We start from the raw sequence: 115,343 nt of genomic DNA, 5'->3' as shown, positions 1-115,343 counted from the left end.
TTGCGCAAAACCCTGTTTGGTCGATTTCACGAGCCCTCGATTCTAGAGATGCCCTCCTACCGACGCCCCGTTTGGCGCAACGTGTTCACCCAAGCGGGCCACCGGCTACACAGCTTCATGATGCGCGCTGGCAAGCGCATTATGCTGGTTGTCATCGTGCTCTCGTGCTTGGGCGCGGTAAAAACTGACGGCAGCTGGGGCGCACCTGGCAGCCCCGATTCGGCACTCGCCTGGATCGGCAAGAAATTGACCCCCGTGCTGACACCCATCGGCATTGGTGAAGACAACTGGCAAGCCACGCTCGGCTTATTTTCAGGCCTCTTTGCCAAAGAAGTGATGGTCGGCACCATTCAAACCCTGTACACCAATGAAGACGAAAGCGGCGACCTGACCAGCACCGAAATGCCCGACTTTATGGGCGATTTGGGCCTCGCCTTTGGCAGCGTCGCGGACAATGGCAAGGCCCTGTTTGGCATAGAGCCAGAGGCCGAACCCGACGCGGAACTGAATCTCATCGCCAACAGCCCCATCGCCAACCTGTTCCCATCGGCGTGGGCGGCCTTTTGCTTCTTGGCCTTCGTGCTGCTGTATGCGCCCTGCGTTGCCACCTTGGGCGCCATGCAGCGGGAAGCGGGCTCGGGCTGGCTACGCTTCTCTTTGGCCTGGAGTCTGATGCTGTCTTACTGGATCGCCTCCAACCTGTGGCAGCTCAGCCACCTGTTCGAACAACCCCTCTTCGCCAGCCTATGGTTTGTGCTGTCCAGCGCTGTGCTAGCCCTGTTTTACAGCCTGATTGTCAAACGCGTACGCGACAAACACCTCGGCGAAATTCAAGTGGTCAACCTCACTTAAGTAGAAACTACTGCCGCGCAGACTTTGCGCGGCGCAACGTTTAACGTGAAATAACCAGCCCCAACCCAAGCGCCCATTGCCCGGCGCTTGGGCGCAATTGCCGGCCTTGCCAGTAGCGATCTCTACTACACTAGAGTGCACACACTCGGTGAGTTCTAGCTCATGATGATCGAGACCATGCGTCGCCAATGGCCTCTTTTAGTTCCCGCCTCTTGCGCTGCCCTGTTGGGGTTGCTGGTGATGCTCGGCTGGCACACCCATAACAGCACCATTGTACAAATCTCGCCCAATTGGGTGCCCATGCAATACAACACCGCACTGTGCCTCTTATTCGCTGCGGGATTGCTATTGCGACAAACAACTAGCGCATTGCCAAACTCGCTCCTCAGTGCGGCCCTGTTTCTACTGCCCTGCGCCACACTGCTGCAGTACCTGCTGCAAACAGATTTTGGTATCGATCAATTGTTCGCTCGCCACGACATTCTCGTGGGCACCTCCCACCCTGGTCGCATGGCACCCAATACTGCCCTGTCATTTATGTTGATCGCCTTCGCCGCCAGTCCTTTGCAATGGCGCTGGCCCGCCTTGGCCACGGCAAGCGCCGCGCTCGCGCTAGGACTCGGACTTTTGGCAATCGTGGGCTACATCACACAACTCACACCTGCCTACGGCTGGGGGCGCTTCACCGCCATGGCTGTTCACACAGCACTGGCCGTCAGCGTCATAAGCGGGGGGCTGCTGTTACACCGCTATCGAGAGAGTCAAACGCTGCCGTCGGGCCCACTGCACTGGCAAATTGCCTGCGGCTTGCCGCTGATCGCCGTGGTATTTTTAGCCATTCAATTGGTACCCATACGCAATGGCGAAATCTGGTTAGCGCAACAATCCGCGCAAGATGTGCAACGCCTCAAGCAACGCATAGCACTCTTTTTGGAATCACACGAACTGCTGCCCCAAGGCGCACACCAAGATCCGGACGCCGCGCTGCGCACACTGCAACTACTTCGCACAAACGACGGGCAGGATGTGTTGAGCAACAGCCAACGCCGGTCGTTAAGCGTGTCACGCCTTGCGCCCATGATTGAGGCGCTCTGTGAAGATCAAGGCTATCGCTGTGCACTCCTGAACCCTGCAGGCACAATGCTCGCCGACACGCGCCACGCGACCGACGGCGCGCACACAAAAACTGCACGACTGCCGCTCGCAAACGGGGAACTGCAACTGCGCATGCCCCACGTGTCGCTCACCGGCAATCCACTCTATAACGGTACGCGAACGTTTGTGCTAGCACTGAGCCTACTGGTGCTGGCTGGGATGTTTTTTTTGTTTCGCAGTATCTATCGCCGGACGCAGGCAGAAGCGAAAGCTGCACACCTCTATGTCAGCTTTAAGCAGGCCATCGACACCTTTTCCGAAGGTTTCGCCATCATTGACCACACGGGCAAAATCAAAGACAAAAACAAGCGCCTACACGATCCCGATGCTGGCCTCCTTGCCGATTTATTAGCCGCGCACACGGCGATAGATGCACTAGATTACATCAACGCGCCAAGTGAAGCAGAGTTCACCGCAAGGACCACCGACCGGAAGGACTCTCCCATTGCGGTCCACATTGCCCCTATTCCCAACACCCGCGAGTTTGTGGTTCTCATCGCCGATCTTTACGAATCCGTGGGCCAGCTGAAAGCGATCGAACACCAGCAGGCGTTAATCAACAGTGCCTTTGATGCCAGCACCAACGGCATTTTCGTGCTCGATGGCCAGCTCCGGGTTTTGCAAGCCAACCAAACCGCTTACGACTGGCTGCAAATGACGCAAGAGACCATTCATGGCAAAAAATTCGACCAATTGATCAGCGGCCAAAACGCCCGGAATTTCATCAATGAAATAACCACAATAACGAACCAGCGTGGCATCACCAACGATTATGACATTGTACTGACTCGCTCTGCGCGGCCGTCCTGGATGCAAGCCCGCGCCGCGTCCCGCTTTTCCTCAGAAAGTAAATCGATACTCATTACTGTAAGTTGCACTTGTATCGACTCACAAAAAGCACTGGTTGAACAATTGAACAAAACCATCACCCAACTGGCGAAAAGCAATGAAGAACTAGACCAATTTGCTTTTGTGGCTAGCCATGACCTCAAATCGCCACTCGTGGGCATTAAAAATATTAGCGATTGGCTGGAAGAAGATTTCAGCGCGCTGCTGCCCGAGGAAGGTCGCAATCAAATTGCGCTCATTCGCGCGCGCTGTAAGCGCATGATGGTGCTGCTAGACGACCTATTGCACTACTCTAGAGCGGGCCGACTCAACAAAGACGTAGAAGACATTGCGCTGCATGAACTCGCTGGCGATATCGTAAGCATGTACGACATCCAGCAAACATTTACCCTGCACTGCCCCGACATCACCGTGTTTGCACCGCGCGTGCCGATAGAAACGCTATTGCGAAATTTAGTCAACAACAGCATCAAGCACCACACACATAAGAAGGGAAATATCTATATCGAAGCAACGCAAGACGATGCTGGCCTTGTACTATACTTTGGCGACGATGGCTGCGGGATCCCCGAAACTTATTTTGACAAAGTGCTGCGCCCGTTTACGACCTTAACCCCCAAAGATAAAACCGAGGGCAGTGGCATGGGGCTTGCAATCATCGCTAAAGTGGTCGATAGCCTAGACGGCACAGTAACACTTGGAAAAGCCGAGCAGGGCGGTTTACTGGTGACAATCTGGCTTCCCACTAAAAAAGGAGAATAAGATGAGTAATACTGATATCACACTTTTGCTCATTGAAGACGACGATGTTGATGCTATGACCATTGAGCGCAGCTTTAGAAAGCAGCGCATCGGCAACAAGATTGTGCGCGCAGATGACGGTGAGGCAGCGCTGGAACTAATTGCCAACAACCTAGTACCCAAACCCTTCATTATTTTGCTGGACCTCAACCTACCCAAAATATCCGGCCATGAGTTTTTAGACACCTTGCGAAAAGACCCTGCAAATAAAGACGCTGTAGTGTTTGTCCTGACCACTTCATCCGATGAGCAAGACATGCTAAAAGCTTACGAAAAATTCATCGCTGGCTACTTTGTCAAAAGCGAAAGCGGCGAACAATTCATGAAACTGATTGGCATGCTCGACGGGTTTTGGCGCATTGTCAAAATGCCAGAGCCAGGTGAATAACCATGCGCATACTGCTAATTGACGACGACATCGTCGACCGCATGAGCATCACACGCTCGCTAAAGGCGACTCAGGAAAACTATTATATCGACGCAGCAGAAAGCGCCAGCTCAGCACGTGAAAAAATTTCGGCTCAAGACTACGATGTCATTTTGCTCGACTATCTACTGCCAGGCATCAACGGCGTTGAGTTCATTCTAGAAATCAAACAATTAATTGAGAATAAAAACACCGCCATCGTCATGATATCCAACATGGACGATGAAAATCTGGCCATAGAATGCCTACGCGCAGGCGCACAGGACTTCATATTAAAGTCCGGCATCAATCCCATCATGTTGAAAATGGCTATCGCCAAGTCGGTCATGCGAAACGAGTTGGAATCGGCACTCAAAACCAGCTTCAATCAAGTGAAAGAGCTGGCCGAGCGAGACAACCTAACGGGATTGGCAAACCGGTTCATATTTGAAGAAAGTGTCGCGCTTGCGTTAAAGCAACGTAAACGGCCTTGCCCTATTACACTATTTTTCATAGACGTTGATAACTTTAAAAAAATTAATGACACTTGGGGCCATACCTACGGCGATCAATTATTGCAACGAATCGCCACCCGCATCGCCAGCTGCCTAAGGGGCGGAGAATTATTGGCGCGCATTGGTGGCGATGAATTCGCCGTCCTGATAGACAACGTTAAATCCCCTGCCGAAGCCAATCAGGCAGCCCTGCGAATTTTGCAAGTCATGCAAAGTCCATTTAGCTTTGACGGCTTCAATTTTTACGCATCGCTTAGCATTGGCATCACCATTCAAAGCCGCGACTCTGTGGATCAGGATCAGCTGATGTCTCAGGCAGACATAGCCATGCACAAAGCAAAGGGACTCGGCAAGGCACAGATTTGCTACTTCCAGGAATCCATGCAGCAGGAATTTATCGCGCGCGTACACATAGAGGAAGGCTTGCGACATGCACTGGAAAAACAAGAGTTTGTGATGTTTTACCAACCCATCGTAGACCCCGTGAACAACGCAGTTAACGGCTATGAAGCCCTGATCCGCTGGACGCACAACAACGCAGTTGTTTCACCTGACAAATTTATTCCAGTCGCGCAAGAATCGCACTTAATCATGGACATTGGGCGCTGGGTGATTCAGGACGTGTTTGCCAATCACCCGCCGTTTCGCAACGACAACTGTTATCTGTCGATCAATCTTTCACCCTTGCAGCTTAAAGATCCTGAGCTACTGCACTTCATCGATGAGCAGGCCGCGCACTACCACATCAAACCAAACCAAATTGAATTCGAAATAACAGAAACCGCCATCCTCGACACGTCTGAATCCATTCATACATTGCTAGCAGAGTTTGTTGCCCACGGTTACCACTTGGCACTCGATGACTTTGGCACCGGCTTCTCATCGCTATCCCATCTGCGCGACCTGCCCATTAGCACGGTTAAGATCGACCGCTCCCTGCTCCTGACTGAGCCGCAAGACAAGCGGGAAAAAATGCTCAGGGGATTGAGCGAACTCATTTTTGCCCTGGATTTAGACGTAGTGATGGAAGGCATAGAAACCGAGGCTCAAGCGCAGCTGTGCACTGCACTCAATATTCATCGCGCTCAAGGTTACTTCTATTGCAAACCTCAACCACTTTCGATCTTTGTGTCGGTGCAATCCCGCTAATTTAGCGTCGCGCGGCTTACGAATTTAGCGGCAACGAAAAGTGTAGAAACGCGCAATCCCGCTGCCAACCCATCGCACGGTAGAGCGCTTGGGCGTCTCGATTATCCACGCCGGTGGCCAGCTCTAAGCGATCCGCGCCCTGTTGCCCTGCCCAGTCAGTTGCTGCCGCCATCAACCGCGCCGCCAACCCCCGGCGTCGGTAGCTTTCGGTCACATAGAGATCATACAAGGTGTAGTAGCGCTCCAATGCAAGACTGCACCATGCAGGATACAACTGGGTAAAGCCAACCAACTGCTCACCCACCTGAACCACAAATATCTGCGAATCCTCGGCGCTCAATCGCGCCGACAAATACGCTTTTAGCTGCGCGGCATCTGACGTCAATTGATAAAAGGTGCGATAGGCTGCAAACAGCGGCACCAGCTCAGGTACATCCGCTAATATCGCTGATCTGACGATGAAATCTTTAGATATAACCATAAGGTATTAGAACTCTACTGCAGCCTTAAAATGCTCCCCTATACTGCAAGGTACGGGTACCTTTTTTAGCAGTTTGGGAACCATTGCAATGAGAATGATTATTTTTAAAAGCCTGAGCTTAACACTCCTGCTCACAGTAAGCTTGGTCTCGCCACTGGCAAAGTCGCAGACACTGAGTGACTTGCAATATATAACCGAAAACTATCCCCCATTTAATTACGAAGAACAAGGCGTACTCAAGGGCGAGGCTGTTGAGCTGCTCATTGCTGCTACCGCATTGGCAGGTAGCCCCGTGAATGCACGTGACATTTCACTGCAGCCGTGGGCGAGAGCGTTTCACAATGCGCTTGAAGGTCCCAATCGCGTGTTATTTTCCACCACACGCACGCCAGAGCGCGAGGCGTTATTCAAGTGGGCCGGCCCCATTGGCAACAATCATATTGTGTTGATTGGCAAAAAGTCGCGCAATATCAAGCTGGACTCGCTACAGGATTTAGACCACTTTCGCGTGGGCGCAGTGCGCGACGATGTGGGCGAATTGTTTTTGCGCGACTTGCGATTGGAAAAAACCATAATCACACTTGGCGTGCAGCCAGAAAGCATAGCGAAGATGTTGCAAAGTGGCCGCGTAGATCTTTGGGCCTACGGCGAGTCGAGCGCGCTAAAGCTGCTCAAGCAAATCGGCGCCAAAGTATCCGACTACGAGGTGGTCTACGTATTACAGTCCATGGAGCTCTACTATGCATTCAGCGCCGATGTGGACGATGCGCTGGTTAAGCAGCTGCAAGATTCCATCGACACCATTAGAGGTCTCCATCCAACATCGGAATTCAAACCCCAGAAAAGTCAGCTTTATCTACAGCCAGACTCTCCGTAACGCTTTAATACGCACTTCATATATGTTTATGCGACTTAAAGCTCCACATAGCGGCGCAACTCACATTTTAAAATTCTCACTTCTCCTTTTCACGTTAATCGCCAGTTCGATCTTTGGCAGCTCGGCAGCGGAAGCAGGGGGAACCGCTCCGCCCGTCGCGCAGCTCAATCAACTGGTTTTTATATCGGAGGACTACCCGCCCTACAACCACCTAGAAGATGGCACAGCAAGCGGTTGGGCCGTAGAGCTATTGGTGGCCGCCAGCGTCAGCATGAACAGCCCCGTCAATAAAACGGATATTCAATTTAAACCCTGGGCCCGGGGCATGCATGAAACACTCAATGGCAACCGACGTGTTTTGTTCTCTACCAGCCGTACGCCAGAGCGCGAGTCGCTGTTCAAATGGGCGGGCCCCATCGTGGAGGAGCATGTGGCTTTAGTGGCGAAAAAAAGTCGCCATTTACAAGTTACCTCGGTGGAACAGTTACGGCCATTGCGATTTGGCGTAGTGCGCGATGATGTGACTAACGAATTTTTGGCGCCATTAAAGCTAAATTCCAGTCAGTTGGCGCTCGGCAATAACGTGACGAGTATTGCACGCATGCTACAAGCCAACCGCATTGACGTTTGGCCCGTAGCGCCGGCGACCGCATGGGCCATATTGGAAAAAATAGACCTCAAACCAGGCGACTATGAGGTAGTGGCTTACCTAAAAGCATCGACGCTTTACTATGCGTTCAGTGCTGATGTGGACGACGCTTTAGTGGCAGAATTTCAAGACACATTGGATCAACTTAGGCGAACTAACCCTAAGCTATTTCCTAAATCAGATCTCGATCTCATTCCGCTTTCACTGCCACCGATCCAGTAAGCGGCAAATGCGATCATTCAATCGCACCACGCCATAAAACAAAGCGCCGCGAACATCAGAAAATTACTGACGCTTGTGTAAATCCAGCCGTGCTAACTGACGATTGTGCCAAGACGCCAAGAACACCAGCGCACATATTGCGCCAATTAGCGCATACATCATGTCCGACTGGGTATCCCACGCGTAGCCCTGCGTCCCTAAAAACGCCTCTGCATTTTCGCCGGTTGCGGCAGCAACCCACCATTCAATCAGCTCATAAAATGCGCTAAAGGCAAGACAAATGCTAACGACAAAAAGATTGAGCCAAGCGCCGATTTTTACCGCTTGTTTGCGAATCAAAATTTCACGCGCGAGGATGGCCGGTATAAAGCCTTGGGCAAAGTGACCCACTTTGTCATAGTTATTGCGCTCGAATCCAAACCATTCTTTCATACTGTCAAAGAGTGGGACTTCCGCGTAGGTGTAGTGCCCCCCCACCATCAGGATCACGCAATGCACCAGAATCAATACGGACAGCATCGGTGTCAGCGGAAAACGATTGCGCGTGGTCACAATCAACACCAACCCAATCAACGCGGGCAGCACCTCTAAAAACCACGTGAAGGTATCCTTCGGTTCAATGGCTGACCAAATAAAAACGGCGCCAAAAATAGCCAGCCAAATAGCATGTACTGTTCGCATTCGTCTTTCCTCTATTAATTATTAGTTCCGACAACCCAGCGCTATCCAACTAGGCGTCGGGCAGGCATTGGCTCATTGCATCGGCAAGCGCTGCATTGCCACGCACTCGCACAGCGTCAATTACAGCTTCTCGATCAGTGCGGGATCGATTTTGACTTAATTTCTGTTTGAATTCGACGCCGGTGATCTCTATGCGGAAAGCGCGAATGCCGCGCAACATCGACACCGGATAGTCCGGCAGCCATGGGCTAGCCTCGGCCGCCTCATAAAAGGCGGTCAACTGGGACAGAATTGACTGGGCCACCTCGGCGTCATCTTCCCACCGCAGGTGCCCTTGCACGTGTGCCGCCTCGTAATTCCACGTGGGCACGCCCGACTGTTCGTACCAACTGGGCGACACATAACCATGCGGTCCCGCAAACACGCACATTACCGGCTGGCCATCGGGCCATTGCGCCTGCGGATTGGCGCGCGCCACATGGCCAATCAAACAACCACCCTCGGTATGTGGCAATTCGGCACTTGGCAATAGAGGTAGATGGGTACAACTTAGCACGCCATCAACTGCACCAATTAACTGACCAAAGCTGTTGGCGGCTATGAAAGCGTAGGCATCACCTTGCCCGATAAAATGCTTGGGTATAAACATCAATGGTCCTCCCTGAAAAAGCGAACTATACCAGCGACAACAACATAAGGTAGATACCAAGCGTAGTCTGGCGTCACTCGGGCACATGGTAGACCGCAAATCAAGTACACTGGTACCTCCCAAGCCACCTGGGACTTAAACACGGCGCAAGGAAACGGCATCCATGAAAAAAATTGGCCTTATTGGCGGCATGAGCTGGGAATCAACCGAGCGCTATTACCGGGCTTTGAACACGGCGGTGAAAGCGCAATTAGGACAGCACCATTCGGCGCGAATTCTGCTGGACAGCTTGGATTTCCAACCGATAAAAGACTGGCAGTTCAACGGCAATTGGCAAGCATGTGCTGAGACATTGGCAGCGAGTGCTAAAAATTTGCAACGCGGTGGCGCCGACATGGTATTGATCTGCACGAACACCATGCACAAGGTCGCAGCGGAAGTCGCTGCGGCGGTCGACATTCCTCTCGTTCACCTCGCCGATGCCACCGCGCGCGCACTGGTCAACGATGGTCATAGGACTGTGGGCTTTCTGGGTACTCAATTTTCAATGGAAGACGATTTTTACGTGGGGCGATTGCGCGAGCAATTCAATTTAAAGGTGCTGCTGCCCAATGCACAGGACCGGGCCTTGGTGCATCGCGTCATCTATGACGAATTGTGCCTTGGCACCATTGAGGATGCATCGCGGCAGGCTTTTGTGCGCATCATGGGCAACCTTCACGATCAAGGCGCCACCGCAATCGTCGAAGGCTGTACCGAAATCGCCATGCTCGTGGAGCCCCGGCATGTTCACATACCCCTGTATGACACCACCGACATTCACGTACGCGAAGCCGTGCGCTTAGCAATAGACCACTAGCTGCTGTATGAAAAACACCGCCCACCTTTCGCCCTGCAGGACCTACCGCTACGCCCTTTGGCGCACGTGGGACGACAACCTGCCACCGGTGATGTTCATCGGCTTAAACCCCTCCACGGCGGACGAGCAGCAGGACGACCCCACGCTCAGACGCTGCATAAATTTTGCCAAAAGCTGGGGCTATGGTGGGGTCATCATGGCCAATTTATTCGCATTCCGCGCCACCGACCCCGCCCACATGAAACAAGCCGAAGACCCGGTTGGCCCCCAAAATAATCGCTGGCTGCGTAAACTGGCCCAGCAATCGGCGCTGGTGGTGGCGGCTTGGGGCAACGACGGCGATTATCGCCAGCGCGCGACGCAGGTGTGCCAACGCATCGCCAACCTCCATTGCCTAAAAATTAACGGCTCCGGCGCGCCCGGGCACCCGCTGTATCAAAGGGCCAACTGCCAGCCACTGCCCTACGCGCCCAAGCAGCGCTAGCGCGCAACCGCACTACAGCGCCACGGCCAGCCTGTGATAGAGTGCGCCAGTCCCACAACTGAGAACGGTTCGCCCCATGGCACAGCTTTACTTCTACTATTCCACGATGAACGCCGGTAAATCCACCACCCTGCTGCAGTCCGCCTATAACTACCGCGAGCGCGGCATGGAAGTGAGCTTGTACACCGCAGCCATCGACGATCGCTTTGGCGTTGGCAAAATCAGCTCCCGCATCGGGCTCGACACCGATGCCAATTTGTTTGATAGCAACACCGATTTTTGGCTGGAGATTAACGAACAACTGCGAAAGAAAACCATCAGTTGCATTTTGATGGATGAAGTGCAATTCCTAAACAAAGCCCAAGTGCGTCAATTGGCAAAAATTGCCGACGAGCTGAACATTCCCGTACTCTGCTATGGCTTGCGTTCAGACTTTTTGGGCAACCCCTTCGAAGGCAGCATGTACCTGCTAACCTGGGCCGACAAGTTGTCTGAAATCAAAACCGTGTGCCACTGCGGGCGCAAGGCGACCATGGTGTTGCGGGTAGATGGCGAAGGCCGCCCCGTTAAAGAGGGCGAGCAAATCGAAATCGGCGATAGCTCGCGCTATGTGTCCGTGTGTCGCAAGCACTACTATTCCGAAATTACTGAATAGCCATAGCGGCGTTTGTCGTGCGGGCCAAGCCCCTGCTCGATGAGCGCCACACTGGCCGCCAACCGCATTGTTGTGTAGCTTTGCGCAACTGCACTAACTGCTGGTTCTACTGAGGGTATTTTGCTGCGTATTTTTCGGCGCCAGCTGTTTCAGCCATTGCGACGCCCCACTGCCCTCGCTTCAGCAACCCACCTCGGTTAGCCCTGGGCCCGCTGTATTTCATAGGCGCAGATATTGACTGCCGATGCTAAATTTAACGATTCGATGGCGCCTTGGCCGGCGATGGTAAACGCGCTTGCGCCCATTGCCGACAGTGCTTCGCGCGGCACACCCTGTGCCTCATTGCCAAATACAAAACAATCTTGCGCCACAAAGTTGTCAGCAACCACACTTTCGCCGTGCAAATCCAAGCAACCAATGCGAGCAAAGCGATCGGGCAAGGCGGCCAAGGGCACATCCAACTCCAAAGGCACATGAAAAATCGCGCCCATACTGGCGCGCACGACTTTTGGGTTGTACGGATCTACGCTGCCGGGGCTCAGCAAACATCGAAAGCCGCCAAACCACGCCAGCGTGCGCAAAATTGTGCCCAGGTTACCGGGGTCTTGCACCTGCCACAAATAGATGGCCTTGCCCGCGGGCTGAATTGTTGTGGGCGCTTCCGGCAGTGGCACCAAGGCAACTATGCCCTGTGGCGATTTAGTGTCAGAGAGCTGCGACATTTGTCGATCATTGAGCAATACTTTTTCGAATGGCGACGCAAAATTTGCGTAGCGTTCGCTCACGTAAAGGGTCACGGACCCACTCGCCAACGTCCCGCGCGTTAATGCGCGCTGCAACTCTAAAACTAAATGTTCACCCTCAACCAAAAAGTGACCGAACTGTTGCCGGTATTTTTTTTGGTGCAGTTTTTTTAAATCATCAAATTTCATCGCACACTCACGTGATCAGCCAAGATAGACAAGGCAACGGCCTCTGCCACTTTGATGCCATCCACACCGGCCGACAGAATACCGCCGGCATAGCCCGCGCCTTCACCCGCGGGGTAGAGGCCACGGGTGTTTAGGCTCTGCAACGAATCGCGATCGCGGGTGATGCGCACCGGCGATGAGGTGCGCGTTTCCACACCGGTCAACACGGCATCGTCGCGATCAAAACCGCGAATCTGTTTGCCAAAGGCGGGCAGCGCCTCGCGAATGGCCTCAATGGCATAGCCAGGTAAGCTGGGTGCCAAATCGCCAAGGTTCACCCCCGGCTTATAGGACGGTTCGACCTCGCCCCACGCCGTGGAAGGCCGCCCCACAATAAAGTCGCCCACCAGTTGCCCCGGTGCGCAATAATCGCGGCCACCGAGCACAAACGCCTGACTTTCCAATTGTTCTTGCAGCGCCACACCGGCCAACGGGCCACCCGGGAAATCTTGCTCCGGATTAATACCCACCACAATGCCGGCGTTGGCGTTGCGCTCATTGCGCGAATATTGGCTCATGCCATTGGTCACCACGCGCTCAGGTTCGGAGGTTGCCGCCACTACTGTGCCACCCGGGCACATGCAAAAGCTGTACACCGCGCGACCATTGTTCGCGTGATACACCAGTTTGTAATCGGCCGCGCCCAGCTCGGGATGTCCGGCATATTTTCCCAGCCGCGCCCTGTCGATCAACGACTGCGGATGCTCGACGCGAAAGCCTATGGCGAAGGGTTTGGCTTCAACAAATACGCCCCGCTCATGCAACATGCGAAAAGTGTCGCGCGCACTGTGACCCAGGGCGAGCACCACATGACGACTTTGAATTTCGGTGCCATCGGCCAAGGCAACGCCCTGCACCTGCCCCTGATCAACGAGCAGGTTGGTCACCTTAGATTGAAAGCGCACCTCACCCCCCAGGGCTTTAATTTCTTCGCGCATGGCAGCCACCACGCCAGTCAGGCGAAAGGTGCCGATGTGGGGTTTGCTCACGTACAAAATTTCATCGGGCGCACCGGCGCGCACAAATTCGTGCATCACTTTGCGGCCGTAGAATTTTGGGTCTTTGATTTGGCTGTAGAGTTTGCCATCGGAAAACAAGCCCGCGCCGCCCTCGCCAAATTGCACGTTGGATTCGGGAGTCAGCGTGTGCTTGCGCCACAGCGCCCAGGTATCCTTAGTGCGCGCGCGCACCTCTTTACCTCGCTCTAACACAATGGGCTTGAACCCCATCTGTGCGAGCGTCAGCGCGGCAAATAGACCACAGGGGCCGAAGCCGATAATTACCGGCCGATCCGTTAACTCAGTGGGCGCGCTAGCGACCGGATAGTAATGGGTATCGGGGGCGGGCTTTACATGGGGATCGGCATTAAAGCGGCTCAGCACTGACGCCTCGTCGCGCACCTCCACATCCACGATATATACAAATTTAATTTCGCTGTTTTTTTTGCGCGCATCGTAGCTGCGCTTGAACACTGTCATCGACAGCAGCGCATCATCGGCGATAGCAAGCCGACCCACGACTTCGTGGCGCAACGCCTCGGGCGGATGATCAAGGGGCAATGACAGTTCGGTAATGCGGATCATGGTCAGTCCTGGCCGGTGTCTCCGGCAAAGGTTGAAAGGCTATAGTGTAGACAAGGCGGCAATTGTACCGCTGTGGCCGGCCAATAGCAGCCCGCCACTGTTGCTTTTGCGGCCACATCAGCGGACGCGTACAATGGCGCCCTAAAGTTTGAGGGCTGCAAGCCCAGCGCGATGGAAACCCTATGGCTCGATCAAAAAGTAGCAACCGCTGGCTCGAAGAGCACGTTAACGACCCCTATGTGAAAAAGGCGCAGGTAGACGGCTATCGCTCCCGCGCCAGCTATAAGCTGTTAGAGATCAACGACAAAGACAAGCTAATCCGACCAGGTATGCTGGTGCTCGACCTCGGCTCGGCACCTGGCGGCTGGTCACAGGTCGCGGGCCATTTAGTGGGTTTGAAAGGCCGTGTGATCGCCTCTGACATTCTGCCCATGGACCCCTTGGATCAAGTGGAATTTATTCAGGGTGACTTTACAGAAGAATCCGTATTTGACGAAATTATGGCCGCATTGGGTGGCGCTCAAGCGGATCTGGTGATATCCGACATGGCGCCCAACATCAGTGGCGTCGATGCCGCGGATCAAGCTGCCTCCATGTATTTGGTGGAGCTGGCGCTGGACATGGCCCAACAAACCCTCAAACCCAAAGGCAATTTTTTAGCCAAGGTTTTTCACGGCGAGGGCTATGACCAATACATCAAAGATGTGCGCGCGGTGTTCGAAAAAGTTGTCATTCGTAAACCCGACGCCTCTCGACCCCGATCGCGCGAAGTATATGTGGTTGGCAAAGGGTTAAAAGCCCAACGCTGAGGCGGCTTGGCCCGTACGCAATGACGCGTGAATTGAAATGCAGTACTTAATCGCGCGCTGGTTATCGCCAAAACGTATTATCCACTGAGCGAGCGCTATCTCACGAAGCCCACTGGCGCGCTAAACTGGTAAAAGCTCCGCAGTTCAATAGGCTCAGTCATGCCACAGATTACGCCATACCTTATGTTCAACGGTCGCGCCAAAGAGGCACTGGCACTTTATTGTGAATGCTTTCCCGACGCGGAAGTCACGCAATTAGAAACCTACGGCCCAGAGGGCCCGGGCCAACCGGGCACCATTAAGCTGGCGCGTTTTACCTTGGCAGAGCAGGCCTTTATGGCCATCGATAGTCCCACTGGGCACGACTTTGATTTCACGCCCGCCCATTCATTTTTTGTTGAGTGCGTATCAGCCGAACAGCAATGCGATTTGTTGGCGCAATTGGCCGAGGGTGGCCACGTGTTAATGCCGCTCGACAATTATGGTTTTAGCGAAGCCTTTACGTGGATTACCGACCGCTTTGGCGTGTCCTGGCAGCTCAACTTCCATGGGACGCATCCAGCATGACCCATGCACCGCAAATAACTGGGAGCGCGATACCGACTGATGCCCGCCAGTGCGCCGTTTGTGGCGCCGACAATCAATGTGCAATCGCCGCAAATCCCGGCGCCACCGATTGCTGGTGCCGCGCGCAGCAATTCCCCGAGACACTGCGCGCGGTGGTATCTTCCGAACAATGCATTTGTGCGTGCTGCGCCGAGAATGCGTTACTTCAAAGTTAAGTCATCGACGCCCACAACACCCTCAGTGCCACCAGCGCCGATCCTCTCCACCCCCAATATCCCGCCATGCTCCAGATCTGTGCATCTCAGCTTTTTAACCATTTCTAATGCACCAATACTTACCAAGCTTTCATCGCCTTTGATCTGCGCCTAAAGAAACCCAACATTTATCACCAAGAATATCGCCAATTTATTTACATTTATTGCGCAAACTTTATTTTTTATTGTGCTTTTAAAAATTGGCACGACCAATGCAATAACAGAGTCGTAGTTAGGCAGATCGCCGATTCGATTTATTTTTTTAGGGATTCACCAACGAGGTAATTGCCATGCGTTTTACAGCACCTATTACAAAGGCCGTTTCAATCACTCTCGCAACCACTGCGCTATCGCTAATGGGCAGCGCCGCACTTGCCAGCAATTGCGACAGTGTGACGCAACCGGCGGCACCGAGCATTCCTGCGCCCACCGAACGTAGCACTGCTGCCATGCTGTCAACACAAGAAAATGTAAAAAGTTACGTGACCGCCACGCGCGAATATTTGAAATGTGTACACTCGACGCGCGCCCACAATGCGCTAGTGGATCAAGTGTACGCGGTCGCGGCTGAATACAATGCAGCCCTGCAGGAATTCAAAGCGAGCACTCGCTAAGCATTTGCCCGCGCTGCAGGCGTGCAGCGATTCATCGGGCTTACGTTGTTTCATTGCTCTCCTGCTGTCACCTTTTGACAGAACGGCGCATCAATTGCAGAGCGCATACTGGGCTCTGCAATTGAACGCCGGCTTTTCATATTGACGGAATAAACATTGTGCCCGCGCAACAACATCGCTACTGCAAGGGCAGCGTCACATCCGCGATTTGTCCCAAGTGTTCGGAAAATTCATCGACACATTGCAGGTACTGTTTCAGTGCGGCGCGCCTCGCCAAGGTGTTCGGCGTGCACAATTGCCGACATAGGTATCGATAGGTAAACCACAGAGCCGTCTTTGCAGCGTGCGCTTGGTTATTGCGCTGCGCCATGCTCATCCACTGCTGCGTAGCGGTGACCAGCTCTCGCTCGCCAAAGCTCGAGCGGCTTCCGCGCCCCACATCGGTCACCCAGAGCGACGCAATATCAAATGCACAGGTAAAAGCCTGATGCGCTTGCGGCCATTGCTGTTGCTGCCACGCGTCCGCGGCCAACACCATGGCCCGCTGCCAATATACGGCCGCGTGCGCGGGTGAGCGCGCCACCTGTGCCTGATGATAACTACACAATCCCGTTATTTTTTTCATCGCCTCGTCCTCTCACCTACCAACAATCCACTTATTGATAATGATTATCATTTGCGATATAACAAATGGCAAGGCTTTTTGATTAAACATTCCGACACGGAGGCAGCAATGAACCAAAAGCAATCGGCAAAACTGATCGTTGAAATTGAGGCGGGCGCCTTACAGCGCTTAATGGCAGACGGTAGGTTGGCCGCGGCGGAATTTCGCTGCCAGCGACCGGCGGACAAAGCCAAAATTAAGCGCTGGTGTCTGGAGCACGCCTGTCGTCGCTAGCGAGGGCGAGCAAGGTATCGGTAACAACCGCTGCGTCTAACGGTGTGTGCGTCAATAGCTCCAACCGGGAATCCGGCGTCTCGGCGAGCGACCGCTGTGACATCACGCCATCGACAAAATTGAAGGCAATGGCGCCCTCTGGCGTTCGCATCACCGCCTTTAACCGCTCGCAGGGTAGCGCCGCGAAGGCCAGCTCCAGGGCGCTCGCGTCGAACACCAACGCGGGGTGAAATGCCCAACCCTGCGCGCAGAAACCCTCGGCGCTGCGGCTGGTATAAAAAACGCCTTCGGCGTTGTAGCGCGGCGCCAACGTCAGCAGCGGTGCAGCATCGGGGAGCAAGTCCTGTGACGCCCGTCGAATGGCTGACGTCTGTGGCGGTAAAGCCTGCGCTGCGACCACGTCCAACACCGGCCGCGCGGGCCAACCGCAGGCGGCCAAGTATTCCGCTATGCGCGCGATGGTGTCAGCGGGATAAAGATCGGACTTGGCCGCCACCAGCACATCGGCGACGGCAATCTGTTGATTGAAAATGGCGTGGTCGGTATATCGCGCATCATCCAGCTTGCGTGGGTCCACCAGGGTCACCGTGGGGGCCAAGCTGACAAAATTTTCGAATTGGGGCGATTGCAGCACCGCCAATATTTCCCGTGGGTGCCCCAACCCAGAGGGCTCAATAAACAACCGATGCGGTTTCAACCGCCCCAGCAGATGCTGCAGCGCCAAGGCAAACGGCAGACCGTTAGCGCAGCACAGACACCCGCCCGGCACTTCTTTAATGGTGATGTCATCTGCCCCTGCAGCGCCCAGCAAAGCGCCATCTAGGCCCAGCTCACCAAATTCGTTGACCAATACGGCCCAGTGCTCTGCCACCGGTTTGCGTGACAACCAATGTTGCAGCAGGGTGGTTTTACCCGCCCCCAAAAAGCCTGTGATTACTTGTACTTGCGTCACTCACCAATCCCATCTTCATTACACTATCGCCCTTCTGCGCAGTTTACCCGCCATTGCCAAATGGCTGGAGCGGCATCTACCCTGAGCAGGCCATTTATTCAAAAGAAAAAAGGGCGCTACACTGTGCCTTCAGTCGAGTTTTCCGTCTAGCTTTGCTGCTGGCCTCTTTTCTGGCCAGATTCGTTCTACCACAGAGGTCGCTTTTGGGCTGGCACCAATAAGCCCACTAATTAGGAGATGATGCATGTCCCGCAAGGTTACTGTTGCCGCCACTCAAATGGCTTGTTCTTGGGATCGCGATGCCAATATCGCCAACGGCGAAAGGCTGGTACGCGAAGCCCACGCACAGGGCGCTCAGATTATTCTGCTGCAGGAATTGTTCGAAACACCCTATTTCTGCCAAAAGCCCAACGCCGATTACGCCCAACTGGCCACCGAGCTGGCGCACAATCCCGCCATCCAACACTTTCAACAGGTGGCAAAAGAGCTGGCAGTGGTATTGCCCATCAGCTACTTCGAACGCGCTGGGCGCGCTCGCTATAACTCCATTGTGGTGATCGACGCCGATGGCGAAATTCTCGGCAACTATCGCAAGAGCCACATCCCCGACGGCCCTGGCTACCACGAAAAATACTACTTCAACCCCGGCGATACGGGCTTCAAGGTTTGGCAGACGCGCTATGCCAAGATCGGCATTGGCATCTGCTGGGATCAGTGGTTCCCAGAGTGCGCGCGATCCATGGCATTGATGGGCGCCGAGCTGTTGTTTTACCCCACCGCCATTGGCACCGAGCCGCACGACCCAACCATTTCCTCGCGCGACCACTGGCAGCGCGTACAACAGGGTCACGCCGGCGCCAACCTAATGCCGCTGATCGCCTCCAATCGCATCGGTCGCGAAGACCAGGAGGACTATCACATCACCTTCTACGGCTCGTCCTTCATTGCCAATCAGTTTGGTGAAAAAGTGTGCGAGGCCGACGAAACCAGCGAAGCCGTGTTGGTACAAAGCTTCGACCTCGATAAGCTCGAAAAAATTCGCACGGCCTGGGGCGTGTTCCGCGATCGCCGCCCGAACCTGTACGGCCCCGTGGCCACTCTGGACGGCGAGCTGCCCGCATGAGTACGCCCAAAACTGACGGTTTTTTCATGCCCGCCGAGTGGGCGCCACAAAAGCAGGCGTGGATGCTCTGGCCCGAGCGCACCGACAATTGGCGCCTGGGCGCCAAGCCCGCCCAGGCCGCGTTTGCGGCCGTGATGCGCGCCATTGCACAATTTCAACCACTCACCGTGGGCGTTTCACAAAGCCAATTTGAAAACGCCAGCGAACAATTGGCAGATTGCGCCAACATTCGGGTGGTTGAAATCTCCAGCGACGACGCCTGGGTGCGCGACACCGGCCCCACCTTCGTGATTGATGGCAAGGGTGGCGTGCGCGGTGTGGATTGGCGCTTTAACGCCTGGGGCGGCTTCGACGGTGGCCTCTACTTTCCGTGGCATCGCGACGACCAGGTGGCCCGCAAAATTTGCCAGCTAGAGCAGGTACAGCGCTATCGCACGGATGACTTTGTACTCGAGGGCGGCTCCATCCACGTGGATGGCGAAGGCACCCTGATCACCACCGAAGAGTGCCTGCTCAACGCCAATCGCAACCCGCACCTCAATCGTGAACAGATCGAAGCATTGCTAGCGGACCACTTGGGGATCAGCAAAGTAATTTGGCTGCCCGATGGGCTCTACAACGACGAAACAGATGGCCACGTTGACAACTTCTGCTGCTTTACCCGTCCCGGCGAAGTGTTGCTGTGCTGGACCGACGACCCACAGGACCCCAACTACGACCGCGTTAGAGCCGCCATGGACGCGCTTAGTCAACACACGGATGCCCAGGGTCGCCGTCTCAAGGTGACGAAGATGCCCATTCCCGGGCCGATCTTTGCCACCGCCGAGGAGTGTGAAGGTATCGATCAAGTGGCGGGCACCCAGCCGCGCGACCCCGCCATCCGTCTAGCGGGTTCCTACGTGAACTTTTTGATTATCAATGACGCCATTATTGCGCCCTGTTTTGACGATCCAAAAGACGCCGAGGCCAAGGCCATCTTGCAGGGCTGCTTCCCCGAGCGCACGGTGGTGATGGTGCCGGGCCGGGAAATTTTGCTGGGCGGTGGCAACATCCACTGCATTACTCAGCAACAACCTGCGCCCTGAATGGGCAACCTTGTAGCCCCGAATAAAAAAGGCGCGATGAGAAGCCTCATCGCGCCTTTTATACAATGCCAAACCAACCACAGGGATCCTAGGTTTTAAACGCATCCACCTTGGTGCGCAGATCCTGCACCGCCTGCGACAGCTCATTGGCGATGTCTGCCAATTCGCCGATATCCTGTTCTGACATGTTAGCTGCAGTCGCCAATTGCTCTACCTCCCCAAGCACTTCATCGACCTTCACACTAACCGAGTGAATCGTGGAGTGCCCGTGGTCGCTACTTTGGCCCGTCAGCTGAGCCACCTCCTGCATTACATCGCAGGCCCCCACGATCACATCGCTGGCCTCGCGCGATGTGATGCTGAGCGCTTCGAGGGAGCTCTTTTGTTGATCCACTTTTTTACCTGCCGCATCGATGGCGCTGGTAATGGCCGAGATGATTTCGTTAATTTCCGTCAAGCTGTTTTGCGTCGATTGCGACAAGCCTCGCACTTCGTCAGCCACCACAGAGAAACCTCGGCCGTGTTCACCGGCGCGTGCAGCCTCGATGGCGGCGTTCAAGGCTAACAGGTTAGTTTGATCGGCAATGCCGTTAATCACCGCCAATACATCTTTAATTTTCAATGCGTTAGCGGAGAGTGTGGCGAAGTTCTCGGTAATTTCGTTACTGGCTTTAACGTGTTCATCCACCATTTCGGCCATGGCACCAATGTTGGAGCGCGAGGCCTGAAGCTGCTCGTTGGCGCCCGTTACCTGCGTGTTGGTCTGCTCTGCCCGCTGGCTGATACTCTTGGTCAGCTCATGCATCTCTTGCATATGCGTGCGCGCACGGCCCACGATGGCCACCTCACTGCGGATGCGTTGCCCCATATTTTGTCCCGTTGTGGACAAATGCTTCGCGGCCTCTTCGTTGGCACCCGCCACCCGTTTGATATCGCTCATGGCGCTCTGTATTTGTCCGCGAAACGTATCAATTGTGGCGACGATTTCACCCATCTCAGAATTGAGCGAAGTGTTCACATCACAGCTCACCGACAGGTCTTTGCTGGCAAAGTGCTGAAAGTAGGTGCCTACCTGCTGCAGAGCATCGACCCCCCAGCGCTTTTCATCGATATCGTGAATGATCAGCACCACTACCAGCAGCCCCTGGATGATCAAACTGGGGGTATTATCAGTAAAGAAGAACGCGTTGATCGACAGCAACGCGATGCCCACCCAGTGCACCAAGCGCATCCGCAAAAATAGAGACGTCATAGCTCCCTCATAACAAAGACACAACAATGTCTTTCAGGCTAGCACACGGTTGGCAAGCGACAAGGAAAAGTGGGCAATTCCCAATACCCATATACCCCGCAGGGATAAAAAAAGGCACGCCGTTTAGCGTGCCTAGGGTTAGGGGTGAATATTGAGATACAGCGTTAACGACTAGCGACTTCTTCAGTGGTAATACGCTGATTGCCATAGAATTTGGGCGTTAGGTAGCCCACCACTTTTTTGGCTTCTACCTCTTCAGCAAAAGTAATCAAGTTCTGATCATTACACGCATAGAAGGTGTGAGCACGTCGGCGGTCAATGGGGGCGACACCTTGATAGAGCGCGTTGCGCAATTGGTTTGGCTGATCTCGCACAATGGCTTTGCACACGCTGCTAGCGTCATTGTCTACAACGACATACACTTTCCCATCGCGCTCTATGCGGGTATCGGCACTGGCAAACATAGCACCGGCACTCAGAACAACGCCCGCGAATAGCGTCGCGGCCAACCGAAAACTTGCTGTTTTTGAACTGATTGTGTTCATGATAAAACTCCTGTGACTCTTCTCTTTGTAGGGATTTCCCTGCTGGTTTTGCTCGCGTCCTAGCGCTGCGAGTTGTAACCAGTATCTAGAGTTTACGAGAGAAAAACAGACGTATTCGGCAGGTGGCGGATTTATACCGATCGGCGCCTAGCCGCCGCTAAAGCGAACGGCTTACGCGCCAAAATGTGCGGCCAATGGCATTTTTTTGCGGTGAAAAATTTGACGACGCCGCAACGTGACGCCGCATTAAAAAAGCGGCTATAAAACTAACTCGCTTTATAATTCAACCATCAACTTACCTTCATTTTTCCCACTGAAAAATAGCGGCAAACCGTCTATCGCCGACGTTAAACCTTTGAGCACATGGGCGCGGTATTGAATTTTTCCGGCGCTGACATAGGGGCTGAGTTTAGCGATGAGCTGACCGGCTTCGTGTAAGTGATCGGGCATGGCAAAACCCTGAACGGTTAAACGCTTTTTGATCATGCGGATCCAGTTGGGGCCGGGTGCCGGGTTGGCCGACAGAATATAAATCGGGGCTCAAACCTTTAGTGGGCCTAGCCACCAATCGAATCACTGTATGCTGCATGACGTCTCTCCGTTGTAGCTTAGTCGTCTCTTATATGAAAATGAAAGATGGACTAGCAGTATGAAAAATGGATCAGGGCGCCGCCTCGCTGTGCAGCGCCAATCGATTGCCCTCACTGTCGCGCACAATAGCGCGCCACCCATGGGGGCCAATGGGGTGCGCTGGCTCCAGCAGTTGCCCGCCCGTGAGGCACGCTTGCTGCACGGCGTCAGCCAGCCGGCCCTCCACTTGCCAGTAGATTAACGGGCCATGTTCCGTGACATCCTCAGGCTTGATGATCAAGCAAGCGCCGCTGCCTGCACCATGGGCCAGCACGGCAAATGCGCTACCTTCAAATGATTCTTGAGTCACCTCGATGGCGAGCACGCGGCTATAGAATTTTGAGGCCCGCGTTAAATCGCTCACGGGAATGTCCGCCCACACAATTCGATCTTGTTTTGATGCTTGGCCCATCGTCATACTCCTACGCTATTGTCATTGCACCTTAGCAGGAGATTGCCATGCCCCTCCAATGTCTCGTGATGGATTATCACTTTCCCTGTTCGCCTGAGGTCTTGTTCGAGCGCTTAACCGACCACGAGCAATTCGGCAAGCTGATTGGCCAAAGCATTAAGCGCATACAAGATGGACCCGAGAGCACCCCCAATGGCGTGGGCTCGGTGCGCCGTATTCATCTGGCACCGGGGATCAGTTTTGATGAAACCGTCGTCGACTATGAAGCCCCGCGCCGCATGGTGTACCGCGTCAGTCGTGGCAGCCCCATTAAAAATCACCGCGGTGAGCTGCTATTTCACGCAACCGACGACGGTACCCGGCTGGTGTATCGCATCGAGTTCGCCCCCAAACTGCCTGGCACCGGCTGGCTCCTGGGTAAACTCATTCGGGGTCCCCTTGATAAGGGCTTGCGCAAACTGCAAACCGCCCTCGCGACGGGCTAGAGTTGCGCTTTTTCAGCACTGGCTCGTCTTACCCACAGCCGCGCCATCCGCGCGCTCAGAATAACAAGTGAAACACCAAAGGAACCCCGATGACTGCTTTCAACCTTAAACCCCTATTTGCGCCAGCACTGGCCGCAGCGGCCCTGTCAGGCCTGCTGGCGTGCAGTGGCGACACCGCGCCCACTACTGAGGACAGCGCCAAAAAACAAGCGCTGAATGCCGGCATTGAACGCGCCAATGGCGATTCAAGCGTGCGCGCCCAAGACGATTTCTACCGCCATGTGAATGGCCAGTGGCTCGCCAACACGGAAATTCCCGCCGACAAGTCCAACTACGGCTCCTTTGGTATTTTGGCGGACGCCGCAGAAGCGCAATTGCGCGCCATCATCGAGGAAGCTGCCGCTGCGCCTTCCGAGCCGGGCACCGAAGCACAAAAGGTAGGCGACTTCTTCAAGAGCTATATGGATACCGCCAAGCTCGAGCAGCTGGGCATGTCGCCCATTGCGCCCATTTTTAACGAAATCGATGCCATTGCCGATAAAGACGCCCTGATGACGTGGTTTGGTCAAGCCAGCCGCTCTGGCATGCGCACGCCCGTGGCCGCCTTTATCAACCAAGATAAGCGCGACGCAACCCGCTACGCTGTGTACACCTATCAGTCGGGCCTAGGTTTGCCAGACCGCGACTACTACTTAAAAGATGACGAAAAGAGCCAAAGCCTGCGCGAAGCCTATAAGGCGCACATCGCCACCATGCTCGAATTGGCCAAGCTGGACGCCTCAGTTGAGGCCATTTTTGCCATCGAAGCCGCGCTGGCCAAGGGCCAGTGGGCACGCGTCGACAATCGCGACCCCGTAAAAACCTACAACAAAATGCCCATGGCGGAGCTGAGCAAACTGTCTGCGGCCGTCAATTGGGCCAATTGGACCAAGGCCCTGGGTATCGATAGCGAAGCCGACATCATTGTCTATCAACCCTCCTACATGACCGCCTTTGGCGACGCTCTGGCGGCCCAATCACTGGCAGACTGGAAGGCCTACGCCAAGTGGAAGGTACTGTCTGGCGCGGCGCCCTTGCTGAGCAAGGACTTTGACGAAGCCAACTTCAATTTTTACAGCAAGACCCTGCGCGGTGTTGAAGCACAGCAGGAACGCTGGAAGCGCGCTGTACAGTTTACCGATAACGTCATCGGTGAAGCGGTGGGCAAAATCTATGTGGAAAAACACTTCCCCAAAGAAGCCAAGGCGCGCATGGAGAAGCTGGTGCAAAACCTGCTGGTTGCCTTCGGTCACGGTATCGACGGCCTCGAGTGGATGACCCCCGACACCAAGGTGGCCGCCCGCGAAAAACTGTCGAAGTTTACCTACAAAATTGGCTACCCCGACAAGTGGCGCGATTACAGCTCCCTGGAAATCAAAGCTGATGACCTGATCGGCAACGCCAAGCGCGCTGCGGTGTACGAGTACGAGCGCGAACTGGCCAAGCTGGGTCAACCCATCGATAAAACTGAGTGGGGCATGACGCCGCAAACGGTCAACGCCTACTACAACCCCGTGGCCAACGAAATTGTATTTCCCGCGGCCATATTACAGCCTCCGTTCTTCAACATGGCCGCTGACGACGCGGTTAACTACGGCGGCATTGGCGCGGTAATCGGCCACGAAATTGGCCACGGCTTTGACGATTCAGGCTCCCAATATGACGGCGACGGCAACCTGCGCAACTGGTGGACCGACACCGATCGCGAAGAATTTGAGCGCCGCACCGCGGTACTTGTTGAACAATTTAACGCCTTCGAACCACTGCCCGGTCAATTCATCAACGGCAAGTTCACCCTGGGTGAAAACATCGGCGACTTGGGCGGCATGACCATTGCGCACAAAGCTTACCAATTGTCACTCAACGGCAAACCTGCACCGATCATTGACGGGCTAACGGGCGACCAGCGGTTCTTCATGGGCTGGGGTCAAGTTTGGGCGCGCAAGTATCGCGATGAAGAGCTGTCCCAGCGCTTGATCACCGACCCGCATTCTCCCAGCGAGTTTCGCGTGAACGGCATCGTGCGCAACATGCCAGAGTTCTACAACGCCTTTGACGTCAAGCCTGAGGATGGCCTCTACTTGGCGCCCGAGCAGCGCGTTAAAATTTGGTAACCGCTAGCAACAGCTGCGAATTCCAACGCCTGACTGCTGAGTCAGCGGTCGGGCTGCGGTAGCGAGACACCATAGTAAAAAAGGGAAGCGCGCTTCCCTTTTTTTATGTTCGCCATTTACGGTTATACTGCAGTACATACGCGGTCCAATTTCGCACTTGCCGCAGTCATCGCCCATTCGCAGTATCAGCGCCAGAGTCCGATATGAAACCATCGCACGAATCCCCCTACTCCTTGGCCGAAGAGCTCGCCAATAGCATTAGCCATGGTTTAGGCGCAGCCCTGAGTGTGGCCGCGCTAACGTTAATGGTGGCAGTGTCCTTAGCCGCCGAGGATGGCTGGAAGCTGGCCAGCGCCATCGTCTACGGTACGTCCTTGGTATTGCTCTTTCTCGCGTCAACGCTGTATCACTCCGTAGCCAATACCCGCGCCAAGCAACTGCTGCGCCTCTTAGATCACTGCGCCATCTACCTGTTGATTGCCGGCACCTACACGCCGTTTTTGCTCATCAATTTGCGCGGCGCTTGGGGCTGGACACTGTTCGCCGTGATCTGGAGCTTGGCGCTATTTGGCGTATTTTTTAAGATTTTTTTCCAACACAAGTTTCCCCGGCTGTCGCTGTTCACCTATATATTGATGGGCTGGCTGATTATCGTCGCCATGTCTGAAATGATTGCCAAGGTGCCCTCGGGCGCCCTGTGGTTGCTGCTGGCAGGCGGATTAGTTTATACCTTTGGCGCCGTGTTCTATGCGTGGGAACGCATCCCATACAACCACGCCATATGGCACATGTTTGTGCTGGGCGGCAGCACTTGCCACTTTCTGGCCATCTACCTCTATGTCATGTAGATCCCGATAATGTCGATCCTGCTCAATTGAGACTTTATGGAACTAGCCAACGCGCAACACGATAAATCGGCGCCATTGAGTGCACCCGAGCAACGTGAAATTTTGCACCTACTGGCAAAACAGAGCCTGCGCGTTCCCCTAGCCAAGGTTCCCTCGGTGCTACTGATTGTCGCGCTGGCTTGGCGCTACACCGCCCACGAGGTCTTACTCGCCTGGGCCGCCTGCATGACCGGCATCATGTTGCTGCGAGGCTGGCAGCTCCACAATATCCACGAACGCTTTCAATCGCGCCCGCAGGATGGCCTGCGACTGGGCGTGTTACTCAGTGCACTGAACGGCGTCGGCATGGGCGCTTCTGTGCTGCTATTCCCGGAACTTCCCGAAGTGGAGCGGGCCATGCATACCCTGATAATGCTGGGCATTACCACGGGTGCTATCGCTACCACTGCCGGCCACTTAGGTTTATTTCTCGGCTATGCAATTCCGGTCATGACGCCTTTAGTGGTGATGTGGAGCATTGTCGGTGGCACTGAAGACAGCCCCTGGATCGGCCCCACCATCGGCATGCTGATTGCTTTTTTCTTACTGATGATGGTGTCACTGGCGCGCGATGTGGCCCGGCTGTATCGCGAATCCTTCCGCATTCGGAGCGAACAGGCGAGCACCAACGTGCAATTGCAACAAGCGCTCTCTCAGGCGGAAGCTGCCAGCCATGCTAAAACCCGTTTTTTGGCGAGCGCCAGCCACGATTTGCGCCAGCCCATCCACACCCTGAGCTTGTTTTCAGCGGCCCTTTCGCGCCGCGCCCTCGACGCCAAGAGTCAACAGATCGCCCACCATATGGAGGGCGCCATTGACGCGCTGGCGGCTCAGCTGGATGCGCTGCTCGACATCTCCAAGCTCGACGCGGGTATCGTGACCGTGAAACCCAAGCCCACCAACTTGCGCAACCTGCTTGAGCGCCTGTATGAAGAGCACCTGCACAATGCTCGGCAAAAACACCTGCATCTGGGCATATCGGCCCTGCAGGATGTCACCCTCAATTTAGATCCGGTATTACTGGATCGCATATTGCGCAATCTCATCGGCAATGCCATTAAATACACCGACCAAGGTGGCGTCGATATCGAAATGCAGAGCGACGCCAACACCGTTTGCATCAGTGTTGTTGACAGCGGTCGCGGCATTCCCGAACAGGAGCAAAAGCGCATTTTTGAAGAGTTTTACCAATTGGACAATCCGGAGCGCGATCGCTCCAAGGGTTTGGGCCTGGGGCTAGCGATAGTCAGCCGGCTGGCCCAGCTGCTAAACATCGAAATGGCACTGAGCTCCACACCGGGACAAGGCACGCGCTTTACCCTATCACTGGCCCGCCAGGAACACACCGCAGAGACAGCGGCAACGCCCGAGCAAGAATTTTCCGTGCCGTGGCAAGCGCTGACCGTACTGGTTGTCGACGACGACGCCTCCGTGCGACTCGCTATGGGGGCGCTACTGCAGGAATTGGGCTGCACCGTGCTCAGCGCCGACAACGCCGAGAGCGCACTGGCCGTCAGTGCCAATCAGCAGCCCGACCTAATACTGTCGGATGTGCGCCTTAAAGGCACTGAAGACGGCGTCGACGTCGTACATGCCGTGCGCCAGCGCTTTCCAGACCTACCCGCGCTGTTAGTGAGTGGCGAGACGGCACCCGACGTGCTGTCGAAACTGGAACGAACGTACCTAAACCTAATTCATAAACCCGTCAATCTCGCGAGCTTACGACAGGCCATTGGCGAGCTGCTGTCCCCTGAAAAATCAACAACTTAGCGCTTAACTACACCATTTGGGGTAGCGTTTTTCACCCCTCCCGCCACACAAATCTTGCGTCATTTGGCACCTAGTTCGTTGTAGTTCACCCACTGCTCCAGCCGTACGCAATGACGACTTGGTCACTGTTTGTACTATCTAAGGCTGCGCAGCACGGGCTAATATAAAAAGGATGTTGTGGGTTGTTGCACCCAGACAAATGCATACGGGGCAAGGCCCGAGGACAAAAAATGATCAAACACCCAATCACCGGTGTGCTCGCGTGCCTACTGGCCGTGAGCCTGCACGCAAGCCCCATCGACGAGATGAAAACGCGCTACCCTGGCACCACGCTAACGGTCGGCACTGATGCCGACGCCCAGCCAGAGGGCCTCTTCTACCTGCGCGGCAATATTCAAATAGATGCCGCGCGCGGTGCGAGCCACGCCGGTGCCAATCAAACCCGAGACCCAGCACTGGCAAAAGCCGAGCAGTTTTTTGATGAAAGCCCAGCTTTTTTCGCCGCCGGTGCCGGTGACATGCGCCTGCATAAGCGCACCACCGATCGCTTTGGCAACCAACATCTGCGCTTTCAGCGCGTGCTGAATGGCATTCCGGTAGCGGATATGGAAGTACTCGTACACCTGAACGCAGAGGGCGACATTACCGGCGTCAACGGCCACATCGTGCGCCCCTCTAAGGCACTGCTTAGCCATATGACCGACAACACAACACCAACACTGACCAAATTGGAAGCGCTGCAACGGGTTGCCAATCAGCGTGGCACCGATATTTCTGGCGTGCGTCTGCTCAATGCAGAGATGCTATTAGCCAATGAAGCCCCGCATATTCGCTGGCACTTGGACGTCAATCCATCGCGCGGTGTAGGTCGTTTTAGCTATTGGCTAGACGCGCAAACCGGCGCCTTGATTGACGTGCAAAACACCTTGCGCCACCCCATTCCTTTGAACCGCTAACCGGAGACACTCCATGAAGTCGATGTTTACCTTTGTGGCCGGTGCCGTCAGCTTAGTGCTGGCCGCGAGCGGTCACGCTGACAGTTTGGCCAAGGGCCAGATCAGCCAATACAGCTTTCCCGTCACTGCTGGCGTGAGCTATGAAATTGCCTTTAACGCCACCAATACCTGCGCCGATGACTTAAGCGTGACCTGCTGCGTACTGCTGGCCAACACCAATGGCACAGAACCCAGCGATAGCGGTTTTGAAAAATTCGCCGCGGCCCCCAGCACCGATGTGGCTAGCCTAGTGGTTGACGCCGTCGAAGATGGCACCGTCAATGCGGCGGTCTACGCCATTGAGGCCTGTGAATTCAATCCGCCGAGCATACTTGCGGAGCGCGCCACTAACGCAACCCTGCAGTTCGGTATCGGCACAGGGCAATTGGGCGACAGCTACGACGACGTGCCCACCACCCAAATTGCCATCGACGACGGCTACATGCTGCGCGACATTAGCCGCCGAGCCAATCAGGCAACGACTGACGGCAACCCCAATGCGGGCACCATGCCCGGGTGGAGTGAAATCGCCGTGGGCCGCACTTTTGGCTATTGGCAGGGATTTAATCTGTTCCTTACCGACAACGCCAAAGACGCCGACAACAACTGGGATACCTTGGCTCAAGCAGAAATGGTCGATGCGCTGATCAACTCTGGCAAGGTGTACGACTATTGGTTGTCGGTATTGAATTTCAACAGCTTCGACAACGCCGGCGCGGCCATGTATGCGCAAACCAACGCGCCCTACCCGCCAGAGCCCGCACAATTCTGCGGCAACACCTACCCAGCAGGTTCGCTCTATAACGCGTTCTGGGATGGCTATGAAATTGTCTTTACCCCGCGCAATTTCACCGACATTGGCGACAACTATTACGAGCACAGTTTGGCAGCAGCGCTGGATGTCACCGCCCACGAATGGGGCCATGCCATTTCCGATCGCGCGGTCAATTTGGCCTACCAACGCGAATCCGGCGCGCTCAACGAAGCCTATTCCGATTGGATGGGTGTAGCCGTGGAATTTGCCAATGGCGAAACCAACTGGACCTTGGGCGAAGGCGTAGATGTAATTCGCGACTTGCAAGACCCCAAAGCGTTTGGGCAACCCGACACCTACGAGGGGCTCTACTGGGAGGCCACCGACAACGTCAGCTGCCCCGAGCCCGATGTTTGTTTTAACGATTACTGCGGTGTACACACCAACAGTGGCGTACCCAACAAAATGTTCCACCTGCTCGCGGTGGGCGGCACTCACAATGGCGTGACCGTAACCGGTATCGGCATTGATACCGCCATTCAAATCGCCACCGATGCACTGCACAACTACTGGACCGCCAACGAAACCTTTGAGGGCGCGCGCGCCGGCATGGAGTCTGCGGCGGCCAATTACAGCGCCGACGCCGTGACTCAAGTTCAAATGGCGTGGCACGCGGTGGGCGTGGGCAGTAGCGCTAGCACCGGGGGCGGCAACCCGGAAACCCCCATCCAGCGCATTAGCAAGAGCGGCGGTGGCGGTGGCTGTACAATCGGCAATGGCGATGTCAACGACCCCACGCTGCCCGTGCTCTTGGGGCTGGCATTGCTCGGCCTATTGCGCCGACGCTTTGCTCGCATTCAGTAGTCTTTGGCGCGATCGCCAATGGCGCTGGGCCACCCTAGGTGGCACGGCGACGGCGGCGCTACTGGGCTATTTCAGCAACCTGAGCAACATGGCACCCAGCGCCCTGTTGCTTTGGATTGCGGTCTTCCCACCCTTAGAAGAATACGTATTTCGCGGCATGTTACAGCCGCTGATACAGCGCCATTGGCCGCGCCGCTGGCGCGCCCTAAGTGCTGCGAACTTGCTCACTAGCGGCCTATTTACCCTCGCCCACGTGGCCACCAAAGGCCCGCACCTGTTCACCCTAGGGGTATTTTTCCCCTCCCTAGTGTTCGGCTATTTTCGCGAACGCCACCACCAACTGGCCAGCCCTATCGCATTACACATGGCCTACAACGGCGCATTTTTTGGCGCGGCAGCGCTCTAGTTTTTGCGTCCATCGCGAGATTAAATGTTACTTTTCCGCGACACTAACTCCAACGGCACTTGCCACAACCCCACAGGCAACTCGCCTTTTGCTAGGCATACCTATGACGTTGCGAACATAAAAAAAGCCCGGGAAAACCCGGGCTCAAGACGAGAGTACGTATGAAATACCAAATCAAATTCAGTGGTTTCGCGGTACAAGAGACAAAACGAGGACAACAAACACTAACGTAAAAAAGCACCACCAAAGGCGGGCAAGCGCAGGCATTCACCCTGCACTTCAGCGCCTTGTAAGCCATGGCCTTCCACTAAAGACAGTGGCATAGGCAGCACGACATCCACGGGGCCATCCGTCAAATTAAACGCAACCCACAAGCACTCACCGCCCGCGTGCGCGGCACGCTCGAACAACAAGCAGCCTTCGGGTGCATCGGCAAATCGAATATCGCCACCGGTTAGCGCAGGCTGCGATTTACGCCACTGCATAAAACGGCGATAAAAATTCAGCATGGAATGCGCATCCTGCTCTTGCAGGTCTACCGCTAACTCACAATGTGCATCGGGCACCGGCAACCAGGGTTTGACCGCACTAAAGCCGCCATGCTCGCCATTAGATTGCCACGGCATGGGTGTGCGACAACCATCGCGGCCTTTGAAGTTAGGCCAAAAGGTGATGCCGTAGGGGTCCTGTAAATCTTCAAAGGCGATGTCGGCTTCGGTTAGCCCCAGTTCTTCGCCCTGGTAGTAACAGACACTGCCGCGCAGCGACGCCACCAGCGCATGCAAGGTTTTGCCAAGCGTTGGGTTGTAACCACCACCCCAGCGCGACATGACGCGCACCACATCGTGATTCGACAGCGACCAGCAAGGCCAACCCTCACCCAAGCTCGCCTCTAAATTTTCCACGGTGCTGCGAATGTGTTGCGCACACAGCTCCGGCACCAATAATTCAAAGCTGTAGGCCATGTGCAGGCGTTTATTGTTCGCCGTGTATTCAGCCATGGTAGCCAAGCTGTCTTCGGATGAAATTTCACCCAATGTCACCACCCCCGGGTAGCGATCGATCAACGCGCGCAAGCGCTCGAGAAACGCCAGGTTCTCGGGTTGGGTGTTGTTGTAATAGTGATATTGAAACGCGTAGGGATTGTCTTCGCTGAACCCGCGACCTTGTCGCTCGGCCACGGGCTTGGCGGGGTTGTCGCGCAACTGTTTGTCGTGAAAACAAAAGTTAATAGCGTCTAAGCGCAAGCCATCGACACCGCGCTGCAACCAAAATTCCACCTCGGCCAAAATCTGGGTTTGCACATCGGGATTGTGAAAATTGAGATCTGGCTGGCTCTTCAAAAAGTTGTGCAAATAGTACTGACCGCGCCGCGGTTCCCACTCCCAACCACAGCCGCCAAAAATGGAAATCCAATTGTTGGGGGCCGTGCCATCGGGCTTGGCGTCGGCCCACACATACCAATCGGCCTTGGGGTTGTCGCGGCTGGCACGACTCTCTTCGAACCAAGCGTGCTGATCACTGGTGTGACTTAACACTTGGTCGATCATCACCTTGACGTTGCGATCGTGCGCCTCGGCAATCAGCTCATCCAGATCGGCCAGCGAACCGAACAGCGGATCCACATCGCGGTAATCGCTGATGTCGTAGCCAAAGTCTTTCATGGGTGACTTAAAGAAAGGCGACACCCAAATGGCATCCACACCGAGACTGGCGATGTAGTCCAACTTGTTGATAATGCCGCGGATATCACCCACGCCATCGCCATTGGCATCCATGAGGCTGCGAGGATAGACCTGATAGATTACCGCACCGCGCCACCACGGGCTCTGGGTATCGGTCACCTCAATAGCAGAAGACATATAAAACCTCTAAATTTCCTACGGTCTTGCTCGGTGCGCTGGCGACCCGTCAACCACACGTGTGACCTGCTGAGACAGCAGATCGAATTCCGAACAATGCGTTATTGTTTTCAATAGACCAAACATACTGGAGGCGGCTTCAACACAGCAAGGGACTACATACGTATGCATGGCGCCGAACCGGCAACCGAGGGGTTTTTGCGCCATGAATACGTATGTATTTGGGCTTGCAGCATAGGCCCTTCAGAGGCTTTTGGATAACCTATAGGCCATTGAAATTATGTGCTTTTTCACCCTTGCGCCCGCCTGCAAGGGCAAGCATCCTTAGCGGCAGAACGACTGTGGGCCGCCGATTTGTTGGAGCCAGAATGAATATAAGCCGTTATGCAACGCTCGCCACCGCCACACTGCTACTCGCCTGTCAGGCCGATAAAGCGCCAGAAGCCCCCGCTGCAGCAGCGCCGGCCACTGTAGCCACCATCGTCGGTACCGATGAAGCCTGGGCCAGCGAAGCCATTTACTTTGTCTTGACCGACCGATTTGTGGATGGCGACCCCGCCAACAATTTTGAAGATCAAGGGCGCGAGTTTGGCGATGGCCGCTGGCACAGCTTCAACCGCCACTTCGATGGCCCCGAGGGTCGCAGTGCCAACGTCGGCTACATGGGCGGCGATTTCAAAGGCCTCCTGAACCACGCACAATTTATTAAAGACATGGGTTTTACCGCCATTTGGATGACGCCCATCATCGACAACCCCGACGCCGCGTTTAACGGCGGCGACCCGGTCGGCTACGACCAATGGGGCGACGGGGGCAAAACCGGTTTTCACGGCTACTGGGGCGTCAACTTCTATCAGCTGGACGAGCATTTGCCCTCCGCCGATTTAGATTATCGCCAACTCAACGCCACGCTCGAAAATCAATACAACCTCAAAACCGTGCTCGACATTGTGGGCAACCACGGCTCGCCGTCCTACACCGCGCCCGAGCAAATCAGCAATTTTGGCAAGCTGTTCGACCAAGGCGGTCAATTGGTCGCCGATCATCAAAACCTGCACCCAGAGCAACTGGACGACGCCAACCCACTGCACGATTTTTTCAATCGCAAACCCGATGTGGCGCAGCTGTCTGACTTTAACGAAACCAATCCCGCGGTAGTGGACTATTTAGTGGGTTCTTATTTGCAGTGGATCGAACAGGGCGCCGACGCCATTCGTATCGACACCATCAAACACGTGCCTCACCATTTCTGGAAAACCGTGAGTGATCGCATTCGCGCCGTGCACCCAGACTTTTTTATGTTTGGTGAATCCTGGAATTATGACGCGGCCTTTATTGCCGAGCACACGCAACCGGAAAACGGCGGCGTAAGCGTCTTGGACTTCCCCCTGCAGCAGGCCATGTTCGCCATGTTTGGCAAAGCGCAAGCGCCCTACACGCAAGCGTTGGATGCCCTGCATTTAAACGATGGCATTTACCACAACGTCTATGAACTCGTGACCTTTTACGACAACCACGACGTGCAGCGCCTAGATGCCAACGACGCCGGATTTATCGACGCCAACAACTTTTTGTTTACGGTGCGCGGTATTCCGCAGGTTTACTACGGTTCAGAAATGGGCTTCGAGCGCGGCATGAAAGAACACCAAGGCTCGCGCAACTACTACGGCGAAGCCAATATCGCCAAAGCGCAACAGCACGCCATCTATAAGCAGCTTACCCGCATTGCAAACTTGCGCAAAACAACACCCGCATTGCAGCGGGGCGTGCAAGTGAATCTCGATTTCACTGATAACACCGCTACGTTTTTGCGGGTTTACCAAACCCCAGCGCTACAACAAACGGCCTTAGTGCTGTTAAATAAAGGCGACTTGCCGGCGCAATTCACCATTGACGAGTTATTAAATCAAGGCCAATGGCGCGCCGCATTTTCAGACCAATCGCACGCCGTGAGCCAATCGCTAACAACCACCGTGGCCCCCCACGACGTAGCCGTATTTTTGTTTGATGGCCCCGTGAACAACGCGGCCCTGTTAGAAAAACTGAATCACTAGTTTTGTGATGCACCGCTTGGGGCCCACCGTGGCCCCCTTTTTTCTCGGTGTGCTGCGCCGACACTGGGCGTCACAAACGACAACGCAATTTCAATGATAAAAACAATCAGGTAGACCCTATGAGCCACACTCCCGTCAAACAACCCACGCTGCCGTTCTGGCAAGTTTGGAACGTCAGCTTCGGCTTTCTCGGCGTGCAATTCGGCTTCGCCATGCAAAACGCCAACGTCAGTCGCGTACTGTCTGATTTGGGTGCCGACCTGCACTCGCTATCGTTATTTTGGTTGGCGGCGCCTGTTATGGGGCTCTTGGTTCAGCCCATTGTGGGCGCAGCCTCCGATCGCACCTGGAACCGCTTTGGCCGCCGCCGGCCCTACATTTTAGGCGGCGCCTTCGCCGCGGCGATCGGCATGCTACTGATGCCCAACGCGCCATTATTTGTCGCGTTCATGGCACCCATGATTTTCGGCGGCATGATGCTCGCGCTGATGGACGGCGCCTTTAATGTCACCATGCAGCCCTTCCGCGCGCTGGTTGCCGACATGGTACCCAGCGAACAGCGCACGCTGGGCTACTCCATTCAATCGCTGCTCATTAACATTGGCGCGGTATTTGGTTCGATCCTGCCGTTCCTGCTCACCAATATCATTGGTTTGGAAAACACGGCCTCGGTGGGCGAAGTGGCACCGTCAGTCACTTGGGCATTTTATTTAGGCGCCACGGTGTTGTTCGGTACGGTATTGTGGACCGTCATTCGCACTAAAGAATATCCACCTGAGCAATACAACGCTTACAAGGGCTTGGATGCCGACGCCCTCGCGCACGCAAATCGCCCGCGCCCACTAACGGCCAAGCTGGCTGAATTTTGGCAGTTGTTTATCAACATGCCGAAGACCATGCGCCAATTGGCCATCGTGCAATTCTTTAGTTGGTTCGCACTGTTTATCATGTGGGTGTACACCACGCCGGCGATCACACAATACGTGTGGGGAGTGGACGCTAAATGGTTTGATCCCGTGTTTTTACACACACTGGATGAAATCCCCGCCGAGATTGCTGCCGCCAAAGGTGCCGCGGGTGACTGGGTGGGGATTCTCTTCGCGGGCTATTCGCTGTTCGCCGCAATTTTCTCTGTGTTGCTAACCAAGATCGCCAGAAAAATGGGCCGCAAACCCGTGTACGCACTGTCGCTATTGGCGGGCGGTATTGGCTATTTAAGTTTCTTGTTGTTCCAAGCGGGTGAACCCACACTGGTTAATTTGGGCATTACCCAAGTGACAGTGCCCGCCGGTGCGCTGGGCCTTGTACTGCCCATGGTCGGTGTCGGTATAGCCTGGGCGGCCATTCTTGCCATGCCCTACGCGATTCTGTCGGACTCATTGCCCGCCGACAAAATGGGCGTGTACATGGGGATTTTCAATTTCACCATTGCCGCGCCGCAAATCGTGTCGGGCTTATTCGCCGGCTGGATTCTCAACAGCGTGTTCGACAACCAAGCCATCTACATCATCATGTTGGCCGGTGTGGCCATGGTATTGGGTGCAGCGTCGGTTATTTTCGTCAAAGAAGACGACGCCGCACCGGCGGTGTAGCGACTCAATTGCGCACGCCACCGGCGTGCGCAATTTCAACTTCCCTCTTCCCCTACACGCCCCTTTATTTTTTCCCAATCACTAAATAGCCAACGCGCGCTGCACTCGCCATTATCGACTGCGCGCCTTTGATAGCGCCCGCCACTAGCACGCCTGCGTTACGTCATCGCCACAAATGCAAACTCGGCTACAACTAAAATAAAAACCTAAGCAACAACGCAATGGGCTAGGAAAAAGTGCGTACGGCAAAGCGCTACGCAGTAAGTAGCTGAGTGATACATGGGGTGATTATGGGGAGAGTTCTTTCTGACGGGATCAAACAGCTAACTGCGTATATCAGAACGTTTTTGCTGCGCTACGTGATTGTTATTTTCAAAGAGTCGATGAGGCGCCCGCACGGGCGCCTCATCAAACCACCGATCAATCCTGCACGCGTACTGTGAGCAGGGGCTCGGCAAAATTGGCATCCAGCGTAAACATCACTGTACCACCACCCTGCAACTGCAAGGTGGAGTTGCCCTTTCCGGCGCCGGGCACGAGCGCCCGCGGCTGCAACAGTTGCACTGACCCGTCGGCGGTAAATTCCACACTCCAGTTGTCATTGGCAATTTTAAATTCGTAGCCGCCGGCACTCAAAGGCACGGCTATCTGGTAGCGATTGTCGCCGAGTTCGGTCAACGCATCCACATTGCTCCAGCCATTCATAGAGCCTTTTAAGTACATGGGCGACGGCAAACGATTGGCCTGCACCAAATGCAATTGCGGGTTTACCGCATCGCGCGTATCCAGCGTAAATACATAGTCACCGCTGTTCGCCAACGTCACATTAATATTGTCATTGCTGCCGTCCGCCAAGGTCACTGAGCCGTTGACGCCAATCACGTCGCCACCGGTTTGCAAACCCAGGTTGGGCGCGCTCCAACTGGCATCGGCCAACTTGAATTGGTAGCTGCCCGCGGCAAGGTACATGGGCACTTGGTAAATACCCTGACCCACATAGGGCACGGCCAGCACGTCAGACCAACCGTTCATGGAGCCTTTTAAGTACACCGTGTTCGCATAGGGCGCCGCCAAGGTTACCGTTAACAATGGAGCACTGGCATTGCTGGCGTCCACCGTAAAGCGGTACTCGCCCGTGCTCGGTGCGGTGAAAAATAAATTGTCGTTAGTGCCGGCCATCGGCTCGACTTCACCCAACACCACCGCGCGTTCGGCATCACTGGTGGCACCAAAGTTAACGGTACTCCAATCGCTAGAGGCGACTTTAAAGTTGTAGCCAACACCGGCGTCAAGTGTCACAAACGCCGTGTAACTGCCATCGCCGTTGTACATAAACGGCAGACTGGTTCCCCAACCGTTCATGTCGCCACGCAACAAAGGCGTTGCACCGTAAGGCTTATCCACTGGGCCGCCACCGGCGATGGTGGCGTTGGCATCCATACCGGGGCCCTGCGCGCCCCGCTGCACTTTGACGAAAACAGCCGCGCTATAGGCGGGCACCGTAAAGGTGCCGTAACTTACCTCGGTGGCCACACCGTCAACATCCTCCAGCACCCACTCGTTAGCAAAGTTTGCCGCCCGCACGGCGGTGTCACTGGAGGCCGCCTGCAGCGCGTGCAATTCAAAACCTTCTGCTGTGCGCACGCGCACAGAGGCCGTGCTGGCGTTGCCGTTAAATACCACCATCACCGCATCCAGATTGGGATCGAGATCGGGTACGCCCAGGCCATCGTCAATGCTCATGGCAATCATGCCCGGCACTTGCGTGCGACCGGTGTTGTGAAAACCCACCCGCGCTTGCACGCTGGCGAGATCCGTCAAGCTGAATAGCGGTGACGCTTGCGCAATGCGCAAAAATTCCTTGAACACCGCCGCCGACAATTGGATGTCAGCGCTGTCTGCGTAGGTATTTGGGTTATTGAATTGCGCGCGAATCCAGTCTTCACTGGCATCGCCGCGATCAATGGGCATGGCCACTGCCCAGTTGTTAGTGCGCTGGGTAAAGTCCACATAGTTGTACCAGTCGCCCGCATCGTAGGTATTGCGATCCATTGATTTGGAGCGCAACAAGTCCGAGCCCATGTGCAAGAACGGCACACCCTGCGCCAACAATGGCATGGCCAGCGTCAAGTTCTGAATGCGCGCGCGATCGGCGGCACTCATGGCAACATCAACGGCGCCCTCTTTTTGAATCATGTCCCACAGGGTTTCGTTGTCGTGCTTCGAAACGTAATTGACCGTGTCTTGCGGGTCTTTGCCATAGGCACCCACTGTGTCTGCGGTCACGCGCTCACTGGCGCTGTTGTAAAAACTGAAGTCGGCGAGATTGCCCGCCAGCCCCGCGCGAATGCGGTCGACGTTTTCACCCTTGACCAACGCCAGGTAGCGCATGGGGTCGCGCATGCGGTCGTTGTAAGTACCGACGCCTGATCCCGCCATATTGAATTGCTCGGCGCGCTCAAAAATTGCATCGTTGGCGGAGCTGCCGGGCATGTTCCAGCCCTCGCCATAGAAATAGCTGTCGGGCTTGAACGCCTGCACGGCGGCGCGGGTTTCTTCGATCACCGACTTCGGAATAAATGTCATTAAGTCGAAACGGAAATCATCGTAGCCGTAGTGTTTGGCCCAGTGCACCACGCTGTCTTTGATAAATTTGCCGAACATGCGATTCTCACCGGCGGTGTCACTGCCCGCACCGGAGGCGTTTTCGGTGTTGCCGGTAATGGGATCGCGGCGGAAATAATAACCGGGTACCAATTTGTCAAAGGTGGAACTGGCGGCGTCAAAACCGGAACTGCTGGTGTGGTTGTAGACCACATCCATCACCACCCGCAGGCCCATGCCGTGCAGCGCTTGATTCATCGCTCGCAGTTCTTTGATGCGGTGCACACCCGTGGCGCGGCTCGCATAAGAGCCCTCTGGCACATTGTAGTGAAACGGATCGTAGCCCCAGTTGAAACCATCGAGCTGGCGCATCGCATTCACTAAATCTCTGCCCGCGTCGGTGGTGGGATCGTAACTTTCAAGCACCGCCAAGAGCGTAGCGCTATCGGATTCCACACCACACACTGGGGCACTGGGCTCCGCGTAACAAAGCTTTTTGACCGTATCGTTTAATTCAACGCGCGCGCGCGCCAGTTCATTGGTGGTGGCAAAGTCTGCCGTGGGCAGCGCGTGAAAATGCGTCAGGCCGGCAGCCTGCAACTCGCGCAAGTGGCGCACCGGGTATGAATTGCGATCGGCAAAGGCGAGGTATTTGCCGCGCAGGGGTTTGCGCGTACTTTCATCGCGAATACTGAAATCGCGCACATGGCCTTCGTAAATCACCGCCTGTTCAGGTGCCACCAGTGCGGGCGCGGCTACGCTGCCCCAACCGGCGGGCTGGGTGCGTCGATCGTCGAGATCCACAAAGTGCGACAAGGTGCCATTGGCCGATACGTTTACCGAATAGGGATCGGTCGTTTCAACGGCGCGCACCAGATCGTTGGCCGCATCGTAAATATCGACCACAAAGCGATAGTAGCGATTGTTCCAATGGGCTTTTTTACCGCGCGCCGTCCAAATACCCGTGGCACTATCAAAGTCCATGGGCACCGTTTGCCACAGTTTATGGTTGCGCTTAAACACCTCTAAAGTGACATTGTGCGCCGTGGGTGCCCACACCGACACGGCAATGGTTTTGCGGTCATAGGTAATGCCCAGCGCGGCCTCGTCGGCATCATTTTCTTGTGCGGTATACAACGCATCCAGAAGCCGCGCCGTTTGCACGGCGGTGCCCACCAAATTGCCCTGCGCATCTGTGCCGGTCACCCACAACTGCCCTTGCGTGGCCGTGCGAATTTGCTCGCGGGTTAAACCCGACACCGAGAAAGCCGCCCAGTTTGCCAAGTGTGGTATGCGCGCAGCTTGCTCGACCGTCAAGGTAGTGGGCTGCAACGACGCACTGAGCGCGGCGCCTTGAATATCACCGGCGTCGTCAACGGCCATGCCACCCTGCGGTGCTGCGAACAATGCATCGCCACTCGCCACATTCCACACTAGGGTTTCGGCATCGACCCAGTGCGCGGCTGCATCGCGAATCACGCGCGCTGCGGGTGCCGCTGGCTCGCACACATCGTTCACGCAAATGGGCGCGCCTTCGCTGACCCGAGCGCTGCGCATATTGGCATTGGCAATCACAAACGCCATGCGCGCAAACTTACCCTGGGCCGCAAGGTCAATGCGCTGATCGTTGGATTGATTGTCGGCGGCGCGATTGTGAATAATCCAATTGCCGCACGATGATTCGGGCTGCACGCGCAACACCCAGTAGGCACCGTAGATGGGATCGACACCCGCACCGTTAATGCCGGGCCCCTCGGGCCAATTGGTGGGCGCCGTCGCATCGTCAGTCACCTGTGCGGCCCAGCCGCCCGCGCAGCCTTCATTCCACAAATGCAATACCCAGTCGCTGTAAGACTGATCCATGTGCTGGCGATTAAAGTAAATGACCGCCTCATCATCGGCCGGAAAATATTCCGGGTCAGGCCCGGAAAATGCCGACTGCGCGTAGCTGTTGCCCAGCGGCAATGCGCACAACAGCAAGACTGCCAATGCCATAAAACCGGTTGTTCGAGGGTATCCACTCATGATCGCTTCCCTAGACTGTTTATTGTTATGTGGGCCACGCGCAGGCGCCGCCATTAGAACAGTCGATAGTAGAAGCTGGGTGATTCAGGTCGCAATGGCCTGCATACGTATGTATCCGTGCATACGTATGCAGGAATGCACAAGGAAATGCGCGCACCGAATTAATTTAAAATCACTGCGCAATATCAGACTTACGGCTGGCTTAAAGACCGTATGTGATCACTAGCCCTAATTTTTTACAGCAATCAAACGAGTGGCTTAAACCCGCCATACACCATTCGCCTAGCATCAAAAATCGGCCGCTCGCCATTTGTCAGCGGGCTAACCAATGCCTCCATCCGCGGGTCGGCAGCAACGCGTTTATTGACGAGATCGCGGGCGGCGCGCGATTCGAATGCAACCCATCCAAAAATAACGACCTCATCGGCTTTGGCGTTAGCGAAATCTGCGAAGGGACGCGTGCCTTCCAGGCCGGCATCGTCATCAACATTCTCTACGTATTCCAGCGCACCATGCTCCTTCCAAATTTCTGCCACTTGCTCAACGACGGCGCGGTAGGTAGCTAGCTGGGCACGCGGAATGGAGAGTAGGAAACCGTCGATGTAGGGTGGCATATAACACTCCTTTATTTTTTAAAAATTCGTACCCAAGGCACGTGGACAGGAAGCCGAGCTAGTTATTGATCATTTTCTATTTATACGAGCCGTAGTGTAACGGAGACCACGCGTACTTTGCGTCATAGCAACCTACCCCGGCTACGCGCCCTATCGGGTTGTTGTCGCTCCAGTCGGATTTTAGGGGTCGCGAAAACAGGCTCCTGCCTGATCATCGAACAAATGGGCGTCCATGCCCAATTGCCCCCTAGAACCCGACTTCTGCTCACCGCTTCGCAAGGGGCCCCAAGATCGGAACTTCGTAGCCAAGTACGTACAATATTTCTAGCGATGGACTAAAAAGCATAAAACATTAACGCCCGCTTTAGCCGCCGGTCGGCTGCAAGCGATTGTTATGTTAATCATTCACTGTAACGACGGATAACAGAGATTTTTCCATTTTCAAGTTCAAGCACATCCAGAGCAATTTTGCTGTAGCTAAACTCTGACCCATCCGACCGCTTACCTTTGGCGGAGAACTTGTGCTTGATAGAAACAGCATTAAAACCATACTGATAGTCGATAAGTTCCGCTTTATATTCTGTATGAACACCGAGGTAACGCCCCATACCCTTCCGCATCATCGCCTTGCCGTCTGGCTCACGAGAATCATCCGGAGCGTTTGGAAAATGTTGGCTACCAACGTCATCGGCAAGAAAGGACAAATAGTATTCCAGGTCATTTTGCGTCGCATTTGGTTGTTGCGTCCTGACCTGAGCATCAAAGTAAGCTTTCACAAACGCATCGTAGTCAAAATCATCTGCAAAAGCATTAGCGCTTAATAAAGTTAAACCTGCCAAATAGACAAATAGTTTTTTCACGAAAAATCCTCATTCAACGACTCAAATTAACGCCAAAAGCAGGCGCATTTATGCATCACTTTGCCTTTTGGTTATATGTTGATTACTACTGTGTCCGCTATATAGTCGTGAAATGCTCGGCGCTTTTCATTTAAAAGCGTTGTAACAATCTCTAATAAAAACCAAATAATGTTGAATACACCTGAAAAGACCAACATATACTGAACTATGACTGGCAAATGTCCATCGGTATCGACGGGTGCCACCATTACAGCAAGAATAGTTGCCGCCCAAATTGCTATAGGAATACAGTCTCGAATAAATGCCTGTTTGAACGTTATATCACCTTCGTCCGAGTGATTTACCACTTTTACTGACATTAATGCTTTACCGATGGTCTGGCCATATAACCCGTGCAGCAGCACTGAATAGATGATTATGCCAAAGGAGGTAATGTAGTAGGTGATATCTACAAGCCAAGCAGGAATGATACCTACAACAATGCCAAAGAAAAAGCCAATTACTAACAAGCATATTCCATCAATGATTGCAGCGACAAATCTTGGACCAAAAGTTGAGTATTTATTACGCTCAAATAAAACCTTGGCCTCGCCAGAGCCCTTACGCTCTTCTAACAGCTCGGCTACACGAGCCTTCCGATCAGGGAATTTCATCTCGTCGATTCCCTCATAAACCTCTAATAAGGTCTCATAGGAATATTCTTCAAATTTTGGGGCTTCATTCATTGCTTAATTCTCGAGGGGTACATAAAGCTTTGCTAATAGGCTGCCGTAGCGTAGACAGCCCGGTGGAGGCCACGCTGTTTGTGGCCGGAACGAAACTGAGTAACTAACTAGGAATTTTTCTTACCGAGGATATATCGTTTAAAAACATAGCCCCAAGGCATTGCTAAAATGGGCAAAACAACCAGTGCAAATGCAAAAGCAGTTTCTTCAATACCTGAACCTACAAGCTCATTGGATTGCCAGAGAGGATACACTACCAAAATTAGCCATAGCACTTTATAGAAGATTTCAAGCAAAAGAATGGGTATCATTTCAACTGTTCTGAATATCCCCATCAGCGCCAAGGCCGAAAATGCAGCCCACACACTCCATGCCACAGCCTCGTTCTCGTCCCAGACGCCAGAATAAGACAGTATATAGCCCCAGACGTCCTTACCTAGTACAAAAAACATTAAGACATAAATCAGCCGCATGAAATAAATGTTTATCGGCCTAATGCCGTCAAACTTTGTACTCTTGGTGAATAAAATCTTAAACATTGTCGAAATATCCCTATAAATTTTTTCGCTGAGCAAAATTGCCTAACGCCCGCCTCAGCCGCCAGTCGGCTGCAAGCGTTTGTTAGGAGTATTTTTTACAAAGCCGCCATCATTCACCACATATTTGTGCTCACTGACTACATTCATACCTTTGGGTATAAGCCCCAGTATTTTCTCGATATCTATGAACAGAACAACGATACGTGAATCAGATGCCAACCCAATTGATTCCGCAGCCAATTCCGCACTCTCATTAGCAATATCAAATCTAGCGGATTCATTCACATCGGAAAATCTTGTGTTTAAAAATGATATTGTTAAATCCACTTTATTTGATTTCTTGCCAGATGAACTCTGGTAAGAAATTGCAACCTCATTCCTACCGAGTTCGAACTTATTGGCAAGCTGCTTGTTTAGATCACCTACCCCAACCACAAGATCACAACCTGCAAGGAAGACTACATAAGCTAAAGTCAATGCTAAGCGCATGGCAAACTCCTAACGCCCGCATTTGGGGCGGCGAACAAGATGCGCTTGTTAAGCGACTCTCTGAGACCAATACTCAAGCGCGCTGTCCATATCATCATGAGAAAAGCATTCAACCAACTGCTCTCGAAAGTTCTTATTTGCATACAGCAGCGCTTGAAATACCGCCATACACTGATGTTTTGTATATCGTTGAAACCTGTCATGTTCTGGTTTAGGAGCCAATACGTATAGAATATCATCTAAAAATAGCTCCCCATGCGCATTACCTTTACCTGTAATTGCTAGCTCCAAAATTCTTGGTATGTAGTGAGCAAAGCCTTCTTCTGTAAGAAAGCACCATGGAGAATAGCCGACACAGCCAAGATGTTTAGATTCTAAGGTGGCTAAGGTAGCGCTTTTCATTGTTTCATTATGATCTTCACACTCTGGGCAATGCTTGTAGTCTGTGAAGTTTAATGGTCGCGGATAGCAGCTAAAGACATAATACAAATCCTTAACTATGGCCTCCAAAGGCTGGATTTCACTTGGTAGCTCTAGGCGGCTATTTAGTGCCAAATTTCGTTCTGATTCCGACTCCACAATTAAAAAGCCGCACTCACCACAAACAAAATACCTATCGTCGCCTATTAAGGTAGATTCGTTTATCTCAGAGTTACATTCGTAGCACTTCATTTGCAATCGCTTAACAGCATTATTATGCGACACATTGTCGCGTTTACTTTTGGACACGGTGTCGCATATCCAATAACGGGCAATAAACGCCGGCCAAATAAACTTCTTAACAATCAAAAACTTAACACAAGAAAATAAATGACGCGCCAAGATATGCGACACCCTGTCGCGCTAACATTGTTAGTCAGCCACCAACAAACTTACTCCCCACCCGCCCCACAGGATTCCCGCACAATTAACTTAGGCGGCATTAAGGTGGACTCAACTGGCTCACCGGCGACGATGCGCAGTAGGTTGTCCACTAGCATGGTGCCGGCTAGATTGGTGTCTTGTCGGATGGTGGTGAGTGAGGGGGTGATGTAGGCTGCGGATTGGATGTCGTCGAAGCCCACCACGGCAACATCTTGACCCACGCGCTTGCCGGCTTTTTGCAGTGCGCGCAGCGCACCGATGGCGATCAAATCGCTGGCAGCGAAAACGGCGTCGAACTCCACGCCGCGCGCCAGTAAATTTTGCACGGCTTCATAGCCTAAGGTCTCGATGGTCTCTGCGGCGACTAATAGTTCGGGGCTGTGGGTGATGCCCGCCTCTTCGAGCGCGCGACAAAAGCCGCGGTAGCGAGCGCTAAATTCCGGACTGTTATCTGAGGTATCGCCCAAGAACGCAATGCGCGTGCGGCCCGCATCCACCAAGTGACGACCGGCGAGGTAGCCGCCCTCTTCGTTGTCGCAACCGATAGAGCAGCCGGGCTGATCTGAATGCACGGCGCCCCAACAAATAAAGTGAGCACCGGCATCGAGCAAATGACGCAAGCGCTCCACGTAACTGTCATAGGCACCATACCCCAAAAGAATGAGACCGTCGGCGCGATGGGAGTCTTCGAAGTCGCGATGCCAATCTTCACTTTGCTGCTGAAAGCTCACCAATAAATCATAACCTTTGGCGGCCGTGGCGCGGGTAATGGAACCGAGCATGGATAGAAAAAACGGATTGATGTGCGACTCGTCAGTGGTGGGGTCTTCGCGAATCAACAGCGCCAAGGTGCGGCTGGATTTCGCCCGCAAATTGCTGGCCGCTTTATCAACTTTGTAATTTAATTCACGCGCAATGGCTTTGATTTTTTCGCGCGTTTCTAAACTGACCAGTGGGCTGTCGCGCAGTGCGCGCGACACAGTGGACTGCGACACGCCCGCACGATAGGCAATGTCCAGTGAGGTAGGCCTGCTGTCTTTCATCGCTTATGTTTGCTCGCTAATTTTTGTTATGGAGGTCGCCCAGCTGCGCCTGAGCATTCAATACTCAGAAATACCGCTGTGCGAGCCGTCTGTGCGACTTTCCTGCAGGTTATAGAAAGCGGCCCCTTCTGCCAAGGGCCGAGCTATAATGCCGACCCAGTTAACTTCCACTTACCCAGTGACTGTCCAGCGAGAGAAACGATGCCCTGGCTCCAACTTATTATTCACACCGATCGCCGCCATGCAGACGCCATCGATGACGCCCTGCTTGAAGTGGGCGCCGTGTCGGTCACCCTGCAAGATGATGCCGACCAACCGATTTTAGAACCCGCGCTGGGCGAAACCCCGCTTTGGGACGCCACGCGTATTACCGGCCTGTTCGACGCCGACATCGACACCGCCGCGGTGAGCCTTGAACTGCTGGCGCAATTGCCCGAACCCCCAACAGACCTGAAGTGGGAGCAATTGGAGGACAAGGACTGGGAGCGCGAGTGGATGGCGAGCTTTAAGCCCATTTGCTGCGGCGAGCGCCTGTGGATTTGCCCCAGCTGGCAGGCACCACCGCAAGCCGATGCCGTCAATTTAATGCTCGACCCCGGCCTCGCCTTTGGCACCGGCACCCACCCCACCACCTTTTTATGCCTGCAGTGGCTCGACCAGCAGGCCCTGGAACAAAAACACCTGGTGGATTTTGGCTGCGGGTCCGGCATTCTCGGCATCGCCGCACTGCTGCTGGGCGCGCGCCAAGTCATCGGCGTCGACATAGACCCGCAAGCACTGCTGGCCACGCGCGACAATGCCACACGCAACGGTTTGCCCACCGATGCCATGCCCGTGTACCTGCCCGCCGATGCCCCCACCCCACAGGCTGACATAGTGTTGGCCAACATATTGGCGGGGCCGCTCGTGGAATTGGCCGAGGTGCTGAGCGCGCAGGTAGTGGCCGGCGGCAAGCTGTGCCTGTCGGGTATCTTGGCAACCCAAGCCGAGACCGTCATGGCCGCCTACCCCGCTTTCGCGTTCGATCCGGTGGCGCAAAAAGAGGAATGGGTCAGGCTGACAGCCACCAAAGTTCGGTAAAATACCACCGCCGTCACACTGGGCGCCGCGATTGGCGCCCATGGCGCGATTTACCTTATTCCCGACAAAGACTAAACTCTGCACGCACCCAGCCTGTTACGCCAACGCGTAATAAGGAATGCGCTGCGCCACCTCGGCGCGGGTCGTCGATTCCAGCGCTGTGCGAGAAACCGTAACTGCCTGCTAATACAGGCCAAGAAGCCGTAAGGATTACGCTGCTCATGACCCAATTTGTGACCCGCTGCCCCAAGTGCAGCACGTCATTTCGCATCACTCAGGCGCAAATGGACCGCGCCAAGGGTGCCGTACGCTGTGGCTCCTGCCTGCAAATTTTTCGCGCCGCCGACCACTTGGTGAATGCACCGGCGAAACCGGGCGCTAGCAGCGCGGCCAAGCCTGCAGCCCAGCCCACGGCCAAAGCGGCCGCCAAGGCGACCGCACCAAAACCCGCAGCAGCCGCAAAATCCACCGCAAAGGCAAAAGCCGCGCCCAAGCCCGCCGCCCAGAGCGTTAAGCCCAGCACGCCTAAGCCGGCACAAGCGGCGGCGCCAGCCAACCAGCCTAAAAAAGAGGGCGGCCAAGGCCTCAAATTCAATCAGCAGGCCATCGACGAAGAAGCGGATTGGGATGACGACCAACTCATTCACGACGACCTGTTCGACGAAGAGGAAAAAGATCGCACCGGCGAGCTGTCTGACAGTTTTTTTGACATCTACGAGCCGCGCAAAGCTAGCCAGCCCGAAAAATCCATTTTCGATCGTGAAATCAAACCCATACACGACGATGACGAGGACACCGAGCGCCCAGACGAATCTTGGGCCCTGAGCATCCTCGAAGAAGTGGAAGACGAAACCCGCGAAGAGGCCAAAAAAGCGCCCGCCGCAGCCGATAAAGAGCAGTACTCGCGCGCGACCACCGGCACTTTCACCGCGCTGTCCGATGCCGATCTGGAAGCGGCCATCGGCGACAACTTCAATATTACCGGCGAACAACCGGCGTACGATGAAGAGGGCTTTGATAGTGCGCCCTACGATCACGAGCCAGAGCCAGAGTCCAAGAAGGGCCCGGTATTTAAACTGGCCGAGGGCGACGAGCGGCAGGAGCCTTTATTCACCGAAATGGAAGAGGTGGACGATGAGCCTGGCATGCGCGCCTACGACCCCGAGCGACGCGCCGCACTGCGTGCCATCGAACCCGAACCGCTGGAGTTTGGCTTTCAGGTCGAAAAGTCTGATTTGCCTAAGCGCTTGATGTGGGGCGGCTTGACCGCGTGCGCATTGCTGGCGTTTATCGTGCAGCTGGCCATGATCAACATCGACCAATGGGGCCGCGCCCAAGCCACGCGCGCCTACTACCAACAACTGTGCCCTCTGCTTGGCTGCAACCTGCCCAGCCTGTCAGACCCAAGCCAAGTACAGGCCTCCAACCTGGTGGTGCGCAGCCACCCGCGCATGGCCGACGCGCTCCAGATAGACGCCGTGCTGCTCAATAAGGCCCGCTTCGATCAGCCCTTCCCGCTGCTGGAAATTCAATTCTCAGACCTGCAGGGCAAATTGGTTGCCGCGCGAAAATTCACACCCAAGGAGTATCTGGGTGGCGAACTGGCGGGCCAAACCCAGATGCCGAGCAATCAACCTGTGCACATCGCCCTGGAAATCCTCGATCCGGGTCCCGAGGCGGTAAATTACACAGCCCGCATCGCACACTAGCTAATCTGGGGCCGGCCAAGCATATTTGGCTGGCAAAAACCAGATTAAAATTTCACCATTTTGTGTATTTTCTGCTTTTATCCGCGCCCTCGGTGCGGGTATCATAGCTGCCCTTTTCGCGCGGCCCCACAGGGCTGTGTTGTCGTCTAAATCATTGCCAGAACAGGGTGTTCACGTGTTCAACATCGGCCCTCACATCATCGATAGCCACGCGGTGCTTGCACCCATGGCCGGTGTGACGGACCTACCGTTTCGAAAATTGTGCCTGCGCTTTGGCGCCGGCCTTGCAGCATCCGAAATGGTCACCAGTGACGTGCGCTTGTGGAATAGCCGCAAGTCCAGCCTGCGTTTGGCCCATGACGACGAGGCCAGTCCTCGCGCCGTGCAAATTGCCGGCGGCGATCCAGAGATGATGGTGCAAGCGGCGCAGCTCAACGTGGCCAATGGCGCTGAAATCATCGACATCAACATGGGTTGCCCCGCAAAAAAGGTGTGTAAAAAGGCGGCGGGTTCTGCGCTGCTTGCCAATGAAACACTGGTGGCAGAAATATTGTCGTCAGTGGTGGCCGCAGTAGAAGTACCCGTGACATTAAAAATTCGCACGGGCACGGCTACCGACTGTCGCAACGGCGTGCGTATTGCGCGCATGGCGGAGCAGGCGGGCATTCAGGCGCTGGCAGTACACGGGCGCACTCGCGCGTGTGCCTTCCGGGGCAACGCGGAGTACGACACCATTGCCGAAATTGTGCAGGCGGTGTCGATACCGGTACTGGCCAACGGCGATATCGATAGCGCCGAGCGCGCCCAAGCAGTACTGGATTACACGGGCGCGCAGGCCGTAATGATCGGGCGTGCAGCACAGGGGCGACCCTGGATTTTTCAGGAAATTAATCATTTCCTACGCACGGGAAAATCACTGCCCGCACCCACACTGGGGCATATCGAGCAATTGCTGTGTGAACACATAGCCGCACTGCAGGCATTTTACGGTGAGGTTATGGGGCCGCGCATTGCTCGTAAACACGTGGGTTGGTATTTAAAAACGCTACCGGGTGCGGAAGCGTTTAGAAAAACGTTTAACAAACTTGAGTGTGCAAAACAGCAACATGCCAGCATCCAAAATTATTTTGAGATGCTGAGATTGAATGAGGATAAAGCAGCATGAATACACTGGAACCTTTTATGGCAGAGGCACCCGCCAAAGAAACTGTAGTCGACAATTTCTCCGGTATCAGTGCTAACCAATCGCTGCGCGATTGTGTAGACCAAGCCATGGAAAATTATTTCCGCAATTTAGATGGCCAGCCCGTTACCAATGTGTACGACATGGTAATGGCTGAAGTGGAAGCGCCCATGTTGGAAGTGGTATTGAAATACACCCGCCACAACCAAACAAAAGCCGCGCAGGTGTTGGGCCTGAACCGCGGTACGCTGCGCAAAAAGCTGAAGCAGTACGGTTTGCTGTAAGGCTCACACGGTTTCAAATTAAAAGGGGTGTTTCACCCCTTTCGTTTTTCCGCCCCACAGACGTTAGGACACCCTTTATGAGCTCTGATTTAGTTCAGGTAAAACGTGCGCTCATCAGCGTTTCAGATAAAACCGGTATCGTCGAATTTGCCCAAGCGCTACACGCGCACAAGGTAGAAATTCTTTCTACCGGCGGCACTTTTAAACTGCTCAAAGACAGTGGCATCCCCGCCATCGAAGTTTCCGATTACACCGGCTTCCCAGAAATGATGGATGGCCGTGTAAAAACCCTGCACCCGAAAGTGCACGGCGGCATTTTAGGTCGCCGTGGTACCGATGAAGCCGTCATGGCCGAGCACGGTATCAATGCCATCGACATGGTGGTGGTAAACCTCTACCCCTTCGAACAAACCGTTGCCAAAGCCGATTGCAGCCTGGCCGACGCTGTTGAGAATATCGACATTGGCGGCCCCACCATGGTGCGCGCTGCCGCCAAAAATCACGCCCATGTGAACATTGTGGTGAACGCCTCTGACTACGCGAACATCCTCGCAGAAATGCAGGCCAACAATGGCGCTACCTGCCTAAAAACCCGCTTCGACCTGGCCATTAAGGCCTACGAGCACACAGCGGCCTACGACGGCGCCATCGCCAATTATTTTGGCCGCAAGGTAGCCGGTGGTAGCGAACACTTTGCACGCACCTTTAACACCCAATTTAATAAAGTGCAGGAATTGCGCTACGGTGAAAACAGCCACCAAAAAAGCGCCTTTTACACAGAAAAAAATCCTGCGGCTGGCACCATCGCTACGGCGACGCAATTGCAGGGCAAGGAATTGTCCTACAACAACATTGCCGACACCGATGCCGCGCTGGAAACCGTCAAGTTGTTTGACGCGCCCACGTGTGTGATCGTTAAACACGCCAACCCCTGCGGCGTGGCCAGTGGCGACAACTTGCTGGCAGCCTATGAGCGCGCCTTTGCCACCGATCCAGAATCTGCCTTTGGCGGCATCATTGCGTTTAACCGCGAACTGGACGCCGCCACCGCTAGCGCCATTGTTGAAAAACAATTTGTGGAAGTGATCATTGCGCCGAGCATCGCTGCCGACGCGGTTGCTGCGGTTAGCAGCAAGAAGAATGTACGCCTACTGGCGTGCGGCGCGTGGGATTCACAGAGCGCGACGGGCCTGGCCGCACTGGACTTTAAGCGCGTCTCCGGCGGCCTCTTGGTACAAGACCGCGACCGCGACACCATTACCGCCGCCGATCTAAAAGTGGTAACTAAAAAAGTGCCAACCGAAGATCAAATGCGCGACCTACTGTTTACTTGGAAAGTCACCATGATGGTGAAATCTAACGCCATTGTTTACGGCAAAGACAACGCCACCGTCGGCGTGGGCGCAGGCCAAATGAGCCGCGTCAATTCCGCGCGCATCGCCGGCATTAAAGCGGAGCATGCGGGCTTAGCCGTACCCGGCAGCGTGATGGCCTCCGACGCTTTCTTCCCCTTCCGCGATGGCATCGACAATGCGGCGGCGGCGGGCATTGCCGCGGTGATTCAACCCGGCGGCTCCATGCGCGATGAGGAAGTTATTGCGGCGGCGGATGAACATGGTTTGGCGATGGTGTTTACCAGCACTCGACACTTCCGCCACTAAAACGTTTTGACTCGCAGCTTTGCGACGGGAGCGTCGTCGGCGCTGTGCTCGGTCGGTCATGTACTCTATGTACACTCCCTCCCTGTGCGCAGTGCCTCCTAGCCCCCACCGCAAATCTGCAGCGCCAAAATCGTTTTAGCAGTTTTCCCTTTAACCTACGGGATTAGAAAATGAATATTTTGATTATTGGTTCGGGTGGGCGCGAGCACGCGTTGGCGTGGAAAGCGGCGCAGAATCCTGACGTACAAAAGGTATTTGTGGCGCCTGGCAATGCCGGCACAGAGCTGGAAGCCAAACTTGAAAACGTCGCTATCGAGGTGATGGAGTTTGAGAAACTGGCCACCTTTGCCAAGGCCAATGATGTGCAGCTCACCATCGTCGGGCCCGAGGCTCCGCTGGTTGAAGGCGTGGTGGATTTTTTCAGTGCGCGCGGTATGCGCTGCTTCGGCCCGAGCAAAGGTGCGGCGCAACTCGAAGGCTCGAAAGCTTTTACCAAAGATTTCTTAGCGCGCCACAAGATTCCCACCGCCGAGTACCAGAATTTTACTGAGGTAGAGCCCGCTCTGGCGTATTTGCGCAAGCAGGGTGCTCCCATCGTAGTGAAGGCTGACGGCTTAGCCGCGGGCAAAGGCGTGATCGTGGCTGAGACCTTAGCGCAGGCCGAAGACGCCGTGCGCGACATGCTGTCTGGCAATGCCTTTGGCGATGCCGGTTGTCGCGTGGTCATTGAAGAATTTCTCACTGGCGAAGAGGCCAGCTTCATCGTGTTGGTGGACGGTAAAAATGTTTTGCCCATGGCCACCAGCCAAGATCACAAGCGCGTGGGCGACGGCGACACCGGCCCCAATACCGGCGGCATGGGTGCCTACTCTCCCGCGCCCGTGGTGACGCCCGAAGTGCACCAACGCGTGATGGACCAAGTGATCATGCCCACCGTGAGTGGCATGGCTGCAGAAGGCAACGACTACACCGGCTTTTTGTATGCCGGTTTAATGATCGATGCTGAGGGCAACCCCAAGGTCATTGAATACAATTGCCGCTTTGGCGACCCAGAAACGCAACCCATTATGCTGCGCCTTCAATCGGATTTGGTGGCGCTGTGCAACGCCGCTCTCGACGGCACACTCGATCAGCAAGAAACCCAATGGGATTCACGCGCCGCCATTGGCATCGTTTTGGCAGCCGGCGGCTACCCAGCGAGCTACAACAAAGGCGATGAAATCAGCGGCTTGCCCGAATCTGAAACTGAAGGCGAAAAGATTTTTCACGCGGGGACGCAATTGGTGCAGGGCCGCGTGCTCACCAACGGTGGGCGCGTACTCTGCGCAACGGCACTGGGCGACACCGTGAGCGCCGCCCAAGCGCGCGCCTATGCACTGGCGAAAGGTGTTAGCTGGAGCGGCAGTTTTTGTCGATCAGACATCGGCTACCGCGCCATTGCCCGCGAGCAAAACAGCTAGCAAGCCTCTCACAAAAAAGCCGCGCACTGCGCGGCTTTTTTGTGCCCACGATTAATCTGGGCTGCCGTTAATCCGCCAGTACGCAGCGCTCCTGCGCCCACAGACGCAACTGCGCAACCTGCTCGGCCATGACCACCGACAGCGGATTGGTATTGGCCAGCTCCTGCAAAATTTGCTGCACCCCGCACTCTTCACCTTGCGCGCGCGCTGAATAGATGGCCGAGACGATGGCCTGCTCTATTTCCGCACCTGAAAAGCCCTCGGCGGCCGCTGCCAATATGGGCAATTGAATAGTCAATCGCTCCAAGCCACGGCGCTTCAAGTGGATCGAAAAAATGGCTTCGCGCACGTCGCTTTTCGGGAGGTCCACAAAAAATATTTCATCCACGCGGCCCTTGCGCATCAATTCCGGCGGCAGTGACGAAATGTCGTTGGCGGTGGCCACCACAAACACCGGCGTCTTGCGCTCGGCCTGCCACGTGAGTAGCGAACCCAGCAAACGCTTGCTGGTGCCGCTGTCGCTGCCGTCGGTGGACAAGCCCTTTTCCACTTCGTCCATCCACAGCACACAGGGCGCCATGCGATCGGCGAGCGCCAATGCCTCGCGCAAATTGCGCTCCGACTCGCCGTGGTATTTGTTATAGAGCGCGCCAAAGTCCATGCGCAGTAACGGCAAGCCCCACAGGCCCGCCACCGCTTTGGCCGCCAAACTTTTCCCGCTGCCCTGCACACCTAACAGCATCAAGCCTTTGGGTTTATCACTTAAATCGCTATCGACAAACGCGTTTTGTCGACTGGCCAACCACTGCTTCAATTTTTCCAAACCGCCTACATCGGCGAAGGATGCGGTATCAAACTCAAAAGACACCACGCCGTCGAGATTGAGCAGCTCAAACTTGGCCTTGTTGATCGCGGGCAAATCCGATTCGGTAATGGCGCCGTCGTCGACGATAGCCGAGCGCACCAGGGTCCGCACATCGGCAAAGCTGAGCCCCCTTAAGTTGCTCACCATGCGCGCCACCGTGGCCTGATCCGCGCGCACCCGTTGACCGCGGGCAGACCACGCCTTGGCCTCTTCGCGCACGATGGTCATGATTTCTTCATCTGACGGTGCCGACAAACTAAAGCGCGCCGCCAAGCGCGATAGCTCTTTAGGTAACCGGAACGCATGACTCACCAACACCAGCGTGTGGCCATTTTGCGTGTGGCCCAGGGCGATATCTTTTAATAGCCGCACCGTTTTTGGGTTGCCCTCCAAGTAGGGGTGAAAATCGCACAACACCACCACTGCCGGTTTTTCGACATTCTTGAGATGGCGTAGGACCTCCTCGGGTTCTTGGTTGGGCATGGGCTCCCCTTGCAGCGACAACTCGCCACCAAACCCTTGCCGCACCAACCCATCGGTAATGGTCCAGCGGTAGATCGGGCGACTGCGCAGGCGTCCGCGCTCGCTCATACTGGCCTCGTTCACCGCACGCTGCACCATTTCGAGGGCGCGTACTTCATCAAAGGTTTCCAACACCAGCAGCGGCGTTTTTGAATTTAACAGCAACCCCAGGTCGCGAATATCTGTCACCCCGAACTCCTTTTGTGAGGATTCATTTATGCCATAGTAGCCGGAAGCCCCCCGGCCGTGGCCCATGTTACCGTTATCCGACGGGAAAAAAATCACCAAACCCCGTAAACTAGCCCAATCAAATTTGCGGTGGAATACTCAATGCGACAGCTCAGTTTTCTCGACCAGTGCCTCATCGAGGCGGACAAAGCCCTGCGCACCCTGGCCCCCGGCCCCTTGTCGCCCAATCGCCCGTCGCCCGCACAAGCTGAACCCGATGCGACCCTAGCCCCTGAAGAGCGGCGCCACGCAGCGGGCTTGATGCGCGTCAATCACACGGGCGAAGTCTGCGCCCAGGCGCTCTATCAAGGTCAGGCTTTGACGGCCAAACTGCCCGAAGTGCGTCAGGAAATGGCCAGCGCAGCACAGGAAGAAATCGATCACTTGGCGTGGTGCGAACAGCGCTTGCGCGAACTCGACAGCCGGCCCAGCCTACTCAACCCCTTGTGGTACGGGATGTCGTTCGCGATTGGTGCGGGCGCGGGCTTGATCAGCGATAAGGTCAGCCTGGGCTTTGTGGCCGCCACTGAAGATCAGGTGTGCAAACACCTGGACAGTCATTTGCACTCGCTGCCCGATGCCGACCGCAAGAGCCGCGCAGTGGTTGAACAGATGCGCACCGATGAAGCCAAACACGCCGAGGCCGCGCTCGCCGCCGGCGGTGCCCAATTTCCAAACCCCATCAAACAACTCATGAGTTTGTCAGCCAAGCTCATGACCAAAACCAGTTACCGGATTTAACATGAACGACTCAGAAAAAAGCGCAATCTACGCACAGCTGCTCACCAATTGCCGAGCGCTGACCGAGGGTGAAACGGATGAAATTGCGCTGATGGCGACGCTGGTGTGTGAAATCCATCAAGCCCTGCCCTACAGCCATTGGACCGGTTTTTACCGCGTCACTGAACCCCAACTACTCAAAGTAGGTCCCTATCAAGGCGGCCACGGCTGCCTGCAAATTGCCTTTGATCGCGGCGTGTGTGGCAAGGCCGCCACCGATAAAACCGTGCAGCGGGTCGACGACGTCAACAGCCTGCCCTACCACATCGCCTGCTCGAGCAGCACCCTGTCAGAGATAGTGCTGCCGGTGCTGGATCAACACGGCGCCGTGCGCGCGGTGCTCGATCTGGATTCCAACGACCCAGCCGCATTCACGGAGGTCGATGAACAGGGCCTGCAAGCGCTTTTAGCTCTGCTGGCGCCAGCGTTTCAATAGCGAGCGCTACTGGGCGGCGTCCACCACCTCATAGGAGTGGGTGAGTGCCACGCCCGCGGCTTCGAGCATTATTGAGGCGGAGCAGTATTTGGTTGCCGACAACTCCACTGCCCGCTTCACTTGCACGTCTTTTAAGCCGTTGCCGGTCACCACAAAGCGCATATGAATGCGGGTAAACGGCGACGGCACGCCCTCGGCGCGCTCGGCCTCCAGCTCCACTCGACAATCGGCTACCGGCTGGCGGGCCTTCTTTAAGATGCCAATCACATCGAATGAGGCACAACCGCCAAGCCCCAACAAAATCATTTCCATGGGGCGCACGCCCATATTGCGACCGCCGTGATCCGCTGCGCCATCCATCACAACGGCGTGTCCGCTGCCGGATTCGCCCAAAAACATAACGCCATCTACCCACTTGACCGTCGCTTGCATGAATGCCCCCTTGGTATTGCTTGGTGAAAGGCGCGCAGATTAGCACAATTCCACGTGAACCTAGATTTACACGCCATAAAGTGCGGCAGCCACTGGACGTTTGCGGAAGTTAAGGCCAACATCATACCTCTGACTGAGAGCAAACGCCGACCAGTTCACACTATGGGCGGCTTTTAAGACCGCTGGCGAACCATCGGTCACATGCTCGCTGGTACACAAACCCGATAAACGCCATAATCGGGGCCGGCCCACGAGGCCACTCACACAGCTTTTGGCAACATGCGCAAGGGGTTACATTTTGGTCGCAGTATCTCTGACACCACATATCAAAAACGTGGACAAGTTTCTGGAACATTGTCACCGCCGCCGCTATCCGGCTAAAACCACCATTATTTACGCCGGTGATAAGAGCGACTCTCTCTACTACATCGTTAAGGGTTCGGTCACGGTATTGATCGAGGACGATGATGGTCACGAAATGATTGTGGCCTACCTGAACGATGGCGATTTTTTTGGCGAAATGGGACTGTTTGAAAGCGATGGCGAATCGCGCAGCGCTTGGGTTCGCGCCAAAACGGAATGCGAAGTGGCTGAAATCAGCTACAGCAAATTCCAAGAATTAAGCGGCAACCACCCCGAGTTCCTGTTTGCACTCGGCACGCAGATGGCCAAACGCCTGCGCAACACCACCCGCAAAGTGGGCGACCTGGCATTCTTGGACGTCACCGGTCGCGTGGCGCGCACGCTGTTAGATCTGTGCAAAGAGCCCGACGCCATGACGCATCCCGATGGCATGCAGATCAAGATTACCCGCCAAGAGATTGGCCGCATCGTCGGCTGTTCCCGCGAAATGGTAGGCCGCGTACTTAAAACCCTTGAAGAGCAAGGACTGGTGTCCGTTAAGGGCAAGACCATGGTGGTTTTTGGTACCCGCTAAATCCATGAATTTTTTGCGTATTGCATGTGCACTGCTGGCGGCGTGGCTGTGGTTATCTGGTTGCACGCCACAAGCCACTGAAGTCTGGCACCAAGTCAGCGGCCAGGTTCAGCTACCCGACGAGGCAACACTGCAAGCGGATACTCAGCTTGTGGTTTTGCTAGAGGAGCGAAGCGAGGCGCATAAGGCGCCCGCACGCTTGGCAGAATTGCGACAGCAGGCGCAGTTACCTATGCATTTCTTACTGCAAAACCTGCACCTCAACCCCACGGCCTTTGCCAGCTATCAGCTGCGCGCTCACATCGAAACCCGTGGCGGCCGCTTACTTTGGCGCTCCGCACAGGCGCAGCCGCTTACACCGGAAAATGCATCCGTCACCCTGACCCTCAATGCGGTCGCACCACAAACGCCGATCACCCTATTTTTCAAATGTGACGACGAAGGACTGCGGCTGCGAATCGACGGCGAGCAGGCGACCCTATCACTGGCCGAGCACACTTATTTATTAACCCGCATTGCCAGCGCTTCGGGTACGCATTACCAATCGGAAGCAGCGGACTTTTGGACCAAAGGCGATGAGGCTGTTTTGACGCTGGTGGGCCAGCCGCAGCGACACTGCAGCGCCGAACCACTGGTGAGCCCCTGGGCCGAAGCCGCCTAATTCAGCGGGCTGGCCGATGGCAGGTTAGGCTGGATCACTGGCAGGCGAAGCGTAAAACAGCTGCCGCAGCCAGGCGTGGACTGCACTTGAATCTCCCCGCGATGCATTTGAATAATGCCATAGGACACACTCAGCCCAAGGCCAGTGCCCTCACCCACGGGTTTGGTGGTGAAAAACGGGTCAAAAATTTTGCGCTGCACATCCAGAGCCATACCCTTGCCATTGTCTTCAATACTGAGCCACACATAATCGCCCGCGTCTTCCACGCCAGACCGCACCTCAATACGGCCAAAGTCGGCCATGGATTGGCCCGCATTGACCAACAAATTAAGCAACACCTGACTGATCTGAGGGCCGATACACTGTATGGGCACTAGCTCGCCCAAATTAAGTACAACTTCACACTTATATTTGAGCTCATTGCTCACAATATTTAAGCTCGAGCGCAACAACTGATGTAAATCAACTTCCTGCCATGCCTTTTGCTCAGGATGCGCAAAGCCCTTCAGATCGCTGACAATTTGCTTAACATGTGCGACCCCTTGCCGCGACTCATCGATGATGTGACTGCAGTCCTCACGCAAATAGGGGAGATCGAGCCGCTGTTTCAGCAACCTAAGATCGCGCAGCAACTCAGAGTCTGGCAACTCTGACTCGAGCGCTTCATAACTTTCTACCAGCCGCCATAGGTCACCTAAATAGGCGTGCAGGGTATCGAGGTTGGAGTTGATATACCCTACGGGGTTGTTAATTTCGTGGGCTACCCCTGCCGCCAATTGCCCAAGGCTGACCATTTTTTCCGCCTGAATGAGCTGCGCCGTAGCCTCTTGTAATCGGGCATTCATGGCCTGCAACTCTCGGGTGCGCTCGTCGACCCGCTGTTCTAAATATTGCTCGCGGTTGTGCATCGCTAAGTGCGTGCGCACGCGCGCCAGCAATTCATCGCGGTTAAAAGGCGTAGAGACATAGTCGGCGGCGCCCAGATGAAAGGCGCGACTAATGGTTTCCGGATCGTTATCGGCACTGAGCACGATAACCGTTGGGGTGCGAGTCAGACTTAGCGTAGGCAGCTCTTCAAGCACTTCAAAGCCAGATTTTTCTGGCATATTCAAATCCAGCAACACCAAGTCGACGGCGTATTTGGTCAACTGCGACAAACACTCTAAGCCATTAACCGCTTCATATACCTCAGGAAATTCATCCGCCAGAATGTGGCGTACGAGCCTGCGGTTAATATCATTGTCATCCACCAACAATATCGCCTGCGACATTGGGTGCACTCCTTGCTGCCTGTTTGCTTTGCAGTTAAGCGCAGTTCACCGCCCTTCTGCAAGGGCCACTCCTTATCGACGGTATTTTGGCGTGCACAGTCGTTCAGGGCTTCTCACGCCACACCAAATGTCAGGCAAAAAAAAGCCCTCAAAGATTGAGGGCGAGGTCTTAGGGTGTTCGGTTCATCACTGCCTGTTACACCGATTGGCTGTGCCCACTGGGTCTTACCGTTCAATCTGCGGGCGTTAACGCCGGCGGTGGAAAAATCGGGAGGTTCAACACGCTACTACTGTGTTACTGCGAACCTCCCTTAAATAGAGCCCGGTTTCACCTTCTTAACAACGACTACGGCAAAACCGGATTTAACCAACTAGCTACTACTAAGGGTCATCACATTCAGCTTACTGCCAGAGACTTCTACCCGTGGACCTAAGAGGCTTTGGGCAACAACACTCTTTTGCTTGAACATGTATCCATTGTACATTTTGTATCTAACCTGTCAATCATGACATTATATCATTTCGTTATGGTAAGCGGCTACAAAACATACATTAGTCATTTAAGTCATGCGAAATATTAGCTATTCTTACTGACATGACTCCATTCGGGCAGACATTTGTATGAGCGAAATTCAGGTGCTTACAACCGGCGAAGCCGCCAAATACTGCGGCGTGAACTTTCGCACCGTAATTCGATGGATAGAGCGTGGACGCCTGAAAGCCTATAAATTGCCGGGCCGCGGGGATCACCGCATTCAAACGCAGGATTTCGTGGCCTTTCTGCGCGACAACAACATGCCAGTCCCCCCCGAGCTCGTTGGCACCAACAACCGCGTCCTCGTCATTGAAGACCAGCCCGAAATGGCCGCCGCTATTCGGCGTACGCTAAAACGTGCGGGGTATGACGTAGAGGTGGCCAAAGATGGCTTCATCGCTGGGACAATGTTGATGCGACACAACCCCGCACTGGTGACGCTGGACTTAAAGATGCCGGGTATGGATGGCTATCAAGTGCTCAATTTTATTAGAGAGCAAGAAGATCACAGCCAAGTGAAGGTGCTGGTGGTGTCCGCGGAAACGCGGGAGGGCCTGGCACGCGCCAAAACCTCCGGCGCAGACGACATCTTACCCAAGCCCTTCGACAACAGTGAACTGCTGGCCAAGGTTAGTCAGTTGATCGGCGACGGTCAGCCGGTCTCCGCTCAGGATCAGCTTGTGTGAACGACAACCGCCTGTTTTTGATTCTCTATTTTGGCTGGCTAAACCTTGCCGTAGCCGCGAGCGCCGCGTGCCTGTGGATCTGGCAGCCCCACTGGCTACCCTACAATGGTCACGGCATGGGGTTTACCTTAATCCTTCAAGGCGTGGTTGCTGCGGCAATGATTTTTGCGGTCAAGCAACGCCAAGCCGGCACGCTGCTGGGTAGCAAAGCCTTTCCAGCCACCATGGTGGCCTATGGGTTATTTCTACTGATGGCCCTGCGCTGGCTAGCTCAGGGGTAACGGGTACATCATTGAGCCTGCGCCTAGCCTTGCACTTGGCCCTAGTCTTCCCCCTCCTCCTGTGCCGGAGGACAACGAAAACTCTGCGTGACCTCATCGCCGCACACCGACTCTAAAATCACATCAAAGCCCCATAGTCGATGTACGTGTTTGAGCACTTCTTCTGTGGCGCTGCCCATGGGTTTACGGTTGTGTTGGAAGTGACGCAATGTGAGCGAGCGATCACCACGCACATCCACATTAAACACCTGAATATTGGGCTCCCTATTGCCGAGGTTGTAGTTCCCGGCCAATGCTTCGCGCACAGCCATATAACCTTGCTCATCGTGGATCGCGTCTACGACTATCTCCCGGTCGATGTCATCATCAACAATCGAAAATAATTTCAAATCGCGAATTAGCTTGGGCGACAAGTACTGCAATATAAAGCTTTCGTCTTTAAAATTGCGCATCGCAAAATCCAGCGTCTCTAGCCACGGCTTATCCACGAGATCTGGAAACCACTTGCGATCTTCTTCGGTTGGATTCTCACAGATGCGGCGGATATCCACCATCATATTAAAACCCAAGGTATACGGATTAATACCCGAATAGTAGGGGCTATCAAAGGGCGGCTGGAAAATCACGCTCGTATGACTTTGCAAAAACTCCATCATAAAGCCGTCGGTAACTTGGCCTCGGTCATACAAAGTATTTAATAACGTGTAATGCCAGAAGGTCGCCCAACCTTCATTCATAACCTGGGTTTGCCGCTGCGGATAAAAATATTGGCCCATCTTTCTAACAATCCGCACTAATTCGCGCTGCCACGGCTCCAATAGTGGTGCGTGCTTTTCAATAAAATACAGGATATTTTCCTGTGGCTCCTCAGGAAATCGCTGCAAATTGACAGCCGACTTTTCTGATTCAACCACGGGAATTGTGCGCCACAGGTCATTGACTTGCTGTTGCAGATGGCGCGCCCTCTCCTCCTGACGCTGAATCTCTTCGACGGCCGATATGGGGTAGGGTCGCTTGTAGCGGTCAACGCCGTGATTCATTAAGGCGTGACAGGAATCCAGGATACGTTCGACATCATCGATGCCGTGGCGCGACTCACATTCTGCTATGTAATTTTTGGCAAACACCAAATAATCAATGATTGAGTCAGCATCCGTCCACGTCCGAAATAGGTAATTCCCCTTAAAGAAAGAATTGTGTCCATAGCACGCATGGGCGATCACCAATGCTTGCATGGTCATGGTGTTCTCTTCCATGAGATAGGCGATACAGGGGTTGGAGTTAATCACGATTTCGTAAGCCAACCCCATTTGTCCACGCTTGTACGAATTTTCAACGTTTAAAAACTGCTTGCCATAGGACCAATGGTTGTAACCGATGGGCATGCCAATTGAGGCGTAGGCATCCATCATCTGTTCCGAACTGATCACTTCAATTTGATTTGGGTAAGTATCCAAGCCAAATTCCTTCGCTATCTCCGCAATAGCGTGGTCGTACTCTTCTATGAGCTCGAAGGTCCACTCAGAACTGGTTGAGATCGGTCTATGCGTCATGGGATTTTTTCTGAAATAGTTCGCGAAATACAGGGTAGATATCTGATTTTGTTTTGATCTGCTGCATGGCAAACGCTTCGGCGTTGGTATTGGCAATTTTACTGTACTCTTCCCACAGCGCCTGATGTTGCCTAGGGGTAATTTCGATGTAGGCGAAGTACTGACTTTTTGGCAGTATTTTCTGCAGCATCAATTCACGACACACACTGGAATCATCATTCCAATTATCACCGTCGCTCGCTTGCGCGCCATAGATATTCCACTCCTCTGGTGAATACCGATCGGCAACCACTTCATCCATTAACTTGAGTGCACTGGAGACTATGGTGCCACCGGTTTCCCGGCTGTAAAAAAAATCCTGCTCATCAACCTCCTTTGCACTGGTGTGATGCCGTATGAATACGACCTCTGTTCGCTCATAGTTTCGCTGCAAAAACAAATACAGCAAAATAAAAAATCGCTTCGCCATATCTTTTGTTTCTTGCGTCATCGACCCAGACACATCCATCAAGCAAAACATTACCGCTTTTGATTTCGGGATAGGATGCTTTACCAGCAGGTTATATTTGAGATCAAAATCATCTAGCCATGGCACTTTTTTCAAGCGTGATTGCAAGCTAGCGATTTCTTCTTCAAGCGCACTGATGGCGTCATGATCCCTAAGTGCTTCATCCGCTGCCATAAGCTCTGCCAACAGTGCTTCGCACTCGCGAATGCGCCGTCGCTTCTGGCCGCCCAGCGCAATGCGACGGGCATTGGCGGCGCGCAGGCTTCTAACGATATTGACACGGCCAGGATTGCCTTCGTTGGCCACTCCTGTACGATGAAATTTGAACTCCTCAGAACCCGACAACTGCCGCTTCACAAGGTTGGGCAGTTCCAAGTCATCAAACATGAAATCTAGAAACTCTTCCTGAGTAATTTGAAAGACGAATTCATCCATGCCTTCGCCTTGATCGCTGGCGCCCTCGCCTGAGCCACCGCCCCCAGCACCGCCTTGCGGCCTTGGAATGCGATCTCCCGCTGAAAATTCCTTATTGCCTGGGTGCACTTGTTCATTGCGCCCACCCTTGCCGTGATGGAATATCGGCTCGTTGATATCCCTAGAGGGAATGCTGATTTTTTCGCCCCGATCCACATCGGTAATTGAACGGTTATTTACTGCATCAGACACCGCTTTTTTAATGTGATCGCGATAGCGACGCAGAAAACGCTGTCGGTTAACTGTACTCTTGTTCTTTCCGTTTAGGCGGCGATCGACGACATAGCTCATCCGGTTACCTCGGTTACGCCTGAATTATTGCGACTTGCGCACCCGCAGATACCAGTCAGACAAGAGCCGGACTTGCTTCTCCGTGTAGCCCCGCTCGGTCATGCGAGCGACGAAATCCTGATGCTTTTTCTTGTCATCCGCTGACGCCTTAGCATTAAAGGAAATGACTGGCAGTAGATCCTCTGTATTTGAGAACATTTTTTTCTCAATAACTGACCTCAGCTTCTCATAGCTGTTCCACAGTGGATTCTTACCCTGATTATTTGCGCGCGCCCTCAATACAAAATTAACCACCTCATTACGGAAATCTTTTGGATTACTAATGCCCGCCGGCTTTTCAATTTTCTCCAGCTCTTCATTGAGCGATGCACGGTTTAAAATTTCGCCCGTTTCCGGATCCCGATATTCCTGGTCCTGAATCCAAAAATCGGCGTACAGTACATAGCGATCAAAAATATTTTGGCCATACTCCGTATAGGATTCCAAATACGCCGTCTGAATCTCTTTGCCAATGAACGACACATAGCGAGGCGCGAGGTATTCCTTAATGAAAGAGAGATAGCGCTCACGTATTTCTGGCTGGAACTGCTCTTGCTCGATGCGCTGCTCAAGCACATAGAGCAAATGCACTGGGTTAGCTGCCACTTCAGTCGGGTCAAAGTTAAACACCTTTGACAGGATCTTGAATGCGAAGCGCGTCGACAAGCCATTCATGCCCTCATCGACGCCCGCGCTATCGCGATACTCCTGGATGGATTTAGCCTTGGGATCGGTATCTTTTAAATTTTCGCCGTCATAGATGCGCATCTTCGAATATAGATTCGAATTCTCAGGCTCCTTCAAACGCGATAGAACGGTAAATTTTGCAAGCATACCCAAGGTGTCTGGCGCGCACGGATAGCCGTTTAACGAGCTGTTCTGCAGTAATTTTTCATAAATTCTGACTTCTTCCGACACGCGCAAGCAATAGGGCACTTTTACGATGTAAACACGATCGATAAAGGCTTCATTATTTTTGTTGTTTTTAAAGGTTTGCCATTCAGATTCGTTGGAGTGCGCGAGCACCACGCCTTCAAAAGGAATTGCCCCAAGGCCCTCGGTGGAGTTGAAGTTGCCTTCTTGCGTCGCCGTCAGTAGAGGGTGCAACACTTTAATTGGGGCCTTGAACATTTCAACAAATTCCATCAAGCCCTGGTTTGCACGGCACAAGCCCCCCGAAAAGCTATAGGCGTCGGGGTCGTTTTGCGGAAACTCCTCAAGCTTTCGAATGTCTACCTTACCCACCAGCGAGGAGATGTCTTGATTGTTTTCATCACCGGGCTCTGTTTTGGTAATGGCAATTTGATTGAGTATCGAAGGGTAAATTTTTACGACCCTAAATTGACTGATATCACCTTTATATTCTTGCAGACGTTTGGATGCCCAAGGTGACATAATGGTCTTGATATAACGCCGAGGAATACCATAGTCCTCCTCTAAAATGGCGCTATCTTCATCTGGGTTAAATAAACCGAGCGGGGATTCAAAAACCGGCGATCCTTTGATGCAATAGATGGGCTCATGCTGCATGAGCGACTTAAGCTTTTCGGCAAGTGAGGACTTACCACCACCCACCGGCCCCAACAGATAAAGAATTTGCTTGCGCTCCTCCAACCCCTGAGCCGCGTGTTTAAAGAAGGAAACAATCTGTTCAATGGCCTCTTCCATCCCATAGAAGTCGCCAAAGACGGGGTATCGTTTAATAATTTTGTTGGAAAAAATTCGGCTCAAGCGCGAGTCGCGGGAAGTGTCCACCAGTTCGGGTTCGCCGATGGCGGCCAACATGCGCTCAGCCGCGGTGGCATAGGCTCTGGGATCTTTTTTGCACAGCTCCAAGTACTCTTGGATGCTCATTTCTTCTTGCTGGATTGCCTCGTAACGGTCTTGGTAATGGCTGAAAATACTCATTACATCGCTCCTTTACCCTGAAAGCCGGAATGCTTTTAAAATGTGCGTTTTAAATTCGTTTTTAATTCCTTTAATAGTGCTGGGGTTGCTTTAACACCCAGAGAAATATTCGCCACTTTGTATTAAGCATAGTCGCTAATTTAGACATCAAGCGGCTCCATTTGTTAAATATTTTAGTGCCACGACTCAATTCACAGCAGTATTCTGCTCCGTAAATACCTGCCGTCACTACCTCAAGCATGAAGGCGCCCGAGCTCAGCGCATTGGCGTGTCGCGCAACGGGCGTTTGCGGGTACAATGGCTCATTTGTCCCGCCAAGGAAGAGCTCTAATATGTCCGTTTTGGTCACTGGTGGCGCCGGATTCATCGGCAGCCACACCCTCGTCGAATTACTGCAGGCCAAGCACGACGTGGTGGTTGTCGATAATTTGTGCAATAGCCAGCCAGAAGCAGTGGCGCGCGTCGAACGGATAACAGGTAAAAAAGTGGCGTTTTATCAAGCAGATATACGGGATCGCGCTCAACTTGAACGCATTTTTAGCGACCACCCTGTCAAGCAAGTGATCCATTTCGCCGGCTTGAAGGCCGTGGGGGAGTCATCGCAGATTCCACTCAGCTATTACCAGAATAATGTTGCGGCAACGCTGACATTACTGGAGGTTATGGCGCAGCATCAGGTCTTTGATTTGGTGTTTAGTTCCTCCGCCACCGTTTACTCTCCCAACGCAGAGGTACCGCTTACAGAGGCTTCGCCACTGGCCGCGATCAACCCCTACGGGCGCACTAAACTGATGCTGGAGCAGGTACTTACTGACCTCGCCGCTAGCGACGACCGCTGGCGCATTTGGCTGTTGCGCTACTTCAACCCTATTGGAGCCCACGCCAGTGGTCTGATCGGTGAAGATCCAAACGGCATACCCAATAACTTGCTGCCCTACGTGGCCAAAGTGGCCATTGGTCAGCTACCGGAATTACCTGTTTTCGGAGACGACTACCCCACCGTTGACGGTACCGGAGTACGTGACTATATCCACGTGGTCGATTTGGCGCGCGGGCATTTAAAAGCCATGGAAAACATGCCGCAGGGCTGCCAAGCGGTGAATTTGGGTACCGGGCGGGGCTATAGTGTATTGGAGGTAGTAGAAGCCTACCGAAATGTGAGCGGAGCCCCCATTCCTGTTGTCATCAAACCGCGCCGGGCGGGCGACTTGGCGATCTGTTACGCCAACCCCAGCCGAGCGGCAGAATGCATTCATTGGCGCGCTGAATACGACCTAGCGACCATGATCGCCGACAGCTGGCGCTGGACCCAACAAAATCCCGAGGGCTATGGTGGGAGCTAATCAGCCCTTACACTGAACCTGAAAGCGCGCCTGATCCTCCAGGCGCATGAGCGTTAGACAGCCACCCCACACACATCCGGTATCTAGTGCGAATACATCGGCTTCACTCACCTGACCTTCCAACGCCGCCCAGTGGCCAAAGATGATGCGCTCACCTCGGGTTTTGCGATTTTCCAGTGCGAACCAAGGCGCGTAACCGAGATTAACCGCGTGAGGTGCGGATTTGTTGGTCAAGTCGAGCTGGCCAGCGGGATCGCAAAAACGCATGCGCGTCAGGTAGTTAGTAATGACTCGCAAACGCTTCATGCCCCGTAGCCCCTTGCGCCAACCGGCAGGTTCGTTGCCGTACATCGCTTTTAGAAAGCGCCGGTAGTCTCCACTTTGTAGCACCTGCTCAACTTCAGCCGCGCGTTTAAGGGCTTTTTTAAGGCTCCACTGGGGCGGAATACCCGCGTGCACTAGCGCGTAGCCCAGCACCTTATCGCAATGCAAAAGCGGCTGCCGGCGCAACCACTGCACGATATCGGGCAGGTCGGGGGCCGCTAAAACGGCCTCCAGCGTATCGCTTTTAGAGGGCTTACGGACGCCCTCTGCCACCGCTAAAAAGTGCAGATCGTGATTACCTAACACTACGACCAACGCGTCACCCAAACCCCGCAAATAGCGCAACACCTCTAGCGATTGGGGCCCGCGATTGATGAGATCACCCGCGACCCACAAGCGGTCGCGCGCTGGATCAAACGAAACGTCCTTGAGCAATCGCTGCAAGGGGTCGTAACAGCCTTGAATATCTCCAACCGCATAGGTGGCCATCAGTGCAACGCGCTCGGTACCGCAAGTGCAAACAAGGGGATTGGAGCATCAAACAGGCGCCCCTCATCCGTGCGGAATTGGTAGCTGCCTTCCATGGTGCCCGTGGGCGTTTTAAGCACAGCACCCGAACTGTAGGTGAATTCACCGCCAGGCAGCAGTCTTGGTTGCTCACCAATGACGCCCTCGCCGCGCACCTCTTCCAACTGGTTTCGACCATCGAGGATTTTCCAGTGGCGCGATATCAACTTAGCCGGCTCGTGGCCTGCATTCTTTATGGTGATGGTATAGGCAAATACGTACCGGCCGGCTTTTGGGTCGGACTGGGCGGGCAAATACATGCTCTTTACTCGAATGCGAATATCGTGCTTTGCCACTAGTCGGCCCCACCGGCGCGCAGGGCTACCAACCGATTCGCGAGACCCACAAACTCTGCAACAGAGAGCGTTTCCGGCCTGCGACTGGTATCGAAATCCAACGCATCTATATCAGCCACGTCCATGAGTAATTTGAGGGTATTGCGCAAGGTTTTACGGCGCTGTGAAAATGCCGCTGTGACCAACTCCTGCAGTACTGCATGATCATCTGCAATGACTTCGGGCGCGGCGCGGGGCGTGAGGCGCACAATGGCCGAATCCACTTTCGGGGCGGGTGAAAAGCAATGGGGGGGCACATCGAACAGGTATTCGACCTTGCACCAATACTGCACCATGATCGACAGCCGGCCGTAGACCTTATTGCCAGGCTGCGCGCCCATGCGCTGTACCACTTCCTTTTGCAGCATAAAGTGCATGTCCTGCACTTGGCCCACAAAACTCAAAAGGTGAAAGATCAATGGGGTCGAGATGTTGTAGGGTAAATTCCCCACTATGCGCAGCGGTCTGCCATTTGCAAGCGCAGCAAAATCCACCTTCAAGGCATCGGCAGCAATAACTTCAAAATTGGGAAATTGCTCAAATTTAACTTTTAACCAAGGAATTAAATCGCGATCGAGCTCCACCACCTTTAGGTGTGGACAGCCCGCAAGTAGCAGCTCCGTAATAGCGCCCTTGCCCGGCCCAATTTCCACGACCTGTTCATGTTCACTCGCTGACACCGCCCGGGCGATGCGGCCAATAATTCCATCATCTATGAGAAAATTTTGGCCAAAGCGCTTGCGCGCCTTATGGTAGAAATCGGTCACTTACTTGTCCTATTTTTTGTCGGCGCGCTCGGCCATACGCGTAGCATAGTCGATTGCCGTATATAAACTGCCTGGGTTTGCCAGGCCGGTGCCAGCTAGATCTAAAGCGGTGCCGTGATCGACCGACGTGCGAATATAGGGGAGCCCCAAGGTGATATTAACAGCCTCGCCAAAGCCCTTAAACTTGAGAACGGGCAAACCCTGATCATGGTACATAGCCAACACAGCGTCGGCTCGATCTAAATACTTCGGTTGAAACAAAGTATCGGCGGGTAGCGGCCCGTCAATGAGATAACCCTGTGTTCGCCAATGCTCAAGCACGGGGCCAATAACATCCAACTCCTCGCGCCCTAAATGCCCACTTTCGCCCGCATGTGGATTTAATCCACAGACCAGCACTCTTGGATCCGCGATGCCGAATTGATGTTGTAAATCGTGCACCAGAATTGATAACACGCGGTGCAATAACTCTGGCGTTATTGCATCGGGCACAGCCCGCAGCGGTAGATGAGTGGTGGCCAAGGCTACCCGCAAGCCCTCGGTGGCGAGCATCATGACCACCGGACACCCAGCCTGCTGCGCTAGGTATTCCGTGTGCCCGGTAAAGGCAAAGCCGGCGTCGTTAATCACACTTTTTTGGACTGGCCCAGTGATCAAGCCCTGGCATTCCTTGGCCTGACACAACGCGATAGCGCGATCCAGCGTGGCAAGCACGTAGCCACCATTGGCGCTATTGAGCTGGCCGGCCGTGCTGGGTTCGCTCAGCGCAATGGGTTCCACTGTAAGATGCCCTGCCGCCAATACGGGAGCAGTCGCGGAGTCATAGCGGTGAATAACCAATGGCAAATTAAGCTGGGCAGCGCGATTGGCGAGTAGCCTAGGATCAGCTACAGCGACCCAGTGCGCAGTGCGCGCTTGCTGGGCCGCCTGAATAACAATATCGGGACCGATGCCGGCAGGCTCGCCCGGCGTAATGGCAAAGGTGGCAGTCACCTTACAGTTTCAGCTCCACATAGGCTTCGTCGCGAATTTCTTGCAGCCAAACCTGCAGCTCTTCTTCAAAGCGGCGACTGCGCAATAAATTGGCCGCTTGGTTTTTCATCATGTTGTCACTCATGTCCTGCTTGCGGCGCTCTAGCACCTGCAGAATATGCCAACCAAACTGGCTGCGGAAGGGTTGGCTAATTTCACCGGGCGCCATTTGTTGCATGGTTTCCTCGAAGGCGGGCACAAATTGACCTGGATTGGCCCACCCTAAATCACCGCCCTGAAGCGCCGAGCCCAAATCTTCTGAGTTGGCCTTGGCCAGCTCAGCGAAATCTGCGCCTTCAATAATTTGTGTGCGCAATGCCGTGAGCCGATCAAAGGCCTCGGTATCATTGATCACTTCGCTGGTTTTAATCAGAATGTGACGCGCTTTGGTTTGCTCGATCAACACTTCTCCACCACCGCGCTGTTCGTGCAGCTTGATCAAATGAAAGCCAGCACCGCTCCGAAACGGTTTGGTGACATCGCCGGTTTTCAATCCATCGACATGGTCGGCAAACAGCGTGGGCAACTGCGCCAGCTTGCGCCAACCCAAGTCACCTCCCTCCAAGGCATTCTGACCGGCCGAATTTGCAACCGCTAAGCGACGGAAGTCGGCGCCGGCTAAGGCTTCCTCACGCAGCGCATTGGCCTTGGCCTCTAGCTTCGCGATTTCTGCCTCACTGCTGCCGGACGGCACCGCCACCAGAATGTGGCCAAGGTGGTAGTCTGGCGAGGTCCAAAACTTGCCCTCTGTGGAATTGAGGAAATTATTGATTTCAGATTCTGTCACCTGAATGCGGCGATTCACACTGCCCTGCTGCACTTGGCGCACCAGCATCTCGCGACGCAGATCTTCGCGCAATTCGGCAATGCTCAAACCTTCAGCAGCCAACCCTTGAAGAAATTCCGCCTGCGACAGATTATTTGAAGCTCGGATGCGCTCGATCATTTGATCCAACTCTGTGGCCGACACATTGGCGCCGGCCCGCTTGGCCATCTGCAGCTGTATTTGCTCATTGACCAGGTGATCCAACACCTGCGCTTGGAGCACGTCCTCTGGCGGCAACTCGGTATCGGAGGCGCGCAACTTAGCGACGATGCCGCGCATCTTAGCTTTCAGCTCGCTCTCCATCACGACGCCTTCGTCCACTACCGCAACAACGCGATCCAGCGGCTCTACCTCAGCGTGCACCCAACCGGTCAGGACCGACAGAGCCAGCACAACCGTCATACATTTTTTATTCAAAGACTTCATTTGCTTACCGTTATGGTTCGTATTGTGGACGCTGATCAAACCCGACAATACCCTCTGTCAGTATTTGGTCGAGACGCTGTCCCAAGCTGCCCAGCCCCTTGAGCTGGAATTCAATAAAGATGCCGCGATCCAACTCCAGTCCCGAGGGGCCCAGTGTTCGGATATCACGACTGTCTGTCCAGCGCCGGCCTAGAATCCGCACGCGATAACAACAACTGTTGTATTCGACGCCCGCAAAGGTATCGATTTCACGCTCCAAGGAGTGATCGTAGAAGGAGCGCGCCATCAAATTCCACTGCTCTGACAACGGATAGACGAGGCCGACATCTGTTTGATTGATGCTGCGGTCAAAAAGTTCACCGGTTTCAGAGTCAATTGAATCTCCCCGACGCTTATAGCGATAACCTACGTTGGCTAAATAACCATCTGGGCTGGCGTACCTTAGGCTGGTGGAACCCTGCGTTGGGTTATTGATTTGCTCTGAATAGATGACATCTAAGCTATAGCGCCAATGATCACCAATCTGAGCAGCCACCTGACCGGCAATTGCAGACCTAGGCGCCTGCTGCGGTGTACCGGAAAGCGTAATTTCCCGATCTTTAAAATAAAATATTTGTCCCAAACTTAAACGCAGGCGTTCGACGCCCGATTCAGCCTCAACAAAGCGACTCGTTAGACCCAGCGACAATTGATCGGCGTCATCGATTCTGTCACCTCCATTAAACCGCGACACTCGAAATAATTGATCATAACTAAACGCTGTCGATGATGTATCAAATCTCACCGACCGGTTTTTTTCTGTCACTTTGTAGAGGTCGCTATGATCTTGCTTCGGGCTGTTAAAATAGAACAAGCGCGGCTCGAATGTTTGTACATATCCACGATCTAACACAATGCCTTCACGCTCAAAAAACAAACCGCCATCTAACACCGCTTGGGCGCCAGTGACACTAGGCGTTGAATTTGCCTCTGCTTTCAGCGTGTCGGCATCCAGCTGATATTGCAGGTGCTTTACCAAAATCGCCGGCCGAAAAAAGCCCCACAACGCCTCCGCTCGCCAACCTAGACGATAGTCAGCTCGCATTCTATCGCCCACAATGCGCAAATCATCGGGCGATGCTGCGTTCTTATCGTAAAACGTGTCTATGTGAGTAAAGTGCGTGTACTGATGCTGTAGTGACAGATCAAAATCATCCCACCGGTAGCTACCATTCATGTCAATTCTAGGCAATTGCCGGTAGGGCTCAGATCTGCTGGAGACACTCTGATACGCCTCAACCTTCACCCCTAATGTCCAATTTGGCAAATCGTAGCCTACACTGCCCGCTTGTCGCAGATGGGTGCGAGAACTCCCTTCAATTGATCCCGAATCCATATCGCGTAGATAATCTACGTCGCTCACTTCTGTGTAGTTAATGCGGCTATTCCACGCCTGCCCCATGCCCCCAACTTGCTGCACCCGCGCCAACCAACGGTCTTCGCCCTTATAGGGCGTTACTTCCGCCTGGCTAATTTCGCCCGCATCGGCTCGATTCTGCAGCGCTTCATTGACGCCGCCCTCATCATCGGCGAGGTAGGCACCCGCAACTTCGGTACTGAACAGCGATGACAGGTGGCGCGCCTCGGCTTCAATGCCCAGCCCCCGGTGCTGCATGTAGCGCGGGGTAACCGTCAAATCGTAGTTGGGCGCTAAATTTAAATAGATGGGTTGTGCGTATTCAAAGCCATTGCGGTTGTCGGAGGCGATGGTCGGAAACAACAACCCCGTCATCCGCTTGTCTGTAGCGGGAAATCGAAAATAAGGCGCATAGAACACGGGCACATCGAGCAACTCTAGGCGCATGTGACGCGCGCTACCCTGACCGGAGGCCGTATCTATTTCAATGTGCTCACCGCGTACCATCCAGGTATTGTCATCGGGCGAGCAGTTTGTGAAGCTGCCCTCCACGAGGGTGTAGGTGTCCTCGCCCTCGCGGTCACCCTGCCGCTTAGATAAGGTGTTCGCCGCGCCGCGCATATGCGCGTCATGCAAGACGAATTGGGTATTGTCCAACTCGGCGTGCCCCTGCGTTTCATCCAATATGAGCCGGTCGGCAAAGATCGCCACCCCGGGTTCACGCACCACCACATGGCCATCAATTTCAGCAGCCATATTGACTTGATCGTAGATAGCCTTGTCGGCGGTCATCGATCTAGAGCCCTGAATAATGGCGACGTTGCCCGACAATTCCGCCTTGGAATCCTGCAGCCAACGACTGTTATCGGCACTGGCCCGCACGGGCGCATTTTCGGGTTTGATATGAGCTTCAGAATCGGTGCGTGTGGGCGCTATATATGCCCCGTCACAGCCCACCCGGCAAGCCGCCTGCTGGGCCTCGGTGAGTTCAGCTTTGGGCACCCAGTCCAAGCGCTCTCGGCCTTGGCTGTGCGCGAGCAGACTGGAGGCAAACATGTCGCCGTCAGCACCGGCTTCGTAGGGCACAGTTTGTGCCCACAGTGGGAGTGGGGCCAGCAACGCCGCACAAAGCCCATGGCGAATCGCCGCACTTATCGGATGTGGTGAAGATGGAAACGTCAAGATTTAGCCTTTCTCGATATACTGCCTCGGTCGCCCCAACACCCGGTTGGCGCGACAAACCAAGCGACGGATTCTACTGCAAAGGTAGGGGCAAAGGGAAAGAAAAGCCGTACCTCCTCTGATCTTCAATGCAAGAAGGGCTTTAACAGCCGCCTCGAATCTGGAATCATGTGGCCTTTTTCGCGTTGGGGATCTCCCTTTGACAGCTGTCACAGAATTACAACAATGGGTGCACACCACCCTGTCAGACAAGGGCTGGCTGCCGAGTGGCCCGCTACTGCTCACGCCACTCCAAGGCGATGCGGGCTTTCGCCGCTATTATCGCCTAAATACGGAAGCCCATTTAATTGCCGTTGAAGCGCCGCCCACCACAGAAAAGAACGAAACCTTTGTATACCTCGCCAACCTGCTGCGCCAGCAGGGCATTCACGCGCCCGAGGTGTTCGCCGTAGACTACGACCGCGGCTATTTGTTGCTAGAAGATTTGGGCGGTAAATTATTGCTCGACTGCCTTGAACCAGACACCGCACACTGCCTATACGGCGAAGTGATTACTGACTTACTGCGTATTCAACAGGTGCCCACCAAAAATCTCGATTTAGCCGATTACGACCAGCCCCTATTGCGCCAAGAAATGGGGCTTTTTGAAGACTGGTTCATCCCTCAATTGCTGGGTTACACCCTGACCACCGAAGAGCGCAGCATGCTGCACGGCGTTTTTCAGAAGCTCGAAAGCCTCGCAGCCGAACAGCCTCAGGTCTTAGTGCATCGCGATTTCCATTCGCGCAATCTGCTCATTCGCGACGGGCTGGCCCCCGGTATTGTCGATTTTCAAGACGGCGTCATCGGCCCCATTACCTACGACCTCGTATCGCTATTGCGCGACTGCTACGTCCGCTGGCCGGTTGATCAAGTAGAGCGCTGGGCACTGGCCTACGGCAACATGGCCGTAGAGGTGGGCTTAATGCGCCCGGTCACACAGGAAACCTTCCTGCGCTGGTTCAATTGGATGGGTTTGCAGCGCCACCTTAAAGTACTCGGCATATTTGCAAGGCTGCACTTGCGCGACGGCAAAGACAGCTACCTGAATGATTTACCCCTGGTCATTCGCTACACCTTAGAAGTGGCTGAAGCCTATTCCGAGCTGCTGCCCTTCGCCGATTGGTTTCGCGAGCGACTGCTGCCACTGGCCAAGCAACAAGCGTGGTACCGCGACTACCGCACCGCCGGCAACCCATGAAAGCCTTCGTCTTTGCCGCCGGCAAAGGCACGCGCATGCGGCCGCTGACGGACCACACACCCAAGCCGCTGCTCACCGTGGATGGCAAGCCCTTAATCGACTATCACCTCGAAAAATTAGCTGCGGCCGGTTTTACTGAAGTGATGATCAACTTGTCCTACTTGGGTGATCAAATTCGTGCCCACTGCGGCAACGGCCACCGATACGGCCTCAGCATTGATTATTCGGAAGAGGGGCCGGAGCCGCTGGAAACCGGCGGTGCCTTGGCACACTGTTTACCTTGGTTTGATGGCGAGTCTTTCGCCATGATCTCCGCTGACGTCGTTGCGGATCTAGATTATGAAATATTGGCCAGAAGCGTCGAAACCTTGGCTCAAAGAGGTCTGCAGGCAGAGTTAGTGCTAACTCACAACCCGTCGCACCACCCCCAGGGCGACTTTGGTTTACGAGCTGGTTGCCTCACGCTTCAAGCGACCCCTCGCCACACCTACACGGGCATCGGCACAGCCACCGCCCAGTTCATTGCCGAATTTCCCGAGCGACGCGAGCGATTCCCGCTGCGCGAAGCCCTACATTTTTGGCTGGTGCAAGCCAAAGTCGGCGGCCTGCTACATCGAGGTCAGTGGTGCGATGTGGGCACGCCTGAGCGACTGGCGGCCATTCAATCGGCACCCTCTGCTTAGTTCGACGGCTCGACGACCTGCGCATCATCCACCTTCACGCCCTTGGCATGCCGATCCAAGAAACCGCGCACCCGCTTACTAAGTCGAAGCAACTCCGGTTCGTAGCGCGGCAAACTTAATTGTTGGTACAGCGCGCGGCCTGCGCGCCGGGCCGCTGTGCTGCGCGCCTGCGCGGCCGCCAAGAGTGCAGGCTGGTCGACGGCAATGATATCGAGTACGGGCAGATCGGCCCCAGCCATTGCAAGTACGTCCCCGGCCTCCGCGCCCAGCGCATGGCGCGCATCCACCAATACCAATGCGCGAAAGCCCTCGGGACCCAAAGACTTGAACAGGCGCGCCGCGCGCACCGCGCCGCCGCCCTCGGCGAGCAGCGCCAAGTTGAACTGCCCCTGCCCTCGCAAGTGTTCGATGGCCTGCGCTAATCGCAGGTCGGTCCGGGATTCAGCCGGCGCCACGGGGCTGGCGGCGGCCGCTGGCTCAGGCGGCTCCGATTGTTCCATGGCCTCCACCGATGCCACTTCACCCGTAGCATCGTTGAATACCTCTTCCGTTTCCGGGCGAGCTTCTGCGTCAGCGGGCGCATTTGAAGGTGGCTGCGTTGCGCTCTGAGCGGCGGCCTCGGCAGTAGGCGCGAGGGGTTCACGGGGCGGAATCGACACCGGATCTGCTGGCGGTAGCATCACCACCATCGTGGTCCAGCCCTGCTCCGGTAAATGTAGGCGCAGCGCTTGTATGCGTTCGGGCCAGGTGGGGTTGCGATCTTGATCTTGCACGAGCAACACTGCGCCCGAAGGGCTGGCACTGATGGCTGGTTGATAAAGGGCCAGCACCCGCTCGCCGCCAACATCGAGCCACACCACCTGATCCGACGGCACGGCTTGCGCCAGCAACGCCATGTCGCGGGTCTCACGATTGGCGTACAGCGGCGGTTCTGCAGGCTCGGGAGCTGGCGCAGCCACTGCGGCGCCGTCTACTGCGGCACCCGCGGCTTGTTCGTCGCTGGCTTGCTCGGCCTCGGAGGGCTCAGCCTGACCCCACACCTCGATAGACGCCAACAGCCAAACGGCCATCCCCACTTGCCACGCTCGCTTCAACATTTGCCCCTCGCACCAATTAACCCAGCCCTAAGTCTAGCCTGCACACTTGGGCCTGCGCGGCTGAGTGCGTACAATGTCGGCCTCACAACCCAGCGAGCAACACCATGACTGACTTTTTAATTGCCCCCTCGATTTTGTCCGCAGACCTAGCCCGCCTGGGCGATGATGTAGCGCAAGTGCTGGCCGACGGCGCCGACGTGGTGCACTTTGACGTTATGGACAATCACTATGTGCCGAATCTGACCTTCGGCCCCATGGTGTGCAAGGCGCTGCGCAACTACGGCATCACCGCGCCCATCGACGTGCACTTGATGGTGGAGCCCGTGGACGATTTGATCGTCCAGTTTGCCGACGCCGGCGCCACTTACATCACCTTTCACCCCGAGGCCTCAAAGCACGTGGATCGCTCACTGCAGCTGATTCTCGACAAGGGCTGCAAGGCCGGTTTAGTGCTCAATCCCGCCACGCCTGTGGATGTGGTTAAGCCGGTACTGCACAAGCTCGACATGCTGCTTTTGATGTCGGTGAACCCGGGCTTTGGCGGTCAAAAATTTATTCCACAAACCCTCGACAAACTGCGCGAAGCGCGCACCCTGATTGACGCCTCCGGCCGCGCCACTCGCTTGGAAATCGACGGCGGCGTGACCCCGGCCAACATTGCCGATATCGCCCGTGCGGGCGCCGACACCTTTGTGGCGGGCTCGGCCATCTTTGGTGCCGAGTCCTATAAATCGGCCATCGACGCCATGCGTGCCGCACTGGCTGACCTCTGATTAACGGGTACTTTTCGGTCAGCGACAGGGACGCGTAGATGAACAAGCTTCAACGACACTTTGGCGGCCAACTGCCGGCGCTGGTGCTATTTGACCTCGACGGCACCCTGATCGACTCAGTGCCCGATATCGCCATCGCCACCGACACCATGCTCAAGGCGCTCGGCCAAGCGGCCGCAGGCGAGCCGCTGGTGCGCAGCTGGGTGGGCAATGGTGCAGCCACCCTCGTGGCGAGGGCGCTGGCGCATGCGGGACTGCCAGCACAAACACAGGAACAGGCCATGACGCTGTGGCGCGCCGCCTACACCCTGTGCTGCACGCGCGAAACGCGACTTTACCCTGGCGCACGGGAGTGCCTGCAACAGCTACAAGCGGCCGATGTAGCCATGGCACTGGTGACCAATAAACCCGTGCAGTTTGCGCAGCCCATCTTGGACCACCTGGGCATTGCTCAATATTTTCGAATTGTGCTGGGCGGCGAGTGTGTCGAGCAAAAAAAACCGGCGCCGGACATGCTGATAGAAGCGATGCAAGACGCCAATGTGACCGCCCAACATACGTTGATGGTGGGCGATTCTGCCGCCGATATTAATGCGGCCAAAGCTGCTGGCGTGGCCGTCGCCGCCGTGACCTACGGCTATGACAATGGCGCGCCGGTGGCCAGTCTATCGCCAGACCTGACAGTAGATAACTTAACCGAACTCTTTGATCGCTAAGCTTACTCGTCCACGGGTGGCGTCGACCGCATAACCCAGTCATCCCAAAAGTTCCAGCGGTGCTTACTGCCCTCGGGTCGCTGCCCGCGAATCCAATAATTGGTCAGCTTATTGATCGTGCCGTCGGTGCGCCGGATCTCCAACCACTGGCGCATAAACAACACAAAATCCAGATCATTGGTGGCCACGGGCATCGCCATGGGCACCGGCGGCAGCGCGGGCTGGGGCACCACTACCCCATATTCCGGATAGAGCAATGTCCACGCCGACGCACCGGCTGCGCCAAATATAATCGCGTCCAATTCGGGCTTGTCACCACGCACAAAACTGCGTGGCGAAGCCACCTCTTGCACCTGCCAATTTGGCAGCGCGGTGCGCAGCGAACTGGTGAGGTAATAGGCGTTGGGCACCCCCAGATGCCAACGCTCGCTACTGCCGATCTCCTGCCACTCACGCAATTGTGCGCGCTTGTCTTTGCGCACCAGCAGCGCCAAATTTTCATTGAAATGTGGCGCGGCGAGGGTGTAGCTGGCAATAGCCGCCGGCGTCATCGCCACCCCGGCGGCCATATCCAGATAGCGGCTGTCCAGCAACTGCTTCACCTCGCGTCGATAGACCCGCACAAACTCAACCCGCACGCCCAGATCTCGCCCCAGCTGGTGCCACAGTTCAATATCCAGCCCCACCAGCTGCCCCTGCTTGTTATGGAATGCGTAAGGCAACCAATCGCGGTAGTAGCCCACACGCAATTTTCCACGCGCGGCAATGCGCTCCAAGGTATTGCCGCTCGGCTCTTGGGGTCTTAAGGCGGGCACCTCGAGCAAGCTGCGCGAAGCCGCCGCTGGCAGCAATAGGTCGCGGGCAATAAATTCGTCATAGGCCGTGTATTCATTACCTACCGCCTTGTATAAATAGCGCAATGAATAGGACATGGCGGTGATCAGCACCAAACCGACAATGGCAAAACGAACAACCGCAAAGGTGTTCCAACGCCATTTGCGATTGGCGCCGGTGGCCACCAGAATTGCCATCACCACCACAAACATGACCGACGTCATGGCGCCTAGGCGATTAGAAATAATATTTTCAGTAATTAAAAACAGTTCGAATACTTCACCGGGAATTTTATGGGCATGCAACAACGAGGGCACGGCCGCCAAGCTTGAACCAAACAGATTCACCACCCCCGTAAGCAACAGCTCAGGGTAATCCACCAACGCAATGGGCTCTCCGCTAAACCAACCGGCAAACAACACAAATAACAGCGCCATTAACTTGCCGGCCACGGGAATTGAAAATGAGGCGGGCACAACCACTTCCACCAGGTTCGATTGCGGCGAGTGGGTTTCGTAGGATCGCAAAAACATTTTGCGGGTATTTTCCGCAATAATGGGCAATACAATAAATAGATTGCCGGTGGCAAAGGCGGTGATTAGCGCATCTTTGCTGACATCTAACACCTCGCTATAGCGGTACTTTGTCAGTGTTTTGACCAACATGGGGAAGACCCAAAAGGTCAACACCAAACACAGCAGGGTGAGCGTAACCAAGTACACGTACAACCCCTTAAGCGCCTCTAAATCCAGAGTGCCCGCAGCACTCGCGGCGATAGAAAAGACGCCAATGGGAGCGGTCTTCATCACCAGTGAGGCCATCTCGCCAATGGCCTCTTGCAATGCGTTCACCACCTTTAGAAATTCATCCTTCTGCCCCAAGCGCAGCAGCGCCACCCCCAACAGCAGCGCAAACACCACCACTGCGGGTATTGAACCCGCGCCCAGTGCGTGAAAGATATTGGAGGGCAAAAAACTGCCAATGAAATCAAATCGCTGGGCCGGCTCTAACAGCGACGGACTGAAATAGGAGGCCGACTCCCACTCGGGAAAGGACAGACTGGCAATGGCGATCAACACCAAGGTCACGCCCCAGAGCAGCGCCAGCACCAGCGCCCCGTAGCGAGCCAGTGCCTGCGCCTGATTGCGCTTGAGCGCCCCCACGGCGGACACCAAGGAGACCAAGATATAGGGCAGCACCGTCATTTGCAGCAACCCCAGGAAGATTTCACCTAGGGTATCCAGCGCGGTCATACGGGCGCCAAAACAGAGGCCCGCGACCAACCCCAGCAACAACCCCACCACAATTTTGCTTGAAAGCGACATAGCCCTAACATCCCGGCCGGTTAGACAAAGGGTGCCAATTATCAGCCAAAGCCCGCTACATTGGTATGGCCAACCGGTCACAAAACCGGCGATGGTAGGCAAGGACATTGCTTTTCAGTACACTAGCGCCCCACAAAATCACCAAACTCGAATCCGGAGCACCCAGTGCCGTTGGACAAGTTATTGGAACATTCCCGCCGGGCGTGCAGCCTGCGATGGCGTCGCTGATCCCCACTTCAGTTCACTGAGGTGTGCCCGTGCACACCTGCGCCATTGATTGCTCGTTAGGATTACCAATGACTCCGGAACTCTTCGCACAACTCTGCCTGCAAGGCTTTAACCGCATCCCCCTAACCCGTGAATTGCTGGCAGATTTAGACACGCCCCTGTCGAGCTACCTGAAATTCGCCAAAGGCCCCTACTCCTATTTGCTGGAATCCGTTCAGGGCGGCGAAAAATGGGGGCGCTATTCCATCATCGGCCTGCCCGCACGCCAGCTCTTGCGTGTGCAGGGCGAACAGATCCAGGTAGAAATTGATGGCCGTGTGGTCGAACAGCACCAATCGGCCGACCCCCTGGCATTTGTAGACGAATTTAAACGCCGCTTTAAAGCGCCTGAACTCGATGGACTGCCGCGCTTTAATGGGGGGCTAGTCGGCTATTTCGGCTACGACTGCGTGCGCTATGTGGAGCCGCGCTTAAAAGCCAGCCTGCCGAAAGACGTCATCGGCACACCCGACATTCTCTTGATGGTGTCCGATGAGTTGTTGGTGTTCGACAATCTCGCGGGCAAATTAATATTGATCGTGCACGCCGATGGCGCAGAGCCCGATGCCTATCAACGCGCACAGGCCCGGCTCGATCAACTGGAACAAAAACTTGCCGAAGCGGCGCCAGCCACCGCGCCCATGCGGCTACAGGGCGAAGCCGCGCGCGAGGCCGAATTCAGCTCCAGTTTTGGTGAGCAAAACTTCCACGACGCCGTGGAGAAAATCAAAAATTACGTACTCGCCGGCGACACCATGCAGGTGGTTGTGTCGCAGCGCTTGTCCATTCCTTTTGACGCCGAGCCACTCAATCTCTATCGCGCCCTGCGCTGTTTAAATCCATCGCCATACATGTACTTTCTCGATTTAGGCGATCATCAAGTGGTGGGCTCTAGCCCAGAAATTCTCGCGCGCTTTGAGCACGGCGAAGTCACCGTGCGGCCCATCGCTGGCACCCGCCGCCGCGGGCACACCGATGCCGAAGACCGGGCGCTGGAACAAGATCTGATTAACGATCCAAAAGAAATTGCCGAGCACTTGATGCTCATCGATTTAGGTCGCAACGATGTCGGCCGAGTGAGCGAAACCGGCACCGTCACACTCACCGATAAAATGGTGGTGGAACGTTACAGCCACGTGATGCATATCACCAGCAACGTCACCGGTCGCGTCAAACCAAATCTGACGGCCATGGATGTACTGCGCGCAGCACTGCCCGCCGGCACCCTGTCGGGCGCGCCCAAAATTCGCGCCATGGAAATCATCGACGAGTTAGAAAATGAAAAGCGCGGCATCTACGGCGGTGCCATTGGCTACCTCGCGTGGAACGGCGCCATGGACACCGCCATCGCCATTCGCACGGCCGTCATCAAAAACGGCACTCTGTACATACAAGCCGGCGCCGGTGTGGTGGCCGACTCAGTGCCATCGCTCGAATGGAAAGAAACCATGAACAAGGCGCGCGCCATGTTCCGCGCCGTCGATATGGTTCTGTGAGGGAGCTAAAAATATGCTGTTAATGATCGACAACTACGACTCCTTTACCTACAACGTGGTGCAATACCTCGCCGAGTTAAAGGCCGACGTAAAGGTGTTGCGCAACGATGAAATTGCCGTGGCCGATATCGCCGAACTCGCGCCCGAGCGCATTGTCATTTCACCCGGCCCCTGCACACCCAACGAGGCCGGCATTTCGGTGGAGACTATTCGCACCTATGCCGGCAAGTTACCCATACTCGGGATCTGCCTAGGCCACCAATCCATCGGCCACGTTTTCGGTGGCAAGGTCGTGCGCGCACGCCAAGTGATGCACGGCAAAACATCCCCCATTTATCACAACAATAGCGGTGTCTTCCGGGGCTTAAAAAACCCGCTGGTGTGCACTCGCTACCATTCATTGGTGATCGACAAAGGCAGCCTGCCCGAGTGTCTTGAAATAACTGCATGGACACAACACGACGATGGCAGCCTCGATGAAATCATGGGCGTGCGCCATAAAACGCTCAATGTGGAGGGCGTGCAATTTCACCCCGAATCCATCTTGTCGGAACAGGGCCATGAACTGCTCGATAACTTTTTGCAATCACAAGGAGGTTGAGCCGTGGATATAAAAACTGCGCTGCAACACATCGCCAATGGCCAGTCACTCAGCCAGCCCCAAATGACCGAAGTCATGCGCACGGTGATGACTGGCGCCGCCAGCCCTGCGCAAATCGGCGCACTGCTTATGGGGTTGCGAATGAAAGGCGTAACGGTTGAGGAAATTACCGGCGCCGCCAGTGTCATGCGCGAACTGGCCGCGCGCGTCGACATCGACCAGACGCACCTAGTGGACACCTGCGGCACCGGTGGCGATGGCGCCAACTTATTTAATGTTTCTACCGCCAGTGCCTTCGTAGCAGCAGCCTGCGGCGTGCGCGTTGCCAAACACGGCAATCGCTCGGTGTCTTCATCTACCGGCAGTGCCGATGTGCTCGAGGCCGCTGGAGTACATCTGGAATTGACCCCAGAACAGGTAAAAAAGTGCATCGATGCGTTAGGTGTAGGCTTTATGTTTGCGCCGGCCCATCACAGCGCCATGAAACACGCCATTGGCCCGCGACGCGACTTGGGCATGCGCACAATTTTTAATTTACTTGGGCCCATGACCAATCCCGCTTTGGTGCGCCGCCAAGTGATCGGCGTTTTCCACCGCGATCTATGCCGCACCCTTGCGGAGGTGCTGGGTCGCCTGGGCTCCGAACATGTGATGGTGGTCCACGCCGAGGATGGCCTCGATGAAATTTCGTTGGCCGGTGCCACCCATGTGGCGGAATTGTCAGCAGGCACCGTCAATGAATACACCATTCACCCAAGCGATTTTGATATTGCGGCGCAATCCCTCGAAGGCCTGAGTGTTGGCAGCGCCGAAGAGTCGCTAGCGCTTATTCGCAATGCGCTTGGCAAACGGAATTCCGACGCGGCCCAAAAGGCATCCGATATCATTGCCCTTAACGCTGGCGCCGCCATTTATGTCAGTGGTGTGGCCGATTCGCTCGCGCAGGGCGTTGCCATGGCACAAGACGCCATAGGCTCGGGACTCGCCCGCGAAAAAATTCAAGAACTCGCCGCCTTCACTGAGTGCCTTCGCACTCTGTAAGCGGCCAGCTAAAAAGGTTTAGTTATGTCTTCGACACCCACCGTATTGCGCAATATTTTGGAGCGCAAAAAAGAAGAAATCGCCGAGCGCAGCCGCACGGCCAGCATCCAGCATCTGCTCAATGAAATAAAAGTGCAGACGCCCGTGCGTGGATTCGTAGCATCCATCGAGCGCAAACTCGCCCAACAGCAGGCAGCCGTTATTGCCGAAGTGAAAAAAGCATCGCCTTCAAAAGGCGTGATTCGCGAGCACTTCGACCCCACGGAAATTGCTAAAAGCTACGAAAAAGGCGGAGCGGCTTGCCTGTCGGTCTTAACCGATGCCGATTTTTTCCAAGGCTCGGAAACCTATTTAAAACAAGCCCGCACGGCCAGCACCCTGCCCGTCATTCGCAAAGATTTCATCATCGACGACTACCAGCTGGTGGAGGCGCGGGCCATAGGTGCCGATTGTATTTTGTTGATAGTGGCGGCACTGGATAAACAGCAATTAGTGAGCCTAAATAACATTGCGCTCGAGCTGGGCATGGATGTTTTAGTGGAAGTTCACGATCGCGCTGAATTGGATCTAGCGCTAGACCTACCCAACAAATTAATTGGCATCAACAATCGCAACCTGCACACCTTTGAAACCAGTCTGGACACAACCTTTACCTTGCTGCCGCACATTGACAGTGAACGCATTGTGGTCAGCGAATCGGGCATACACAGCATCGACGACGTTAAAATAATGCGCGGCCACAACGTCAATACCTTTTTAGTGGGCGAAGCGTTCATGCGCGACGAAGAGCCCGGGCGCCGTTTGATGGAAATGTTTAATTGATGGCGGACTTGCTGGCCTTTTTACACTTGCACCCAGTGCTTTTGTGCGCCGCCATTTTTTGTGCGCGACTCACCGACGTCAGCTTAGGCACACTGCGCACCTTGATGGTGTTTCGCGGCTATCGAGCGCTGTCAGCATTGGTGGGCTTTTTTGAAGTGCTGCTGTGGATTCTTGCAGCCAGCCAAGTTATCACCCATCTCGATCAATGGTATCTCGCCGTAGCCTACGCCGCGGGCTTTGCCGCCGGCAACTACGTGGGCATTACGCTCGAGGCCAAATTGGCCATGGGGCGCGAGCTGGTGCGCGTGGTCACCGACAATCCAGAGACCTGCTTGGCGCGCGCACTGCGCGCGCACAACTATTCGGTGATTGAATTGGCCGCGCGTTTCGACGACGAAAAAAACGTGGAAATACTATTGATTTCCGAGAGCCGGAAACGCGTACCGGCGCTGTGTAAACTCATTGCCGAACTCGATCCAAAAGCGTTCTACACAACATCCGACATCAAAAAACAATTTCAAGTGGAACAGATGCTCAGCACCGACAAGCCAATCTTCAATGCGGGCTGGCGGGTCATCGGTAAGCGTAAATAATACGCACCGACACAGGCGTGCCAAGTTCAGCGCCTGCCGACGCCCTAGAGGCAACAATTTATGATCCGGTTCAAATTTCCCACCGGCAATGCACCACACAGATGGTTTTTCGGTGCGCAAAGTCGATCGCAAGGCGTACCATTCCCCCGCTTTCTATCCACCCTCACCAACGACAATGTTCAACAGAGGGTTTGAGTCGCCTAGCTGGTGGAGTTTTTCGGCGGAAAGTCTTCACCTGCCACACCTGGTGGTATCCTGACCCGCGCTAGGCGACTTTTTTTACCGATAAAATGCTGTACCCCTCGCCAGTTCAGCCCTACAATCGCGCGCCGACCTCGAGGCCATCTACCTCGATATCATTGACCTCGTGACCTGATACCTCGTGACAACGAATATGAGCACAGCCCTAAACACCACCGGCCCAGGGGGCCGAGACAGCGACTATATCAACCTGCTCTCCGAGCATGGTTGGGCGCTGCTGCCCGGATTTTTATCGGCAGAGTTGGTGGCGGGATTGCGCTGGGAGGCAATGCAAAGTGCCGACTGGCAGCAAGCGGGCGTTGGACTAGAGGGCCAAAGGCAGACCAAAATTCGACGCGATCACACCATCTGGATGAAGGGCGACAGCGAACCTCAGCGCGAATATTTCCAGCAGATGGAAGCTATCCGGCTGCGGGTGAACGAAATTTTTTTCGCGGGCTTGTTCGAATATGAATCGCACTTCGCCCACTACCCCGAGGGCGCCTTTTACCGCAAGCATCGCGACGCGCTGCGCGGCAGAGGCGCGCGCATCCTTACCAGCGTGTGTTACCTCAACCCGCAATGGCAGCCAGGCGACGGTGGCGAACTGCTACTCTATAACGACGCCGACACCACCCAACTCGCGCAAATTGCCCCGAAAGGCGGTGATCTGCTGCTGTTTTGGAGTGAAGATTTTCCGCACGAGGTGTTGCCGGCCAAGGTCGATCGCTACTCCATCGCCGGGTGGTTCAGACGCAATCTAGAACTTGCCAACCCACTCTAGCCGCTCGGCAAAAGCGGCTCGACATCGGCGCACCAAGCACGTGTTGTTTTAATGCAAGGAAACATTGGCACCCATGCTCAGGGCTTACCGAATACTCAAAAACCTACAGTTTTGGCTGCTAATCGGCTTGTTCACGCTGCTGGGACTCGCACCCAACCCCGGCGCGGGGTTTGCCAGCGCCAATGATCTCGCACTGCATTTTTGTGGCTATGTGGCCGCCGGAATCTCCGTCAGCCTGGCGCGGCCCAACAGCGCACCTTGGCTACGATTTCTAGCGCTGTTCAGCTATTCGCTGGCCATAGAGGTCGGCCAATACTTTGTCCCAGAGCGCAGTTTTGATGTGCGCGACTTGCTCGCCAACGGCGCGGGCATCGCGACGGGGCTGGCACTCTATCAATTTGCCGTTGCACATCTAGATCGCAAAATTGAGCAACTACTGCACCCAATCCGCTAGTGCAAATTCCCACACATCACCGCCCTGTGTCAGCGTCAGTTGCGCCCCATTTAACTGTAATTGGCTCCAGTTTTCCAAGAGGCTGGTGTAGCGCCGCTCAAGTGCCATGGCAGCATCTGGGCACATCATCATGGTGGTGGCCAACTGGTCGACCTTAAAGCGACCGTCGACCATTAACACCGCCTGCCCCTTGTAGCGATTACACCCCGCAAAACCGGCGATATGGGGCTGCTCACCAAAATCCAACTCGGGCACCAGCCCCTTGCCATAAGCGCCCAGTGCGTTGCCGCGCACCGCGTCACCATTGATTTGCTTGAGCACCCACCGGTGGTGAGCGACCTGCGCCAAGTCGGTTGGCGCCGCTGCAGTCTCGGGCATATCTTGTTGCACTGCACCGCATGCAATCAATAGCCAAGCACTTATGGCAATGACACCCACCTTGTTAAATCCCATCACTTCAACTCCCAAAAGACATTCCAAAAAAACATTCCAAAAAATATACAGTGATTCGCGCGCAAACGGTGCACCGCAACCAACTCAGATATAATGCCCCTCCACCGAAGGGAGCTCCATGAACATACCGCAAAATTGGCACATCTTCTGCCGCGTCATCGACAACTTTGGCGATATCGGTGTCTGCTGGCGACTGTCGCGCCAGCTGGCCCACCAATTTCGACGCAGCGTCACCTTGTGGGTAGACGATCTACACAGCTTTCAAGCACTGTGTGAGGCCGTCGATCCAACACGAGCCCACCAATGCATCGACGCCGTGCAAGTGCGCCACTGGCAGGACCCTCTGCCCCACTGTGAGCCCGCCGATGTCGTCATCGAAGCCTTTGGCTGCCACCTGCCCGAAGACTACATTCGCCGCATGACGCGCCACCGGCCGCTGTGGATCAACCTCGAATATTTGAGCGCCGAGGCATGGGTGAAAGACTATCACCTGAACCAATCGCCAGTGCATGGCCTGCGCAAAACGTTTTTCTTTCCCGGCTTTGAAGCCGGCACCGGCGGCTTGTTGTGGGAGCCGCAGTTACAGGAATTGGCCCACGCCGACGACGCTGCGCGAAACGCGTGGCGTCAGCAATTAGGCCTGCCCGAATCGCCGGGTCTTACCGTGAGCCTGTTTGCCTACGAGAACGCGGCACTGCCCGACCTACTGCAAGCCCTTGCCGAGCACGCCTCGCCGTGCACGCTGGCGGTACCCCAAGGGCGAATGGGGGCGGGGGTAGCGCACTGGCTCGGCCATGACTTAGCCGCGGGCGACCGCTACCAGCGCAATGGGTTAACACTCGTGGGGCTGCCATTTCTGCAACAGCCCGAGTACGACCAGCTGCTCGCGCTGTGCGACCTCAATTTTGTGCGCGGTGAAGACTCCTTCGTGCGCACCCAAATGTTGGGACGCCCCTTTGTCTGGCATATCTACCCCCAAGAGGAGAGCGCCCACCTCGCCAAACTAGACGCTTTTCTAAGTCTCTATACACGGGATATGCCCAGCCCCTTGGCCGCGAGTCTGCACACCGCTCACCAGCAATGGAATCAACCTCAACACACGCAAAGCCTGCCGTGGCAAACGCTGCTGGAGCAGTTGCCCAGTTGGCGAAGGCACGCGCTCAGCTGGCGCGAAAAGCTCCAAATGCACGGGGATCTAGCCTCAAATATCGTGCATTTTTGCACCAATCAGGTATAGTACTGCGCGTTTTTAACGCCTTTATTTTTTGGTGAATATGCTATGAAAACTGCTCAAGAGTTCCGCGCCGGCCAGGTTATGAACCTCGATGGTCAGGCATGGGTCGTGCTGAAATCGGAGTTCAATAAATCCGGTCGCAACGCTGCTGTGTGCAAAATGAAATTGAAAAACCTGATCACTGGCGCCTCTCAGGAGCCCGTGTTCAAAGCTGACGACAAGCTCGAGCCTATCATTCTTGAGCGCAAAGAAGTCACCTACTCTTACTTCGCCGATCCGCTCTACGTTTTTATGGACGAAGAGTACAATCAGATTGACGTGGAAAAAGAGAACCTGGGCGAGACCGCCAACTTCATCGTTGATGGCATGCAGGAAACCTGTGAAGCCGTTTTCTACGAAGGCAAGGCCATCTCCATTGAACTGCCTACTACCATCGTTCGCACCGTCGCCTACACCGAGCCAGCCGCTCGCGGCGACACCTCAGGCAAGGTCATGAAAGTGGCCAAGCTTGATAACGGATACGAACTGCAAGTTGCGGCATTTATTGAGATTGGCGAAGCCATCGAAATTGACACCCGCACCGGTGAGTTCAAAGGTCGCGCAAAGGGTTGATCATCCCTTTGCAGGCATAAAAAAACCGGCTGATGCCGGTTTTTTTATGCCTGTATCGTCGGGGGCAGTACACCATCAGCACCTGGGCCCATCAGCTATTGGGCCCATCAGCTATTGGGCCCATCAGCTATTGGAGTTGGGCGCACATAACTGCAGTTCAAAAACCAAAAAGCCCGGTTATCCCGGGCTTTTTGTCGTCGCCTGTTAGCGCTTAAGCGAAAGGATGGCGCAACACGATGGTTTCCACGCGGTCGGGACCGGTTGAAACGATATCAATAGGGGCGCCGGTCAACTCCTCCAGTCGCTTAATGTAATTGCGTGCATTTGCAGGCAGCCCCTCCAGCGTGGTCACACCCACGGTGCTGTCGGTCCAACCGGGCAGCTCTTCATACACCGGCACGATTTCAGCCCAACCTTCAGCATCGCAAGGCACGCCGATGGAATCGCCCTGGGCATTTTTATAACCCACACACACTTTTACAGTTTCCAGACCGTCGAGCACATCCAACTTCGTCAAACACATACCCGACATGGAGTTGATGCGGATCGCGTGGCGCACGGCGACAGCATCAAACCAACCTGTGCGACGCTTGCGACCGGTAGTGGCGCCAAACTCGTGGCCTTTAACACCGAGATGCTGACCCACTTCACAATCCAGCTCGGTGGGGAATGGGCCCGAGCCCACGCGCGTGGTGTAGGCCTTGGTAATGCCCAACACATAATCCAAATACAGCGGACCAAAGCCGGAGCCGGTCGCCGTGCCACCGGCGGTGGTGTTGGACGATGTCACATAGGGGTAGGTGCCGTGATCGATATCCAGCAGCGAACCCTGTGCGCCTTCGAACAAAATCCCTTCGCCGCGCTCACGCGCACTGTGCAAAATATCGGTCACATCGGCGACCATGGGCTTTAGCTCTTCAGCCCACACCTTGGCCAGCGCCAACACCTCTTCCACATCCACGGCGGGCACTTTGTAGTACTGGGTCAGCGTGAAATTGTGCAACGCCATCACTTCACGCAGCTTGGCTTCAAAGCGCGCTGGCGCAAACAAATCACCTAAGCGCAGACTGCGACGCGCCACTTTATCTTCGTAGGCCGGACCAATGCCGCGCCCGGTAGTGCCGATTTTGGCGTCGCCTTTAGCCACTTCACGGGCCTGATCCAAGGCCACGTGGTAGGGCAAAATTAACGGGCAAGCAGGCGACAAACGCAGGCGCTCGCGCACGGGCACTCCGCTGTCTTCCAGACCTTTCATTTCGGTCATCAAGGCCTCGGGTGAAAGCACTACGCCATTGCCGATCAAGCACGAAACACCCTCGCGTAAAATGCCAGAGGGAATCAGGTGCAGTACGGTTTTCTTGCCGCCGATCACCAGTGTGTGGCCGGCGTTGTGGCCGCCCTGAAAGCGAGCCACGATGGAGACCTGATCAGTGAGCAGATCGACGATCTTGCCCTTCCCCTCGTCACCCCACTGAGTGCCCAATACAACGACGTTTTTGCCCATGACGAAATAACCTTTACTGACTAAGTGGTTTAACTTGGTATTGACCGTCTTCGAGCACCAGCTCGCGGTCACAATTTAATTCTTCACGCACCAGCGATGCCTCGCTCAATCCGCACACTACCCGCTCGCCTTGCTGGCGCAACGATTGAATGGCGGCCCACGCCTCTGCGGTAGTGGGCTCTGGCGCCAATATTGCGGGCTCCAATTGCCCGACCGTGTCACCCAGCGCATTGAGCGCGCCGAGATCCACCGCAAAGCCGGTGGCGGGTCTGGCCCGACCAAAGACTTCACCAATGTGATCATAGCGGCCACCATTGGCAATGGCGTCGCCAAAGCCCGGCGCAAAGGCCGCAAACACAACGCCGGTATGGTAGTGATAGCCGCGCAGCTCGCTGATATCAAAATATAAATTGGCGGCGGGGTAGCGTTGCCCAATGACCTCAGCCAATTGATTCAATTCGTCTATGGCCTGGAGCGCATCGGGAACAAAGCGCGAGAAGAGCGAACGCGCTTCCGACAGCACCTCGATACCACCGCACAATGTCGGCAATTGGCGTATCAGCTGCGCCATACCCGGCTGCGCAATTTCTGTGGCGACCCATTGATCAATATCGCTCACAGCTTTTTGCTGCAATAGTGCAAACAGCGCCAGCTCTTGTGATTCGTTCAAGCCCGTAGCGCGCGCGAGCGCTCGGTAGATACCCACGTGCCCCAAATCGATATTGAGGGCGGTCACACCGGCGGTCTGCAGCGATTCCAACAGCAGAGACACCACTTCGATATCGGCGCTGAGACCGGGTTCACCGTAGAGTTCCACCCCGGCTTGAATCGGCGTGCGCGTGGCGAGCGGGCTCTTCGGGCGCGTATGCACCACATGCCCGGCATAACACAGGCGATTGACGCCTTCACGCTTAAAGGAGTGCGCATCCATCCGCGCCGTTTGGGGCGTGATATCGGCCCGGATCCCCATGGATCGACCCGATAACTGATCCGTGACCTTAAAGGTCAACAGATCCAAATCTTGCCCCAAACCCGTGAGCAGCGAATCGGTAAATTCCAACACCGGGGGAATGACGAGATCGTAGCCCCAACGGTGATAGAGGTTGAGTAAATCCCGTCGCAGTTGTTCGATATCTTCAGCCTGCGCGGGCAGAATCTCGGCGATTCCATCGGGCAGCAACCATCGATCAGCATTGGTCATGACGCGTGGGGCCTTATCTATTACTTAATGAAATACAGGAGTCCGGCGCCAACCAGCATACTGGCCAGCCCCATTATTCGCAGTTGGCGATCACTGACCGTTGCCATAGTCGCCACCAGTCCACGCCAGCGGCCCGGGTTCAGAAAAGGGATGATGCCCTCGAGCACCAACATCAGACAAAACGCCTTTGCCAATTCTTCCCACATAAGCCCGCTAGCTGTTTGTGCCACACATGCCGCAAGTCGTAACTTTTAACCCCAATAAACGGGATTTTTGTGCCACTTTTGGCACATACGGACTTTTTTTCCACAAAAAAACCGGGCACTGGGCCCGGTGATTTCATCTGGCTTGAGTGGCAGATCACCGAAAGGGGCGCATTCTACCACCCTTTGTGGGTGAATGTTGAACAAAAAGGCGAGACTGAAAGTCCCGCTTACTTCACCTTGCCCTGTGCGTCTTTCAAGTAGCGGAAGAACTCGCTGTCGGGATCAACCAGCATCAAGTCCTGCTTGTCTTTAAACGCTTTCTTGTAGGCGTTGAGGCTGCGCACAAAAGTATAGAACTCAGGATCTTTGTTGTACGCCGCCGCGTAGGTAGCGGCCGCTATGGCATCCCCTTCACCGCGGATGCGCTCGGCATCTCGGTAGGCTTCAGACTCAACCACCACCACTTGGCGATCGGCATCGGCCTGGATGAATTCCGCCTGTTCTTTACCCTTAGAGCGGTGCTCACGCGCTTCGCGCTCACGCTCAGACGTCATCCGGTTGTATACCGAACCACTCACCTCAGGCGGCAATTCAATCTGCTTAACGCGCACATCGATAACCTCGATACCCAGAGACGTACGGCTGAATTCATCCAGAGAATCCGTCAGCTGAATCATCAACTCATCGCGCTGACCGCTCACCACTTCTAACAGCGAGCGCTGCGCGAACTGGTTGCGCAGGCCCTCGTTAATGCGCTGTGCCAACAGTCGATCTGCCGTCGCTTCATCACCACCGGTGGCGGTGTAAAACTTGTGTACGTCCTTGATCTGCCACTTAGCGAAGTAGTCGACAATCATGCCTTTCTTCTCCACCGTCATAAAATTCTGAGGGTGGGTATCTAAGGTCAGGACGCGGCCATCAAAAATGCGAACTTCATCTTTTATCGGCCACTTAAAGTGCAGGCCGGGGGTGATTTCGTCAGGCGACATTTTACCGAACTCAAGCAGTACGGCGCGCTCGGTTTCCTTGACCACATACAGTGTGCTGTTGGCCACTAAAATGCCGACCGCTAATACTGCCAGCGCAAACAATGACTTACCGTTCATTAGCGAACCTCCCGACGACTTGACGCCGCTTCACGGCGCAGTTGATCCAGCACGCGATTACTGACTTCGCGAATCACTTCAGGCGATATGTCTGTATTTTCTAGCCCACTTGAGCGCTGCTTGGCAATTTGATCCAGCGGTAGATACAACATGTTATTGCCGCCTTCCACATCCACCATGATTTTGGAACTGCTGGTCATAACCGATTCAATAGCATCCAAATACAAGCGATCGCGCGTAACTCTTGGCGCCTTTTTGTATTCCACCAACAGCTGCTCAAAGCGTGACGCCTCACCGGTAGACTCGGCGATAACGCGCGATTTATAGGCATTCGCTTCTTCGATAATACGCTGCGCTTTACCGCGCGCCTCTGGTACCACGCCATTCAAATAGGCTTGCGCTTCGTTCTTAAAGCGCTCTTCGTCTTCACGCGCCTTGTTCACATCGTTAAACGCGGCTTTGACCTGTTGCGGCGGCAGTGCGTCTTCCATGTTGACGGTTTCAACATGAATACCCGTGCCGTATGCATTGAGGTATTGCTGCAAGCGGTCTTTGACGTCCACGGCAATTTGCGTGCGACCCTCGGTGAGCACTTCGTGCATTACCGTGGAACCAATTACATGGCGCAAGGCCGAGTCAGTGGCTTCGCGCAAACTGTTTTCAGGATTGCGCACGTTGATGACGAAATCTTTTGCATTGAGGATCGAGTACTGCACGGACAGATTCACATCTACGATGTTTAAATCCTCGGTCAGCATGGTGGTCTTGGCACTGTGCAAACGCACGCGGGTGACGTTGACCTTGGCCACGTGATCCACCAGCGGCGGGTTCCAACGCAGGCCTGAACCCTTTTCTTCATGAAACAGACCAAAGCGCAAAACCACCGCCTTTTCCTGTTCATCGATTTTATAAATGCCGAACAGACCGTACACAGTGGCGGCGATCAAAATGAGCACGCCAAAAAAGCCGGCCGTCAAACCGGGCCCAGCGCTATTGCCGCCGCTGCCGCCACCGCCAAACAAACCGCCAAGTTTCTCTTGAAACTTGCGCAGCGCTTCGTCTAAATCAGGTGGACCTTCGTTCTTGCCGCCTTTGCGACCGCCCCAAGGGTCCTGATTGTTACCACCGGGCTCATTCCAAGCCATAGTCAGTCTCCATCAGATTAAAAATTGTTGCCGCCCATCACGGACAGGGTGTCAATGCTATGGGGCGGCAGTGTATCAAGCTTTCAACGTCAGCGCCGAGCGATCGACGCGACAAGTGTTCTCGCTGGCGATTCAGAATTCAGCCAGCGTCAGATTGCGCCAAGGCGATTCGGCCAGCGCAATCTGTTCGGCGCTGAGCAAGCGCATCAAATCCACTCGACCGATGCGCACATCCAATTCGAAGGAGCCATCCTCGGCACTGGCCTCCGCCAGCACCGCATTGTGCTGATAGAGCCGCGCGCGCAGCCTTGACCAGTGTACGGGCAAAGTGACCTTTTGGTGCACAATTTCCTCACCCAAGCGCTCGGCGATGGCCTGCAGCAACAGCTCCACGCCCTCACCCGTTTGCGCCGATAACCATACTGCCACCGGCTCACCTTGGTCATTGCGGTCGATTCGCGGCGCAAAATCGTCTAACAAATCAATTTTGTTGTAGACCTTGAGTTGCGGCAATTCGTGGGCGTCAATCTCCTCCAGCACAAACTCCACTTCCTCGATATTGCGTTTGCGCTCATCGCTCGGCGCATCGATCACATGCAATAACAGGGTGGCGTTGGCCGCCTCTTCCAAGGTGGCGCGGAAGGCCTCCACCAATTTGTGTGGCAAATGGCTGATAAAACCCACCGTGTCCGCCAACACCGCGGCCCCCACATCACGCAATTCAACCCGGCGCATGGTGGGATCTAGGGTGGCGAACAATTGATCCTTGGCGTACACCTCGGCATCGGTCATCCGGTTAAATAAGGTGGACTTTCCGGCGTTGGTATAACCCACCAGAGACACCGTTGGAATGTCTGCCCGCGTGCGCGACCGCCGCGCTTGGTTGCGCTGGCGACGCACCGCGTCTAGGCGCGACTCAATAAAGCTGATGCGTGCGCGCAGTAACCGCCGGTCAGTTTCCAACTGCGTTTCACCTGGGCCGCGCAAGCCGATCCCACCCTTCTGTCGCTCCAAGTGGGTCCAGCCGCGCACCAAGCGGGTGGACATGTGTCGCAACTGCGCCAACTCCACCTGCAACTTACCTTCGTGCGTGCGCGCGCGCTGCGCGAAGATATCGAGAATAAGGCCAGTGCGATCGAGCACGCGACAATTGAGTTCGCTTTCGAGATTGCGCTCCTGACTGGGCGAAAGGTTGTGATTAAAAATCACCAGCTGCGCTTCGTGCAGCGCCACCAAATCCTTCAGCTCCTCCAGCTTGCCGCTGCCCATGAAGGTCCGAGCATCGGGCGCAGCGCGCTTGCCCGTGAGCAAGGCCACAGGGTCGCCGCCGGCAGACAGCACCAACTCTTCAAATTCGCGGGGATCGTTTACATCGAGTTTGAGATTGAATTCCAGGTGAACCAGCACCGCCAGTTCACCGGAATCGGGACGTTCAAAGAACAAGATAGCTCCTGAGCTTTAGGCCCGTTTAATCCTCTGCGCCTTCTTCCTGCTCACCTTCTGCTGGGTTCAGCATGGGTACGCGGACAGCGCGAGAGGGTACAACTGTGGAAATGGCGTGCTTGTAAACCATCTGGCTTACGGTGTTTTTCAACAACACAACAAATTGGTCAAACGACTCTACTTGGCCTTGCAACTTAATTCCGTTAACCAAATAGATCGATACGGGAATACGTTCTTTGCGCAAAACATTCAAATAAGGGTCTTGTAAGCTATGCCCTTTTGACATGTTTATTCTCCTTATAATCAAGAAATAAAAGTTGCGAATACCCCGAGCACACATATTGTGACGGGCGCAACAGCAAGCGAAATAACTGACAGGTGCGCCATACTGGACACACTACTGCCCATTATATGGTTGCAACCCCCAGACAGTTCAAGGCCTGACGCACAATTTCTTCATGTGGCAGTGCATTTCCAGCCTGATCGTCAGTATAGACCCAATTGAGATTTGGCCAGCCTCGCAGCCAAGTAAGCTGTCTTTTGGCTAGCTGACGACTGGCTGCCACTCCGCGCGCCAGCATTTCGGCCTCGTCATAGGCGCCGTCTAGGTGCTCCCACATCTGCCGATAGCCCACGGCGCGAATGGCGGGCAGCTCGGCGTGCAAGTCGGCGCGCTGGCGCAAAGCCACCACTTCCTCTTTAAAACCGGCCGCCAGCATTTTCTCAAATCGCATTGCAATGCGCTCGTGTAGAACCTTGCGATCCCGTGGCGCAATGGCCAACTGGGTCAATGCGAACCGCTCGTCAAAGGCCGGGCCCGCCGTCGCTTGCTGCTCTGCGCGCAACTGCGCCATGGTTTTGCCGCAACTGCGATACACCTCAAGGGCGCGCGATATGCGCTGAGAATGGTTGGGATGGAGCTGTGCAGCGGTCTCTGGGTCCACCTTCGCCAATTCGGCGTGCAGCGCGGCCCAGCCCTTTTCGGCCGCCTCCCGCTCGACTTCGGCACGCACGGCGGGGTCAGTGCTGGGCATGTCTGCCAGCCCGTCGAGCAAGGCTTTGAAGTAAAGCATAGTGCCGCCCACCAACAGCGGGATGCGGCCACGGCGATGAATTTCCGCAATGGCAGCCTCGGCGTCGCGCACGAACTGACCGGCATTGTAGGGTTCGGCCGGATCGCACACGTCGATCAATTGGTGTGGCGCCTGCGCCTGCTCTTGTGCGCTCGGCTTGGCCGAACCAATATCCAGACCGCGATAGACTAGCGCGGAATCCACGCTCACCAGGTCTATTGGCAGGTGCTCACGCAGCGCGATGGCGAGGTCGGTTTTACCGGACGCCGTCGGCCCCATGAGAAAAATCACCTGAGGCCGCATCACTGACCCCGCAAAAACATTTTGTCGAGGGCATCCATGCTTTGTAGAAACCAAGTGGGGCGACCATGATTACACTGCCCCGAGCGCTCGGTGGCCTCCATATCGCGCAGCAGGGCATTCATTTCGGGAATGGTCAGCTTTCGGTTGGCGCGCACCGAGCCATGGCACGCCATGGTGGAGAGCAATTCGTTGATGTGGGTGCGAATGCGATCGCTGGTGCCGTGCTCGGCGAGGTCGGACAACACATCCCGCACCAACTGTTCAACTTTAGCCTGCCCCAAAATCACGGGAATTTGGCGGATCAACAAAGTTTCGGGGCCCGCGCGCTCGACGCCAAACCCTAACGACGCAAACAACTCGGCATGGGATTCCGCCAAGCCCGCCTCTTTTTCACTGACGGGGATGGACTCCGGCACCAACAGTGGCTGGGCTTTTAAGCCCTCGCCCTCAAAGGCCGCCTTCATGCGCTCATAGGTGATGCGCTCGTGGGCTGCGTGGGCATCTACCACCACCAGTCCTTGCGCGTTTTCCGCCAAAATATACACGCCCTTCAACTGCGCAATGGCAAACCCTAAAGGCGGCATTTCATCGTCTGACTCTGGCGCCATGGACGCCATAGATGCGGGACCTACGCCCTGGTGCAAGGCGCCATAGTGTTGCAGTTGTTCGCCCACTTGGCCCGGGTTCGACATACCGGGAGCGAAGGGCTGACTCGCCTGCATGCGACTGCTGGGCACCGCCAACCCCAAACTCGATTGCGGCCCAAACTCGCCCGCAGTGGCACCGGAAGTAGCAGGCTCTATTGCGGTTTTTTCCAATTGATCTTGGGGTCGCACGTCGGCCAATGCGTGATGCAAAGTTCTAAAAAGAAAATCGTGAACAAGGCGCGAATCGCGAAAACGCACTTCGTGTTTGGTGGGGTGCACATTGACATCGACAGTGGCGGGATCCAACTCAAGATAGAGCACATAGGCAGGGTGTCGCCCATGAAACAGCACATCTTGATATGCTTGGCGCACGGCGTGGGTTACCAATTTATCTTTAATGGCGCGCCCGTTCACATAAAAATGTTGTAAATCCGCCTGCGAGCGAGAAAACGCAGGCAGCGCTACCCAGCCCCACAGCTTTAATCCCGCGCGTTCAACTTCAACATACAACGCATTTTCCATAAAAGCTGCGCCGCAAATTTGCCCCACGCGGCGCTCACATTCGACGCGCGTGCTGGCTGCGCGCCACTGATGCAGTGCACGGCCATTGTGGGTCAAGCTAAAAGCCACGTCGAAATGTGACAGTGCCAAGCGTTTAACCACATCTTCCAGCCGATTGAATTCCGTTTTTTCGGTGCGCAAAAATTTTCGACGCGCAGGGGTGTTAAAAAACAGATCGCGCACTTCGACGCTTGTGCCACGCGGGTGGGGCGCCGGCATCAATTCAGTTTCCATGTCGCGCCCTTCAGAGCGGGCACTCCAGCCTTGAGAGACATCGTCGGTGGGATTGGCGGTGATCAACAAGCGCGACACCGAACTGATCGAGGCGAGCGCTTCGCCGCGAAAACCCAAGGTCGCCACGGCTTCCAAATCGTCGAGTTCGTAAATCTTACTGGTGGCGTGCCGGCTCAATGCCAAGGGCAGGTCATCGCGGCTGATGCCCTTGCCATTGTCGCGCACGCGCATCAATTTAACACCGCCCTCGTCGGCCTCGACATCCAGGCGCGTGGCGCCGGCATCGATGCTGTTTTCAAGTAACTCTTTGATAACCGAGGCCGGCCGCTCGACCACCTCCCCCGCGGCAATTTGGTTGGCGAGACGAGGGGAAAGTAATTTAATAATGGAGGTCATTAAGTCAACGCAGGGTTAGGAAGTGGGAATTTGAATTTTTTGGCCAATCATGATGGTGGAGCCATTGAGGTTATTGGCGCGGCGAATTTCCTCTACCGACACTTTGTGGCGGCGTGCAATGGCCGACAAGGTGTCGCCGCGAGCAATAACGTACTCTTTTGCACCGGCATCATCGGCCGAATTTTGGCCACCTTTTTTGCGCCACGCAATGTAAGAATCCGAGGGCGGCGATTCATAAAAATAGTCTTTGATGCCACCAAAAATTGCCCCGGCCATTTTGCTGCGGTAGTGGCTAGAGGCCAAGTTTTTGGCTTCTTGCGGATTGGATATAAATCCTGTCTCCACCAAAATTGACGGCACATCAGGCGCTTTTAACACCAAAAAGTTTGCCTGCTCCACGTGGTGCTTGTGCATGTGCGCCATTTTTTTCATGGAGCGAATAACTTTATCGCCCACCTGCAAACTCTGGCTCAAGGTTGACGTCATCGATAGGTCTACCAGCACCGATGCCAACATTTCATCGCGTCCCTCGAGAATGGTACCCTCACCACCAAATAAATCCGCTTCGTTTTCGCGCTGCGCTAAAAAGCGTGCCATTTCACTGGTGGCGCCGCGCTGCGACAGCGCAAACACCGAGGCGCCGCGCGCTTTAGGATTGGTGAATGCATCGGCGTGAATAGACACAAATAGGTCGGCACGCTCAGCGCGCGCCAAGTTGCGCCGCTTGGCGTGCAGCAGATAATAATCGCCTTTGCGAATCATAAAGGCGCGATAACCGGGCTCGGCATCCACCCGTTTTTGCAACTCCTTTGCAATGGCTAACACCACGTCCTTTTCACGCAGACGGTTGGGTCCAATGGCGCCCGGATCTTCGCCGCCATGGCCCGCATCAATGGCGATAACAATGTCGCGCTTGGCGGTAGGCACCGAGGACACTACCGTTTTTTCCACTTTGATATCAGTGTCGTACAAATCAATCACTAAGCGATCGGATTTATCGCCAAATTTTTTCAAGACCAAACTGCGGGGATTTACTGCGGCACTGAGATCCAACACGATGCGCAGATCGTCGCCGTCACGCGGCGCAGTGCGCACCGAATGAATGGGTGTATCAGATAACGGCAGCTGCGCCAAATTGGCTTTGAGCTTAACGGACTTGATATCCACCACCAGTCGATCTGGCCCGCTCAGTGTAAAAATGCTGTGTTCCACCGGACCACTCAAGTCAAACACCAATCGAGTGTGATCTGGCGCGCGCCACAGGCGTGCACCATCGATGGTGGTTGCAGCCAGCGTCTGTGCCCACAGGCTTAGGCACAAGCCCAGAAATATTGCGATAGGTCGCAGCATCAGCGGCCTTAACTCCCGGTAGTTTGTAGCATGTGCAGAGCCTGTCGACCCCGATCTGTGTGCGCAGCTAGGGTGAGCGATCGACCCGGTGCGCGACCAGGCTCCCTTAAGATGCCGACTTTAACCTGCCAATCGGGCATAGGCAAAAAACCCTCGCCACGGGCCGGCCACTCCACGATACACAGGCATTGGTCGTCAAAGTAATCGCGAATCCCCATGTACTCCAGTTCTTCTGGTTCACCCAAGCGATAGAGATCAAAGTGAAACACGCGGGCAGCTCCCAATTGGTAAGGTTCAACCAAGGTATAGGTGGGACTCTTAACCGCACCTGAATGGCCGAAAGCACGCAGCAAGCCACGGGTTAAGGTCGTTTTACCCGCCCCTAAATCACCCTCTAGAAAAATGACACCCTCGGGCATCGCCGCGCCCAATCGCTCACCCAGTGCCACCATTGCGGGCTCGCCAAAGGCCGATAAGTGCAAGACATCCATCGCTACAATCCGTTCAATAACCAACGCACAGCGGGCAGTAAATCAGTGGCTAATAAACCGCGCTGGCCATCGGCTTCAGCTTGCTGATCGCCCGCCATGGCGTGTACCAGAGCACCCAACTGTGCGGCGACTGGCGCCAGCATGCCCTGCGCCAGCAGCGCGCCAATAATGCCGGCCAAGCAGTCGCCCATACCACCGCTGGCCATGCCTGGATTGCCTGCATCAATGAGTACCAGGCGCGTATCGCCACCCGCCCTAAATGCCACCAGTGTGCCCGCGCCCTTGAGCACCACCGCGGCGCCGGTCGCTTGCACCAGGGCCACAGCCGCCGCCGCACGATCGGCCTGCACTTGCGCCGTCGAAATCTTCAACAACCGCGCCGCCTCGGCGGGATGGGGCGTCAACACCGTTTGCGGCGGCAAGGTAAATTGTCCCCGCTTTGCCAGTAAATTGAGCGCATCGGCATCCAAACAGCAGGGCAGTTCCGCCGCCAAACTCTGCGCCAGCAGTTGTTCACCCCACGCCTGCTGCCCCAAACCTGGCCCCACGACGAGCGCTGAGGCAGTCGCCAATTTCACTTGCGCGTCGATGCCAGCATCGACCCCCAAGGCCATCAATTCGGGCTGTCGCGTTAAGGCGATTTGGGCCGTTAAGGGCCGGCTCACCAAACTCACCATGCCACTGCCCGCGCGCAGACCGGCCTCCGCGGCGATTAGCGCCGCGCCGCTCATGCCGAGATCGCCACCCACCACGGCCAAATGCCCGAAACTGCCCTTATGGCTATCGGCGTCGCGGGGCGCAAACTGCGCCACCAGTTGTCCGTAATCTGCTCGATATGCCTTTACCGGTATTTGGGCGTCGTGTGTGTCGCCACCGAGATCCGAAAACAGGACCCGCCCTGCACAGGCCCGACCGCTGCCGGTAAATAAGCCAAATTTTAAGCCCACAAATGTCGCCGTCGCATCGGCGCGCACGGCCGCCCCAAGTGCCGCGCCCGTGTCGGCAGACAGCCCGGAGGGAAGGTCCAATGCCAATACCGGCGAGGCCTGGCGATTGAGCCAACCGATGGCGTCGGCATAGGCACCACTGACGGGCTTGTTCAAGCCGGTCCCCAGCAGGCCGTCGACACACACATCAGCTTCCAATGACTCCGCGGGATCGAAGGGGGCCATGGGCACCCCCTCCTGCGAGGCAAACTGCCAAGCTGCCCGTGCGGCGCCGGTCAGCGCGGCGGGATCCGCCAGCCAACGCACCTCCACTGTCCACTGTCGCGCTTGGGCCAGGGCGGCCACGACGTAGCCGTCGCCGCCATTGTTGCCAGCGCCACAAAGCACAACGAGGCTGCGCGCACTGGGCCAGCATTGCTGTATTTGGTCGAAGGCAAAGCGGCCGGCGCGCTTCATTAAGCGCTCGGCACTGAGCCCTTGCTGCTCAATGAGAAATTGATCCAATGCGCGCACGGCGGCGGCGCTGTAAAGTTCGTGGGGCAGGGCAACGGACATGCGTTATCTCGTGCAGGTGAAAAATCTGTCAGAATTATACGTAAAAGGCATAGGCAGCACACGAACAATGGCAGACTCCCAGCAAACCACCGCACTGGCGCAACTGGCCAGCGAACTCAAAGCAGAGGGACTGCGCTTGGGCTTCCAGCAGATTGGCATTGCCGACATCGACCTCACCGAGGCGCACCAACGATTACACGATTGGCTCGACAAAGGCTATCACGGCAACATGGCGTGGATGGCCGATCATGGCGATATGCGCACCCGCCCCGATCAACTGCTGCCGGGCACCACTCGTGCCATCAGCCTGCGCATGGACTATTTGCCCGGTGACACCCAGTTAATCGCTGCGCTGAAAGATGGTGAAACTGCCTACATATCGCGCTACGCCCTCGGTCGCGACTACCACAAACTGATCCGCAAGCGTCTCAGCCAATTGGCCGCGTTCATCGAACTGCGCGCAGAAGCCTTGGGCATCCCGCTGCCTCAGGGCTTTCAACACCGCGCTTTCGTCGACAGCGCGCCAGTGAGCGAAAAACCACTGGCAGCAAAAGCGGGCTTAGGCTGGCAGGGCAAACACACGCTGATCATCAATCGAGCAGCCGGCAGCTGGTTTTTCTTGGGAGAGGTGCTCACCTGCCTACCGCTTCCGCTCGACAGCAACCCGCAGGCAGACGAGTGCGGGGAGTGCACCGCCTGCTTAAAAGTCTGCCCCACCGATGCCTTTCCGCGCCCTTACGAACTAGACGCTCGGCGTTGCATCTCCTACTTAACCATCGAAAATAAAGGCCCAATTCCGGAAGAGTTTCGCGAACCCATGGGCAATCGCGTGTTCGGCTGTGACGACTGCCAAGCCATTTGCCCCTGGAATAAATACGCCAGCCTAACGCAGGAAATCGATTTTCTGCCGCGTCACAAACTAGACAGCACCAAGCTCGTGGAATTATTTCAATGGACCGAACAAGAGTTTTTAGACCGCACCGCCGGCTCACCGCTGCGCCGCACCGGCTATGAAAGCTGGCAGCGCAACCTTGCCATTGGCCTCGGCAATGCGCCGCACAGCGCAGAAATCATTGAACATTTACAGCGCGCCCGAGAGCACGCCACTGACATGGTGCGCGAGCACATCGACTGGGCCCTAATGCAGCAACGCAACGTAGATAGAAAACGCAAAAGAAAAATCAAAAACAGTGAGCGAGAGTGGTGATTTCAAGCGTGTAATAATAGGCGCAACTTCTCCAAAGCCACTCATTTAGCTAGCGATACTTCTTAAAAACTTCCTCTAATTTGCGTTCCTGGTGCAACTTTCGATACACGTCTGAAAGCTGCTCAGCGCTAACGGGAGACTTAGGGGACACTGCACTAAAAATGTCGTGTTCCATGCTCCACGTTTGCACCACATGAAATGCGTTAGGGTCATATTGTTCTTTAAAGAGATAACCCACGACGATATCGGGCGCGATCAAGGCGTCCAATCTGGCGCGCAACAGCCGGGTAAAATTAGTGGGTATGCTTTTGGCGTCGTCGCGAATTATTAGACTGAGGTAGGGCTCCTCAGCGAAGCCTTGATACTGATAACCCTGCACCGTCCCCAATCGCTTGCCCAACAAATTGTCGAGCGAATGCATGTCAAAACGCCGGCCTTGCGCTTGCACGATGACATCTTTCTCTCTACTGACTCGCACTGTCCAGGACAATGCCTCGGGCGCCGTCATCCAGGCGGGGTTAGTAAGCAGTAGAACATGAGCCCGCCCCTCGGCTAGAAATTGCTCCATGCGTCGTCGTGGCGAGCGCTGAAACTGAATGGGTTGCTGTAATTGCGCACCAATAAGCTGGGCTAGTTCCCAATAAATACCGCCGGTGATATGCCCGTTGTGTATAAAGACGTAGGGCTCAATGAGATAACTATCGTAGACAAATATAAGCGGTGGCTTGGCGGGTACCGAGGTAGATTCAGCGGCAGAGAGCGAAATAGGCAGCAGTAACACTATAACCAAGAGAAGGTGAGGCATCGGTGTTGGCAACCACTCATCGAAATAGAGCCTCAGTTTAACAGTGTTCGCTCTGCATTGGCATCTTGAGCCTTCCCTTGCTTCACCAACCCATTGTGCGGCTCATTGCTTGATGTTGCAGCGAATACATCACTTTCCCCCGTCGCCGACGCAGCGGTGAAGATCGCACTCGCGCCGGCAATATTAATTAGGAATTTGATGGCCAAATCTCGAAATGAGCAGCAGCAATAAGGTGCTGAATGCACCTTATTGAGGTGCTGCAAGAATCATTGGCCGCGATTAGAACTTAATAAATTCTTTGCGATAGTGCTGCAGCTCGGCAATGGAGTCTTTGATGTCGTCCATAGCCAGATGGCTACTGGATTTTTTGACGCCCGCCAACACTTCCGGCGCCCAGCGACGCGCCAGCTCTTTCAGTGTGCTCACATCTAAATTGCGATAGTGGAAATAGCGCTCCAGTGCAGGCATACCACGCACTAAAAATCGGCGATCTTGGCAGATGGAATTGCCGCACATGGGCGACTTGCCCTTGGGTACCCACTGCTCCAAAAAAGCGATGGTGGCTGCCTCGGCCTCGGCCGCAGATGTTTTACTATCTTTTACCCGCTGAGTCAGGCCGGATTTACCGTGCTGGTTGGTATTCCACTCGTCCATTGCCGCCAGCGCCGCATCGCTTTGATGTACGGCAAATACCGGCCCCTCCGCCAGGACGTTGAGTTGAGAGTCAGTCACGATGGTAGCAATTTCGATGATTACATCCGTATCGGGCTCAAGGCCGGTCATTTCAAGGTCAATCCAGATCAGGTTATCGTCGGCAATTTGGCTCATAGGTAGATGCTCGTATTTTTTTAAAGGCGCACGTTTTACAATGTGCCCCACAGTTTAGCAAGGCAATGCCCGAGGCGCCCGCACGATGACCCTGCACCATGAGTAAACGCAAGCTCAACCGCCGCCAAGCGTGGCGCATCGAAAAAATCCAAAAAGAGCGCAGCGAGCGCGCCAGCAAGCGCGACGCCAAGGCGGATCAACAGCTACTCGACGACAGTCTAGGGCCAGAGGAATTTGGTTTGGTGGTGGCTCACTACGGCAAGCGGGTAGAAGTTGAATCCATCGGCGCAGAGGCCGATCAGGGGTCTGCCGAGGGCGAGGTGGTGAGCTGTCACTTTCGCGCCAATCTCGGCTCACTGGTCACCGGCGACAAGGTAGTTTGGCGGCGCGGCAAAGATGCCGGTGTCATTGTGGCCGTGCAGCCGCGGCACTCACAGTTGCAGCGGCCCGATCCCTATGGCGACTTGAAAACCATCGCCGCCAATATCGACCGCATCATCATTGTCGCCGCGCCCTACCCCGAACCCCACGCCAACCTCATCGACCGCTACCTCGTAGCCACCGAAGCGCTTGAACTGACGCCGCTGGTTCTTTTTAACAAGTCTGACCGCATAGACGATAGCAACCGCGAGAAAATGGCTTGGCTAGAGGCGCGCTACACGGATTTAGATTACGACTGCCTGTGCGTGTCCACCGAGACGGGTGAAAATATCGACCAGCTGACGCGCTATCTGGCCAATTACACAAGTGTGTTCGTGGGCCAGTCGGGCGTAGGCAAGTCATCGCTCATTAACAGTCTGCTACCCGGTTACGATATTCGCGTTGGCGGCCTGTCTGAGGCCACGCAGAAGGGCACCCACACCACCACCACCGCGCACCTCTATCACTTTCCGTCGGGCGGCCATTTGATCGACTCGCCAGGCATACGGGAATTTGGCCTGTGGCACATGGAGCCGGAGGACGTGCTGCACGGGTTTCGCGAATTTCGCGAATTTCTGGGCCACTGTAAATTTCGCGATTGCAAACACCAACAGGAACCGGGCTGTGCGCTGCACGCCGCCGTCGCCGACGGTCAAATCACTCGCTCGCGCTTTGACAGTTGCGAAATGATTCTCGCGAGCTTAGAACACCCACACGGTTAACGGCCGTCGACTATGCTTGGGGAATGAAGCGACGCGCCCCAGAACCCATCAAGTTGAGCGCCCCGAAAGGGGCCGATCACTGGCATCAGCGCCTGTCTCTGGCGGGACTGACGTTGTTGCCGGGCAGTTTTGACCGCATACACACTGCGCTGCGCGCACCCAATAGCAGCGCCGATCAGGTGGCGCGCGCCCTCGCCCAAGATCCAGCCGCCTGCCTGCACTTTTTCCTGCGGGCCAACCGCTTACTCACCCCAGCCGGCAATGAAGTGCATGGCTTAAGCCATCTGATCAGCTTATTGGGGTTTCCACAGGTCAGCCAAATTTTGCACAAGCTGCCCGTCGCTGACGAGCCCTTGCCCGCCTATTGGCGACAATTACAACAGAGCTTATTGCGAGGGCAATTGGCACAGCGACTGCCGCTCGCGAGCGCAGGCTTGGCATCTGCCAATGTCTATTTCGCGGCACTGTTCAGCGATCTTCCCCAGTGGCTGCGCTGGCACTATGCGGCAAAAGAGCAATCGCTCTGCAATGGCCTCGCCTTAAACCCTCACATTGGACCACGCAAAGCCGAGGCGTTGGTTTTTGGTACCCAACTCACACCTTGGCTCACCAGCGCACTGAAGCAACAACCCCTACCGCACAGCTTGCGAGAGGCGCTCGGGCTGTCTGCACAGCAGTTCCAACAGGCGCTGTTGCCACTGGCGCGCAATGCTCGTCGACACCTCCCCGCGGCGTTAAGCCAACGACAATCGCTGACATTATTGCTGATTCAGCAATTGGTCAGCCGCTTTTACGCGGCCCCCAGCGATACGCGCACCCGGCGCGTTCAAGATTGGCTAGCGCACTTACTTCACTGTGACTCCCACACCGTTGGCGCGCTGCTGCATAGCTGTGCCGCCCAACTGCCCAGTATTCACCCAGCGCTAGTCAACGAGCACCCAGCGCGGCGACTGCTGTGCCACTGGCCACGATTTGCGGATCTGCCCATCTATTCGCTGCCGCGACCACAAACATCGGCGGAATCGAAAGCGCCCGCGAATCAAGCCGAGGCCGCGCAGGCTACCGGCGCGCCTTCACGCCTGCTAGACAACCGTTTCATTGACCCCGATTTAGTTCGTGCGGGCCTCAAGGCTTTGGCGGAGGGCTCGGCGGCACTCTCCTCGTTGAACACCATTTTTCAGGCCACTACTAACACGCTGCAACATGGCATGGGCATGGAGCAAGGTGGCCTGCTAGTAAATACTCAGGCGGAAAGCTGGCAATTCAAATGCCCTTTCGATCAGCACGCGTTGCTGCCCGACAAACTAGCGCAGAGCACGCTGCTTGAACGCCTAAGCGCCAAGCCCGCGGCCGTATTGATCAACACCGACAATCGATCTGCGCTACTGGCACAAATGCCCACGCCACTCAGCGAAGCGCTCGCTGAGCGAGACGCGATATTGATCTCGCTGTTTCTCGGGCAGAAGCCCATCGCCATTTTGCTGGCCGCCGAAGCTGATCTATCACCGCCACGAGTTCAGGCATGCAAGCGTTTGGCACAGGCGGCGCAAAAAGCCATCGCGCGATTGGCGCGCAAGGTCCAGCGTCGCGCTGCAAGTTAAGCTGAGTTCGCACTGGTGCACTGAGCACATTCCATTACAATGACGTCTTTCTAATTCAGGGAGCCCCATGATGCTGCCACTCATCATTGAACCTGCTGATCTACACACCGAGCTTGCCAACCCCGCATTGCGCATTGTCGATTTGTGTAACGAGCAATCCTATGCTCAAGGCCATCTCCCCGGGGCTGTGAGCGTTACGCCCCAATCCATTATGGCCAATACCCCGCCGGCGGTGGGCAAGCTGCCCGATGCCGCCCACCTAAATGCACTGTTTGAGCGACTCGGCTTGACGCCAGACACGCACGTTGTGGTGTATGACGATGAAGGCGGCGGCTGGGCGGGGCGATTTATTTGGCTGCTTGATGTCATTGGCCATCAAAACTATTCCTACCTCAATGGCGGGCTGATCGCCTGGAAAGCGGAGGGCTTACCACTCACAACCGAGGTGCCCCACATTGCGCCGGTACCTCATACACTGCACCTGCACCCCAAACCTTTCACCATGTCACTCGATGACATTGTGTCTCGCCTCGGAGACGAGTCATTGGTGATTTGGGATGCCCGCAGCCCCGCAGAATTTAGAGGCGAAAAAGTCTTTGCCCAGCGGGGCGGCCACATTCCCGGCGCCACCAATTGTGAGTGGACTCAACTCATGGACCAGCAGCGCCAACTGCGCATTCGCTCCGACGCCAAAGCCATACTGGCAAACCTTGGTATAGTGCGCGGCAAAGACATCATTACGCACTGCCAAACACATCACCGCTCCGGCTTTACCTACTTAGTAGGCAAAAGCTTGGGCTTTTCCATTCGCGCCTACGATGGTTCGTGGAGCGAATGGGGCAACCACCCATCGACACCGATCGAACAATAACCCGCTACGGATACCCACATGAGCCCTAAACTTTTTGCCAGCCTGCAGTACTTAATCCCCCAGCACGCCCTATCGCGGGCCGCTGGCTGGCTGGCCGAAACCCCCATTCCTTGGATTAAAGACCCTTTCACCCGCTGGTTCGTTGACCGCTACGACGTAAATATGAGCGAGGCGCTCGAAGAGGATCCCACCCGATACGCCTGCTTTAACGATTTTTTCACGCGCGCGCTCAAGCCCGGCATGCGCCCAATCGACACCGATAGCGACAGCATTGTGAGCCCCGCCGACGGCGCCATTTCACAGTTGGGCGATGTCGAATTAGGGCGGGTTTTTCAAGCCAAAGGCCAAGACTACAGCCTTACCGAATTGTTGGGCGGCGATCCAGAAGCGGCCCAGCCATTCATGGGTGGAAAATTTGCAACAGTTTATCTCTCACCAAAAGATTACCACCGCGTACACATGCCATTGGCAGGCAAGCTCATCGAAATGGTGTATGTGCCAGGCGACCTTTTTTCAGTGAATGAAGCCACAGCAGATGAAGTGCCCCGTTTATTTGCACGCAATGAACGGCTGGTGTGCTTTTTTGAAACCGACGCGGGACCCATGGCACTGGTTTTGGTGGGCGCAATGATTGTGGCTGCCATAGAAACGGTGTGGGCTGGTCAAGTCACGCCCTACCGCCGCGCCATTCGACGTACACGGTACGACACGCAGCAAACCGTTGCGCTCAAAAAAGGCGAAGAAATGGGGCGTTTCAAATTGGGCAGCACGGCCATTGTGGTCTTTGGCCCCGGCGTCATGAACTGGTCCGAGGACTATCGCGCTGGCACGCCAACGGTGATGGGCACAAAATTAGGCGAGATTATTCGCAAAGTATAAAACCAAAAAAAACGCCTGCAATATGCAGGCGTTTTTTTGTTCACGCTACTCACTATTTTCCGAACAGCCCAGACAGCCAGCCTTTTTTCTCTGGCTTGAATAGGTACTCATCACGAATTGTGGCGATATCTATGTCATAGCTTCCGGGCTCTAAATCTTGAGCAATTTCAATTTTTTCCACTTCCGACAGGCGCTTTTTACCCGAATCTATCAGCGCCTGCTTTTGGCGATCGTCCTCGGCCAAATCCAACAAGATAGGTTTGCGCAACTGATGCTTACAGGCATCTAGCACCAGCATTACTTTGGGCTTTAATCGACGTTCAAAGTTCTGCTCAACCACCACACCGACTTCGCCCGTCGACAACTCAACCAAGGTGCCCGTGGGGTACAGACCGATGGCGCGAATAAATTCCACCACCAGCTCTTCCTGAAATTGCACGTCGCGCAGCTCATACAACTTTGCCACCGCCTTGGACGGCGCCAGCGGGTATGCTTCTCCACGCGGATTGGTGGTGTCATCGTAGAAGGTCACAATGCCGGCAATTTTGCCGAGCATGGGAATTTTGTCGCCGCGTAAATGCTGGGGAAAGCCGCTGCCGTTTAAGCGCTCACAATGGGTTTTCACCACGGCGATAACGCGGGGTTCGATACCCGGCATCTGTCGCAAAATATCGCAGCCGTGCAACACAAATTTTTCGTACTCAATTTCTTCGGCGGGTGTGCGTTGCTTTTTGGCAATCAACTGTTTGTCTATTTTGACCTTGCCCAAATCCTTGAACAAAATGCCGAGCGCCAGCGTATCTAAGTCTGCTTTACCTAGGCCAATGTGGCGCCCAAATAGGATGCCCCAGACGGAGGAGCGCATGGCGTGGGTGTAGGTATGCTCATCAATTTCGCGCACGCGCGCCAGCCAAGAGAAGGCATCGGGATTGCGAATAACCGAATCCACCATTTCACTGGCTGCGCGCTTGGTATCTTTTACCGAAATAGCACGCCCTTTTTCCAGCTGGCCCAGTACTTGCCCCATAGCGGTGTGCACTTGTTGGTGCAACTCTTTGGCCACCGTCACTTCTTTTTTCAGAAGCGCCTTTTTCTGGTATACGTTGCGCTTGATTTTGAGAGGGGCCACCGGGATGTTGGCACTCGCCGTTTTTGCACCACGCGCACTGGCGGGCGCGCCACCGGGTTTGAGGGTTTTTAATTTGCTGGCAACCGGTCCCTTGCCTTTGGCCACATCAATGTACACGTGGCGACAGTGGGCCTTGAGCTCTTTGATTTCATCCAGTTCGCGAATATAAAAGCCCTGTAGGGGAAATGGTGTCTGCGACCACGGCCGATCCAACCCCGATACAAACATGCCGGGGGTCAGTTCATTAACATCCACTTTTAACTGCTTTATCGCCAAGGCAACTTCCTCGTCGCTGTACGCGAGCTTCGCTCTTTCACCGCAATTGCGGCGTGTTCTACCCTAGTTGCCGTGGCAGCATCAATTCGCTGCCAGAGGCAATCTCATGTCATAGGAGAGCAATTAACGCTAACCGTTTGACTTAATAGATGATTTTAGCGCCTTTCTACCGGATTTGGCGAATTAGGCGCTAGATCGCAGTCACACTCTTGGCATTTACTGATGGTAGGTGGCTGAAAGCTGATGGACGGCGTCAATAAACGCCCCCGCATGGGCCGGATCCACCTCCGGTGTAATGCCGTGTCCGAGATTGAATACATGCCCGCTGCCCGAGCCATAGGATGCCAAAATCTGCCCCACCTCACTGCGAATGCGATCTGGGCTGGCGTACAACATGGTGGGGTCCATATTGCCCTGTAGCGCCACGCGCTTACCTACGCGACTGCGCGCTTGGCCAATGTCCGTGGTCCAATCAAGGCCCAGCGCGTCCGCTCCGGTGTCTGCCAACAGCTCCAACCACTGGCCCCCGCCCTTGGTGAACAGAATGACCGGTACCCGGCGCCCCTCCCGTTCACGTATCAGGCCAGACACTATGCGCTGCATGTAAGCCAACGAGAACTCTTGATAGGCAGCGTGCGATAGCGCTCCGCCCCAGGTATCAAATATTTGTACTGCCTGAGCACCCGCTTCAATTTGTGCATTGAGGTAGGCAATCACGGAATCTGCCAACACCGTCAACAGTTGGTGCATGACCTCCGGCTGGTTAAACGCCATGGTCTTGGCACGGCGGAAATCTTTACTGGAACCGCCTTCAACCATGTAGGTGGCCAGCGTCCAAGGACTGCCAGAGAAGCCAATCAGCGGTACGCGGCCATTCAACTCGCGCCGAATGGTAGACACTGCATCCACCACATAGGGTAGGTCTTTGTGGGGATCTACAACCTTTAAGGCGCGAATATCTGCCTCGGTGCGCACGGGTTTTTTGAAGCGTGGGCCTTCACCGGTTTCAAAGTAGAGCCCCAAGCCCATGGCATCGGGGATCGTGAGAATATCGGAGAACAATATGGCAGCATCTAGCGGATACCGCTCCAGTGGCTGCAAGGTCACCTCGCAGGCGGCCTCCGGGTTGGTGCACAGCCCCATAAAATCACCGGCTTTAGCGCGGCTGGCTCGGTACTCTGGCAGGTAGCGTCCCGCTTGACGCATCATCCAAACAGGGGTCACATCTACGGGTTCGCGCATTAGCGCGCGCAAAAAGCGGTCGTTTTTCAATTCAGTCATGGCATTCACTTCACTTCAATTGCGCGCATTGTACGGCGTGGCCTCGGCAGCGTACAGGCTAGCGCCCGCCAGAAACACAAAGGGCCCCAATTTGGGGCCCTTTGTGTGGCTCGCTAACGCGCCAATATGCCTAGAGATCGAGGTAGTCCAAGATCCCCTCAGCAGCCTCGCGCCCCTCCCAAATGGCCGTTACCACCAGGTCAGATCCGCGCACCATATCGCCACCGGCGAACACCTTGGGATTAGTGGTCTGAAATTTATAGGTCTGAGCTTCTTTCGCTTCAACACCGCCCCAATCATTGACACTGATGTCGTGGTCGGCAAACCAAGGGGCTGGGTCGGGCTGGAAACCAAATGCCACCAGCACCACATCAGCCGGCACAATTTCTTCGGAACCGGGTATCACTTCTGGGCGGCGGCGACCATTGACGTCGGGTTCACCCAGTTTGGTAGTGACCACCTTTACCCCTTCCACCTTGCCATCGCCAACAATTTCTACGGGCTGTCGGTTGAAAAGAAATTTAACGCCTTCCTGCTTGGCATTCACCACCTCTCGCTTGGAGCCCGGCATGTTGGCCTCGTCGCGTCGGTAGGCACAGGTCACCGACGCTGCCTGCTGGCGGATTGATGTGCGGTTGCAGTCCATGGCGGTATCACCACCACCAAGTACCACTACGCGCTTGCCTTCGACACTAATGTAGTCAGCCGGGTCTTTTTCAAACCCCATATTGCGATTGACGTTGGCCACCAAAAACGGCAAAGCATCGTACACGCCCGCGAGGTTTTCTCCCGGGAAACCGCCCTTCATGTACTTGTAGGTGCCCATTCCCATAAACACTGCATCGTAATCGCGCAACAATTCTTCCATGGTGATATCTTTACCCACTTCGGTATTCAATCGAAACTCAATACCCATCTCGGTAAAAATTTCCCGGCGACGCGTTAACACAGATTTTTCTAACTTAAACTCGGGAATACCAAAAGTCAGAAGACCGCCAATCTCCGGGTAGCGATCAAACACCACCGGCTTCACGCCATTGCGCACCAAAACATCGGCGCAGCCGATACCAGCCGGGCCCGCACCTATGACCGCAACTTTTTTGTCGGTCCACACCACTTTTGACATATCGGGCTTCCAACCCATTGCAAACGCGGTGTCGGTTATGTACTTCTCTGCATTGCCAATGGTCACAGCACCGAAGCCATCGTTGAGTGTGCAGGCACCCTCGCACAAGCGGTCCTGCGGACACACCCTGCCACAAACCTCCGGCAGCGAGTTCGTTTGATGGCTTAATTCGGCCGCTTCAAAAATATTGCCTTCGCTAATCAATTTCAGCCAGTTGGGGATGAAATTGTGCACAGGGCATTTCCATTCGCAGTAGGGATTACCGCACTCCAAACACCGATGTGCTTGCCCCTGCACCTGTTCTTCAGTGAATGGTTGATAGATTTCTACAAACTGCGTTTTACGCGTTTTCAATGCTTTCTTGGCGGGATCCTGACGACCCACATCCACGAATTGAAAATGATTATTTAAACGAGCTGACATAATACGTCCTCTTCAATTCTGTGCGGTTACTGTGGACTTGCCACGGTTTGCTTCAACAACCCTTCGAGGTTTGCAGCCTTGGGCTTAACCAACCAGAATTTACCAATCAAATCGAAGAAATTTTCCAACAAATACTTACCCCATTCGCTGTCCGTCTCCGCCACAAATTCTTCGATGATTTGTTGCAGGTGTGTTTGATGAGGCTCTAACTCTTCATTGTTAATCCGTGTAATTTCCACCAGTTCACGGTTATAGCGATCGGAGAAAGTGCGCTCGATATCCAACACATAAGCGAAACCGCCGGTCATGCCCGCGCCAAAGTTAACGCCGACTTTACCGAGCACCGCTACCACACCTCCGGTCATGTATTCACAGCAGTGGTCGCCAGCCCCCTCCACCACCGCTTGGGCGCCTGAATTGCGCACGCCAAATCGCTCGCCCGCCTGACCCGCAGCAAACAGCTTTCCGCCTGTCGCGCCGTACAAGCAAGTGTTGCCGATAATGGCCGTATCCTGCGACTTAAAGCTAGAGCCCGCCGGCGGGCGGACCACCAACTTGCCACCCGCCATGCCTTTACCCACATAATCATTGGCATCGCCTTCGAGATACATCTCAAGGCCGCCCGCATTCCAAACGCCGAAGCTCTGGCCGGCCACACCGGTAAGGCGCAATGTAATGGGCGCATCGCTCATGCCTAAATTGCCATAACGCTTGGCAATCTCACCGCTGATACGGGCGCCAATTGAACGGTCGCAATTGGTTACAGTAAATGCAAATTCACCACCTGCTTTGGCCTCAATGG

Annotated in this window: 110 protein-coding genes (2 of these 110 cut by a window edge); 55 read left to right on the top strand and 55 right to left on the bottom strand. The window is 55.1% G+C overall.

The annotated features are described in order from the left end of the window. From feoB to FHS30_RS02490, 4 genes are all read left to right on the top strand, one after another. Nucleotides 1-852 carry the 3' portion of a ferrous iron transport protein B gene (gene feoB, locus FHS30_RS02505; RefSeq protein WP_183907974.1) on the top strand. Its footprint begins 1,233 nt before the window's first position, so only the last 852 of its 2,085 coding nucleotides appear in the window; its start codon lies off the left edge, out of view; its stop codon occupies nt 850-852. Nucleotides 853-1,014: 162 nt separating this feature from the next. Then, the gene (locus tag FHS30_RS02500; protein WP_183907972.1) at nt 1,015-3,618 is read left to right on the top strand and encodes a sensor histidine kinase; all 2,604 of its coding nucleotides are present in this window, start codon (nt 1,015-1,017) and stop codon (nt 3,616-3,618) included. A 1-nt stretch (nt 3,619) separates the two neighbouring features. Then, a complete protein-coding gene (locus tag FHS30_RS02495) occupies nt 3,620-4,045 on the top strand; it encodes a response regulator (RefSeq protein WP_183907970.1) in 426 nt (141 codons plus the stop codon). Nucleotides 4,046-4,047: 2 nt separating this feature from the next. After that, nucleotides 4,048-5,727 (top strand): two-component system response regulator, encoded by a 1,680-nt coding sequence (locus FHS30_RS02490; protein ID WP_183907968.1) that lies wholly within the window; start codon nt 4,048-4,050, stop codon nt 5,725-5,727. A gap of 16 nt (nt 5,728-5,743) precedes the next feature. Here the strand turns inward: FHS30_RS02490 and FHS30_RS02485 are convergent, their stop codons facing one another. Continuing rightward, nucleotides 5,744-6,208: a GNAT family N-acetyltransferase gene (locus FHS30_RS02485; RefSeq protein ID WP_183907966.1), complete on the bottom strand. Its 465-nt coding sequence runs from the start codon at nt 6,206-6,208 to the stop codon at nt 5,744-5,746. 88 nt (nt 6,209-6,296) lie between these two features. Here FHS30_RS02485 and FHS30_RS02480 point away from each other — a divergent pair, with 88 nt between their 5' ends. Together FHS30_RS02480 and FHS30_RS02475 are read left to right on the top strand one after the other, a co-directional pair. Then, nucleotides 6,297-7,085, top strand: coding sequence for a substrate-binding periplasmic protein (locus FHS30_RS02480; protein WP_246341115.1), 789 nt, complete (start codon nt 6,297-6,299; stop codon nt 7,083-7,085). A gap of 22 nt (nt 7,086-7,107) precedes the next feature. Next, nucleotides 7,108-7,956: a substrate-binding periplasmic protein gene (locus FHS30_RS02475; protein ID WP_183907964.1), complete on the top strand. Its 849-nt coding sequence runs from the start codon at nt 7,108-7,110 to the stop codon at nt 7,954-7,956. A 63-nt stretch (nt 7,957-8,019) separates the two neighbouring features. Here FHS30_RS02475 and FHS30_RS02470 read toward each other — a convergent pair whose 3' ends face one another. Both FHS30_RS02470 and FHS30_RS02465 read right to left on the bottom strand, forming a co-directional pair. Next, nucleotides 8,020-8,637, bottom strand: coding sequence for a DUF2238 domain-containing protein (locus FHS30_RS02470; RefSeq protein ID WP_183907962.1), 618 nt, complete (start codon nt 8,635-8,637; stop codon nt 8,020-8,022). A gap of 49 nt (nt 8,638-8,686) precedes the next feature. Beyond that, nucleotides 8,687-9,286, bottom strand: coding sequence for an FMN-binding negative transcriptional regulator (locus FHS30_RS02465; RefSeq protein ID WP_183907960.1), 600 nt, complete (start codon nt 9,284-9,286; stop codon nt 8,687-8,689). Between the two features lie 163 nt (nt 9,287-9,449). Between FHS30_RS02465 and FHS30_RS02460 the strand changes: the two genes are divergently transcribed. From FHS30_RS02460 to FHS30_RS02450, 3 genes are all read left to right on the top strand, one after another. Then, the gene (locus FHS30_RS02460; RefSeq protein WP_183907958.1) at nt 9,450-10,145 is read left to right on the top strand and encodes an aspartate/glutamate racemase family protein; all 696 of its coding nucleotides are present in this window, start codon (nt 9,450-9,452) and stop codon (nt 10,143-10,145) included. A 7-nt stretch (nt 10,146-10,152) separates the two neighbouring features. Continuing rightward, nucleotides 10,153-10,629: a DUF1643 domain-containing protein gene (locus FHS30_RS02455; RefSeq protein ID WP_183907956.1), complete on the top strand. Its 477-nt coding sequence runs from the start codon at nt 10,153-10,155 to the stop codon at nt 10,627-10,629. Nucleotides 10,630-10,705: 76 nt separating this feature from the next. Then, nucleotides 10,706-11,284, top strand: a complete 579-nt coding sequence (locus FHS30_RS02450; RefSeq protein WP_183907954.1) for a thymidine kinase — start codon at nt 10,706-10,708, stop codon at nt 11,282-11,284. A gap of 197 nt (nt 11,285-11,481) precedes the next feature. On the opposite strand, the gene FHS30_RS02445 is transcribed toward FHS30_RS02450, so the two are convergent. Then, nucleotides 11,482-12,216 (bottom strand): TrmH family RNA methyltransferase, encoded by a 735-nt coding sequence (locus FHS30_RS02445; protein WP_183907952.1) that lies wholly within the window; start codon nt 12,214-12,216, stop codon nt 11,482-11,484. Continuing rightward, nucleotides 12,213-13,838, bottom strand: a complete 1,626-nt coding sequence (locus FHS30_RS02440; RefSeq protein ID WP_183907950.1) for an NAD(P)/FAD-dependent oxidoreductase — start codon at nt 13,836-13,838, stop codon at nt 12,213-12,215. Before FHS30_RS02440 ends, FHS30_RS02445 begins: the two co-directional genes overlap by 4 nt. A gap of 182 nt (nt 13,839-14,020) precedes the next feature. Here FHS30_RS02440 and rlmE point away from each other — a divergent pair, with 182 nt between their 5' ends. The 3 genes from rlmE (at nt 14,021) to FHS30_RS17430 (ending at nt 15,429) form a co-directional block, all read left to right on the top strand. Further along, on the top strand, nt 14,021-14,647 hold the full coding sequence (gene rlmE / locus FHS30_RS02435) for a 23S rRNA (uridine(2552)-2'-O)-methyltransferase RlmE (RefSeq protein WP_183907948.1): 627 nt from the start codon (nt 14,021-14,023) through the stop codon (nt 14,645-14,647). Between the two features lie 159 nt (nt 14,648-14,806). After that, entirely contained in the window at nt 14,807-15,214 is a 408-nt protein-coding gene (locus FHS30_RS02430) for a VOC family protein (RefSeq protein ID WP_183907946.1), read from the top strand. Next, nucleotides 15,211-15,429 (top strand): cysteine-rich CWC family protein, encoded by a 219-nt coding sequence (locus tag FHS30_RS17430; protein WP_183907944.1) that lies wholly within the window; start codon nt 15,211-15,213, stop codon nt 15,427-15,429. The genes FHS30_RS02430 and FHS30_RS17430 overlap by 4 nt, the downstream gene beginning before the upstream one ends. A 301-nt stretch (nt 15,430-15,730) precedes the next feature. Here FHS30_RS17430 and FHS30_RS02420 read toward each other — a convergent pair whose 3' ends face one another. From FHS30_RS02420 to FHS30_RS02415, 3 genes are all read right to left on the bottom strand, one after another. Then, nucleotides 15,731-15,919: a hypothetical protein gene (locus tag FHS30_RS02420; RefSeq protein WP_183907942.1), complete on the bottom strand. Its 189-nt coding sequence runs from the start codon at nt 15,917-15,919 to the stop codon at nt 15,731-15,733. An 88-nt stretch (nt 15,920-16,007) separates the two neighbouring features. Further along, on the bottom strand, nt 16,008-16,136 hold the full coding sequence (locus FHS30_RS17265; RefSeq protein ID WP_281368176.1) for a hypothetical protein: 129 nt from the start codon (nt 16,134-16,136) through the stop codon (nt 16,008-16,010). Between the two features lie 124 nt (nt 16,137-16,260). Further along, nucleotides 16,261-16,707 carry a hypothetical protein gene (locus FHS30_RS02415; RefSeq protein WP_183907940.1) on the bottom strand — a complete coding sequence of 149 codons (447 nt, stop codon included), beginning with the start codon at nt 16,705-16,707 and terminating at the stop codon, nt 16,261-16,263. 108 nt (nt 16,708-16,815) lie between these two features. Between FHS30_RS02415 and FHS30_RS02410 the strand changes: the two genes are divergently transcribed. Then, nucleotides 16,816-16,980, top strand: coding sequence for a hypothetical protein (locus FHS30_RS02410; protein WP_183907938.1), 165 nt, complete (start codon nt 16,816-16,818; stop codon nt 16,978-16,980). Here the strand turns inward: FHS30_RS02410 and FHS30_RS02405 are convergent. Beyond that, entirely contained in the window at nt 16,943-17,932 is a 990-nt protein-coding gene (locus FHS30_RS02405; protein ID WP_183907936.1) for a GTP-binding protein, read from the bottom strand. The genes FHS30_RS02410 and FHS30_RS02405 overlap by 38 nt on opposite strands. A gap of 244 nt (nt 17,933-18,176) precedes the next feature. Here FHS30_RS02405 and aguB point away from each other — a divergent pair, with 244 nt between their 5' ends. Both aguB and aguA read left to right on the top strand, forming a co-directional pair. Next, the gene (aguB, locus tag FHS30_RS02400; protein WP_183907934.1) at nt 18,177-19,055 is read left to right on the top strand and encodes an N-carbamoylputrescine amidase; all 879 of its coding nucleotides are present in this window, start codon (nt 18,177-18,179) and stop codon (nt 19,053-19,055) included. Then, on the top strand, nt 19,052-20,140 hold the full coding sequence (gene aguA / locus FHS30_RS02395; protein ID WP_183907932.1) for an agmatine deiminase: 1,089 nt from the start codon (nt 19,052-19,054) through the stop codon (nt 20,138-20,140). Before aguB ends, aguA begins: the two co-directional genes overlap by 4 nt. 88 nt (nt 20,141-20,228) lie before the next feature. Here aguA and FHS30_RS02390 read toward each other — a convergent pair whose 3' ends face one another. The 4 genes from FHS30_RS02390 to FHS30_RS02375 all read right to left on the bottom strand — a co-directional run bounded on the left by FHS30_RS02390 (nt 20,229) and on the right by FHS30_RS02375 (nt 22,979). After that, nucleotides 20,229-21,392, bottom strand: a complete 1,164-nt coding sequence (locus FHS30_RS02390; RefSeq protein WP_183907930.1) for a methyl-accepting chemotaxis protein — start codon at nt 21,390-21,392, stop codon at nt 20,229-20,231. Between the two features lie 164 nt (nt 21,393-21,556). Further along, nucleotides 21,557-21,937: a DUF3718 domain-containing protein gene (locus FHS30_RS02385; protein ID WP_183907928.1), complete on the bottom strand. Its 381-nt coding sequence runs from the start codon at nt 21,935-21,937 to the stop codon at nt 21,557-21,559. Between the two features lie 276 nt (nt 21,938-22,213). Then, nucleotides 22,214-22,423: an MDR/zinc-dependent alcohol dehydrogenase-like family protein gene (locus FHS30_RS02380; RefSeq protein WP_183907926.1), complete on the bottom strand. Its 210-nt coding sequence runs from the start codon at nt 22,421-22,423 to the stop codon at nt 22,214-22,216. Nucleotides 22,424-22,598: 175 nt separating this feature from the next. Further along, nucleotides 22,599-22,979, bottom strand: a complete 381-nt coding sequence (locus FHS30_RS02375; RefSeq protein ID WP_183907924.1) for a VOC family protein — start codon at nt 22,977-22,979, stop codon at nt 22,599-22,601. 47 nt (nt 22,980-23,026) lie between these two features. On the opposite strand from FHS30_RS02375, the gene FHS30_RS02370 reads away from it, so the two are divergent. From FHS30_RS02370 to mrtJ, 7 genes are all read left to right on the top strand, one after another. Then, nucleotides 23,027-23,464 carry an SRPBCC family protein gene (locus tag FHS30_RS02370; protein ID WP_183907921.1) on the top strand — a complete coding sequence of 146 codons (438 nt, stop codon included), beginning with the start codon at nt 23,027-23,029 and terminating at the stop codon, nt 23,462-23,464. 89 nt (nt 23,465-23,553) lie between these two features. After that, nucleotides 23,554-25,617, top strand: a complete 2,064-nt coding sequence (locus tag FHS30_RS02365; protein ID WP_183907919.1) for a M13 family metallopeptidase — start codon at nt 23,554-23,556, stop codon at nt 25,615-25,617. Between the two features lie 203 nt (nt 25,618-25,820). Continuing rightward, nucleotides 25,821-26,465: a PAQR family membrane homeostasis protein TrhA gene (trhA, locus tag FHS30_RS02360; protein ID WP_183907917.1), complete on the top strand. Its 645-nt coding sequence runs from the start codon at nt 25,821-25,823 to the stop codon at nt 26,463-26,465. Between the two features lie 36 nt (nt 26,466-26,501). Beyond that, complete coding sequence (locus FHS30_RS02355) at nt 26,502-28,274, top strand: hybrid sensor histidine kinase/response regulator (protein WP_183907915.1); 1,773 nt, start codon at nt 26,502-26,504, stop codon at nt 28,272-28,274. 230 nt (nt 28,275-28,504) lie between these two features. After that, nucleotides 28,505-29,230, top strand: coding sequence for a hypothetical protein (locus FHS30_RS02350; RefSeq protein WP_183907913.1), 726 nt, complete (start codon nt 28,505-28,507; stop codon nt 29,228-29,230). 13 nt (nt 29,231-29,243) lie between these two features. Then, entirely contained in the window at nt 29,244-30,887 is a 1,644-nt protein-coding gene (locus FHS30_RS02345; protein ID WP_183907912.1) for a M4 family metallopeptidase, read from the top strand. Further along, entirely contained in the window at nt 30,871-31,293 is a 423-nt protein-coding gene (mrtJ, locus tag FHS30_RS02340) for a JDVT-CTERM system glutamic-type intramembrane protease MrtJ (RefSeq protein ID WP_183907910.1), read from the top strand. The genes FHS30_RS02345 and mrtJ overlap by 17 nt, the downstream gene beginning before the upstream one ends. Before the next feature lie 224 nt (nt 31,294-31,517). Here the strand turns inward: mrtJ and FHS30_RS02335 are convergent, their stop codons facing one another. Beyond that, a complete protein-coding gene (locus FHS30_RS02335) occupies nt 31,518-33,155 on the bottom strand; it encodes an alpha-amylase family glycosyl hydrolase (RefSeq protein WP_183907908.1) in 1,638 nt (545 codons plus the stop codon). 368 nt (nt 33,156-33,523) lie between these two features. Between FHS30_RS02335 and FHS30_RS02330 the strand changes: the two genes are divergently transcribed. Together FHS30_RS02330 and FHS30_RS02325 are read left to right on the top strand one after the other, a co-directional pair. Then, nucleotides 33,524-35,209 carry an alpha-amylase family glycosyl hydrolase gene (locus FHS30_RS02330; RefSeq protein ID WP_183907906.1) on the top strand — a complete coding sequence of 562 codons (1,686 nt, stop codon included), beginning with the start codon at nt 33,524-33,526 and terminating at the stop codon, nt 35,207-35,209. A 119-nt stretch (nt 35,210-35,328) separates the two neighbouring features. After that, the gene (locus FHS30_RS02325) at nt 35,329-36,801 is read left to right on the top strand and encodes an MFS transporter (RefSeq protein ID WP_183907904.1); all 1,473 of its coding nucleotides are present in this window, start codon (nt 35,329-35,331) and stop codon (nt 36,799-36,801) included. A gap of 420 nt (nt 36,802-37,221) precedes the next feature. Here FHS30_RS02325 and FHS30_RS02320 read toward each other — a convergent pair whose 3' ends face one another. The 8 genes from FHS30_RS02320 to FHS30_RS02285 all read right to left on the bottom strand — a co-directional run bounded on the left by FHS30_RS02320 (nt 37,222) and on the right by FHS30_RS02285 (nt 46,564). Next, on the bottom strand, nt 37,222-41,430 hold the full coding sequence (locus FHS30_RS02320; protein ID WP_183907902.1) for an alpha-1,6-glucosidase domain-containing protein: 4,209 nt from the start codon (nt 41,428-41,430) through the stop codon (nt 37,222-37,224). Between the two features lie 245 nt (nt 41,431-41,675). Further along, nucleotides 41,676-42,044 carry a DUF1428 domain-containing protein gene (locus tag FHS30_RS02315; RefSeq protein WP_183907900.1) on the bottom strand — a complete coding sequence of 123 codons (369 nt, stop codon included), beginning with the start codon at nt 42,042-42,044 and terminating at the stop codon, nt 41,676-41,678. Nucleotides 42,045-42,445: 401 nt separating this feature from the next. Then, complete coding sequence (locus FHS30_RS02310) at nt 42,446-42,904, bottom strand: nuclear transport factor 2-like protein (RefSeq protein ID WP_183907898.1); 459 nt, start codon at nt 42,902-42,904, stop codon at nt 42,446-42,448. A gap of 71 nt (nt 42,905-42,975) precedes the next feature. Continuing rightward, on the bottom strand, nt 42,976-43,629 hold the full coding sequence (locus FHS30_RS02305; protein WP_183907896.1) for an RDD family protein: 654 nt from the start codon (nt 43,627-43,629) through the stop codon (nt 42,976-42,978). A 107-nt stretch (nt 43,630-43,736) separates the two neighbouring features. Next, nucleotides 43,737-44,168 carry a hypothetical protein gene (locus FHS30_RS02300; RefSeq protein ID WP_183907894.1) on the bottom strand — a complete coding sequence of 144 codons (432 nt, stop codon included), beginning with the start codon at nt 44,166-44,168 and terminating at the stop codon, nt 43,737-43,739. A 54-nt stretch (nt 44,169-44,222) separates the two neighbouring features. Then, on the bottom strand, nt 44,223-44,657 hold the full coding sequence (locus tag FHS30_RS02295; RefSeq protein WP_183907892.1) for a hypothetical protein: 435 nt from the start codon (nt 44,655-44,657) through the stop codon (nt 44,223-44,225). A 48-nt stretch (nt 44,658-44,705) separates the two neighbouring features. Then, entirely contained in the window at nt 44,706-45,386 is a 681-nt protein-coding gene (locus FHS30_RS02290; RefSeq protein ID WP_183907889.1) for a DUF6714 family protein, read from the bottom strand. Between the two features lie 143 nt (nt 45,387-45,529). Next, nucleotides 45,530-46,564: a LacI family DNA-binding transcriptional regulator gene (locus FHS30_RS02285; RefSeq protein WP_183907887.1), complete on the bottom strand. Its 1,035-nt coding sequence runs from the start codon at nt 46,562-46,564 to the stop codon at nt 45,530-45,532. A gap of 201 nt (nt 46,565-46,765) precedes the next feature. On the opposite strand from FHS30_RS02285, the gene prmA reads away from it, so the two are divergent. From prmA to purD, 6 genes are all read left to right on the top strand, one after another. Further along, nucleotides 46,766-47,644 carry a 50S ribosomal protein L11 methyltransferase gene (gene prmA / locus FHS30_RS02280; RefSeq protein ID WP_183907885.1) on the top strand — a complete coding sequence of 293 codons (879 nt, stop codon included), beginning with the start codon at nt 46,766-46,768 and terminating at the stop codon, nt 47,642-47,644. Between the two features lie 221 nt (nt 47,645-47,865). Further along, nucleotides 47,866-49,353 (top strand): zinc-ribbon and DUF3426 domain-containing protein, encoded by a 1,488-nt coding sequence (locus FHS30_RS02275; RefSeq protein ID WP_183907883.1) that lies wholly within the window; start codon nt 47,866-47,868, stop codon nt 49,351-49,353. A 175-nt stretch (nt 49,354-49,528) separates the two neighbouring features. Then, complete coding sequence (gene dusB, locus FHS30_RS02270) at nt 49,529-50,518, top strand: tRNA dihydrouridine synthase DusB (RefSeq protein WP_183909216.1); 990 nt, start codon at nt 49,529-49,531, stop codon at nt 50,516-50,518. A 17-nt stretch (nt 50,519-50,535) separates the two neighbouring features. Next, complete coding sequence (gene fis / locus FHS30_RS02265; protein WP_042455827.1) at nt 50,536-50,820, top strand: DNA-binding transcriptional regulator Fis; 285 nt, start codon at nt 50,536-50,538, stop codon at nt 50,818-50,820. 77 nt (nt 50,821-50,897) lie between these two features. Continuing rightward, a complete protein-coding gene (gene purH / locus FHS30_RS02260; protein WP_183907881.1) occupies nt 50,898-52,481 on the top strand; it encodes a bifunctional phosphoribosylaminoimidazolecarboxamide formyltransferase/IMP cyclohydrolase in 1,584 nt (527 codons plus the stop codon). Between the two features lie 170 nt (nt 52,482-52,651). Then, nucleotides 52,652-53,941: a phosphoribosylamine--glycine ligase gene (gene purD, locus FHS30_RS02255; RefSeq protein ID WP_183907879.1), complete on the top strand. Its 1,290-nt coding sequence runs from the start codon at nt 52,652-52,654 to the stop codon at nt 53,939-53,941. A gap of 67 nt (nt 53,942-54,008) precedes the next feature. Here purD and FHS30_RS02250 read toward each other — a convergent pair whose 3' ends face one another. Beyond that, nucleotides 54,009-55,517: an AAA family ATPase gene (locus FHS30_RS02250; protein ID WP_343048898.1), complete on the bottom strand. Its 1,509-nt coding sequence runs from the start codon at nt 55,515-55,517 to the stop codon at nt 54,009-54,011. Nucleotides 55,518-55,658: 141 nt separating this feature from the next. On the opposite strand from FHS30_RS02250, the gene coq7 reads away from it, so the two are divergent. Together coq7 and FHS30_RS02240 are read left to right on the top strand one after the other, a co-directional pair. Beyond that, on the top strand, nt 55,659-56,297 hold the full coding sequence (gene coq7 / locus FHS30_RS02245; RefSeq protein ID WP_183907875.1) for a 2-polyprenyl-3-methyl-6-methoxy-1,4-benzoquinone monooxygenase: 639 nt from the start codon (nt 55,659-55,661) through the stop codon (nt 56,295-56,297). A gap of 1 nt (nt 56,298) precedes the next feature. Continuing rightward, nucleotides 56,299-56,772, top strand: a complete 474-nt coding sequence (locus FHS30_RS02240) for a GAF domain-containing protein (RefSeq protein WP_183907874.1) — start codon at nt 56,299-56,301, stop codon at nt 56,770-56,772. Nucleotides 56,773-56,778: 6 nt separating this feature from the next. Here the strand turns inward: FHS30_RS02240 and FHS30_RS02235 are convergent, their stop codons facing one another. After that, nucleotides 56,779-57,204, bottom strand: coding sequence for an OsmC family protein (locus FHS30_RS02235; protein ID WP_183907872.1), 426 nt, complete (start codon nt 57,202-57,204; stop codon nt 56,779-56,781). Nucleotides 57,205-57,502: 298 nt separating this feature from the next. Between FHS30_RS02235 and crp the strand changes: the two genes are divergently transcribed. Beyond that, entirely contained in the window at nt 57,503-58,141 is a 639-nt protein-coding gene (crp, locus tag FHS30_RS02230) for a cAMP-activated global transcriptional regulator CRP (protein ID WP_183907870.1), read from the top strand. Nucleotides 58,142-58,145: 4 nt separating this feature from the next. Further along, nucleotides 58,146-58,802 carry an MliC family protein gene (locus FHS30_RS02225; RefSeq protein WP_183907869.1) on the top strand — a complete coding sequence of 219 codons (657 nt, stop codon included), beginning with the start codon at nt 58,146-58,148 and terminating at the stop codon, nt 58,800-58,802. On the opposite strand, the gene FHS30_RS02220 is transcribed toward FHS30_RS02225, so the two are convergent. Next, the gene (locus FHS30_RS02220) at nt 58,799-60,073 is read right to left on the bottom strand and encodes a response regulator (RefSeq protein WP_183907867.1); all 1,275 of its coding nucleotides are present in this window, start codon (nt 60,071-60,073) and stop codon (nt 58,799-58,801) included. The genes FHS30_RS02225 and FHS30_RS02220 overlap by 4 nt on opposite strands. Before the next feature lie 621 nt (nt 60,074-60,694). Here FHS30_RS02220 and FHS30_RS02215 point away from each other — a divergent pair. Together FHS30_RS02215 and FHS30_RS02210 are read left to right on the top strand one after the other, a co-directional pair. Continuing rightward, the gene (locus FHS30_RS02215; protein WP_183907865.1) at nt 60,695-61,294 is read left to right on the top strand and encodes a response regulator; all 600 of its coding nucleotides are present in this window, start codon (nt 60,695-60,697) and stop codon (nt 61,292-61,294) included. After that, a complete protein-coding gene (locus FHS30_RS02210; RefSeq protein WP_183907863.1) occupies nt 61,291-61,575 on the top strand; it encodes a hypothetical protein in 285 nt (94 codons plus the stop codon). Before FHS30_RS02215 ends, FHS30_RS02210 begins: the two co-directional genes overlap by 4 nt. A 41-nt stretch (nt 61,576-61,616) precedes the next feature. Here FHS30_RS02210 and FHS30_RS02205 read toward each other — a convergent pair whose 3' ends face one another. The 3 genes from FHS30_RS02205 to FHS30_RS02195 are packed head-to-tail and all read right to left on the bottom strand — an operon-like array spanning nt 61,617 to nt 66,348. Beyond that, the gene (locus FHS30_RS02205; RefSeq protein WP_183907861.1) at nt 61,617-63,128 is read right to left on the bottom strand and encodes a SpoVR family protein; all 1,512 of its coding nucleotides are present in this window, start codon (nt 63,126-63,128) and stop codon (nt 61,617-61,619) included. After that, entirely contained in the window at nt 63,118-64,401 is a 1,284-nt protein-coding gene (locus FHS30_RS02200; protein WP_183907858.1) for a YeaH/YhbH family protein, read from the bottom strand. The genes FHS30_RS02205 and FHS30_RS02200 overlap by 11 nt, the downstream gene beginning before the upstream one ends. 24 nt (nt 64,402-64,425) lie before the next feature. Continuing rightward, nucleotides 64,426-66,348, bottom strand: a complete 1,923-nt coding sequence (locus FHS30_RS02195; RefSeq protein WP_183907856.1) for a PrkA family serine protein kinase — start codon at nt 66,346-66,348, stop codon at nt 64,426-64,428. A 332-nt stretch (nt 66,349-66,680) separates the two neighbouring features. On the opposite strand from FHS30_RS02195, the gene galE reads away from it, so the two are divergent. Further along, nucleotides 66,681-67,691 (top strand): UDP-glucose 4-epimerase GalE, encoded by a 1,011-nt coding sequence (galE, locus tag FHS30_RS02190; RefSeq protein WP_183907855.1) that lies wholly within the window; start codon nt 66,681-66,683, stop codon nt 67,689-67,691. Here the strand turns inward: galE and FHS30_RS02185 are convergent, their stop codons facing one another. From FHS30_RS02185 to FHS30_RS02160, 6 genes are read right to left on the bottom strand one after another with little or no spacing between them, the layout of a single operon-like run. Continuing rightward, entirely contained in the window at nt 67,692-68,504 is an 813-nt protein-coding gene (locus tag FHS30_RS02185; protein ID WP_183907853.1) for a symmetrical bis(5'-nucleosyl)-tetraphosphatase, read from the bottom strand. Continuing rightward, nucleotides 68,504-68,878: a Co2+/Mg2+ efflux protein ApaG gene (gene apaG, locus FHS30_RS02180; protein ID WP_183907851.1), complete on the bottom strand. Its 375-nt coding sequence runs from the start codon at nt 68,876-68,878 to the stop codon at nt 68,504-68,506. The genes FHS30_RS02185 and apaG overlap by 1 nt, the downstream gene beginning before the upstream one ends. Next, nucleotides 68,878-69,684 carry a 16S rRNA (adenine(1518)-N(6)/adenine(1519)-N(6))-dimethyltransferase RsmA gene (gene rsmA, locus FHS30_RS02175; RefSeq protein WP_183907849.1) on the bottom strand — a complete coding sequence of 269 codons (807 nt, stop codon included), beginning with the start codon at nt 69,682-69,684 and terminating at the stop codon, nt 68,878-68,880. The genes apaG and rsmA overlap by 1 nt, the downstream gene beginning before the upstream one ends. A gap of 9 nt (nt 69,685-69,693) precedes the next feature. Then, a complete protein-coding gene (gene pdxA, locus FHS30_RS02170) occupies nt 69,694-70,677 on the bottom strand; it encodes a 4-hydroxythreonine-4-phosphate dehydrogenase PdxA (protein ID WP_183907847.1) in 984 nt (327 codons plus the stop codon). Nucleotide 70,678: 1 nt separating this feature from the next. Continuing rightward, the gene (locus tag FHS30_RS02165; RefSeq protein WP_183907845.1) at nt 70,679-71,968 is read right to left on the bottom strand and encodes a peptidylprolyl isomerase; all 1,290 of its coding nucleotides are present in this window, start codon (nt 71,966-71,968) and stop codon (nt 70,679-70,681) included. 10 nt (nt 71,969-71,978) lie between these two features. After that, on the bottom strand, nt 71,979-74,450 hold the full coding sequence (locus FHS30_RS02160) for an LPS assembly protein LptD (RefSeq protein WP_183907843.1): 2,472 nt from the start codon (nt 74,448-74,450) through the stop codon (nt 71,979-71,981). A gap of 295 nt (nt 74,451-74,745) precedes the next feature. Here FHS30_RS02160 and FHS30_RS02155 point away from each other — a divergent pair, with 295 nt between their 5' ends. Together FHS30_RS02155 and FHS30_RS02150 are read left to right on the top strand one after the other, a co-directional pair. Continuing rightward, nucleotides 74,746-75,786, top strand: a complete 1,041-nt coding sequence (locus FHS30_RS02155) for an aminoglycoside phosphotransferase family protein (RefSeq protein WP_246341114.1) — start codon at nt 74,746-74,748, stop codon at nt 75,784-75,786. Then, nucleotides 75,783-76,469 carry a nucleotidyltransferase family protein gene (locus FHS30_RS02150; protein ID WP_183907841.1) on the top strand — a complete coding sequence of 229 codons (687 nt, stop codon included), beginning with the start codon at nt 75,783-75,785 and terminating at the stop codon, nt 76,467-76,469. The genes FHS30_RS02155 and FHS30_RS02150 overlap by 4 nt, the downstream gene beginning before the upstream one ends. Here the strand turns inward: FHS30_RS02150 and FHS30_RS02145 are convergent. Then, complete coding sequence (locus FHS30_RS02145) at nt 76,466-77,566, bottom strand: DUF3530 family protein (protein ID WP_183907838.1); 1,101 nt, start codon at nt 77,564-77,566, stop codon at nt 76,466-76,468. The genes FHS30_RS02150 and FHS30_RS02145 overlap by 4 nt on opposite strands. Nucleotides 77,567-77,670: 104 nt before the next feature. Here FHS30_RS02145 and rpe point away from each other — a divergent pair, with 104 nt between their 5' ends. Next, nucleotides 77,671-78,339, top strand: coding sequence for a ribulose-phosphate 3-epimerase (rpe, locus tag FHS30_RS02140; protein ID WP_183907836.1), 669 nt, complete (start codon nt 77,671-77,673; stop codon nt 78,337-78,339). A 38-nt stretch (nt 78,340-78,377) separates the two neighbouring features. After that, the gene (locus tag FHS30_RS02135) at nt 78,378-79,055 is read left to right on the top strand and encodes a phosphoglycolate phosphatase (protein WP_183907834.1); all 678 of its coding nucleotides are present in this window, start codon (nt 78,378-78,380) and stop codon (nt 79,053-79,055) included. Nucleotides 79,056-79,057: 2 nt separating this feature from the next. Here FHS30_RS02135 and FHS30_RS02130 read toward each other — a convergent pair whose 3' ends face one another. Further along, nucleotides 79,058-81,214, bottom strand: a complete 2,157-nt coding sequence (locus FHS30_RS02130) for a cation:dicarboxylate symporter family transporter (RefSeq protein WP_183907832.1) — start codon at nt 81,212-81,214, stop codon at nt 79,058-79,060. Between the two features lie 296 nt (nt 81,215-81,510). Between FHS30_RS02130 and trpE the strand changes: the two genes are divergently transcribed. The 7 genes from trpE to FHS30_RS02095 all read left to right on the top strand — a co-directional run bounded on the left by trpE (nt 81,511) and on the right by FHS30_RS02095 (nt 87,512). Beyond that, nucleotides 81,511-82,977, top strand: a complete 1,467-nt coding sequence (trpE, locus tag FHS30_RS02125) for an anthranilate synthase component I (protein WP_183907830.1) — start codon at nt 81,511-81,513, stop codon at nt 82,975-82,977. Nucleotides 82,978-82,990: 13 nt separating this feature from the next. Then, nucleotides 82,991-83,578, top strand: a complete 588-nt coding sequence (locus FHS30_RS02120) for an aminodeoxychorismate/anthranilate synthase component II (protein ID WP_183907828.1) — start codon at nt 82,991-82,993, stop codon at nt 83,576-83,578. Between the two features lie 3 nt (nt 83,579-83,581). After that, nucleotides 83,582-84,619, top strand: a complete 1,038-nt coding sequence (trpD, locus tag FHS30_RS02115) for an anthranilate phosphoribosyltransferase (RefSeq protein ID WP_183907826.1) — start codon at nt 83,582-83,584, stop codon at nt 84,617-84,619. 24 nt (nt 84,620-84,643) lie between these two features. Beyond that, nucleotides 84,644-85,441: an indole-3-glycerol phosphate synthase TrpC gene (gene trpC / locus FHS30_RS02110; RefSeq protein ID WP_183907824.1), complete on the top strand. Its 798-nt coding sequence runs from the start codon at nt 84,644-84,646 to the stop codon at nt 85,439-85,441. Beyond that, complete coding sequence (locus FHS30_RS02105) at nt 85,441-86,034, top strand: DUF2179 domain-containing protein (protein ID WP_183907822.1); 594 nt, start codon at nt 85,441-85,443, stop codon at nt 86,032-86,034. The genes trpC and FHS30_RS02105 overlap by 1 nt, the downstream gene beginning before the upstream one ends. Before the next feature lie 394 nt (nt 86,035-86,428). Next, the gene (locus tag FHS30_RS02100) at nt 86,429-87,058 is read left to right on the top strand and encodes a 2OG-Fe(II) oxygenase (protein ID WP_183907820.1); all 630 of its coding nucleotides are present in this window, start codon (nt 86,429-86,431) and stop codon (nt 87,056-87,058) included. 73 nt (nt 87,059-87,131) lie between these two features. Further along, nucleotides 87,132-87,512: a VanZ family protein gene (locus FHS30_RS02095; protein WP_183907818.1), complete on the top strand. Its 381-nt coding sequence runs from the start codon at nt 87,132-87,134 to the stop codon at nt 87,510-87,512. Here FHS30_RS02095 and FHS30_RS02090 read toward each other — a convergent pair. Continuing rightward, nucleotides 87,492-87,965, bottom strand: coding sequence for an META domain-containing protein (locus FHS30_RS02090; protein WP_183907816.1), 474 nt, complete (start codon nt 87,963-87,965; stop codon nt 87,492-87,494). The genes FHS30_RS02095 and FHS30_RS02090 overlap by 21 nt on opposite strands. Before the next feature lie 118 nt (nt 87,966-88,083). Here FHS30_RS02090 and earP point away from each other — a divergent pair, with 118 nt between their 5' ends. Continuing rightward, entirely contained in the window at nt 88,084-89,202 is a 1,119-nt protein-coding gene (gene earP, locus FHS30_RS02085; RefSeq protein ID WP_221197119.1) for an elongation factor P maturation arginine rhamnosyltransferase EarP, read from the top strand. A gap of 42 nt (nt 89,203-89,244) precedes the next feature. After that, a complete protein-coding gene (gene efp / locus FHS30_RS02080) occupies nt 89,245-89,811 on the top strand; it encodes an elongation factor P (RefSeq protein ID WP_183907814.1) in 567 nt (188 codons plus the stop codon). Nucleotides 89,812-90,022: 211 nt separating this feature from the next. Here the strand turns inward: efp and FHS30_RS02075 are convergent, their stop codons facing one another. The 12 genes from FHS30_RS02075 to FHS30_RS02020 all read right to left on the bottom strand — a co-directional run bounded on the left by FHS30_RS02075 (nt 90,023) and on the right by FHS30_RS02020 (nt 102,973). Further along, entirely contained in the window at nt 90,023-91,315 is a 1,293-nt protein-coding gene (locus FHS30_RS02075; protein ID WP_183907812.1) for an adenylosuccinate synthase, read from the bottom strand. Nucleotides 91,316-91,328: 13 nt separating this feature from the next. Continuing rightward, a complete protein-coding gene (locus FHS30_RS02070; RefSeq protein WP_183907809.1) occupies nt 91,329-92,516 on the bottom strand; it encodes an ATP phosphoribosyltransferase regulatory subunit in 1,188 nt (395 codons plus the stop codon). A 20-nt stretch (nt 92,517-92,536) separates the two neighbouring features. Continuing rightward, nucleotides 92,537-92,722, bottom strand: a complete 186-nt coding sequence (locus FHS30_RS02065; RefSeq protein WP_183907807.1) for a DUF2065 domain-containing protein — start codon at nt 92,720-92,722, stop codon at nt 92,537-92,539. A gap of 227 nt (nt 92,723-92,949) precedes the next feature. Beyond that, complete coding sequence (gene hflC / locus FHS30_RS02060) at nt 92,950-93,828, bottom strand: protease modulator HflC (protein ID WP_183907805.1); 879 nt, start codon at nt 93,826-93,828, stop codon at nt 92,950-92,952. Then, nucleotides 93,828-94,973: an FtsH protease activity modulator HflK gene (gene hflK / locus FHS30_RS02055; protein WP_183907803.1), complete on the bottom strand. Its 1,146-nt coding sequence runs from the start codon at nt 94,971-94,973 to the stop codon at nt 93,828-93,830. The genes hflC and hflK overlap by 1 nt, the downstream gene beginning before the upstream one ends. A gap of 132 nt (nt 94,974-95,105) precedes the next feature. Further along, entirely contained in the window at nt 95,106-96,416 is a 1,311-nt protein-coding gene (gene hflX / locus FHS30_RS02050; RefSeq protein ID WP_183907801.1) for a ribosome rescue GTPase HflX, read from the bottom strand. 25 nt (nt 96,417-96,441) lie between these two features. After that, complete coding sequence (gene hfq / locus FHS30_RS02045; RefSeq protein WP_183907799.1) at nt 96,442-96,702, bottom strand: RNA chaperone Hfq; 261 nt, start codon at nt 96,700-96,702, stop codon at nt 96,442-96,444. Nucleotides 96,703-96,823: 121 nt separating this feature from the next. After that, complete coding sequence (miaA, locus tag FHS30_RS02040; protein WP_183907797.1) at nt 96,824-97,792, bottom strand: tRNA (adenosine(37)-N6)-dimethylallyltransferase MiaA; 969 nt, start codon at nt 97,790-97,792, stop codon at nt 96,824-96,826. After that, nucleotides 97,792-99,630: a DNA mismatch repair endonuclease MutL gene (gene mutL / locus FHS30_RS02035; RefSeq protein WP_183907795.1), complete on the bottom strand. Its 1,839-nt coding sequence runs from the start codon at nt 99,628-99,630 to the stop codon at nt 97,792-97,794. Before mutL ends, miaA begins: the two co-directional genes overlap by 1 nt. A gap of 15 nt (nt 99,631-99,645) precedes the next feature. Then, a complete protein-coding gene (locus FHS30_RS02030; RefSeq protein ID WP_183907793.1) occupies nt 99,646-100,980 on the bottom strand; it encodes an N-acetylmuramoyl-L-alanine amidase in 1,335 nt (444 codons plus the stop codon). 8 nt (nt 100,981-100,988) lie between these two features. After that, nucleotides 100,989-101,471 (bottom strand): tRNA (adenosine(37)-N6)-threonylcarbamoyltransferase complex ATPase subunit type 1 TsaE, encoded by a 483-nt coding sequence (tsaE, locus tag FHS30_RS02025; RefSeq protein ID WP_183907791.1) that lies wholly within the window; start codon nt 101,469-101,471, stop codon nt 100,989-100,991. 2 nt (nt 101,472-101,473) lie between these two features. Next, on the bottom strand, nt 101,474-102,973 hold the full coding sequence (locus tag FHS30_RS02020) for an NAD(P)H-hydrate dehydratase (protein ID WP_183907789.1): 1,500 nt from the start codon (nt 102,971-102,973) through the stop codon (nt 101,474-101,476). 67 nt (nt 102,974-103,040) lie between these two features. Between FHS30_RS02020 and queG the strand changes: the two genes are divergently transcribed. Beyond that, nucleotides 103,041-104,180 (top strand): tRNA epoxyqueuosine(34) reductase QueG, encoded by a 1,140-nt coding sequence (queG, locus tag FHS30_RS02015; protein WP_183909210.1) that lies wholly within the window; start codon nt 103,041-103,043, stop codon nt 104,178-104,180. Nucleotides 104,181-104,229: 49 nt separating this feature from the next. Here queG and FHS30_RS02010 read toward each other — a convergent pair whose 3' ends face one another. Together FHS30_RS02010 and orn are read right to left on the bottom strand one after the other, a co-directional pair. After that, complete coding sequence (locus FHS30_RS02010; protein ID WP_183907787.1) at nt 104,230-104,985, bottom strand: substrate-binding periplasmic protein; 756 nt, start codon at nt 104,983-104,985, stop codon at nt 104,230-104,232. 279 nt (nt 104,986-105,264) lie between these two features. Beyond that, nucleotides 105,265-105,813, bottom strand: coding sequence for an oligoribonuclease (gene orn, locus FHS30_RS02005; RefSeq protein ID WP_183907785.1), 549 nt, complete (start codon nt 105,811-105,813; stop codon nt 105,265-105,267). Nucleotides 105,814-105,911: 98 nt separating this feature from the next. Here orn and rsgA point away from each other — a divergent pair, with 98 nt between their 5' ends. The 4 genes from rsgA (at nt 105,912) to asd (ending at nt 110,306) form a co-directional block, all read left to right on the top strand. After that, nucleotides 105,912-106,955, top strand: coding sequence for a small ribosomal subunit biogenesis GTPase RsgA (gene rsgA, locus FHS30_RS02000; protein ID WP_183907783.1), 1,044 nt, complete (start codon nt 105,912-105,914; stop codon nt 106,953-106,955). 23 nt (nt 106,956-106,978) lie between these two features. Next, nucleotides 106,979-108,556, top strand: coding sequence for a hypothetical protein (locus FHS30_RS01995; protein WP_183907781.1), 1,578 nt, complete (start codon nt 106,979-106,981; stop codon nt 108,554-108,556). A gap of 67 nt (nt 108,557-108,623) precedes the next feature. Then, nucleotides 108,624-109,427 (top strand): rhodanese-like domain-containing protein, encoded by an 804-nt coding sequence (locus FHS30_RS01990; protein WP_183907779.1) that lies wholly within the window; start codon nt 108,624-108,626, stop codon nt 109,425-109,427. Nucleotides 109,428-109,445: 18 nt separating this feature from the next. Next, on the top strand, nt 109,446-110,306 hold the full coding sequence (gene asd / locus FHS30_RS01985; RefSeq protein ID WP_183907777.1) for an archaetidylserine decarboxylase: 861 nt from the start codon (nt 109,446-109,448) through the stop codon (nt 110,304-110,306). A 52-nt stretch (nt 110,307-110,358) separates the two neighbouring features. Here the strand turns inward: asd and FHS30_RS01980 are convergent, their stop codons facing one another. From FHS30_RS01980 to gltB, 4 genes are all read right to left on the bottom strand, one after another. Continuing rightward, nucleotides 110,359-111,711, bottom strand: a complete 1,353-nt coding sequence (locus FHS30_RS01980) for a cyclic di-GMP phosphodiesterase (protein ID WP_183907774.1) — start codon at nt 111,709-111,711, stop codon at nt 110,359-110,361. 216 nt (nt 111,712-111,927) lie between these two features. Beyond that, a complete protein-coding gene (gene hemE / locus FHS30_RS01975; RefSeq protein WP_183907772.1) occupies nt 111,928-112,992 on the bottom strand; it encodes a uroporphyrinogen decarboxylase in 1,065 nt (354 codons plus the stop codon). A gap of 130 nt (nt 112,993-113,122) precedes the next feature. Then, nucleotides 113,123-114,541 carry an FAD-dependent oxidoreductase gene (locus tag FHS30_RS01970; protein ID WP_183907770.1) on the bottom strand — a complete coding sequence of 473 codons (1,419 nt, stop codon included), beginning with the start codon at nt 114,539-114,541 and terminating at the stop codon, nt 113,123-113,125. 26 nt (nt 114,542-114,567) lie between these two features. After that, a protein-coding gene (gltB, locus tag FHS30_RS01965; protein ID WP_183907768.1) for a glutamate synthase large subunit crosses the window boundary here: on the bottom strand, nt 114,568-115,343 show its final stretch. It continues 3,676 nt past the right edge of the window; only the last 776 of its 4,452 coding nucleotides appear in the window; its start codon lies off the right edge, out of view — the gene reads right to left on this strand; its stop codon occupies nt 114,568-114,570.

This window comes from Simiduia aestuariiviva (assembly GCF_014192475.1).
GTDB lineage: Bacteria > Pseudomonadota > Gammaproteobacteria > Pseudomonadales > Cellvibrionaceae > Simiduia > Simiduia aestuariiviva.
Note: the sequence above shows the minus strand (reverse complement) of the source record. Positions and strands in the feature narration are given on the sequence as shown.

Excerpts from the sequence above, each read along its gene's own strand:
- FHS30_RS02490 (WP_183907968.1), top strand. The coding sequence starts at position 4,048 with ATGCGCATACTGCTAATTGACGACGACATCGTCGACCGCATGAGCATC.
- purH (WP_183907881.1), top strand. The coding sequence starts at position 50,898 with ATGAGCTCTGATTTAGTTCAGGTAAAACGTGCGCTCATCAGCGTTTCA.
- FHS30_RS02205 (WP_183907861.1), bottom strand. The coding sequence starts at position 63,128 with ATGACGCATAGACCGATCTCAACCAGTTCTGAGTGGACCTTCGAGCTC.
- trhA (WP_183907917.1), top strand. The coding sequence starts at position 25,821 with ATGAAACCATCGCACGAATCCCCCTACTCCTTGGCCGAAGAGCTCGCC.
- FHS30_RS01970 (WP_183907770.1), bottom strand. The coding sequence starts at position 114,541 with ATGTCAGCTCGTTTAAATAATCATTTTCAATTCGTGGATGTGGGTCGT.
- FHS30_RS02185 (WP_183907853.1), bottom strand. The coding sequence starts at position 68,504 with ATGGCCACCTATGCGGTTGGAGATATTCAAGGCTGTTACGACCCCTTG.
- FHS30_RS02345 (WP_183907912.1), top strand. The coding sequence starts at position 29,244 with ATGAAGTCGATGTTTACCTTTGTGGCCGGTGCCGTCAGCTTAGTGCTG.
- FHS30_RS02420 (WP_183907942.1), bottom strand. The coding sequence starts at position 15,919 with ATGGCAGCAGTGCTACGTTCGGTGGGCGCAGGAATGCTCGGTGCCGCC.
- fis (WP_042455827.1), top strand. The coding sequence starts at position 50,536 with ATGGCAGAGGCACCCGCCAAAGAAACTGTAGTCGACAATTTCTCCGGT.
- FHS30_RS02305 (WP_183907896.1), bottom strand. The coding sequence starts at position 43,629 with ATGAATGAAGCCCCAAAATTTGAAGAATATTCCTATGAGACCTTATTA.
- efp (WP_183907814.1), top strand. The coding sequence starts at position 89,245 with ATGAAAACTGCTCAAGAGTTCCGCGCCGGCCAGGTTATGAACCTCGAT.
- FHS30_RS02350 (WP_183907913.1), top strand. The coding sequence starts at position 28,505 with ATGATCAAACACCCAATCACCGGTGTGCTCGCGTGCCTACTGGCCGTG.
- hflK (WP_183907803.1), bottom strand. The coding sequence starts at position 94,973 with ATGGCTTGGAATGAGCCCGGTGGTAACAATCAGGACCCTTGGGGCGGT.
- FHS30_RS02485 (WP_183907966.1), bottom strand. The coding sequence starts at position 6,208 with ATGGTTATATCTAAAGATTTCATCGTCAGATCAGCGATATTAGCGGAT.
- galE (WP_183907855.1), top strand. The coding sequence starts at position 66,681 with ATGTCCGTTTTGGTCACTGGTGGCGCCGGATTCATCGGCAGCCACACC.
- FHS30_RS17430 (WP_183907944.1), top strand. The coding sequence starts at position 15,211 with ATGACCCATGCACCGCAAATAACTGGGAGCGCGATACCGACTGATGCC.
- FHS30_RS17265 (WP_281368176.1), bottom strand. The coding sequence starts at position 16,136 with ATGAAACAACGTAAGCCCGATGAATCGCTGCACGCCTGCAGCGCGGGC.
- mutL (WP_183907795.1), bottom strand. The coding sequence starts at position 99,630 with ATGACCTCCATTATTAAATTACTTTCCCCTCGTCTCGCCAACCAAATT.
- FHS30_RS02355 (WP_183907915.1), top strand. The coding sequence starts at position 26,502 with ATGGAACTAGCCAACGCGCAACACGATAAATCGGCGCCATTGAGTGCA.
- FHS30_RS02500 (WP_183907972.1), top strand. The coding sequence starts at position 1,015 with ATGATGATCGAGACCATGCGTCGCCAATGGCCTCTTTTAGTTCCCGCC.
- FHS30_RS02075 (WP_183907812.1), bottom strand. The coding sequence starts at position 91,315 with ATGGGCAAAAACGTCGTTGTATTGGGCACTCAGTGGGGTGACGAGGGG.
- orn (WP_183907785.1), bottom strand. The coding sequence starts at position 105,813 with ATGAGCCAAATTGCCGACGATAACCTGATCTGGATTGACCTTGAAATG.
- FHS30_RS02495 (WP_183907970.1), top strand. The coding sequence starts at position 3,620 with ATGAGTAATACTGATATCACACTTTTGCTCATTGAAGACGACGATGTT.
- FHS30_RS02295 (WP_183907892.1), bottom strand. The coding sequence starts at position 44,657 with ATGCGCTTAGCATTGACTTTAGCTTATGTAGTCTTCCTTGCAGGTTGT.
- queG (WP_183909210.1), top strand. The coding sequence starts at position 103,041 with ATGGCAGACTCCCAGCAAACCACCGCACTGGCGCAACTGGCCAGCGAA.
- hfq (WP_183907799.1), bottom strand. The coding sequence starts at position 96,702 with ATGTCAAAAGGGCATAGCTTACAAGACCCTTATTTGAATGTTTTGCGC.
- FHS30_RS02100 (WP_183907820.1), top strand. The coding sequence starts at position 86,429 with ATGAGCACAGCCCTAAACACCACCGGCCCAGGGGGCCGAGACAGCGAC.
- rpe (WP_183907836.1), top strand. The coding sequence starts at position 77,671 with ATGACTGACTTTTTAATTGCCCCCTCGATTTTGTCCGCAGACCTAGCC.
- FHS30_RS02475 (WP_183907964.1), top strand. The coding sequence starts at position 7,108 with ATGTTTATGCGACTTAAAGCTCCACATAGCGGCGCAACTCACATTTTA.
- FHS30_RS02150 (WP_183907841.1), top strand. The coding sequence starts at position 75,783 with ATGAAAGCCTTCGTCTTTGCCGCCGGCAAAGGCACGCGCATGCGGCCG.
- earP (WP_221197119.1), top strand. The coding sequence starts at position 88,084 with ATGAACATACCGCAAAATTGGCACATCTTCTGCCGCGTCATCGACAAC.
- FHS30_RS02240 (WP_183907874.1), top strand. The coding sequence starts at position 56,299 with ATGAACGACTCAGAAAAAAGCGCAATCTACGCACAGCTGCTCACCAAT.
- aguA (WP_183907932.1), top strand. The coding sequence starts at position 19,052 with ATGAGTACGCCCAAAACTGACGGTTTTTTCATGCCCGCCGAGTGGGCG.
- hflC (WP_183907805.1), bottom strand. The coding sequence starts at position 93,828 with ATGAACGGTAAGTCATTGTTTGCGCTGGCAGTATTAGCGGTCGGCATT.
- FHS30_RS02320 (WP_183907902.1), bottom strand. The coding sequence starts at position 41,430 with ATGAGTGGATACCCTCGAACAACCGGTTTTATGGCATTGGCAGTCTTG.
- miaA (WP_183907797.1), bottom strand. The coding sequence starts at position 97,792 with ATGCGGCCTCAGGTGATTTTTCTCATGGGGCCGACGGCGTCCGGTAAA.
- FHS30_RS02020 (WP_183907789.1), bottom strand. The coding sequence starts at position 102,973 with ATGTCCGTTGCCCTGCCCCACGAACTTTACAGCGCCGCCGCCGTGCGC.
- FHS30_RS02200 (WP_183907858.1), bottom strand. The coding sequence starts at position 64,401 with ATGAGCTATGTCGTCGATCGCCGCCTAAACGGAAAGAACAAGAGTACA.
- FHS30_RS02070 (WP_183907809.1), bottom strand. The coding sequence starts at position 92,516 with ATGACCAATGCTGATCGATGGTTGCTGCCCGATGGAATCGCCGAGATT.
- FHS30_RS02480 (WP_246341115.1), top strand. The coding sequence starts at position 6,297 with ATGAGAATGATTATTTTTAAAAGCCTGAGCTTAACACTCCTGCTCACA.
- prmA (WP_183907885.1), top strand. The coding sequence starts at position 46,766 with ATGCCCTGGCTCCAACTTATTATTCACACCGATCGCCGCCATGCAGAC.
- FHS30_RS02235 (WP_183907872.1), bottom strand. The coding sequence starts at position 57,204 with ATGCAAGCGACGGTCAAGTGGGTAGATGGCGTTATGTTTTTGGGCGAA.
- rlmE (WP_183907948.1), top strand. The coding sequence starts at position 14,021 with ATGGCTCGATCAAAAAGTAGCAACCGCTGGCTCGAAGAGCACGTTAAC.
- FHS30_RS01990 (WP_183907779.1), top strand. The coding sequence starts at position 108,624 with ATGATGCTGCCACTCATCATTGAACCTGCTGATCTACACACCGAGCTT.
- FHS30_RS02120 (WP_183907828.1), top strand. The coding sequence starts at position 82,991 with ATGCTGTTAATGATCGACAACTACGACTCCTTTACCTACAACGTGGTG.
- FHS30_RS02430 (WP_183907946.1), top strand. The coding sequence starts at position 14,807 with ATGCCACAGATTACGCCATACCTTATGTTCAACGGTCGCGCCAAAGAG.
- FHS30_RS02090 (WP_183907816.1), bottom strand. The coding sequence starts at position 87,965 with ATGGGATTTAACAAGGTGGGTGTCATTGCCATAAGTGCTTGGCTATTG.
- trpE (WP_183907830.1), top strand. The coding sequence starts at position 81,511 with ATGACTCCGGAACTCTTCGCACAACTCTGCCTGCAAGGCTTTAACCGC.
- FHS30_RS02145 (WP_183907838.1), bottom strand. The coding sequence starts at position 77,566 with ATGTTGAAGCGAGCGTGGCAAGTGGGGATGGCCGTTTGGCTGTTGGCG.
- FHS30_RS02095 (WP_183907818.1), top strand. The coding sequence starts at position 87,132 with ATGCTCAGGGCTTACCGAATACTCAAAAACCTACAGTTTTGGCTGCTA.
- FHS30_RS02325 (WP_183907904.1), top strand. The coding sequence starts at position 35,329 with ATGAGCCACACTCCCGTCAAACAACCCACGCTGCCGTTCTGGCAAGTT.
- FHS30_RS02450 (WP_183907954.1), top strand. The coding sequence starts at position 10,706 with ATGGCACAGCTTTACTTCTACTATTCCACGATGAACGCCGGTAAATCC.
- FHS30_RS02465 (WP_183907960.1), bottom strand. The coding sequence starts at position 9,286 with ATGTTTATACCCAAGCATTTTATCGGGCAAGGTGATGCCTACGCTTTC.
- FHS30_RS02105 (WP_183907822.1), top strand. The coding sequence starts at position 85,441 with ATGGCGGACTTGCTGGCCTTTTTACACTTGCACCCAGTGCTTTTGTGC.
- FHS30_RS02375 (WP_183907924.1), bottom strand. The coding sequence starts at position 22,979 with ATGGGCCAAGCATCAAAACAAGATCGAATTGTGTGGGCGGACATTCCC.
- FHS30_RS02065 (WP_183907807.1), bottom strand. The coding sequence starts at position 92,722 with ATGTGGGAAGAATTGGCAAAGGCGTTTTGTCTGATGTTGGTGCTCGAG.
- rsgA (WP_183907783.1), top strand. The coding sequence starts at position 105,912 with ATGAGTAAACGCAAGCTCAACCGCCGCCAAGCGTGGCGCATCGAAAAA.
- FHS30_RS02165 (WP_183907845.1), bottom strand. The coding sequence starts at position 71,968 with ATGAAGTCTTTGAATAAAAAATGTATGACGGTTGTGCTGGCTCTGTCG.
- FHS30_RS02455 (WP_183907956.1), top strand. The coding sequence starts at position 10,153 with ATGAAAAACACCGCCCACCTTTCGCCCTGCAGGACCTACCGCTACGCC.
- hemE (WP_183907772.1), bottom strand. The coding sequence starts at position 112,992 with ATGACTGAATTGAAAAACGACCGCTTTTTGCGCGCGCTAATGCGCGAA.
- FHS30_RS02460 (WP_183907958.1), top strand. The coding sequence starts at position 9,450 with ATGAAAAAAATTGGCCTTATTGGCGGCATGAGCTGGGAATCAACCGAG.
- FHS30_RS02225 (WP_183907869.1), top strand. The coding sequence starts at position 58,146 with ATGAATTTTTTGCGTATTGCATGTGCACTGCTGGCGGCGTGGCTGTGG.
- tsaE (WP_183907791.1), bottom strand. The coding sequence starts at position 101,471 with ATGGATGTCTTGCACTTATCGGCCTTTGGCGAGCCCGCAATGGTGGCA.
- FHS30_RS02445 (WP_183907952.1), bottom strand. The coding sequence starts at position 12,216 with ATGAAATTTGATGATTTAAAAAAACTGCACCAAAAAAAATACCGGCAA.
- FHS30_RS02440 (WP_183907950.1), bottom strand. The coding sequence starts at position 13,838 with ATGATCCGCATTACCGAACTGTCATTGCCCCTTGATCATCCGCCCGAG.
- purD (WP_183907879.1), top strand. The coding sequence starts at position 52,652 with ATGAATATTTTGATTATTGGTTCGGGTGGGCGCGAGCACGCGTTGGCG.
- FHS30_RS02300 (WP_183907894.1), bottom strand. The coding sequence starts at position 44,168 with ATGTTTAAGATTTTATTCACCAAGAGTACAAAGTTTGACGGCATTAGG.
- FHS30_RS02410 (WP_183907938.1), top strand. The coding sequence starts at position 16,816 with ATGAACCAAAAGCAATCGGCAAAACTGATCGTTGAAATTGAGGCGGGC.
- FHS30_RS02385 (WP_183907928.1), bottom strand. The coding sequence starts at position 21,937 with ATGAACACAATCAGTTCAAAAACAGCAAGTTTTCGGTTGGCCGCGACG.
- FHS30_RS02130 (WP_183907832.1), bottom strand. The coding sequence starts at position 81,214 with ATGTCGCTTTCAAGCAAAATTGTGGTGGGGTTGTTGCTGGGGTTGGTC.
- FHS30_RS02365 (WP_183907919.1), top strand. The coding sequence starts at position 23,554 with ATGACTGCTTTCAACCTTAAACCCCTATTTGCGCCAGCACTGGCCGCA.
- FHS30_RS02220 (WP_183907867.1), bottom strand. The coding sequence starts at position 60,073 with ATGTCGCAGGCGATATTGTTGGTGGATGACAATGATATTAACCGCAGG.
- trpC (WP_183907824.1), top strand. The coding sequence starts at position 84,644 with ATGTCTTCGACACCCACCGTATTGCGCAATATTTTGGAGCGCAAAAAA.
- FHS30_RS01995 (WP_183907781.1), top strand. The coding sequence starts at position 106,979 with ATGAAGCGACGCGCCCCAGAACCCATCAAGTTGAGCGCCCCGAAAGGG.
- FHS30_RS02390 (WP_183907930.1), bottom strand. The coding sequence starts at position 21,392 with ATGACGTCTCTATTTTTGCGGATGCGCTTGGTGCACTGGGTGGGCATC.
- FHS30_RS02215 (WP_183907865.1), top strand. The coding sequence starts at position 60,695 with ATGAGCGAAATTCAGGTGCTTACAACCGGCGAAGCCGCCAAATACTGC.
- FHS30_RS02335 (WP_183907908.1), bottom strand. The coding sequence starts at position 33,155 with ATGTCTTCTGCTATTGAGGTGACCGATACCCAGAGCCCGTGGTGGCGC.
- asd (WP_183907777.1), top strand. The coding sequence starts at position 109,446 with ATGAGCCCTAAACTTTTTGCCAGCCTGCAGTACTTAATCCCCCAGCAC.
- FHS30_RS02135 (WP_183907834.1), top strand. The coding sequence starts at position 78,378 with ATGAACAAGCTTCAACGACACTTTGGCGGCCAACTGCCGGCGCTGGTG.
- FHS30_RS02195 (WP_183907856.1), bottom strand. The coding sequence starts at position 66,348 with ATGAGTATTTTCAGCCATTACCAAGACCGTTACGAGGCAATCCAGCAA.
- FHS30_RS02415 (WP_183907940.1), bottom strand. The coding sequence starts at position 16,707 with ATGAAAAAAATAACGGGATTGTGTAGTTATCATCAGGCACAGGTGGCG.
- FHS30_RS02315 (WP_183907900.1), bottom strand. The coding sequence starts at position 42,044 with ATGCCACCCTACATCGACGGTTTCCTACTCTCCATTCCGCGTGCCCAG.
- FHS30_RS02275 (WP_183907883.1), top strand. The coding sequence starts at position 47,866 with ATGACCCAATTTGTGACCCGCTGCCCCAAGTGCAGCACGTCATTTCGC.
- FHS30_RS02370 (WP_183907921.1), top strand. The coding sequence starts at position 23,027 with ATGCCCCTCCAATGTCTCGTGATGGATTATCACTTTCCCTGTTCGCCT.
- FHS30_RS02380 (WP_183907926.1), bottom strand. The coding sequence starts at position 22,423 with ATGATCAAAAAGCGTTTAACCGTTCAGGGTTTTGCCATGCCCGATCAC.
- FHS30_RS02330 (WP_183907906.1), top strand. The coding sequence starts at position 33,524 with ATGAATATAAGCCGTTATGCAACGCTCGCCACCGCCACACTGCTACTC.
- FHS30_RS02030 (WP_183907793.1), bottom strand. The coding sequence starts at position 100,980 with ATGCTGCGACCTATCGCAATATTTCTGGGCTTGTGCCTAAGCCTGTGG.
- coq7 (WP_183907875.1), top strand. The coding sequence starts at position 55,659 with ATGCGACAGCTCAGTTTTCTCGACCAGTGCCTCATCGAGGCGGACAAA.
- FHS30_RS02470 (WP_183907962.1), bottom strand. The coding sequence starts at position 8,637 with ATGCGAACAGTACATGCTATTTGGCTGGCTATTTTTGGCGCCGTTTTT.
- aguB (WP_183907934.1), top strand. The coding sequence starts at position 18,177 with ATGTCCCGCAAGGTTACTGTTGCCGCCACTCAAATGGCTTGTTCTTGG.
- FHS30_RS02010 (WP_183907787.1), bottom strand. The coding sequence starts at position 104,985 with ATGCCTCACCTTCTCTTGGTTATAGTGTTACTGCTGCCTATTTCGCTC.
- FHS30_RS02285 (WP_183907887.1), bottom strand. The coding sequence starts at position 46,564 with ATGAAAGACAGCAGGCCTACCTCACTGGACATTGCCTATCGTGCGGGC.